The organism is Methanoregula sp., from assembly GCF_050010295.1.
Lineage (GTDB): Archaea > Halobacteriota > Methanomicrobia > Methanomicrobiales > Methanospirillaceae > Methanoregula.
In genome coordinates this window covers 1-114357 of sequence record NZ_JBEKLH010000006.1, presented here as the reverse complement: position 1 = coordinate 114357, position 114357 = coordinate 1, and the positions used below count along the sequence as shown (strand labels likewise).

112 protein-coding genes (1 of these 112 only partly in view) are annotated in these 114357 nt (G+C 54.7%); 61 read left to right on the top strand and 51 right to left on the bottom strand.

Annotated features, from left to right (window positions below; all coding sequences use genetic code 11):
* The 3 genes from ABSB80_RS09100 to ABSB80_RS09090 all read left to right on the top strand — a co-directional run.
* Positions 1-1079, top strand: the 3' portion of a protein-coding gene (locus ABSB80_RS09100) for a bifunctional 5,6,7,8-tetrahydromethanopterin hydro-lyase/3-hexulose-6-phosphate synthase (RefSeq protein WP_428370297.1). The gene continues 103 nt to the left of window position 1, outside the view; 1079 of the gene's 1182 nt are visible here — the last part of the coding sequence; its start codon lies off the left edge, out of view; its stop codon occupies positions 1077-1079.
* Between the two features lie 226 nt (positions 1080-1305).
* Positions 1306-1578: a hypothetical protein gene (locus ABSB80_RS09095; RefSeq protein WP_428370295.1), complete on the top strand. Its 273-nt coding sequence runs from the start codon at positions 1306-1308 to the stop codon at positions 1576-1578.
* A gap of 12 nt (positions 1579-1590) precedes the next feature.
* Entirely contained in the window at positions 1591-1995 is a 405-nt protein-coding gene (locus ABSB80_RS09090; protein ID WP_428370293.1) for a hypothetical protein, read from the top strand.
* A 257-nt stretch (positions 1996-2252) separates the two neighbouring features.
* Here the strand turns inward: ABSB80_RS09090 and ABSB80_RS09085 are convergent, their stop codons facing one another.
* Positions 2253-2699, bottom strand: coding sequence for a hypothetical protein (locus ABSB80_RS09085; protein WP_428370291.1), 447 nt, complete (start codon positions 2697-2699; stop codon positions 2253-2255).
* Positions 2700-2876: 177 nt separating this feature from the next.
* On the opposite strand from ABSB80_RS09085, the gene ABSB80_RS09080 reads away from it, so the two are divergent.
* The gene (locus tag ABSB80_RS09080) at positions 2877-4049 is read left to right on the top strand and encodes an ISH3 family transposase (protein ID WP_428370289.1); all 1173 of its coding nucleotides are present in this window, start codon (positions 2877-2879) and stop codon (positions 4047-4049) included.
* A gap of 95 nt (positions 4050-4144) precedes the next feature.
* A complete protein-coding gene (locus ABSB80_RS09075; protein WP_428370287.1) occupies positions 4145-5578 on the top strand; it encodes a DUF1254 domain-containing protein in 1434 nt (477 codons plus the stop codon).
* 468 nt (positions 5579-6046) lie between these two features.
* Here the strand turns inward: ABSB80_RS09075 and ABSB80_RS09070 are convergent, their stop codons facing one another.
* A complete protein-coding gene (locus ABSB80_RS09070; RefSeq protein ID WP_428370286.1) occupies positions 6047-6469 on the bottom strand; it encodes a hypothetical protein in 423 nt (140 codons plus the stop codon).
* Between the two features lie 283 nt (positions 6470-6752).
* On the bottom strand, positions 6753-7166 hold the full coding sequence (locus tag ABSB80_RS09065) for a DUF3795 domain-containing protein (RefSeq protein WP_428370284.1): 414 nt from the start codon (positions 7164-7166) through the stop codon (positions 6753-6755).
* A 143-nt stretch (positions 7167-7309) separates the two neighbouring features.
* Here ABSB80_RS09065 and ABSB80_RS09060 point away from each other — a divergent pair, with 143 nt between their 5' ends.
* The 15 genes from ABSB80_RS09060 (at position 7310) to ABSB80_RS08990 (ending at position 21740) form a co-directional block, all read left to right on the top strand.
* Positions 7310-7684, top strand: coding sequence for a hypothetical protein (locus ABSB80_RS09060; protein WP_428370282.1), 375 nt, complete (start codon positions 7310-7312; stop codon positions 7682-7684).
* Between the two features lie 535 nt (positions 7685-8219).
* On the top strand, positions 8220-8576 hold the full coding sequence (locus ABSB80_RS09055) for a hypothetical protein (RefSeq protein ID WP_428370280.1): 357 nt from the start codon (positions 8220-8222) through the stop codon (positions 8574-8576).
* 183 nt (positions 8577-8759) lie between these two features.
* Complete coding sequence (locus ABSB80_RS09050; RefSeq protein ID WP_428370278.1) at positions 8760-9473, top strand: SPL family radical SAM protein; 714 nt, start codon at positions 8760-8762, stop codon at positions 9471-9473.
* A 124-nt stretch (positions 9474-9597) separates the two neighbouring features.
* Entirely contained in the window at positions 9598-9783 is a 186-nt protein-coding gene (locus tag ABSB80_RS09045; protein ID WP_428370276.1) for a YHS domain-containing protein, read from the top strand.
* 345 nt (positions 9784-10128) lie between these two features.
* Positions 10129-10413, top strand: a complete 285-nt coding sequence (locus ABSB80_RS09040) for a hypothetical protein (protein WP_428370274.1) — start codon at positions 10129-10131, stop codon at positions 10411-10413.
* A gap of 110 nt (positions 10414-10523) precedes the next feature.
* The gene (locus tag ABSB80_RS09035; protein WP_428370272.1) at positions 10524-10919 is read left to right on the top strand and encodes a hypothetical protein; all 396 of its coding nucleotides are present in this window, start codon (positions 10524-10526) and stop codon (positions 10917-10919) included.
* Positions 10920-11101: 182 nt separating this feature from the next.
* Positions 11102-12070, top strand: a complete 969-nt coding sequence (locus ABSB80_RS09030; RefSeq protein ID WP_428370270.1) for an ATP-binding cassette domain-containing protein — start codon at positions 11102-11104, stop codon at positions 12068-12070.
* A complete protein-coding gene (locus tag ABSB80_RS09025) occupies positions 12067-12837 on the top strand; it encodes an ABC transporter permease (protein WP_428370268.1) in 771 nt (256 codons plus the stop codon). The genes ABSB80_RS09030 and ABSB80_RS09025 overlap by 4 nt, the downstream gene beginning before the upstream one ends.
* 143 nt (positions 12838-12980) lie before the next feature.
* Positions 12981-13313 carry a hypothetical protein gene (locus tag ABSB80_RS09020; protein ID WP_428370266.1) on the top strand — a complete coding sequence of 111 codons (333 nt, stop codon included), beginning with the start codon at positions 12981-12983 and terminating at the stop codon, positions 13311-13313.
* A 132-nt stretch (positions 13314-13445) separates the two neighbouring features.
* A complete protein-coding gene (locus tag ABSB80_RS09015) occupies positions 13446-14690 on the top strand; it encodes a WD40 repeat domain-containing protein (protein WP_428370264.1) in 1245 nt (414 codons plus the stop codon).
* 176 nt (positions 14691-14866) lie between these two features.
* Positions 14867-15427: a flavin reductase family protein gene (locus ABSB80_RS09010; RefSeq protein ID WP_428370263.1), complete on the top strand. Its 561-nt coding sequence runs from the start codon at positions 14867-14869 to the stop codon at positions 15425-15427.
* A gap of 367 nt (positions 15428-15794) precedes the next feature.
* Positions 15795-16064 carry a hypothetical protein gene (locus tag ABSB80_RS09005; protein WP_428370261.1) on the top strand — a complete coding sequence of 90 codons (270 nt, stop codon included), beginning with the start codon at positions 15795-15797 and terminating at the stop codon, positions 16062-16064.
* 526 nt (positions 16065-16590) lie between these two features.
* The gene (locus ABSB80_RS09000) at positions 16591-18192 is read left to right on the top strand and encodes a PAS domain-containing protein (protein WP_428370259.1); all 1602 of its coding nucleotides are present in this window, start codon (positions 16591-16593) and stop codon (positions 18190-18192) included.
* Positions 18193-18395: 203 nt separating this feature from the next.
* Positions 18396-19277: a VIT1/CCC1 transporter family protein gene (locus ABSB80_RS08995; RefSeq protein WP_428370257.1), complete on the top strand. Its 882-nt coding sequence runs from the start codon at positions 18396-18398 to the stop codon at positions 19275-19277.
* 333 nt (positions 19278-19610) lie between these two features.
* Positions 19611-21740 carry a SpoIIE family protein phosphatase gene (locus ABSB80_RS08990; protein ID WP_428370255.1) on the top strand — a complete coding sequence of 710 codons (2130 nt, stop codon included), beginning with the start codon at positions 19611-19613 and terminating at the stop codon, positions 21738-21740.
* A gap of 292 nt (positions 21741-22032) precedes the next feature.
* Here ABSB80_RS08990 and ABSB80_RS08985 read toward each other — a convergent pair whose 3' ends face one another.
* Positions 22033-23955, bottom strand: coding sequence for an agmatine deiminase family protein (locus tag ABSB80_RS08985; RefSeq protein WP_428370253.1), 1923 nt, complete (start codon positions 23953-23955; stop codon positions 22033-22035).
* Positions 23956-24224: 269 nt separating this feature from the next.
* Here ABSB80_RS08985 and ABSB80_RS08980 point away from each other — a divergent pair, with 269 nt between their 5' ends.
* The 8 genes from ABSB80_RS08980 (at position 24225) to ABSB80_RS08945 (ending at position 30210) form a co-directional block, all read left to right on the top strand.
* Complete coding sequence (locus ABSB80_RS08980; protein WP_428370251.1) at positions 24225-24686, top strand: DUF2178 domain-containing protein; 462 nt, start codon at positions 24225-24227, stop codon at positions 24684-24686.
* Positions 24676-24867 (top strand): helix-turn-helix transcriptional regulator, encoded by a 192-nt coding sequence (locus ABSB80_RS08975; RefSeq protein ID WP_428370249.1) that lies wholly within the window; start codon positions 24676-24678, stop codon positions 24865-24867. The genes ABSB80_RS08980 and ABSB80_RS08975 overlap by 11 nt, the downstream gene beginning before the upstream one ends.
* A gap of 408 nt (positions 24868-25275) precedes the next feature.
* On the top strand, positions 25276-25569 hold the full coding sequence (locus ABSB80_RS08970) for a hypothetical protein (RefSeq protein ID WP_428370247.1): 294 nt from the start codon (positions 25276-25278) through the stop codon (positions 25567-25569).
* A 221-nt stretch (positions 25570-25790) separates the two neighbouring features.
* Positions 25791-27155 (top strand): COG1361 family protein, encoded by a 1365-nt coding sequence (locus ABSB80_RS08965; RefSeq protein WP_428370245.1) that lies wholly within the window; start codon positions 25791-25793, stop codon positions 27153-27155.
* An 11-nt stretch (positions 27156-27166) separates the two neighbouring features.
* On the top strand, positions 27167-27847 hold the full coding sequence (locus ABSB80_RS08960) for an ABC transporter ATP-binding protein (RefSeq protein WP_428370243.1): 681 nt from the start codon (positions 27167-27169) through the stop codon (positions 27845-27847).
* Complete coding sequence (locus ABSB80_RS08955) at positions 27844-29037, top strand: ABC transporter permease (protein WP_428370241.1); 1194 nt, start codon at positions 27844-27846, stop codon at positions 29035-29037. The genes ABSB80_RS08960 and ABSB80_RS08955 overlap by 4 nt, the downstream gene beginning before the upstream one ends.
* A gap of 310 nt (positions 29038-29347) precedes the next feature.
* A complete protein-coding gene (locus ABSB80_RS08950) occupies positions 29348-29938 on the top strand; it encodes an acetate uptake transporter (RefSeq protein ID WP_428370239.1) in 591 nt (196 codons plus the stop codon).
* Positions 29939-30069: 131 nt separating this feature from the next.
* A complete protein-coding gene (locus tag ABSB80_RS08945; RefSeq protein WP_428370237.1) occupies positions 30070-30210 on the top strand; it encodes a hypothetical protein in 141 nt (46 codons plus the stop codon).
* 21 nt (positions 30211-30231) lie between these two features.
* Here ABSB80_RS08945 and ABSB80_RS08940 read toward each other — a convergent pair whose 3' ends face one another.
* Entirely contained in the window at positions 30232-31032 is an 801-nt protein-coding gene (locus ABSB80_RS08940) for a class I SAM-dependent methyltransferase (protein ID WP_428370235.1), read from the bottom strand.
* 174 nt (positions 31033-31206) lie between these two features.
* Here ABSB80_RS08940 and ABSB80_RS08935 point away from each other — a divergent pair, with 174 nt between their 5' ends.
* The 3 genes from ABSB80_RS08935 to ABSB80_RS08925 all read left to right on the top strand — a co-directional run bounded on the left by ABSB80_RS08935 (position 31207) and on the right by ABSB80_RS08925 (position 33474).
* A complete protein-coding gene (locus ABSB80_RS08935; RefSeq protein ID WP_428370233.1) occupies positions 31207-32064 on the top strand; it encodes a pirin family protein in 858 nt (285 codons plus the stop codon).
* A 35-nt stretch (positions 32065-32099) separates the two neighbouring features.
* On the top strand, positions 32100-32699 hold the full coding sequence (locus tag ABSB80_RS08930; RefSeq protein WP_428370231.1) for a class I SAM-dependent methyltransferase: 600 nt from the start codon (positions 32100-32102) through the stop codon (positions 32697-32699).
* A gap of 109 nt (positions 32700-32808) precedes the next feature.
* Positions 32809-33474 carry a nitroreductase family protein gene (locus tag ABSB80_RS08925; protein ID WP_428370229.1) on the top strand — a complete coding sequence of 222 codons (666 nt, stop codon included), beginning with the start codon at positions 32809-32811 and terminating at the stop codon, positions 33472-33474.
* A 54-nt stretch (positions 33475-33528) separates the two neighbouring features.
* Here the strand turns inward: ABSB80_RS08925 and ABSB80_RS08920 are convergent, their stop codons facing one another.
* The gene (locus tag ABSB80_RS08920; RefSeq protein ID WP_428370227.1) at positions 33529-33738 is read right to left on the bottom strand and encodes a hypothetical protein; all 210 of its coding nucleotides are present in this window, start codon (positions 33736-33738) and stop codon (positions 33529-33531) included.
* Positions 33739-33832: 94 nt separating this feature from the next.
* Positions 33833-34801: a PEGA domain-containing protein gene (locus tag ABSB80_RS08915; protein WP_428370225.1), complete on the bottom strand. Its 969-nt coding sequence runs from the start codon at positions 34799-34801 to the stop codon at positions 33833-33835.
* A gap of 180 nt (positions 34802-34981) precedes the next feature.
* On the opposite strand from ABSB80_RS08915, the gene ABSB80_RS08910 reads away from it, so the two are divergent.
* Positions 34982-36376 carry an MFS transporter gene (locus ABSB80_RS08910; RefSeq protein ID WP_428370223.1) on the top strand — a complete coding sequence of 465 codons (1395 nt, stop codon included), beginning with the start codon at positions 34982-34984 and terminating at the stop codon, positions 36374-36376.
* 132 nt (positions 36377-36508) lie between these two features.
* On the opposite strand, the gene ABSB80_RS08905 is transcribed toward ABSB80_RS08910, so the two are convergent.
* Positions 36509-36796, bottom strand: coding sequence for a hypothetical protein (locus ABSB80_RS08905; RefSeq protein ID WP_428370221.1), 288 nt, complete (start codon positions 36794-36796; stop codon positions 36509-36511).
* 137 nt (positions 36797-36933) lie between these two features.
* Between ABSB80_RS08905 and ABSB80_RS08900 the strand changes: the two genes are divergently transcribed.
* The gene (locus ABSB80_RS08900; protein ID WP_428370219.1) at positions 36934-37155 is read left to right on the top strand and encodes a hypothetical protein; all 222 of its coding nucleotides are present in this window, start codon (positions 36934-36936) and stop codon (positions 37153-37155) included.
* A 32-nt stretch (positions 37156-37187) separates the two neighbouring features.
* On the opposite strand, the gene ABSB80_RS08895 is transcribed toward ABSB80_RS08900, so the two are convergent.
* The 3 genes from ABSB80_RS08895 to ABSB80_RS08885 all read right to left on the bottom strand — a co-directional run bounded on the left by ABSB80_RS08895 (position 37188) and on the right by ABSB80_RS08885 (position 39600).
* Positions 37188-37850, bottom strand: a complete 663-nt coding sequence (locus ABSB80_RS08895) for a metal-dependent hydrolase (protein WP_428370217.1) — start codon at positions 37848-37850, stop codon at positions 37188-37190.
* A 113-nt stretch (positions 37851-37963) separates the two neighbouring features.
* Positions 37964-38572 carry a response regulator receiver protein gene (locus ABSB80_RS08890; protein ID WP_428370215.1) on the bottom strand — a complete coding sequence of 203 codons (609 nt, stop codon included), beginning with the start codon at positions 38570-38572 and terminating at the stop codon, positions 37964-37966.
* Positions 38573-38748: 176 nt separating this feature from the next.
* The gene (locus ABSB80_RS08885; RefSeq protein ID WP_428370213.1) at positions 38749-39600 is read right to left on the bottom strand and encodes a hypothetical protein; all 852 of its coding nucleotides are present in this window, start codon (positions 39598-39600) and stop codon (positions 38749-38751) included.
* 197 nt (positions 39601-39797) lie between these two features.
* Here ABSB80_RS08885 and glyS point away from each other — a divergent pair, with 197 nt between their 5' ends.
* The 3 genes from glyS (at position 39798) to ABSB80_RS08870 (ending at position 46117) form a co-directional block, all read left to right on the top strand.
* Positions 39798-41495 carry a glycine--tRNA ligase gene (glyS, locus tag ABSB80_RS08880; protein WP_428370363.1) on the top strand — a complete coding sequence of 566 codons (1698 nt, stop codon included), beginning with the start codon at positions 39798-39800 and terminating at the stop codon, positions 41493-41495.
* A gap of 1703 nt (positions 41496-43198) precedes the next feature.
* On the top strand, positions 43199-45439 hold the full coding sequence (locus tag ABSB80_RS08875) for a DEAD/DEAH box helicase (RefSeq protein WP_428370211.1): 2241 nt from the start codon (positions 43199-43201) through the stop codon (positions 45437-45439).
* Positions 45440-45466: 27 nt separating this feature from the next.
* Positions 45467-46117: a hypothetical protein gene (locus ABSB80_RS08870; protein WP_428370209.1), complete on the top strand. Its 651-nt coding sequence runs from the start codon at positions 45467-45469 to the stop codon at positions 46115-46117.
* Between the two features lie 319 nt (positions 46118-46436).
* On the opposite strand, the gene ABSB80_RS08865 is transcribed toward ABSB80_RS08870, so the two are convergent.
* Positions 46437-46865 (bottom strand): Sjogren's syndrome/scleroderma autoantigen 1 family protein, encoded by a 429-nt coding sequence (locus ABSB80_RS08865; protein WP_428370207.1) that lies wholly within the window; start codon positions 46863-46865, stop codon positions 46437-46439.
* Between the two features lie 79 nt (positions 46866-46944).
* Between ABSB80_RS08865 and ABSB80_RS08860 the strand changes: the two genes are divergently transcribed.
* Positions 46945-47208 carry a stationary phase-response protein gene (locus tag ABSB80_RS08860; RefSeq protein ID WP_428370206.1) on the top strand — a complete coding sequence of 88 codons (264 nt, stop codon included), beginning with the start codon at positions 46945-46947 and terminating at the stop codon, positions 47206-47208.
* 97 nt (positions 47209-47305) lie between these two features.
* Here ABSB80_RS08860 and ABSB80_RS08855 read toward each other — a convergent pair whose 3' ends face one another.
* A complete protein-coding gene (locus ABSB80_RS08855; RefSeq protein ID WP_428370205.1) occupies positions 47306-47929 on the bottom strand; it encodes a DUF2115 domain-containing protein in 624 nt (207 codons plus the stop codon).
* Positions 47930-48125: 196 nt separating this feature from the next.
* Between ABSB80_RS08855 and ABSB80_RS08850 the strand changes: the two genes are divergently transcribed.
* On the top strand, positions 48126-49061 hold the full coding sequence (locus tag ABSB80_RS08850; protein ID WP_428370204.1) for a DUF475 domain-containing protein: 936 nt from the start codon (positions 48126-48128) through the stop codon (positions 49059-49061).
* Positions 49062-49179: 118 nt separating this feature from the next.
* On the opposite strand, the gene ABSB80_RS08845 is transcribed toward ABSB80_RS08850, so the two are convergent.
* From ABSB80_RS08845 to cbiM, 10 genes are all read right to left on the bottom strand, one after another.
* Positions 49180-50328, bottom strand: a complete 1149-nt coding sequence (locus ABSB80_RS08845; RefSeq protein WP_428370203.1) for a PAS domain S-box protein — start codon at positions 50326-50328, stop codon at positions 49180-49182.
* Complete coding sequence (locus ABSB80_RS08840; protein ID WP_428370202.1) at positions 50325-52355, bottom strand: PAS domain S-box protein; 2031 nt, start codon at positions 52353-52355, stop codon at positions 50325-50327. Before ABSB80_RS08840 ends, ABSB80_RS08845 begins: the two co-directional genes overlap by 4 nt.
* A 155-nt stretch (positions 52356-52510) precedes the next feature.
* Entirely contained in the window at positions 52511-53317 is an 807-nt protein-coding gene (locus tag ABSB80_RS08835) for a 4Fe-4S dicluster domain-containing protein (RefSeq protein ID WP_428370200.1), read from the bottom strand.
* A 169-nt stretch (positions 53318-53486) separates the two neighbouring features.
* On the bottom strand, positions 53487-53903 hold the full coding sequence (locus tag ABSB80_RS08830) for a secondary thiamine-phosphate synthase enzyme YjbQ (protein ID WP_428370198.1): 417 nt from the start codon (positions 53901-53903) through the stop codon (positions 53487-53489).
* A gap of 590 nt (positions 53904-54493) precedes the next feature.
* A complete protein-coding gene (gene gyrA, locus ABSB80_RS08825; protein WP_428370196.1) occupies positions 54494-56992 on the bottom strand; it encodes a DNA gyrase subunit A in 2499 nt (832 codons plus the stop codon).
* Positions 56982-59066: a DNA topoisomerase subunit B gene (locus tag ABSB80_RS08820; protein WP_428370194.1), complete on the bottom strand. Its 2085-nt coding sequence runs from the start codon at positions 59064-59066 to the stop codon at positions 56982-56984. Before ABSB80_RS08820 ends, gyrA begins: the two co-directional genes overlap by 11 nt.
* 431 nt (positions 59067-59497) lie before the next feature.
* A complete protein-coding gene (locus tag ABSB80_RS08815) occupies positions 59498-59806 on the bottom strand; it encodes a hypothetical protein (protein WP_428370192.1) in 309 nt (102 codons plus the stop codon).
* Between the two features lie 54 nt (positions 59807-59860).
* Entirely contained in the window at positions 59861-60676 is an 816-nt protein-coding gene (gene cbiQ, locus ABSB80_RS08810) for a cobalt ECF transporter T component CbiQ (protein WP_428370190.1), read from the bottom strand.
* Positions 60673-61524, bottom strand: a complete 852-nt coding sequence (locus ABSB80_RS08805; RefSeq protein ID WP_428370188.1) for an ATP-binding cassette domain-containing protein — start codon at positions 61522-61524, stop codon at positions 60673-60675. Before ABSB80_RS08805 ends, cbiQ begins: the two co-directional genes overlap by 4 nt.
* A gap of 38 nt (positions 61525-61562) precedes the next feature.
* Entirely contained in the window at positions 61563-62564 is a 1002-nt protein-coding gene (gene cbiM / locus ABSB80_RS08800; RefSeq protein ID WP_428370186.1) for a cobalt transporter CbiM, read from the bottom strand.
* A 431-nt stretch (positions 62565-62995) separates the two neighbouring features.
* Here cbiM and nikR point away from each other — a divergent pair, with 431 nt between their 5' ends.
* Both nikR and ABSB80_RS08790 read left to right on the top strand, forming a co-directional pair.
* The gene (nikR, locus tag ABSB80_RS08795; protein ID WP_428370184.1) at positions 62996-63418 is read left to right on the top strand and encodes a nickel-responsive transcriptional regulator NikR; all 423 of its coding nucleotides are present in this window, start codon (positions 62996-62998) and stop codon (positions 63416-63418) included.
* 90 nt (positions 63419-63508) lie between these two features.
* A complete protein-coding gene (locus tag ABSB80_RS08790; RefSeq protein WP_428370182.1) occupies positions 63509-64318 on the top strand; it encodes a TOBE domain-containing protein in 810 nt (269 codons plus the stop codon).
* A gap of 187 nt (positions 64319-64505) precedes the next feature.
* Here ABSB80_RS08790 and ABSB80_RS08785 read toward each other — a convergent pair whose 3' ends face one another.
* On the bottom strand, positions 64506-65108 hold the full coding sequence (locus tag ABSB80_RS08785) for a hypothetical protein (protein ID WP_428370180.1): 603 nt from the start codon (positions 65106-65108) through the stop codon (positions 64506-64508).
* A gap of 110 nt (positions 65109-65218) precedes the next feature.
* Between ABSB80_RS08785 and ABSB80_RS08780 the strand changes: the two genes are divergently transcribed.
* A complete protein-coding gene (locus ABSB80_RS08780; RefSeq protein WP_428370178.1) occupies positions 65219-66658 on the top strand; it encodes an MFS transporter in 1440 nt (479 codons plus the stop codon).
* Positions 66659-66867: 209 nt separating this feature from the next.
* Here ABSB80_RS08780 and ABSB80_RS08775 read toward each other — a convergent pair whose 3' ends face one another.
* Both ABSB80_RS08775 and ABSB80_RS08770 read right to left on the bottom strand, forming a co-directional pair.
* Positions 66868-67713 carry a hypothetical protein gene (locus ABSB80_RS08775; RefSeq protein WP_428370176.1) on the bottom strand — a complete coding sequence of 282 codons (846 nt, stop codon included), beginning with the start codon at positions 67711-67713 and terminating at the stop codon, positions 66868-66870.
* Between the two features lie 362 nt (positions 67714-68075).
* Positions 68076-68687, bottom strand: coding sequence for a hypothetical protein (locus ABSB80_RS08770; protein ID WP_428370174.1), 612 nt, complete (start codon positions 68685-68687; stop codon positions 68076-68078).
* 517 nt (positions 68688-69204) lie between these two features.
* Here ABSB80_RS08770 and ABSB80_RS08765 point away from each other — a divergent pair.
* On the top strand, positions 69205-70326 hold the full coding sequence (locus tag ABSB80_RS08765) for a GmrSD restriction endonuclease domain-containing protein (protein WP_428370172.1): 1122 nt from the start codon (positions 69205-69207) through the stop codon (positions 70324-70326).
* 20 nt (positions 70327-70346) lie between these two features.
* Positions 70347-70997, top strand: coding sequence for an MAE_28990/MAE_18760 family HEPN-like nuclease (locus ABSB80_RS08760; protein ID WP_428370170.1), 651 nt, complete (start codon positions 70347-70349; stop codon positions 70995-70997).
* Positions 70998-71158: 161 nt separating this feature from the next.
* Here ABSB80_RS08760 and ABSB80_RS08755 read toward each other — a convergent pair whose 3' ends face one another.
* Complete coding sequence (locus tag ABSB80_RS08755) at positions 71159-72142, bottom strand: DDE-type integrase/transposase/recombinase (RefSeq protein ID WP_428370168.1); 984 nt, start codon at positions 72140-72142, stop codon at positions 71159-71161.
* 105 nt (positions 72143-72247) lie between these two features.
* On the opposite strand from ABSB80_RS08755, the gene ABSB80_RS08750 reads away from it, so the two are divergent.
* Entirely contained in the window at positions 72248-72403 is a 156-nt protein-coding gene (locus ABSB80_RS08750) for a DUF2080 family transposase-associated protein (protein ID WP_428370166.1), read from the top strand.
* 23 nt (positions 72404-72426) lie between these two features.
* On the opposite strand, the gene ABSB80_RS08745 is transcribed toward ABSB80_RS08750, so the two are convergent.
* Genes ABSB80_RS08745 through ABSB80_RS08735 form a run of 3 tightly spaced genes read right to left on the bottom strand, consistent with a single transcriptional unit; the run spans position 72427 to position 74427 of the window.
* Positions 72427-72684 (bottom strand): hypothetical protein, encoded by a 258-nt coding sequence (locus tag ABSB80_RS08745; RefSeq protein WP_428370164.1) that lies wholly within the window; start codon positions 72682-72684, stop codon positions 72427-72429.
* A 41-nt stretch (positions 72685-72725) separates the two neighbouring features.
* Positions 72726-73382 (bottom strand): hypothetical protein, encoded by a 657-nt coding sequence (locus tag ABSB80_RS08740; protein ID WP_428370162.1) that lies wholly within the window; start codon positions 73380-73382, stop codon positions 72726-72728.
* 4 nt (positions 73383-73386) lie between these two features.
* The gene (locus tag ABSB80_RS08735) at positions 73387-74427 is read right to left on the bottom strand and encodes a hypothetical protein (protein ID WP_428370160.1); all 1041 of its coding nucleotides are present in this window, start codon (positions 74425-74427) and stop codon (positions 73387-73389) included.
* 671 nt (positions 74428-75098) lie between these two features.
* Here ABSB80_RS08735 and ABSB80_RS08730 point away from each other — a divergent pair.
* Complete coding sequence (locus tag ABSB80_RS08730) at positions 75099-75503, top strand: pyridoxamine 5'-phosphate oxidase family protein (protein WP_428370158.1); 405 nt, start codon at positions 75099-75101, stop codon at positions 75501-75503.
* A gap of 192 nt (positions 75504-75695) precedes the next feature.
* On the opposite strand, the gene ABSB80_RS08725 is transcribed toward ABSB80_RS08730, so the two are convergent.
* The 4 genes from ABSB80_RS08725 to ABSB80_RS08710 form a co-directional block, all read right to left on the bottom strand.
* Positions 75696-76598 (bottom strand): hypothetical protein, encoded by a 903-nt coding sequence (locus ABSB80_RS08725; protein WP_428370156.1) that lies wholly within the window; start codon positions 76596-76598, stop codon positions 75696-75698.
* Positions 76599-76917: 319 nt separating this feature from the next.
* Positions 76918-78906, bottom strand: coding sequence for a type B DNA-directed DNA polymerase (locus tag ABSB80_RS08720; RefSeq protein ID WP_428370154.1), 1989 nt, complete (start codon positions 78904-78906; stop codon positions 76918-76920).
* Positions 78893-79108: a hypothetical protein gene (locus ABSB80_RS08715; protein ID WP_428370152.1), complete on the bottom strand. Its 216-nt coding sequence runs from the start codon at positions 79106-79108 to the stop codon at positions 78893-78895. The genes ABSB80_RS08720 and ABSB80_RS08715 overlap by 14 nt, the downstream gene beginning before the upstream one ends.
* Before the next feature lie 20 nt (positions 79109-79128).
* Positions 79129-79656 carry a hypothetical protein gene (locus ABSB80_RS08710; protein WP_428370150.1) on the bottom strand — a complete coding sequence of 176 codons (528 nt, stop codon included), beginning with the start codon at positions 79654-79656 and terminating at the stop codon, positions 79129-79131.
* Between the two features lie 188 nt (positions 79657-79844).
* Here ABSB80_RS08710 and ABSB80_RS08705 point away from each other — a divergent pair, with 188 nt between their 5' ends.
* Positions 79845-80087: a hypothetical protein gene (locus tag ABSB80_RS08705; protein ID WP_428370148.1), complete on the top strand. Its 243-nt coding sequence runs from the start codon at positions 79845-79847 to the stop codon at positions 80085-80087.
* A 67-nt stretch (positions 80088-80154) separates the two neighbouring features.
* Here ABSB80_RS08705 and ABSB80_RS08700 read toward each other — a convergent pair whose 3' ends face one another.
* The 3 genes from ABSB80_RS08700 to ABSB80_RS08690 form a co-directional block, all read right to left on the bottom strand.
* Entirely contained in the window at positions 80155-81009 is an 855-nt protein-coding gene (locus tag ABSB80_RS08700) for a DODA-type extradiol aromatic ring-opening family dioxygenase (protein ID WP_428370146.1), read from the bottom strand.
* Positions 81010-81021: 12 nt separating this feature from the next.
* Positions 81022-81582 (bottom strand): ferredoxin domain-containing protein, encoded by a 561-nt coding sequence (locus ABSB80_RS08695; RefSeq protein WP_428370144.1) that lies wholly within the window; start codon positions 81580-81582, stop codon positions 81022-81024.
* A gap of 97 nt (positions 81583-81679) precedes the next feature.
* Positions 81680-82858: a sensor histidine kinase gene (locus tag ABSB80_RS08690; protein ID WP_428370142.1), complete on the bottom strand. Its 1179-nt coding sequence runs from the start codon at positions 82856-82858 to the stop codon at positions 81680-81682.
* 382 nt (positions 82859-83240) lie between these two features.
* On the opposite strand from ABSB80_RS08690, the gene ABSB80_RS08685 reads away from it, so the two are divergent.
* Positions 83241-84713 (top strand): response regulator, encoded by a 1473-nt coding sequence (locus ABSB80_RS08685; RefSeq protein ID WP_428370140.1) that lies wholly within the window; start codon positions 83241-83243, stop codon positions 84711-84713.
* On the opposite strand, the gene ABSB80_RS08680 is transcribed toward ABSB80_RS08685, so the two are convergent.
* Positions 84710-85858: an NAD(P)/FAD-dependent oxidoreductase gene (locus ABSB80_RS08680; protein WP_428370138.1), complete on the bottom strand. Its 1149-nt coding sequence runs from the start codon at positions 85856-85858 to the stop codon at positions 84710-84712. The genes ABSB80_RS08685 and ABSB80_RS08680 overlap by 4 nt on opposite strands.
* A gap of 59 nt (positions 85859-85917) precedes the next feature.
* Positions 85918-86490 carry a hypothetical protein gene (locus tag ABSB80_RS08675; RefSeq protein WP_428370136.1) on the bottom strand — a complete coding sequence of 191 codons (573 nt, stop codon included), beginning with the start codon at positions 86488-86490 and terminating at the stop codon, positions 85918-85920.
* A gap of 311 nt (positions 86491-86801) precedes the next feature.
* Between ABSB80_RS08675 and ABSB80_RS08670 the strand changes: the two genes are divergently transcribed.
* Positions 86802-87959, top strand: coding sequence for a hypothetical protein (locus tag ABSB80_RS08670; RefSeq protein WP_428370134.1), 1158 nt, complete (start codon positions 86802-86804; stop codon positions 87957-87959).
* A 49-nt stretch (positions 87960-88008) separates the two neighbouring features.
* Here ABSB80_RS08670 and ABSB80_RS08665 read toward each other — a convergent pair whose 3' ends face one another.
* Genes ABSB80_RS08665 through ABSB80_RS08655 form a run of 3 tightly spaced genes read right to left on the bottom strand, consistent with a single transcriptional unit; the run spans position 88009 to position 92244 of the window.
* Positions 88009-88455, bottom strand: a complete 447-nt coding sequence (locus ABSB80_RS08665; RefSeq protein ID WP_428370132.1) for a hypothetical protein — start codon at positions 88453-88455, stop codon at positions 88009-88011.
* A 37-nt stretch (positions 88456-88492) separates the two neighbouring features.
* On the bottom strand, positions 88493-89938 hold the full coding sequence (locus ABSB80_RS08660) for an amino acid permease (RefSeq protein WP_428370130.1): 1446 nt from the start codon (positions 89936-89938) through the stop codon (positions 88493-88495).
* Positions 89935-92244 (bottom strand): Orn/Lys/Arg family decarboxylase, encoded by a 2310-nt coding sequence (locus ABSB80_RS08655; RefSeq protein ID WP_428370128.1) that lies wholly within the window; start codon positions 92242-92244, stop codon positions 89935-89937. Before ABSB80_RS08655 ends, ABSB80_RS08660 begins: the two co-directional genes overlap by 4 nt.
* A gap of 267 nt (positions 92245-92511) precedes the next feature.
* On the opposite strand from ABSB80_RS08655, the gene ABSB80_RS08650 reads away from it, so the two are divergent.
* Positions 92512-93081 (top strand): HdeD family acid-resistance protein, encoded by a 570-nt coding sequence (locus ABSB80_RS08650; RefSeq protein WP_428370126.1) that lies wholly within the window; start codon positions 92512-92514, stop codon positions 93079-93081.
* A gap of 392 nt (positions 93082-93473) precedes the next feature.
* Here ABSB80_RS08650 and ABSB80_RS08645 read toward each other — a convergent pair whose 3' ends face one another.
* Entirely contained in the window at positions 93474-93692 is a 219-nt protein-coding gene (locus tag ABSB80_RS08645; protein WP_428370124.1) for a hypothetical protein, read from the bottom strand.
* 207 nt (positions 93693-93899) lie between these two features.
* Between ABSB80_RS08645 and ABSB80_RS08640 the strand changes: the two genes are divergently transcribed.
* Positions 93900-94415: a cache domain-containing protein gene (locus ABSB80_RS08640; RefSeq protein ID WP_428370122.1), complete on the top strand. Its 516-nt coding sequence runs from the start codon at positions 93900-93902 to the stop codon at positions 94413-94415.
* A 156-nt stretch (positions 94416-94571) separates the two neighbouring features.
* A complete protein-coding gene (locus tag ABSB80_RS08635; protein ID WP_428370120.1) occupies positions 94572-95882 on the top strand; it encodes an STAS domain-containing protein in 1311 nt (436 codons plus the stop codon).
* 2 nt (positions 95883-95884) lie between these two features.
* Here the strand turns inward: ABSB80_RS08635 and ABSB80_RS08630 are convergent, their stop codons facing one another.
* Positions 95885-96301 carry an ATP-binding protein gene (locus tag ABSB80_RS08630; RefSeq protein ID WP_428370118.1) on the bottom strand — a complete coding sequence of 139 codons (417 nt, stop codon included), beginning with the start codon at positions 96299-96301 and terminating at the stop codon, positions 95885-95887.
* A 4-nt stretch (positions 96302-96305) separates the two neighbouring features.
* Entirely contained in the window at positions 96306-96572 is a 267-nt protein-coding gene (locus ABSB80_RS08625) for a hypothetical protein (protein WP_428370116.1), read from the bottom strand.
* Between the two features lie 182 nt (positions 96573-96754).
* On the opposite strand from ABSB80_RS08625, the gene ABSB80_RS08620 reads away from it, so the two are divergent.
* The 3 genes from ABSB80_RS08620 to ABSB80_RS08610 all read left to right on the top strand — a co-directional run bounded on the left by ABSB80_RS08620 (position 96755) and on the right by ABSB80_RS08610 (position 99302).
* The gene (locus ABSB80_RS08620) at positions 96755-97087 is read left to right on the top strand and encodes an STAS domain-containing protein (RefSeq protein ID WP_428370114.1); all 333 of its coding nucleotides are present in this window, start codon (positions 96755-96757) and stop codon (positions 97085-97087) included.
* The gene (locus ABSB80_RS08615) at positions 97074-98810 is read left to right on the top strand and encodes an MBL fold metallo-hydrolase (RefSeq protein ID WP_428370112.1); all 1737 of its coding nucleotides are present in this window, start codon (positions 97074-97076) and stop codon (positions 98808-98810) included. The genes ABSB80_RS08620 and ABSB80_RS08615 overlap by 14 nt, the downstream gene beginning before the upstream one ends.
* A 90-nt stretch (positions 98811-98900) precedes the next feature.
* Positions 98901-99302: a hypothetical protein gene (locus ABSB80_RS08610; RefSeq protein WP_428370110.1), complete on the top strand. Its 402-nt coding sequence runs from the start codon at positions 98901-98903 to the stop codon at positions 99300-99302.
* 73 nt (positions 99303-99375) lie between these two features.
* Here ABSB80_RS08610 and ABSB80_RS08605 read toward each other — a convergent pair whose 3' ends face one another.
* Positions 99376-99867: a hypothetical protein gene (locus tag ABSB80_RS08605; protein ID WP_428370108.1), complete on the bottom strand. Its 492-nt coding sequence runs from the start codon at positions 99865-99867 to the stop codon at positions 99376-99378.
* Positions 99868-100104: 237 nt separating this feature from the next.
* Between ABSB80_RS08605 and ABSB80_RS08600 the strand changes: the two genes are divergently transcribed.
* From ABSB80_RS08600 to ABSB80_RS08585, 4 genes are all read left to right on the top strand, one after another.
* A complete protein-coding gene (locus ABSB80_RS08600) occupies positions 100105-100914 on the top strand; it encodes an ABC transporter ATP-binding protein (RefSeq protein WP_428370106.1) in 810 nt (269 codons plus the stop codon).
* A gap of 77 nt (positions 100915-100991) precedes the next feature.
* Positions 100992-101471, top strand: coding sequence for a redoxin domain-containing protein (locus ABSB80_RS08595; protein WP_428370104.1), 480 nt, complete (start codon positions 100992-100994; stop codon positions 101469-101471).
* A 132-nt stretch (positions 101472-101603) separates the two neighbouring features.
* Positions 101604-104198 (top strand): magnesium-translocating P-type ATPase, encoded by a 2595-nt coding sequence (gene mgtA, locus ABSB80_RS08590; protein WP_428370102.1) that lies wholly within the window; start codon positions 101604-101606, stop codon positions 104196-104198.
* Positions 104199-104290: 92 nt separating this feature from the next.
* Entirely contained in the window at positions 104291-104983 is a 693-nt protein-coding gene (locus ABSB80_RS08585) for a molybdopterin-dependent oxidoreductase (RefSeq protein ID WP_428370100.1), read from the top strand.
* A gap of 463 nt (positions 104984-105446) precedes the next feature.
* Here ABSB80_RS08585 and ABSB80_RS08580 read toward each other — a convergent pair whose 3' ends face one another.
* Positions 105447-106397 (bottom strand): HPr kinase/phosphorylase, encoded by a 951-nt coding sequence (locus ABSB80_RS08580; RefSeq protein WP_428370098.1) that lies wholly within the window; start codon positions 106395-106397, stop codon positions 105447-105449.
* A 188-nt stretch (positions 106398-106585) separates the two neighbouring features.
* Complete coding sequence (locus ABSB80_RS08575; protein ID WP_428370096.1) at positions 106586-106717, bottom strand: hypothetical protein; 132 nt, start codon at positions 106715-106717, stop codon at positions 106586-106588.
* A gap of 110 nt (positions 106718-106827) precedes the next feature.
* On the opposite strand from ABSB80_RS08575, the gene nudC reads away from it, so the two are divergent.
* The 3 genes from nudC (at position 106828) to bcaP (ending at position 112689) form a co-directional block, all read left to right on the top strand.
* Complete coding sequence (nudC, locus tag ABSB80_RS08570) at positions 106828-107685, top strand: NAD(+) diphosphatase (protein WP_428370094.1); 858 nt, start codon at positions 106828-106830, stop codon at positions 107683-107685.
* A gap of 170 nt (positions 107686-107855) precedes the next feature.
* Positions 107856-110801 carry a response regulator gene (locus tag ABSB80_RS08565; RefSeq protein ID WP_428370092.1) on the top strand — a complete coding sequence of 982 codons (2946 nt, stop codon included), beginning with the start codon at positions 107856-107858 and terminating at the stop codon, positions 110799-110801.
* Positions 110802-111231: 430 nt separating this feature from the next.
* Positions 111232-112689, top strand: coding sequence for a branched-chain amino acid transporter BcaP (gene bcaP, locus ABSB80_RS08560; protein ID WP_428370090.1), 1458 nt, complete (start codon positions 111232-111234; stop codon positions 112687-112689).
* 18 nt (positions 112690-112707) lie between these two features.
* Here the strand turns inward: bcaP and ABSB80_RS08555 are convergent, their stop codons facing one another.
* The 3 genes from ABSB80_RS08555 to ABSB80_RS08545 all read right to left on the bottom strand — a co-directional run.
* Positions 112708-112932 (bottom strand): hypothetical protein, encoded by a 225-nt coding sequence (locus tag ABSB80_RS08555; RefSeq protein WP_428370089.1) that lies wholly within the window; start codon positions 112930-112932, stop codon positions 112708-112710.
* Between the two features lie 55 nt (positions 112933-112987).
* Positions 112988-114079 (bottom strand): hypothetical protein, encoded by a 1092-nt coding sequence (locus tag ABSB80_RS08550; RefSeq protein ID WP_428370087.1) that lies wholly within the window; start codon positions 114077-114079, stop codon positions 112988-112990.
* A 70-nt stretch (positions 114080-114149) separates the two neighbouring features.
* Positions 114150-114357 (bottom strand): hypothetical protein (locus ABSB80_RS08545; protein WP_428370085.1); only part of this gene is annotated, 208 nt, incomplete at its 5' end.

The following is a 114357-nucleotide window of genomic DNA, read 5'->3' as shown; positions in this document are numbered from 1 at the left end:
ACGCGGTTTCGCAACTATCAGAGGGGCATACGCCCCTTCTTGCAGTAGTTCGCCCGAACCTGCTGGCCAAGCCCGTGACCATTGTGATCCCGAAAGTCACGTTGAGGGACATGGTGCACGTGAACGAGATGTTCGGCCCCGTGCAGGCCGCCGTTGCCAAGGCGGTTGCCGACTGTGTTGAAGAGGACGTGTTCTCGGGGATCGATATCGAGGACACAGTCATCATGGTGTCCGCGTTCGTCCACCCTGAAGCAGCGGACTACAACAAGATCTACCGGTTCAATTACGGCGCGACCAAGCTGGCCCTCCACCGTGCACTGGACAAGTTCCCGGACACCAAGACCCTCGTGTTCGAGAAAGACCGTGCAGCCCACGGCATCATGGGGTTCAAGGTGCAGCGCCTCTGGGACCCGCCGTACCTCCAGGTCGCGATGGACCTCGTTGACATGGGCAAGGTCGCCCAGGTCCTGAAGTGCGTGCCCGAGAACGACCACGTGATCATCGAGGCGGGAACCCCGCTTATCAAGAAGTTCGGCCTCTCTGTCATCGGCGAGATCCGCAAGCTCCGTGCGAATGCGTTCATCATCGCGGACATGAAGATCCTCGACACCGGTAACCTCGAGGCCCGCATGGCGGCCGATGCAACCGCCGATGCGGTCGTCGTCTCCGGCCTCGCCCCGACCTCGACCATGGAGAAGGCGATTGCCGAGGCCCGCAAGGTCGGCATCTACTCGATCGTCGACATGCTGAACGTCCCGAACCCGGCGAAGGTGATCGCGAACCTGAAGGTGAAGCCGGACATCGTGGAACTCCACCGTGCGATCGATGTCGAGGAGAGCTCCCATGCCTGGGGCGATATCCCGGCGATCAAGAAGGCGGCCGGCGGCAAGCTGCTCGTTGCAACGGCCGGCGGTATCCGGGTTGACGTAGTAAAGGACGCACTCAAGGCAGGCGCAGACATCCTCGTGGTCGGCCGTGCAATCACTGCCTCGAAGGATATCGGCCACGCTGCAGACGAGTTCCTCGACCAGCTCAACCGGGAAGAGATCGACCAGTTCAGGGTCATGACGGATTTCTAAAAATCCGGTTAATATATTTTTTTTATTATCCCTGAGGGCTGCTGGGATCGAGCCCTCTTCGTATGCTCGGGCAATTTTTCATCTGCCATGAAGAGGCTCATCATATTCCTGTTCCTGTTTTTCCCTCTCCGCATCCCGGAAGGGATGCGATCACAATATTCTTCTTCGGAACCAACCAAGATTGTACAACTGTAAAATTTTGTACGGTTGACCAATCAAAACGTGCGTGGCATTGCACGAGAAGACAAAAGGGGCGAAAGGAATCATGCAACAATCCGCAATCAAGACCGAGGAAATTGCGAACAAGCGGGTAGCTCTTACTCCGAGCACGTGGGCTGCTCTCTCGCGGCTGAAGGAACCCGGAAAAAGCCTTGGGGATACGGTAGCTGCTCTCATTGCAGAACACCAGCTCCGTGCGCTTGAGCGGGATCTGGATCGGGTTGATAAAAATGCCAAGTACGTTTCCTGGGAAAAAGCCAAGAAAGATCTCGATCTTTAGACGGGGCAGATCGTGCGGATTGAGATCGAGGAGAATGTCAGGGCTTTCATCAGGGAGCGGCCCGAGAAAGACCGGCGTGTTATCGGAGAGCATATCGAACGACTGAGCGAGCATCCGAATGCGCTGGGCAACATCAAAAGGCTCAAGACCCGGAAACCCCGGTGGAGGATGCACATCTCGTCAAAGTTCACGTTGTTCTATTACGTGGATGACAACACGGTATATATCGACCACATCATGAGCCAGGAACTTGCACACAAGAAATACGGGAAGATCTGGGAATCACCGTACGATCTCCCTGTGCCAATAAAATGGGAATATCATGTACGCCTCCAAGATCATTGTGGAGAAACCCCCCTATTTCCTCTTTCAATTCATCTTCAGAAAAATGTTTTAAGTACTGTTCATCTTGGATAAGAATATTAAAAATATCTTCAATTTCTTTACGATCGATAATTGCAACATTTACGCCAAGGCCCTCCTCAATTGTTTTTTTGAGAGCTAAAACAGTTTCCTCTTGTCTTTTTTTTTATTATGTCATCAATTGAACTTTCAACCATCAATTAAATTTTTGATATGAAATAATTAAGCTTGCCTACAATCATTATCAATTCTAAGTTATTTCAACTCCATAAAAAAAGTCTGAGCTTTCGGAATTTCAATAAATAATTGAGTTAATTTATCCGATTTGTTGATTTTAAAATCAAATAGATCAACGAAAACAAACGATGGAAAAAATAATCAATTTGATCACTCGATGTAATGGGAATTTTATCGGTTTCAGTATGTCGTATCATGAATTGGTTGCCTATTTCCGTAAGGGCTCTTGCCTCGCTATCTAGTTTTTCACGTAATTCGAGTGTAGGTGTTGTTTTTTCAAGCAGTTTTGATAATGATGCCCTTTTATCCCCAGGAATTTCAAGGCTTTTTAATCGCTCCCAAGCATCCCATAATTTTTCAAGAGCTACTTTACGATCTTCGAAATGAGCACTGAGATACTTTATCCGTGCAGTATTAAAGAGAGTATCGAAAGCCGTATCTCCAGTGTTAAAATTCGTTTCTTGCAATAATTCACGAAGTCCTTCAGGAGCTAGTCGAATAATCTTCCCACGATTATCCAATTCAAAAATAATCCCATTTCGTGAAAAGATAAGATTGATTGCTGCACGAAATTCACTTTGACCTTTCCATTTCCTAAAAGAAATATGATAATGCCCCGGATCAGGTTCAGTACTTCTCTAATTATTAGCCCGAGCTAAAGAAAAACGTAAGATCTAAATAGGCAGCGGGCGCCGCATATGTCCAATAAACGACAAATAGCCCGCCGAATAAAGAAGGAGATCCGAGCAGAAGATTGTTCCGAAATTGCAGTTGAAGCAATCAACCGGCACCTCACAATTTCCATCAACGGGAAACTAAACCAAAAGACAATCATTCGGTCACTTGTAGGAATGTCAGCAAACAAACTTTCGGTGCATTCCATCAATAAAGCCGTAGAAAAAGTCCCGTGTGAAACGTCGGTCAGATACCATTTGTCGAAGGTGGATTTAGATTCACTTCTGGCATTACAATCAAAGATCCTCACCTATTCAAACGATCAGATCCTCGTTCCCAGAAAATCGCATCATTTTGCCATAGATTTCACTGATGATCCTTATTACGGAGAGTGTGTTGACGTAAACAAAGATTACGTCATCAAGAGTAAAATGAAGGATTCCACAACGACATTTTACTCGTATGTTTCGCTCTACATCACGACAAAAGGCCAACGGTTGACCCTCGCAGTTCTCCCGGTAAAAAAGGGAGTGTCAAAGGTCGAGTACATCCGGAAATTCCTCGTTTTTATTGACGATGCAAAAGTGAATATCGAGGTACTCTGTCTTGATCGGGGTTTTTACTCAAACGATGTGCTCTCGTTTCTCCAGAAGGAGAACATCCCGCACATTGTTCCGGTGAAAAAACACGGTCAGGAACTCAAGAAGATTCTCCGGGGGAATCATTCCCGCTATGCCCGGTACACGATGAGGGGAACCTCCGGACCTCTTGATCTTACTCTTGCAATTGATGTTCAGTACCTTCAGGGAAGGAATAAGAAATTCGGGAATGTGAATCTCGGATATGTCGTGTATGGTATTGATTGGAAGCCGCGACGGGTCTACCAAGTCTACAAGAACAGGTTCGCTATCGAATCTTCATACCGTATCCGGAACATCGTAAAAGCTAAAACCTCTTCCAGAAACGTTGTGCTCCGGTATCTCTTGACGATAATCTCGTTCCTCCTCAAGAATATCTGGGTGGCTCTTCAATGGATGGTCTTCTCAAAGGTTCAACGAGGGCCGAGATCGATTAACAATGATTTGTTTCGCTTTGATCTCTTCCGGCTCTTCGTCTGGGAAGGGCTCCGGAAAAAACTTAAATTTGTTACGTTTGTTGCTGTTCTTCGATCTCTCGGTCGATTGGAGGGTGGTTAGGGTTGATGACTATCCAAAGTTCATGGAGGAAAATTAGAGAAATACTGAACCCCAAAACAAAAACTTTAAAGAAAGCAAAATTTCACTTTTTGCCTATGAAAGGCGGAGTGATTAAGCGAAGACGTATGCTTGTCGTTATCTGTGCGATACTGCTGGTCGCGGCTGCATTGCTGATAACGGTTTACCAGTCGGCTGTTTCACAAGCCGACTACAATAACGGCTACGAGATTGGACTGGAAGCCTACACCTACGGTTTACCACTGCTCGTGACCAACACGACGTTTGAAACCATGACCAGCATCAACGTCTCGAACGGTGCGTTTGGTCCGGTCAACCAGTTCAACAACGTACGCTCCTTAAACAACCCGGATAGCACTGTGGTTGTGGCGCCGAGCCCGACCAGCCTCTCATCGATCGCATGGCTCGATCTGAGCAAAGAGCCTCAAGTCCTCCATGTGCCGGAGGTACAAGACCACTTTTTCGTCTTCTCCTTTATCGACCCCTTCACCAACAACATCGCAAACCTCGGCAGTGTCAACCAAACCCCGCCGGGCGATTACGTGATTGCCGGCCCCGGCCAGTATACTGTGCCCATCCCTGCGGGGACCCACCGTATCGATGTCGACTGCAACCGCATCTGGATCATAGGGATAACCCAGCTGAAAGGCAGTTACGACATCGCAAATGTTACCCGCATCCAGGATGGCTACACCCTGACGCCATTGAGCCAGTACGGGACGAACTACCAGCAGAACAATCTGATGAATCCCAATGCGACCCCCCAGACATATCAAATACCCGGGGGGCTCGCATTCTATGATATGCTCGGACAACAGCTTGCGCTGTTTCCACCGCCGGGAGCCGACCAGCCCGAGCTCGCCCGGTTCGCGGAGGTTGGGATCGGGCCCGGGATGGAACCCTCGCATAACGCAAGCCTGAGCAAGGATACCCTCAGGGGGCTTGAAGACGCCGTAGTCGCCGGTCCGGCGCAGATCAAGAACGACACCATGGCTCTGTACCTTGAAAGTTTCGACCAGCACAACGGTTATCTCTTAGGAGGCTTCGGGCAGTATGGGACGAACTACCCTCTACGTGCTGTCATAAGTCAGGTTGGCCTGGGTGCAGTTACCTCCGAACAGACGATTTATGCCATGAGCTGGGCAGATCCCAGCAAAAACCCGCTCAACGGATCAACCAATTACGTCCTGCACATGGCGTCTGCTCCTCCGGTGAATCAGACCTGGTCGATTACCGCCTACACCCTGAATGGGACAATGATCCCCAATTCGATCAACCGGTATGAGATCAGCGACACGTCGCAGCTCGCATACAACGCCGATGGCTCGGTGGACCTCTACCTGCAGTCCACGCCACCTTCGGACCCGGCTCAGGTAAACAACTGGCTGCCGACCGCGAAGGGACAGGGATTCGAGGTGATTTGGCGACTTGATGCTCCTGAAACGGCCGAGATCCCCGGCATTCTCAATGGCACGGGCTGGCAGCCGCCGGCAATCACTGCAGTGCCGTGATTGAGGATAGAGGGGGGCTGACTGCCCCACATCCCCACGGGGGAGGAGTTCCGCCGCCCCCGTAGGGACGCCCCCCTCGGCACTTCAATTACCTGCTAATGTCTGAAAACAGGTAATTGCCCCACCGTGCCTCGGAGAGGCCCTGATGCGGGGAGCTCTCGCATAACATCAGGTTTTTTATTTTCATGCTTCGGGTGTGCCGTTCATGTGCGTTTCTAATGAGCCAAATTTTCCTCCATGAACTTTGGATAGTCATCAACCCTAACCACCCTCCAATCAACCGAGAGATCGAAGAACAGCAACAAACGTAACAAATTTATGTTTTTTCCGAATATCTTCCCAGACGAAGATCCGGAAGAGGTCAAAACGGAACGAATCTTTTTCTTTATTCGGTGGGCATTCTGCCGTTTATTGGACATATGCGGCGCCCGCTGCCTATTTAGATCTTACGCTCTTCTTGAGACCGGGTTAAAAATTAGTGAAGTACAGAGGTTCGGTACCCAATATATTTTGAATCATTCTTAATGATCCATACATGGGACTGCGATTGCGTTCTTCATATGAATGATAATCTCTGTCTTCTGGAAATGAAACATATTTATAACAAAATTCAATAAAATCCAGCACATCATATAAAGATGGAACAACATTAGTATTTAGTGGCCAAACTAAAGTTGCAATTTCTGCTTTTAATGTTCTGACCAATAGTTCTGTATCACAATCAAATATCATTCTCTGATTACAAACTACCGGAAAAGATTCACCAAATGATTTATTTCTAATCAACCGCGTGACGAGTGCCACCACACCTCTCCAAACATCTAATGAAATTTCTTCAATAATACGAGGTTTCGGTCCATTTTCTCTATCGCTTATATATTCATGGGACATAATTCCCTCTTTGGTGTATCAATCACTCTTCCCCAGTTATAAAAATAGGATATAAAATAATTAAATATGCTTAGTAGCATTTTCATTTTTTAGCTCTTTCAATAATTCATAAAAGATAGTTTGAGTTCTTGGATTTTCAACAAATAACATCCGAAGTTGTTGAGATGTATTTTCAACTTTCATTTTTAATTCTTCATTAGAGGTATCATACATTCGTAACAATTTTTTTTAAATCAAGCAGATTTTCGCAAAACCCGCAGTCGTTTTGCGCGTCGCCCCTCGCTCAGCGATAGTGCTTCCGCTCCCGCTCCTTCCCGCACTTCGAGCAGCACCCGTGGTGGACATCGATCGTCCCGCCACAGGCCCTGCATATCCAGCGCCCCTCTTCGGCCCGGATGAACATACGGGTGCCGTTCTGCCGGATTGCGTCGAGGTTCTCCAGCATGCTCATGCCGTACCGGGTGCGGTACCGCTTGTCCAACAGCTCCATCCGCGAACAGGGGAACTCTGCACAGCGGAAACAATATCTGCCCGTTCTCTTTTCACAGGCAAAGATCTGACAGTGTTCATGGTGCCGTCTGTCCGGCGAACGGCACCCCGGGCACCGGTTCTTCTCCCTGAGGAACGCCATGCAGATGGCACAGTCCATGCCGCAGGGTGCGATGAGGGATGCCCTGAAGGGTCTCTTCACTGCCATGCAGCGAGGTAGGTTGCGGGCATGCAAAAAGGTGTCTCCCCAAAATCGAAGGTCGGCTGATGACTCCCTTCTCCTCCTCCGGGTTTTTAAAAACCTATCGGACCACAAATCCCATCATCTTTCCAAACTCCATTAATATATTAATGACTCGCGGAAAAAGACCGGACGGAGCGATCGCGGAAGCAAAAAAATTCGCGGAGCGGATGGGATACTGGTGGCAGGAGAACACGAACCCGGAGCTCGCGTACGATCTCTTTGCCTTCAAACCCAAGGCCGCCCTGATCGTGAAGGTCCGGCTGACCCGGTACAGGATCAACCCGGACACAATATACGAAGATCTAATTCCTGACGATCTCCGCGAGGTCCGGGCACTCCCGTTCCCGGCATGGCTGCCCCGCGAGATCTGGCTCCGCACCCAGCACGAGCGGGCCTGGCGGAGGCTCTGGGTCCATGAGCTTGCGGTTGGCGAGATCGGGTGGTGGGGGCCTGACGGGTACACGAACCCGCATGCCCGGTGAGGTGCTTCCTCCACGGATCGCCCCTTCTTTATAAAGAGGGCCATTCCGGACGGTAAGTCTCCTAGGGTCCATTCTCCGACGGAGAGTTCCCGGGCCGGATCCGGCACCGGAAATCTCCAGTGGAAGGGGTGCCAACGCCCGGCAAAATCCCTCTTTTAAACCAGTATTTTGGCAAAATATTCATTTTAAGCGGGAAAAAACCGTGCAATTTAGCGGGCTTCTGTTGATCGGGAAAAAAATACCATCTGTACTTTGTCCGGAGACTTGACGGAGCCCGGAGGGCCGATACGGACGAAAATTAAGGGAGGTCCCCGGGAGCCGGAAAAAGGGTGGCTTTTTCACGGAAAATGGGGAGATCTGCCTTTCAGGGGGTCACCGGTCCGGTGCCGGAGGGGATCCGGGCAGGGGGATACGGTTTTTTTGCCGTTTTCCTCGTTAGCTGAAGTGGTCAAAAACCAGACTCACGGAAGAAACTCTCATTCCTGTCAGGGCCCGCGGGGCAGGATTCCCAATCAAGGTAATTGCGTAGCGTAAAATGTCGAGTCTCTTCGGAGACGAGACAGGAGAAGAACGCATCAGCGTTCTTCGAGTCCCGATGAGGCGTTTTGCGCGTGCGGCGTCACTTCAGGTCATCGGAAAAACGCACCGGAACTCCAGTCAGAAACCCTTAACAAAAATTTCACGTATATTGATTATGAAAATAAACAAAGACTGGGACTGGAGTCAGATGGCTATTGGTTTCTGGTCAGGTGTTGCGGTTATCAGCCTGATCAATATTGCCATGATTGTCGTACATCACAACCAGTTCCTGTATGACGAATATATTTTCGGGATTTCGATTGTTGTAATAATTGTCTATGTGATAGTGAGGAGCAGGCTGGCAAGGGAATAATGTTCCCCGGCCTGTATCAGCCGGAGAACAGGATCATCTTTTTCCCTGAACAAGACTATGGGGAAAACACGGGCAGTTCGGGACGCAAAAGAGATGTAAAAGTTTTGGGATGGAGAGCGGTTTACAAAAACCCGGGGACGGCGTTGCAGGTAAACGTTTATCAGACAAGGCGGAGGACGTGAAATGACGCTGATCGTAAAGGAAATCCAGGCAAAGACCATTCTCTCCAAATCGAAGATCTATCCCTGGGTTGTCAATCCCTATACCGGTTGTCAGCATGGCTGCTCGTACTGCTATGCACGCTTTATGAAACGGGTAACCGGGCACCGGGAGCATTGGGGCGAGTTCGTTGATGTCAAGATCAATGCCGCAGATCTACTCCGCGTGGAGATAAAAAAGAAGAGACGCGGGAGAGTCTGGGTAAGCGGGGTATGCGATCCGTACCAGCCCCTTGAGGCAGAATACCAGCTGACCCGGCAATGCCTGGAAATACTTGCCCGGAATACCTGGCCTGTTATCATCCAGACACGTTCTCCCCTGGTTCTGCGTGATATAGACATCATTAAGGATGCCCGGGATTTTGAGGTGGGTCTTTCCATAACCACGGCGGACGATACTATCAGGAAATTGTTCGAACCCCAGGCACCCCCGATAGACGACAGGATACAGGCCCTCGATGAACTACACAAGGCCGGTATCAGGACGTATGCCATGATCGCCCCGGTGCTCCCGGGAGCAGAAGGGCTAGCAGAACTCCTGAAAGGGAAGATTGACTATGTATTGATTGACCGGATGAACTATCACTATGCCGACTGGGTGTACCGGAAATATGGTATGGAGGATAAGATGACGGACGATTTCTTTTACCGGACGAGGCAGGAATTTGCCTCCCTGTGAAAACAGATCCTGATCTTCAGCGCAACCGGATGAATCTATAATCCTCCGGTGCATGTCCCGGGTCACAATACCTTTTTTAACGAGGACATAAGAAGTATCGTTCATCAGGGACGGGTGTTTTGGCATGGCAACAGATCCGGTCTGTTTTGCAATCGTCGATGAGGATACGGCACAGTTCAGGGCTACGTACAGGGACAAGGAGTATTACTTCTGCACCAATTACTGCAAAAAGCAGTTTCTCGAAAACCCGAAGAGGTACACGCGCCTCAATTCGGATATCAATATCGAGCCGGGTGGTGCGTCGTGTTGATCGTGCAATAAAACTGTGCATCAGGCCCGGATGGTATTCACGGATTGCGCAGGGCAAGGTACTTGATCGCAAGATTTGCGTACAGGTACATGCAGAGCGCAAGGCCTGATGAATCGTTTTGCGTGTAGTGCATCGCAACAAATTCTTTTCCGGAGACGGGCAATTGTCAAAAGTCCCTCCAACCGATCCGGGAATTATTTTTTATTGCCACCTCCGGACCTGGCAATTTTTCTCAATTGGCAGATCCGGACCTGAGGATTTTTAAAAATTGTCGCAAATCGATCGGGCAATTTTTCTCAATTGTCACCTCCGGACCTGGCAGTTATTTTTTATCGGGATTACCACGTGAGAGGCGCTCCGCCGGATATGGGGGAGATTTCCCGGATTTTCCGGCAAAATTGCCGCAAACCGATCGGGCAATTATTTTTTATTGTCGCATTCGGACCCGGTAATTTTTTAAAACTGCCACCAACCGATCTGACAATTATTTTTAATTGGCACCTCCGGACCTGGCAATTTTTCAAAATTGCCACCAACCGATCCGGGAATTATTTTTTATTGCCAGATCCGGACCTGTTTATTCTTCCTCCGGGGCTGAACCCTACCGCCCCCTTTTTAGGTAAGCCCTGACCTAGTATAGATTAAAAGCCAGGCAGACTATGATCCTCACCGAAGCCCAGGATATGTTCACCTTATTCTTCGCGATTTATTTTGCCATGATAATAGATCGCTCCCATGAAATGTATAAACCGTGGGACACCTACAATGCCTGGAGAGGAAAGACTCATAACATCAGGCGTCTGCTGGCAGCATGGATTATCTTATTCGCCATACCCCTGGTGCATTTTGCGATCTTATTCACCCTTCTCGGATCCGTCGATGTCCCGTTCGATCTGACGATCAGCGGCATTACAAATGTTGTTCTGATCGGCTTCAGTTCATTTTTCGAGTTTGGCTACTTCAGGATATACGAATCTTTTCTGCACCGGTATCCCACGTCGTTCTTCTCTGACGAAGACCTGACTCAGATAGAGGGTTCGGGCAAAATCCGCCCGGATTTCCGGGCCCATTTTATCCCCGGGGCATTGTATGTCATCCTGTCTACCCTGGCCATGGTAATCGCGATTTATTATTGATAGCAACCGCTTCATCATAACGATCAACTATGTATTTTACCATCGTCACCAGCCGATCCGGGAATCTCCAGGGCCACGGTTCTAGAACAGCACCGCCACGCTACAGTTAATTAATAAAGACGGAACACAGCTCTAGAAGCGGACAACGCGATGGCGGTCTGGCAAAAGGGAACGGTGAAGGTATGCATATCATCGAGACAAAAAACCTGACGAAGACCTACGGGAACCTCACCGCTGTCGATCACCTTGACCTGAAGATCGGGAAGGGGGAGGTGTTCGGCCTGCTCGGCCCCAACGGGGCGGGAAAGTCGACAACCCTCATGATGCTGACCACCCTCATCCCGCCGACATCCGGGACGGCACTCGTGAACGGTTTTGACATCCTGCGCCAGCCCGACCAGGTCAGGAAATCGATCGGGATCGTCTTCCAGGACCCGAGTTCGGATGAGACGCTGACCGGGTACGAGAACCTGAAGCTCCACGGGCTCCTCTACGATATGGACGCCGGGCTGCGGGAGGAACGGATCGTGGAGGTACTCGCGCTCGTCGAACTTACGGACAGAAAAGACGACATGGTCAAGAAATATTCCGGAGGGATGCGGAGAAGGCTCGAGCTCGCCCGGGGCCTGATGCACCACCCCGAGATCCTGTTCCTGGATGAGCCGACTCTCGGCCTCGACCCCCAGACCCGGGAGCACATCTGGGAATATATCAGGAGACTGGCGACGGAGAAGAAGATCACCATCATTATCACCACTCATTACATGGACGAGGCCGACCGTCTCTGCGACCGGCTCGCGATCATAGACCGCGGGAAGATCGCGGTACTCGGTCCCCCGGACCAGCTGAAAAAAGAGCTTGGCGGCGACATCATCCGCATGAGAGCCGGAACCTTCGACATGGAATCGCTCAGGGAGCTGGACTATGTCACAAATGTCAAAACAGATGACGGGGGTATCAGCGTGACCGTCAGGGATGCCAGCCAGTACCTGCAGGACCTCCTGGGCCGCGTAGGCAAGGTGGAAGGGGTCGAGGTCCGCCCGCTGACCCTGGAAGACGTGTTCATCCACTATACCGGCAGGGCGATCCGGGAAGGGGCCCCCGAGGGCGGCTGGGCGGAGAAAGTGATGCGGGCAGGATCGAGAAGATGAGCGACCTGAAAGGGATCTACGCGCTCTGGTACCGCGAATTCAAGGTCTTCCAGCGGGAGAGGTCCCGGATGGTCGCATCCATCGTCAACCCGGTACTCTGGCTCCTGATCATCGGCGGAGGCCTTGGATCCGTCTTATCCTTCGGGGGAGTGGATTACCTGAGTTTCCTGTACCCGGGAATCCTCCTCCAGTCGGTATTGTTCTCGGCGGTCTTTTTCGGCGTGTATATCGTCTGGGATAAAAAAATCGATTTCCTGAAAGAAGTCCTGGTATCCCCGATGTCGAGGACATCCATATTCATCGGCAAGATCCTCGGGGGCTCCACGGATACGCTCCTGCAGTCGGCCATCCTGCTCGTCATCGGCTATGCCTTCACGCTGACCGGTGTGCTGAAAGGGATCACGTTCTCCCCGCTCTCGGTCATCATCGCATCTGTCTTTTTGTTCGTAACGACCGTCGGGCTCGTCAGCATCGGTCTTATCATCGGCTCGCAGATGGAGAGCCCTGAAGGGTTCCAGCTCATCAGCAGCTTCCTGATATTCCCGATGTTCTTCCTCTCCGGGGCACTCTTCCCTATCGAGAACCTGCCTCCATGGCTCACCCCCTTCGTGCTGGTCAACCCTGCCACCTATTCGGTGGACGGGTTGCGGGGGGTGCTCGTCGGGCTGCACCGGTTCAACCTTGCCCTCGATCTCCTCGTCATAAGCGTATTTTCCCTTGTCATGATACTCATCGGTACCTATGCCTTCAGGAAGATGAAACTGTGAGTGTTTTGCTGTACCTGCGGGTTCTGGAGCACTGACGGTTGATCTGAGAATTTTACCAGGATGGACTCCTGGTCATCAACCGTACATGCAACAGCACCGTCAAAGAGAATTACCTGATAAGCTTACGTAGACAACCGGGAGGTATGACAGAAAAATGCGGTATTCTCTACAAATTTGCCCTCTTCAAGCAGCGGTACACCCGGGGGACTTCCTGGACCCAGATCCTCCTGAACTTCGGCATCATCACCGCCAACGCCAAACTGTTCGAGGACTTCTTCCTCATCAACTTCGGGCTGACAATCCCCATGGTCATCGCCATATCGATCCCAATCTATGTCATCTTCTGCTACATCCTCGGGCATATCGATGAAAAGAGCGGATTCTGGCAGATCGAGAACGATCTCGGGTACCGGGTGACCCCGTTGTCCGATGAGATGCTCCAGGCCATACGGGAGATCAGGAAGAAACTCGACTGATCCGGCAATCTGCGAAAGACCAGAAGATGTCCGGTATACGTGGTACCACTACGTGGGGCAGCCGGTTATCGACTGGACCGGAACCATACAATAGTTCTTAACCGATCCTGATCATTGGGTTCATAGATAGGAATGCATACCTGCCCACCCGCCAGATTCTGGGGAATACTTGTCCTGTTCTGCATCATCATACCGGCCGGCCAGTCAGTCAGTCCACTCTGGACTGTCCCGGCACCATCGGGAGTGGATGTATCCACGGTTGCTCTATCGCACGATGGTTCGACCATTGTCGCGGGAGGGGACCAGCTGATCGCGCTCTCTCCCGACGGGACGAAATTGTGGTCGGGCTGGTCGGGAACCACGCTCGACCTGAGCCAGGATGGCAGGTACATCGTTACATCCCAGGGCCAGACCGTGCGGCTTTTCACACGGCAGGGGGTTCTGCTGTGGGACCAGCCGCTGGGAGACAGCGTGACCGGTGTCTCCATCTCGCCGGACGCGGCAATAATCGTTGCCGGCGGGGGGAATACCGTGCGGTCCTGGTACAATTCCGGTTCCGGCCTCGGGGAGAATGCGACCGAGACCGTACACGATATCAGGCTCTCCCCGGTAAAAGACCAGGTGATCGTTGCCACGGCAAAGGCGTTGCGGAGCTTCAACCTGAGTTACGTCCCGAACTGGTACGACGACACCTTCAGTCCCGGTATCGTTGAGATATCCGGCGACGGCACCGGTATCGTGATCCCGAACGGCAACCACCTGCGGATGTATCATGGCAGCGGCACCCTGCTCTGGGACCGCTCATTTCCCGGCGGGAATATCATCTCCCTCGCGTATTCATGGGACGGATCGACGATCGTTGCCGGGCGCGACGATGCAACGGTCCTTGTCGTAGACCGGGCCGGCAACCTTCTCTGGACAGGAAGAGCCGGAGTCTGGGTAACGAGCGTGGGCGTATCAGATGACGGTTCCACCATCGCAACAGGAAGTATCGACAACCAGATCCATGTATTCAACCGGCAGGGCACGCTCCTTGGGGCCTCTACAACGCAAAGCCCGATCAAATCCCGTTCGGTTGCCGTGAGCGGGGACGGTTCCCTGATTGTGGCTGTCGATCTTTCAAATGTGTACGGTTTTTCCCGGTCCCAGTTTACCCTGCCGGTCGCGCCATCAACCCCGGAAGTTACGGTGAACATCTCACCCGGGACAGCACCGGAGAACATGACACCCGTCACTACGGTCCCGGTTGCGGGGATCGTACCATCACGTTCCGGGAACGCATCAGTCACGGCAACCGGAACAACCTCCTCATCAGGATTCCCGTGGATTCTTACCTTCGCATCTCTGGCACTTATCCTGGTGGCACGAAAAAAATGAAGTGGACCCTGTGATAGTTGTTCTCACCCTGCCAGATAAAAGGGTTAAGGTACTCCCATGGCCAGATCGCCCGGTCAACGGCAGAGCGTTGCGGTACGAGGGCTTTAAGGATCGCCCACTCCCTGCAAGGATATCCTTAAAAACTCCCCCACAAAACATCTCCCGGGTGAATCTGAATGGACAAGATAACCGTCGGCCCGATGCCGTACATGAGTGTCATGCCCACCCTGCTCGTGGGCGCAAACGTGAAGGGAAAGCCGAACTACATGACCGCCGCGTGGGCCACGACAGCCTGCATGGCGCCGCCGATGGTATGCGTGGCGATCAACCATGCACGCTACACGGCGAAGGGGATCGAGGAGAATAATACCTTCAGCCTGAACGTGCCGTCAGCGAAGCTCGCGGTCGAGACCGACCATTGCGGTCTCGTCTCCGGTGCGCAGGAAGACAAGTCGAAGGTCTTCAGGTCATTCTACGGCAAACTGAAAACAGCCCCGATGGCCGAAGAGTGTCCGGTCAACATGGAGTGCACGGTATTCATGGCCGTGGACTGCGGCAGCCATACGCTCTACATCGGGGAGATCGCGGAGATCCATCTCGACAGGGCGTGTGCAACGGACGGGAAACCGGATATAACGAAGATCAACCCGATAATCTACGCCCAGTCTGCATATTTCTCGGTGGGGAAAGAGGTTGACAAAGCGTTCTCCGTCGGCAAAAAATATAAGAAAAAGTGAGAACAGTTGTTTTGCCGGAAAAATTATTCTTTTTTTGGAATCAGGCCCGCAGTCCATCGGGACTTCACCGGGAGACGCTGGTCTTCCGTGCATCATCTGGACGAACCGGTGCTCCTTTCTCCTGATACCCGATCCCGCTTCCTGGGAGAGAAAACAGAGGCGGGGGTTTTGCGTGCATGCACTCGCATGGGGGGAATTTCCTCCTCATTCCGGAGGAGGGTCGCGGCCCCGGACCGAGAGATTCACCCGGGGTTAGGAACGGTACGATCGACCCCTCCCGTTTGCCCCCGTACATACCTTCAATACCATGAACCTGCTATAACCTCTCTGCAGAAGAACGGCTGCGGACCGGCAGGGTGAAGAAGAGATGGTGAATACAGGACAGCAGCACAGGATGAAACGATCGGTTGAGCGGCTCTTTACCGGCAGCTGCCACAGACCGCTGACCGGGCTGGAACGCGAGCTTCTCAAACGGGGATTTGTCGAGACGGGAGCAGACCAGGTGGCGGTCGCGATGGAGAACGTCCCCATGGAACTCTATCTTGAGATTGAACTGGAAGGCACCCGCTGCATCCACAGCTACCTGATCGTCTCATTCGAAGAGAAGGAAAAGAAGCGGCGGAAGTTCCGGTGGTAAGTCAGGCAGGCTGCACCTCTTCCCGTATCTGACCGGGAGCAGCTGATGAAGAATGAGCGATGGATCTGATCGAAAAGACCCGGATTCGAAAGTCGCCTGCAAGTGCAGTACCGGTGAATAACCGGAAAAGATCGTGCGGAAAAATTCAAAATTATCCCTGAAATCATCGTGAAATTCCAAAAGCACACCAACAAATAAGAGGGGCAGATACGATAGCCGGTACCTGCATTCCGGGTTATCCTGTCGCATTTTTACAAGATTATGCAGGAATGAAGTGCAAACCTCATGTGCATGCAGGAAAAACCCCGACGGTCCGGAAAACGCTTCAGGTATATAAAATTTATTTACTATTTTTTTATCTGAATACCAAAGAGACCTTCAGAAAATACAAAATATCCTTTGAAATATCAGGAAAATTCCCAGAAAATAAAAAGAAAACATCTATATAGTATATTTTTTGACTTTTTATAGGCAGGATAGTCTTTTAAAAATATCTGGACGGTAGGGAAAAGGCGGAATTTTTTTTATGTATTCTATTCTGTACGTGGATGACGAAGAGTTCCTACTGACCTCAAATAAGTTATTACTGGAAAAAAACGGCGAATTTTCCGTAGACACGGTACAATCGGCCGAGATCGCCCTTCAGCAGATCGCGACAACGGGATATGATGCAGTATTGTCAGACTACCAGATGCCGGGGATGGACGGCATCGAGTTTCTCAAGCAGGTGCGATCGCGGTTCGGCAACCTGCCGTTTGTGTTGTTTACCGGAAAAGGGCGGGAAGAGATCGTGATTGACGCCCTCAATAACGGTGCCGATTTTTACATCCAGAAAGGCCCCGACATCAAAGGGATGATTGCTGAACTCAAACACAAAATCCGTCGTGCAATTGAGAGAAAGCGGTTCGCGGAGAGGATTGTCGAGTCCGAACAGCAGCTGGCTGATATTATCGATTTCCTCCCCGACGCGACCTGCGCGATCGATATCCACGGGAGGGTGATCGCATGGAACAGGGCAATGGAAAATATGACCGGGATACCGAAGAGCGGGATGGTCGGAAAAGGGGACTATACCTACTCCGTACCGTTTTACGGGGAGCGTCGTGCGGTCCTGATGGACCTCGTGCTCAGGGCAAATCCCGAGGCTGAAGCACACTACGATAACCTCGAAAAAACGGGAGGCAAGATCAATTCGGAGGTATTCATTCCCCGGGCTTTCGGCGGGAAAGGGGCCTACGTATGGGCGACAGCATCCCCGCTGTATGACCGGTCCGGAAACGTCATCGGTGCCATTGAGTCGATCAGGGATGTCACGGAACTGTGCCTCATAAGGCGTGAGCTGGATACGGCCCGGGAGATGAACCTGGGGTTTGCCAATATCCTTCCCGTGGGCGTGTACGAGATGGACTGCGACTGCAATCTTACCTTTGCCAATGACCGGGCATATGAGTTGTTCGGCCTCATCCGGGAAGATGCCGGCCAGGAAATCTGTATCCTGGATTATATTACCCCGGTCGACCGGAAACGGGCGGTCGAGGACATCCGGAATGCAATGGCGGATCAGAAAAAAAACGGTCAGGAATACCTGCTTCAGAGAAAAGACGGAAGTACGTTCCCTTCCCTGATCTACGGTGCGCCTGTTATCGATTCCCGGTCAAAGAACGTCACCGGCCTTCGGGGGGTCATCATAGACCTGACCCAGCGGAAACGGGAAGCACAGGCACTTCACGCGAGCGAAGAACGGTTAAAACTTGCGGTTAAAGCCGGGGACCTGGGCATCTGGGACGTGGATATGCGCACCATGACGGTCTACGAGATCCATGAATGGGCCCTGCGTACGCTGGGCTATGATCCGGGGCTGAAGCCCGTGACGATATATTCCTGTAAGAACATGGTCCACCCGCTTGACCTGCCGCGACTGCTCTTTGCATTCTTCCGTCATCTCAGAGGAAAAATACCCCTTTTTGAAGGAGAATTCCGGATGCGTCACAACGATGGGATCTGGATATGGGTCATGGCCCGCGGAAAGATCATCGAGCGGAATTCCTGTGGAGAACCTGTCCGGATCACGGGGACGATCAATGCAGTCAGCCGGCCCCGGTCACCCGGCAAGGAGAGCTGTCCATAACCCGGGATGTCCATAGGGAGCTTATCCTCGATCTCCCCGGTTACGGCATCCGGTCGCTTTTTCGCATGCCGGGGGTTTCCGGCATATCGCCTCTTCACTTGCCGGCTGACGGATCGTGAAATTGATGTAGCCTTGATGAGAGAGTACCCTATCATGGACATTTCTGAAACCGTCCCCGATCCATGTGACGGAGTGAAGCCATAATGCCGGAAGAGATGCCGGACCCTTCCCTCCGTGCCACCCTCCTTTCCCTGCAGAGAGCAGAGATCACCGAGCACTACATCTACGCGAAGATTGCCTCAGTGACAGAAGAGCGGCGCAACCGGGACGTGCTGGAGCGTATCGCATCGGAAGAGATGGACCACTATGCCATCTGGAAGCACTACACCGGGCAGGACATCCCGCCCTCTACGTTCCGTATCTGGTATTATTGCCTGATGGCATGGCTTCTCGGGATTACCTTCACGCTCAAACTGATGGAGAGCGTAGAGAAGCGCGCCCAGCAGATGAATCCGGCACTCCTGTCTGCAATTCCCGAGATCCCCGGCATGCTCGCCAACGAGGGAGAACACGAGCGCGAACTCATCGCCCTCATCGACGAGGAACGGTTGCGGTACATGGGCTCGGTCGTACTGGGGCTCAACGACGCCCTGGTGGAATTCACCGGCATGCTCGCCGGGCTGACGTTTGCCCTCCAGAACTCCCGGATCATCGCGGTTGCCGGCCTGATCACCGGTGTTGCGGCAGCCCTCTCCATGGGGTCTTCGGAATATCTCTCCCGGAAATCGGAGGGTGCGACAACGGATCCGAAAAAAGCGGCGCTGTACACCGGGTTTACCTACATGGTGACCGTAGTCCTGCTCATCCTGCCGTTCCTGGTACTCGAAAACCCCTACACCTCTCTTGTACTCACCCTGCTCGGGGCGGTTGCCGTCATTTTCTTCTTCACCTACTACATCTCGGTGGCAAAGGACCTTCCTTTCCGGACCCGGTTTGCCGAGATGCTCGCGATAAGTTTCGGTATTGCGGCGGTCTCCTTTGTCATAGGGCTCGTGATACGGGTGGTCCTGAACGTCAGCGTATGAGGACAGGAACGCATTTTATTCCTTCCCCGTGCGCTCCTGCCGACAGAAGAACAACCACGTTCACCCTCGGATCTCCCGATCTCTGCGCCTATGAACGCTGATTCATCCGGGACCTGCCGGCAGTCATCACGGTGTCCCCGGACCCCGCCATCGTGAATATCCCGCTGCCGGTCAGAAGGAGCCCGGCGAGGGATGACCTGCGGCCATATGCACAGCCCGGCTTTCCTGACGTTTTTATATACCTCAGAATAAAAAATGAGGTAATTATACCATGTCCTCCTTTAATCTCGTATGGGGGAAAAGCCTTATACAGCCATTTCCGGTCTGATCTCCATGCCCCTCCCCCTACCCGCCCGGCCCAGGCTCAACGTCCGGGCCAAGATACTGATCATTTTCCTGGCCCTCTCCCTCATCTCGCTCCTCATTACCGGGTACGTGGCGTTTTTTACCATCAGCAGTATGGGCAGGTCTGCTGAAACGAGCAGCTTGTCTCTCGGGCAGGAAGCCGTGGACGAGGCCAGCTCGGCCCTCCGGCAATCCGGGCAGGAAAATCTTCTCCAGATCGCAACCGGCGAGGCTGCCGTCACCAATGTCCTGTTCGAGGATACGGATTCTGAAATGGAGATCCTTGCTGCAGGCGCAAAGATCCTCGGGAACAACCCTCCTGTCCGGCCGGAGATACCCTCATTCGGAAGGAATGAGCCCCCACAGGACCCCGGCATGGCAGTGCTCTTCCTCATCTCCCCGGATTCCCGGATAACCCGCGATTCCGAAGAGTTCAAAACCCTTGCAGGGCTGGACGATCTTCTGTATGCGGTGTACCAGACCGATGAGAACATGTCCAGTATCTACGTAGCCACGGACTCGGGCATCGTCCGCATGTACCCGTGGATCGCCATGCCGGACCGGATGCCGGATTCACGACAGAGAGCATGGTTCGTCGGGGCTGAGAACACGAGTGATATCTTCTGGACCGGACCCTATGTGGACGCTGCGGGGCACGGTCTTGTGATGACCGCCTCGAAGGCCGTCAGTACGAAATACGGCACGTGGGTGCTGGGTAGTGATGTAACGGTCAGCGTCGTCAACACCGAGTTCCTCAATATGACCCTTGGCGGCGATGGTTATGCCGTGCTCATGGACGGCGGGGGAAATATCATCAGCCGCCCCGGGCTCTCGGCCGGGAACGCGTCCTGGGATGAGCCGTTCAGGAACGAGAATGTCTTCTTAAGCCCCGACCCGGCACTTGTTGCGCTGGGGAGGAATATGACGACCGGTAAGACCGGCGTCGAGATGGTGCGGTTCGGGAACGAGGACAGTTTTGTCGCTTATGCTCCGGTGGGGTTCCGGAACTGGAGTTTTGCCGTATCCATGCCGGTCGCTGAGATCACCGCACCGGTGGAAAAGACCCAGGCGAAGATCATCAGTTCGACCCGGGAGACCGGTGCCCTCATCAACCGCCAGACGGGAGAGGTACTGGATATTTTTGCCGTGCTGTTCCTCATACTCCTGGTCATTGTCATCGTGCTCTCCTTCTACCTTGCCCGTGTCATCACCCGTCCCGTTGAATCGCTGAAGGAAGGTACGCTGGCCCTGGGCAGGGGCGATCTCGATTACCGGGTCAGGATTGAGACCGGGGACGAGTTCGAGGAGCTGGCCGGATCCTTCAACCGCATGGCTGCAGACCTCAGGCAGAATATCGAAGATCTCCGGAGAACGACCGCCGAAAAGGAGCGATATGTCAAGGAACTCGAGATCGCAAAGGAGATCCAGGAGAGCATCCTTCCCGAATCAACACCGGATATCCCCGGCTTTGAAACGGGAGCGGTGACCATTCCTGCCTTGGAGATCGGCGGAGACCTGTATGATTTCATCCCGCTGGAAGGGAACTGCTGGGGCTTTACCATCGCCGATGTATCCGGCAAAGGCGTGAGTGCAGCGCTCTTCATGGCGATCTCGCGGAACCTCATCCATGCAAGCGGGAGGGCGCTCGCGAACCCGTCGGCAGCCATACGGCAGGCCAACCGGCTGATGTACGAGGACAACAGGTCGAACATGTTCATCACGGTCTTTTACGGGGTGCTCGATCCGGTCCGTATGACCTTTTCCTATGTGAACGCCGGCCATAACCCTCCGCTGCTGGTGCGGGGCGATCCCCCGGCGATAATAAGCCTTGAAGGGAAGGGCATTGCCCTTGGGGTGGTCCCGGACGTGAATATTACCCCCGGTATCCTCACGCTGGAGCGGGGGGACCTTATTGTCATGTATACCGATGGCGTCACTGAAGCCTTCAACGAACAGGACGTGGACTTCGGAGAGGAGAGGCTCATGGCCTTTGTCCGGAGGAACAGGGCACGACCCGTCGGGGAGATTATCTCAGGACTTCTCGACGAGATACGGCAGTTCTCCGGTAATGCCCCTCAGTCTGACGATATAACTCTGGTCGTACTCAGGGTGCTGTAGAGGGTTGCCCTGCCGGCACTATCCGGAGTTCTGGAGAATTCCCCTCTGGAATACGGGGAAGATCAAAATACTTTTTCGAAACCGGAAAGATCAACCTGTACGTAGCCGTTCCCTTTTTTACAAGGTACCCCGGGAACTCCGTATCCCCAGGAGTACCCCGGTGTCGTACCCCCAGGTCCGCCCGGATGCATGGGGGCACCCTGCCCGATCCTGCGGCCTGAAGCCTGCCCTTTCTGACGGGAATCAGGGGGAGGGTGGTTTTCAGGATTCCGTGAAAGACCCGGACGCACGATTATACCCGGGGCTGCTGCTGGGTAGCGCAATGGAAGGTGCCGGACCCTTCGACCATCGCGCGGGCGTTGATCCCCACCACCTTTCGGCCGGGGAAGAATTTCTGCACGATCTGCAGGGCAGCAGCATCCTTCGGGTCGTCGAAGACCGGCACGATCACGATCGTATTTCCGATGTAGAAGTTGGTATAACTGGCAGGGTAGCGCTCATCCCCGTCAGCAACTTTTGCCGGCATCGGCAGTTTCACCACGGTCAGCGGCCTGCCGTCCTGGTCGGTTGACTGCCGGAGGATTTCGTAGTTGTCCTGCAGGGCCGGATAATTGGTATCGGAGATATCGGCCTCATATGCACATACCACGGTCAACGGGCCGACGAACCGGGCGATGTCATCGATGTGCCCGTCCGTGTCATCCCCGGCCACGCCGTCATTCAGCCAGATGACCTTTTCCACGCCAAGATACTCCCTGAGCCGGTCTTCGATCCCGTCCGCTGAAAGCGCCGGATTGCGGTTGGGGTTCAGGAGGCATGCCCGTGTTGTCAGCACGGTCCCCCTGCCATTCACGTCAACCGATCCCCCTTCCAGCACGATACCGGGCTCGAAGAGAGGCAGCGAGAGGCGGCGGTTCATCATGCGGGGGATATTCCCGTCCCTGATCTGGTCCTCGTATTTCCCGCCCCACGCATTGAAATCCCAGCGGACCATGGCAGTCCTCTGCAGGGCACGGTTGACAACGAACGTGGGCCCGTAGTCCCGGATCCAGACGTCGGAATATTCACTCGTATGGAGCGTGACCTGCTTGAGGTCCACCCCCAGGTCACGGAGCCTCGCCCTGACTTTGCGGCGGACTACGGCAGTCGGCACGAAAAGGTCCACCTTCTCCGACGGATGGATTGCGGTGATGAACTCGTAGTATGCCTGCTCGACTGCTGCTATCCGGGGGAACGTATTCCTGTTGTGCGGCCACGAGAGCCAGACCGTTTCATGGGGTTCCCATTCCGCCGGCATATGGAACCCCCGGTTCCGGGGAGTGTCGCCTTTTCGCAGCAGGGGGAAGACCGGGTCTTCGCCGGGAAACGGTACACAGATCCTGCCATACGTCTCCGGCCGGCGGTTCCGGAAAAACCCCCACGAGTCGCGGACAGAGGAGTTCATTGCCAGCTCCACCGGGGCTATCAGGGTCTCTTCCGCGGCACCTGCCCGGGCGATGATCTTCCCGAAGGCATCACAGACAAAGGAACCACCGAAAAATCTGATCCCCCCCTCCCTCCCGACCCTGTTCACTGCGGCGATGTGAACACTGTTTGCAATGGCATGGCTCCGCTGGATCAGCTCCCAGGCCTCCCTCCAGTCCCCCTCTGCAGGCTCAACCGGGCCGGGATGGCCGATTGCCGTCGGGTAGAAGATTATCTCTGCTCCTTCCAGGGCGACGCACCGGGCTGCTTCCGGGAACCACTGGTCATAGCAGATGAGAACCGCGATACGCCCGTAACGGGTCGCAAAAACCCTGTACGTCTCTCCAGGATAGAAGTAGCCCTTCTCAAAAAAACCGGGATCCTGGGGGATATGGACTTTGTGGTAGGACGGGTGAAGGCTCCCGTCGGCATCGATCACGACTGCGGTGTTGGAGAACCTGCCATCAGGAGCTCTTTCGAAGAGCGGGACGATGATGACGACTCCCCGGTCGCGGGCGATCCCGGAAAATACATCTGTGGACTCTCCGGGGACGGTCTCGGCAAAAACCGATGCATCAGTACCGGGATGCTGGGGAAAATAGCGGCTCCTGAAGAGTTCCGGGAGGCAGATTATCTTTGCCCCCGCGTCTGCCGCCTCCTCGACACTCACCCGTGCTTTTTCCAGCTCAGCCCCGGGGTCATTGCCCACCGCCATCTGAATGAGCCCGATGATAACGTTTCCCGGATCCATAGGCCTCGTGGTATACGCATTTTTTTTCATGGGATATCAGGATATCCATATTTGACGCGAGCCGGCCGGACAGGACCGGAAGCCGGAACTTCAAAGAACCGGGCGGGCACCGGCTGCCGGGAATCCTTCCGTGTCGTATCGGCCCGGAAGACCGGTCACTCCCGGGACCACGACTCTTTTGAGCAGTCTGGAATGATTCAGGCGATACGGGCCCAAAAACAGTCGAATATATATTACTAAATGGGAAATATATTTGACAAAGAGATGCCATGAAGAAGAATACGTTTTATATTTTTACCGGGTGTGTCGCGGTTGCCCTCCTCGCGATATTCTGGTATTCAGTGGAACTTCACCTTCCTTTTGTGCTGGAGATCGCCATCATCATCGGGATCGGTGCCATCTACTTTGCACGGCGCACAGTCACGGATCTCATCGAGGATGAACGGAGCGCCAGGATCACAGAGAAAGCGGCCATGAGGACGATGCAGGTCTTCTGGGTCGTGTTCTGTGCATTTTCCATCGGCGCCGTCATGAATATGCTGTACATCCCCCGGTTCACCAGGCTGCCACTGTCTGAACGCCCGGCGGAGATGTTGCCTCCGGAGATCTTACCTCCCCGGAGTATCGGATATATCCAGCTTGGCCTCCTGTGCCTGATGATATTCCTCTATGTCGGATTCAGGTTGTACTACGCCAGAAAATACGGGGATTGGGAGACTGATGAAGAATAAGATCAAGGTTTTCCGGGCAATGCATGATCTCACTCAGGAAGACCTCGCCCAGGCGATCGGTGTTACCCGCCAGACCATCCTGGCAATCGAGAAGGGGAAGTACGTCCCATCCCTTGACCTTGCCTTCAAAATTGCACGCTACTTCAATGTAACTATCGAAGAAACGTTCACCTATGAATAAGAAGCCTGGATGATTGATGTCGACTGATCTTTTCATGCATCCGAAGAACTGCAGAACGGGTGCAGGGCTCAGAATCTCCCCGATTTTTCTTTCGTTCTTCTTTTAACAGCGTTTCATGTATTCCCTTTCTCCCGGTGAGGTCCGGCAACAATACCCTCATCTGAGCAGAAGGTGTCCCAAGTACTTTACCTGGATGCGTGCGCTGTTATGCGATCGGGAGCTGATCATGATGAGCCGTGGCCTGTCTGAGAGTTCATGCTATCGTCATAAAAAGAGAGGATCCCGGTGGCGTAGTCTTATCCGGGAATTCGAAAAGTATAAATTACAAAATGTAAAATATATTTTACATTGGATGCGCTTTCATCAGCGCTTCCATCACTGATATTCCAGATTCGGGTGAACGCAATCATGAAAACGCCCAAAATATACTATGGTGCCCTTGCGGTATTCTGCATAGCAGCACTCGGCGTTGGTATGGCCAGCGCGGGGGGCGGAACACACGCCATCTACGGTAACACCGGCATTGAAGCGTATGGACATCCGGTTCCTGACCTGACCAATACAACAGTTCAGCAGCACCTGCTGACTCATCTTGAACAGCAGGGAGTGGATGTACGTGCACTCACTACTGCCTTCCGGAATGGTGATACAGCAGCGATACAGACATGGTTTGAAAACTACCGTCAGTCACACCCCCTTTAAAATGGCAGGTCCCGTGAACCAGATACGTCCTCATCCTGGAGAGTTATCAGTGAGGCCGGCACGATCAAACCCCTCAGATGTTTTGTACCTAACAAAAAGGTATATAGTACAAAATGTAAAATATACATTACAATTTGTGCATGAATCACAGAATTATCCGAAAGAACCTCTTGAAGAAACATAGTAATATCTGAACACCTGTACCAGACAAAGGAGAAATTATGAAAAAACGCATAGGAATTTTCAGCTGCATACTTCTGTTGCTGCTTATTGGTGCTGCAAGTGCAGCTGCCGGCTCAACGAGCACGAGCACAGGCACGAGCACAGGGAGCGCGACGACAACGACACTTTCACCGGAACAGGCACTTTCCCAGATCTCCGTAACTTCGGTCACGCTTGATCCCCTGGTATTTTATCCCGGTGAATCGGGGACTATCACGGTCCAGGTGATGAACAGCGGAACCCAGTCCGTCGCCCTCAGGAGTGCGTCTATCCTCGATGCCAATATTGTTGTTGTTGGAGACACGAATCCCTATAATACCATGATCTACCTTGGTCCCGGAAATACCATGACGTATTCGTTCGTGGTAACGGCAACAACCAAGGCGGGAACGTATTTCCCCTTATTCACCCTGGCGTCACGGGACGCCGGCAGCATCCGGTACCCTATCCAGGTCGAGGTGGAAGCCAATGATATCCATGCCGCCATCTCGTTAAAACCGGACAACTTTGCCGTCTCAACGAATAACAACGTCAACCTGAGTATCGTCAATACCCGGGACGGTCCTGTAGGTACCATAGTCGTGACCCCGGAAGCTGACGGTGTTGTGGTCAGCCCGTCACAGGCTTTCGTGAGTTCGTTGGATGGCGGAAGTAACGTGCAAATTCCGTTTGATATCATACCCTCCACGGGCACAAACGTCACGTTTCATATCACCTACCAGAACGGCGTCATGAACGAGCACTCGACTGATGTGGTTCTCCCCCTGAACTTTGGAGAGAACAAAGCGGCAGTAGTACCGGTCATCAACGACCTGGCTCTTGTCAACCAGGGGGGCGTCTACCAGCTGACCGGTGACGTGACCAATGCGGGTATCACTGATGCGAACGGACTCGTCCTCATGGTCGGTTCGCCTGCCATCCCTCAGGAGCCCTACTCGACCTATGCAGTCGGATCCCTCACATCCAACGACTTCTCGAGTTTTACCCTCACCTTTACCGCAAATGATCTCTCAGATGTCCCCGTTCTTATCCAGTGGAAAGATGTAAACGGAAATACCCTCAGCACCACAAAGAACCTCGATCTCAGATCGCTCGTTGCGTACGGCACTGCTGGCACGCGCAGCAGCTCAGGAAGTTCCGGTACGACTGGAGGCTCTGCAGCAGGAAGTTCCGCAGCGGCAGCCGGTGGCGGCGGCCAGTTCCGCGGCGGGGGCGGGGGTATCGGCGGCATCTTCGGTGGCGGAGGCAGGGGTGGCGGCCTCGCTGCATTCTATCCCGTGATTGCCGGAGGCATAATCGTCATCATCGCCATCGTCCTGTGGATGAAACGGAAATGGATACTATCAAAACTGAAGAAACAGTGACCGGGTTGGTTATGAGCAAACCTCCTCTCATCCAGCTCATCGACGTCTCAAAGGTGTACCACCTCGAGAGCGGTGATTTTACCGCCCTCGACCATGTCTCGCTTGAGATCAATGACAACGAATTTGTCGCGATCATGGGACCGTCGGGTTCGGGAAAGTCGACGATAATGAACCAGCTCGGGATCCTCGATGTCCCGTCCTCCGGAAAACTCATCATCGACGGCAGGGATGTGGCCGGCATGTCAAGTCTTGAGCGTACCCACATGCGCCGTGATATCATCGGGTATATCTTCCAGAAATTTTACCTGATCCCGCTCCTCTCGGCATACGAGAACGTGGAGTACCCGCTCATCCTCAAATACAAGCGCCGGGATACATCCGGTAAAGCCCGTGCCATGCTCGAGGCTGTCGGGATAGAGAAGGATATGAGCGCCCACCGCCCTAACCAGCTCTCCGGCGGACAACAGCAACGGGTTGCCGTTGCGCGGGCTCTCGTCAACGACCCGAAGATCCTTCTCTGTGACGAGCCTACGGGCAACCTCGACAGAAAGACCGGTTTCCAGATCATGGACATCCTCTGCGGGCTGCACAGGGATGGAAAGACGGTCATCATCGTCACCCATGATCCCGTGATTTCAGACTATGCGCACCGGGTCATCCGGCTCGAGGACGGCAGGGTCGTAGAATCATGAGCGACATCTTTTTCGAGCTCTCGGTGAGGAGCGTGAAGCTGAATTTCCTGCGTTCCCTTCTCGCATCCATCGGCATTGTCATCGGCGTTGTCGCTATTTCTTCCATGGGGATGCTCGGTACGAACATGCAGCTCTCGGTAAAAGACCAGCTCTCGTCAAATGTCAACACGATCATGCTGACGTCCGACGTGGTGAAAGTAAGCACTAACCCGGCCGCCGCCACAGCGGTAAACGGGATCGATACCAGTGAGCTGAATGATATCCAGTCGTCTGCAGGGCAGAACGCAGTCGTCCCGATTCACCGTACGAGTATCCAGTTCAGCGTCGGCGATACGAATGGCAGAGGTTCGATCTATGGACTGAACCCGAACGATATCCCTAAGTTCCTTACCGTGGACCAGGGGTCGAATCTCAAGGGGGGAAATGACGCCCTGGTGGGTGCCACCATCGCCAGTAACTTCAACATAGGGGTCGGGAGCACCATCAAGATCGGGCAGAACTGCGCCACGATATCCCGGCCGGTAGTCCGCGTTGCCGGCATTCTTGCGGCGCGGGGAATCGCGTCAGACAACGTCAATGCGGATAATGCGATCATCGTATCCGATGACTGGTATACGAATCATTTCGACGACAAGGACGTATACGACCAGGTGAACGTCATCCTGCAGGATGTGGATACCATAAACCAGACCGAGGCAACTATTGACAAGAAAGTCAACCGGAATACCGATGTCATCCGCATCAGCGACGCCAGTTCCCGGCTGTCCACCATAACGAACACGCTGGGCACTATCACGACATTCATCATGGCGATCGGCGGCATATCGCTTGTCGTGGCCGCAGTCAGTATCTTTAACGTGATGATGATGTCGGTGAAGGAACGCGTGCAGGAGATTGGTATCCTGCTCTCGATCGGCACGGAAAAAGGAGAGGTGAGACGGATGTTCCTGTATGAAGCGATCATCCTCGGGCTTATCGGGGCTGTGGTGGGTGGTATATGCAGTTTTGTCATCGGGTATTCTGTCGTGAACGCCATGATAGGCACTACTACGTATTTCTTCCGGCCCGAAAGCCTGATCTATATCCCTTATGGTATGGTCATCGGCGTTGTTGTCTGTGTGGTGTCCGGGCTCTACCCGGCATGGATGGCATCGAACATGGACCCGATCGATGCCCTGAGAAGCGAGTGAAGAAGTATCAGTACCCAACCGTTTTTCATACTCAGGATTGAAGCATCCGGGATCACTTTTTTTGGCATTTGAGGGAAAGCAACCCCGTTCCGCCAGCATTGATCCAGAAGGCAGCACCATAACTTTTGGGTACTGGTGTAAAACCATACCCCCATAAATAAATGCTGGTTCGAATTGCAGTTACTATCCGAACCAAATAGGAATTTTTTAATAATGTGCACCACAATTTAAAGGATTGGTGCATCAGGACTTGAATATACCTTCATAATGGTGCGTTCTGGCATCCGTCTGGTTATCTTGAGAGGCTATCATGGAACACATAGAAGATAAAAACAGGAATAATATTTTTCTGAACGACAACACGGCAAACCCAGCCCCGCTTGGCCTGTGTGCCTTCGGCATGACAACACTGTTGCTGAGCCTGCATAATGCCGGGCTTACCGCTCTCGCCAGCCCCATTCTTGCGATGACGATTTTTTACGGGGGAGTGGCACAGGCTATCGTTGGGATCATGGAATGGAAAAAGAACAACAGTTTCGGCATGCTGACGTTCGGGAGTTTCGGGTTTTTCTGGATCTCCTTTGCAGCCCTTCTCATGCTGCCGGCACTTGGCCTTGCGAAAGGGCCACAACCGGTTGACCTGGCCGCATTTCTCGCGATCTGGGGTATTTTTGCCCTGGGGCTCTTTATCTGCACTCTTGCAATGCACCGCCTCCTGCAGGTCACCCTTGCAGCCGTCGTCCTCCTTGTTGCCTTACTCGTTGCTGCAGAGCTGACCGGGAGTGCAGCAGTCCTCGTCCTTGGCGGGATCGTCGGTGTCATTGCCGGAGGACTCGCTTTCTACATGGGAATGGGGCAGGTCATCAACGAGATCTTCGGGAGACGCGTACTCCCCGTCTGATCTCCCCTTTTACCCCAGGATACTGTACATCACATTTTTGGTGATGGCGTCCCTGTCCATGGCTCGGACAAACCCGCTTTTCACCATCACCCGCATCGATGCCGGGTTACTTGGAAAAATCCTGGAGGCGGATGGTACCAAAGCGCCCGAAGGTTACCGGCACGATTGACCGGACCTTTCCCGTGTCGGCGTTCTCCCGTCAGTCGGATTCCGCCAGCTATGCGGAAGGGTACATGACCCTTTTCATCACGAATTACGGCGGAAAGCGATAATCCCGTCCTTTTTCCCTCCTTTCACTCCGCTTTCTCGAGATCAAATACCCACCGGCTCACTCCCGGTGCCACGTTCCCGCAGGGTTTATGGTACAGGACACTGAGCCCTTTCTGCCCGAACATCCCGGTCAGCAGGGGAATCTCCCGGCGGGTCTTGAACGTATAAAAATGGAGCATCCCCCCTCCCGGGACGAGCGGAAGAAAGGTGTCCAGGATCTGATCCATGCCGTAGGGTGTCGGGATGATCACCCGGTCGAACCTGTGGTGCGGCAACAGGGAAAGATCCCGGGCGTCGCCGTGGATGATCGTACAGGTCCGCCGGACGTGGTTGAGCGCCACGTTCTCGTCGAGCCAGGAGAATGCGTCGGGGCTCTGTTCGACGGCAACCACCGCTGCCCCTTTCGCCGCGGCCGGGATGGCAAAAGGGCCGACACCGGCGAACGGCACAAAAACCTGTTCTCCCGGTTCCACCTGGTCGATCACCCGTATCCGTTCATGTGCCATACGAGTATTGAAGAAGACCCTGCTGACATCCAGGCGGTACTCAAACCCGAATTCCCGGTGGAGTGTCACGGTCGTATCCCCGATGAGCGCATCATAGTGCGCTGTCCGCGAACTGTCCGATACCTTCTCAACCTTGTTGAGAACCGTAGAGATATTTCTTCTCCGGGTGATGACAGCCTCAGCCACTGCGTAACGGAATTCAGCCAGTTCCTCCGGGATTGACAGGACTGCAATATCCCCGATAACCTCAAACCGGTCGGAAAGGTGCTTCAGTCGCTCTTCCGGGATGATGCCTTTCATCTGGTCTCTGAGTCTCATTCTTCAGGGTATCCGGTAGATCTTCCCATACCAAAACAATTCCCGAATCGCCATCTCCCATAATGAGGGTTTCACCCGGCATGGGTGCAGTTCGCGGCTCCCGGGTCTGGAAAAAATTCCGGCATGTATCAAAAACAAATATTAATGTTGCTTCAGTTACCTGTTCTCTTAATTATGATGCGGGTGCGGGGAGTCGAACGGATCCTTCGGGCATATGCAACGGTTGAGGGGGCCGGGGTGAAACTGCACCGGGCGTTCGGGAATTACGAGGTCCCCCAGTTCGACCCCTTCCTCCTGCTGGACGATTTCAGGGCCGGGCGACCGGAAGATTATCTCGCAGGCTTCCCCTGGCACCCTCACCGGGGTATCGAAACGGTCACCTATATGCTCGAAGGCACGGTGGAGCACGGTGACAGCATGGGACATTCGGGCAATGTCAACGCAGGGGATGTCCAGTGGATGACGGCAGGATCCGGGATCATCCACCAGGAGATGCCACAACCGGTGAACGGGCGCATGGGAGGGTTCCAGCTCTGGGTGAACCTGCCCGCAGCGAATAAGATGATGGACCCGCGATACCAGGAGATCAGGAAGGCGCAGATACCCGTGGTCTCCCCGACACCGGAGATCACCATTGGCGTTATCTGCGGATCGTTCAACGGTCTGACCGGGCCGGGCCGGGATATTATCGCCGATCCCCAGTACCTCGATGTATCCCTGGCACCGGACACGATCTTCACGTTGCCGGTGAGGGAAGGATATACAGCCTTCGGCTATGTCACCGGAGGTGAAGGGACGTTCGATTCGGAAGAAGGAAACAGGGTGGTCAACCGGGACCTGGTCCTGTTTGGCGGCGGGGCTTCGATCTGGGCGAAGTCTTTTGGTAAGGGAATGCGTTTCCTCTTCGTCTCCGGGAAACCTATCGGGGAACCGGTTGCCTGGCGGGGCCCGATCGTCATGACTACGCGGGAGGAACTGCGCCAGGCATTCAGGGAATATGAGAACGGGACATTTATCAGAAAGAAAGCCTGACCTGCCGGATGTGCTCTGATCAGGGGGGTGCCGGCATGAAAACGCCTGCTTTCCACACAACGCCCGATAACGTTGCATTTCATCTCCGGGAAACATCCTTCCGCCAGATCTTCGAAGTCCCGGAATACCGGTTCAGCGACATCGGGGCAGGCGATCATGTCCTCGATATCGGTGCGAACGTCGGGGCATTCTGCATCCGTGCAGCCCGCATTTCAGGTCACGTCACGGCTGTCGAACCGGTTACGGCGCGGATACTTGAAGAGAACATCAGGCTGAACAATGTCTCCGTCGCCGTAATTGCAGGGGCACTCGGGGACGGGAGACCGGCCGGGATCGCATGGGACGGGTGCCGTGTCACCACCCCCACGTACACCCTCCGCTCGCTCACCGGGATGGCCGGGGGGTGCGATTTTCTGAAATGCGACTGCGAAGGAGCCGAGTGGTCGATCGATCCCACGGACCTCGGAACCGTCAGGAGGATAGAGATGGAACTGCATATCCCCCCGATAAGCGGTCCGCCGGATCCCGCGCTCCTCGAGTATATCTCCCGTCATTATGATTTTTCGATCGACCGGGACCCCTGTCATCATGTCCTCGGGGTCATGGGGATACTCCACGCAGAACGGCGGAACTAAAAAAAGGTTTTACGCAATGTCCCGGTTCCGGCCGGGAAGGAACTGAATCTGTCGACCGTCTTGCCAACCTTCAAGAACCGGCCAGCCAAACTCCATGCAGGGAGATCTCATGTGCAGCGATATTTTTGAACAAAGAAATGTCTTCCTCGACCAGATCGTCGCCGAACGCCGTTCGCACCGGGTGTTCAGGCCCGAAGCGCCGCCGGAAGACGAGATACGCCGCATCCTTCATGCCGGGTTACTTGCCCCGTTCGCAGCGGCAGCGGTCGGGGACTCAAAGGATTATTTCCGCCGGTTCTTCGTCATGAGGAACGGATCGCGGAGCATGAAGGCAGTCATCCCCCTTGTCCGGGAGCAGGTCGCCGCCATGGCGCAGGACATTGAACGGAAGATGGAGGACGATCCCGTCCTCCGCGCAAAAGCGGTTACGTTTGTCCAGCGGCTTGCTGCGATCCGGAAGATGGGGGTAGTACCCGGTGTCGGGACTGCTCCATGGTATATCGTTGTGGCAGAACGGAGAGGGTTCCCCCCGGTTGAGCTCCAGTCGCTTGCGCACTGCATGGAGAACATGTGGCTGAAAGCTACTGCCCTCGGGCTCGGGTTTCAGCTCGTCTCGGTAACCTCGCAGATGTCCCCGGATCCGGAATTCTGCCGGGTCCTCGGCATTCCTGCCGGGGAATGGGAGCTGATGGGATGTGCGATCGGCTATCCTGCAGATGATCTCCCCCCTTCCATAAGGCCACCGGTTGAGGATGTAACCTGCTGGCTTGAATAACTGGTTTTTGAGTAGAGTTGAACCGGTCGGAAATCCCCCCGACGGGTACCGTTTTCACGAGAACGCATACCACGCGAGCATACCGATACAGATGAGCGAAAAGATGAGGACCAGGGCAACATTGATCGCTTTTTCCTTCCCTGACATTGACTGCCAGTCGCCCTTCTGTCTCTTTGCGAGGTACCCTATGGCCAGCCCTATCCCGGTCCCGGCAAGGGAACCCAGCGCAATGATATTCAGGATGCTGAACAGGTCCGCACTCATACGTTCACGGTATCCGGGTTGCCTCTCTTCAGATATAAATCCCCGTCAGGCGGGTGTGGACCCGGGCCCGTCTCCCGGGTGCCCGGCACCTGCGTCATAACGGGGCCCGCGGGCGGCGGACTATTCCCAGGGCGACGGCAATGCAGATGGCAAGCAGGGTTCCCGGGATGATCTCAGCTGCCTTGAACGGAAGGGAAGGGACCGGGGATACCGGTGCAAGCATAATAGTCAGTGGCTGGTTCTCGCCGGCAACTACCGATACCGCCTGTTCGGTGGTGACAAATCCGTCATGGGAGGCCGAGACCGTATGGTTGCCGGGCAGGATGCCGGAGAGCGTGGAAGGGGAAGTCCCCGCATCTGCGCCGTCAAGGAGGATCCGGGCACCGGAGGGAGATGTATTCACCGGAAGGTACCCCAGCTCCGGAGCAAGGGTTGCGTTGACTTCCGCTGTCTGCCCGCTTCCGACCGTTACCGGGGTTGATACTTTCGTGTACCCGAACTTTGAGACGGTGACGTTATAGGTACCGGGCTCCACCCCCTCTTTTGTCATGGGTGTACTTCCCAGATACTGCCCGTTGAAGACAACTGAAGCGTTGTCCGGTACGGAAAAGAACTGGACCGAACCCGGTTCCGATGGTGTGGTTACCACGACGTACGGTTTGAGGAGGGTGACCGATATCGTCCCGTAATCGGCATCGCTCAGGTGGGAAAGGTCATCCGGGCCGTCGACCACCCAGATAGTATATATCCCTTCGTCAAGGCGTCCCCCGGTATCTGCCGTATTCCATTCGTAGCTCCAGCGGTCGTTGCTGTCCACGTTAACAACCGTGAACCCGCCCTGGTCAGCACGCAGGTTGATATTATCGAGTGCTACGCCATTAACCGGCAGGTTGGGACCGGTCAGGAAGAGGTAGACCGACTGGCTGGCGGGCGAATATCCCGAGAGCGGTACGATGTCTCCCAGATAGGTCTGGATACCTGGCGCTGCCGAGACTCCGCTTACAAGGACAAGACATGCAACGATGACAAGTGCCGCGTATGCAGTGGTGCGGATGAATCCCATATGCCCTCATCTTGTTATTGCCGACCCTTGGTTAAGCCTTTTGGATTCCGTAGATCTTTGCCCCGGACCATAAACCCCGGAGGACGGCGATAGAAAAATACTGGCGAGCTGCACAACTTCAGGCACACGAATCACTTTCTTATTAATATCCTCAGGTCTCACCTACCATCAGACACTACCATGCACCAGCCGGATATCAGGAAGGTGGCGCTCTTTATTGCGGTTCTCTCGGGTTTTATAACGCCGTTTGACCTCTCCGCAGTCACCATCGCCCTGCCGTCCATCGGCTCGGAATTCGCTATGGACGCAGTCACCCTTTCCTGGGTGTCGACTGCCTACCTGCTCGCGGCCGGCGTATTTCTCGTCCCTTTCGGCAGGATCGCTGATATATACGGGCGGAAAAAAGTGTTTGTCGCCGGGCTCCTTCTCTTCATCCTTGCATCTGCCTGCATGGTCTTCTCGGTCTCTTCGGTCATGATCATCCTCCTGCGGGTGCTGCAGGGGACAGGTGCGGCGCTGATATTCGGCACGGCCGTCGCGATCCTCACGGAGGTCTCACCGGTTGCCGGACGGGGCCGGGCTCTGGGAATTTATACGACCGCTGTCTATCTCGGGCTCTCCCTGGGGCCGTTCCTCGGCGGTTTCCTGGTCCAGCACTTCGGATGGCGGAGTCTCTTCCTTGTCAATGTCCCCATCGGGCTTTTTACGATCGGCCTGATCCTGCTCTACCTGAAAGGGGAGTGGGCAGACTCGCGGGGCGAGACGTTCGACTTTGGCGGTGCCGTCCAGTACGGCCTCGCCCTGATCTGCATCATGTACGGGTTCTCGCTGCTGCCTGATACCGGGGGTTTTCTCCTCCTCACGGCGGGTACCGCGATACTTGTGTGGTTTGTGGCACGGGAATTGCGGGTCTCCCACCCCCTGATGGATATCGGCCTCTGGACGAAGAACCGGGCCTTCGCCTTCTCCAATCTTGCCGCACTCATCAACTACAGTGCAACCTTTGCCGTCACGTTCTTTCTGAGCCTCTACCTCCAGTATGTCAGGGATCTTGATCCCTGGTACGCGGGGACCATCCTTATCATCCAGCCGGTCATGCAGGCCGTCCTCTCTCCCTATGCCGGGCGGCTCTCGGACCGGATCCCTCCCGGGTGGATCGCATCGGTCGGCATGGGGCTGACTGCAGTGGGGCTTGTGGCGCTCGCATTTCTCGACAATACCACGCCGGTCCCTGTGCTCATGCTCATTCTCGCAGTGCTCGGGATCGGGTTCGGCCTTTTTTCATCGCCGAACGTCAATGCCATCATGAGTTCGGTACAGAAAAAATATCTCGGGATCGCGTCGGGGACCCTGGGCACGATGCGTCTCGTGGGCCAGATGCTCTCCATGGGTATTGCGACGATGATCCTTGCAATCTACATCGGCAGGACCCAGATCACCTCTTCCCAGTACGGGCAGCTTCTCTCGGGCATGAAATCCGGATTTCTGATCTTTTCCGTCCTCTGCCTCATCGGTATTGCGTTCTCTCTTGTCCGGTGCGCACGTACCGATGGGTCTGAAGCGTGCGTGCGCTGACCCGGCGTCCCTGTTTGTCTCTGCAGATCGTTTCTGGTGCTGTATTTAAAAAAGGAATTCCCGGATGGGCTGACTGTTCATTTTTCTGCCCGGGCACTTCATCCCGTTCTGCCGTGGCCTGGAAAGATTCATCTATGCCTTGTGTGTCTCTTTCAGGATCAGGCTGCTCTGGAGATGCAGGTACAGGGCGATGATGACCAGGACATAGGCAAGGGTCCTTATGATAATAAGCGGGATCATCAGCGGCACCTTCAGGCCGGCAAGGGTCGCTGCATGCGAGATACCGAAGAGGCCGAACGCCGCTCCGATATACAGGGGCAGGTTATGCCTGCACTTTTTGAAACAGAGAAATGCAAGGATGACGATGATGATACACAGTACAAGATTGATGAACGTGATGGGGTCCCATTCCAGTGCCATAGACTACACCTGCATGATATTACGCGGAACTTTTCTTTAGGGTAACGATCCGTTCCCGGTATTTTGCCGGGCTTCTCTCTCGAAATTTTCTGTGATGGAAAAAATGATCATCGCGGGCAGGGATACCGGTGGGGAATATGATTCGTTTTCTGGTAATCAGGAGCCCGTGCCCAAGCCTCCAGCGGCGGCTCCCGCATATGGCCACGTCATTGAAGAGGCACACGATGATCGTCCTGTTCCCGGCCATCCCGCAGTCCGTCCTCTCCGTATTTTTTGAACCGCACATCCGGCCGTCTGACATGGTTTTTGCAGCGGGATTCGGTGGTTATGTTGTTGAGGGAATTGGCGATCCCCATTAAGAAATTATACACCCGGGCCGGCGGGCCGGAGATCAGGTGCCGATTCCGACACTTTCACCCGGGTTCAGGACCTGCACCTTCAGATCGCTCGTCCGCTCGACCGCTTTTTTGAATGCGTGCGGATCGGCAGCTATCCTGTCCCAGGTGTTGTAATGGATCGGGATCACCAGCTTTGCCCCGATATAATTTGCCGCCATCATCGCTTCCGCACCACCCATCGTGTACCTTCCCCCGATCGGGAGCAGGGCGACATCCGGGTGGTAGAGGTCACCGATCAGCTTCATATCCGAGAACAGGGCCGTGTCCCCGGCATGATAGACCCGTACGTTGTCCATGCCGATGACGAAGCCGGCTGCCGTCCCACCAAATCCCGGTATCCCCCCCTCGTCGATGGAACCGGAATGGAGTGCAGGCGTCATCGTGAAGGTCACCCCGTCGACCGTGAGGGTCCCGCCGATATTCATGCCCTCCGAGGGGACGCCCCTGCTTTTGAGGAATCTGGCGATCTCGGATATCGCCACGGTCTTCCTTGCGAGCGAGACCGTCTCGCCCATGTGGTCGTTATGCCCGTGAGTGACCGCGACGATATCAGGATTCGTCCCGGCTACACTTCCGCCTTCGATAAACGGGTCGATGAGGACTTTTCTTGTGCCGGAGAGGAGCACACAGGAATGGCCAAGGTACGTAAGCTGCATATATGCAGATCCGGTTACTCTCGGATGAAATTTACCATCTGCACATGCAATGATAAAAACCGGGGGCGGGGTGTCAGTAAAAAGGGACGGACGTTGTATCGGATAACGATCCTTTACGTCACATCGATCAGCTCAGCTTCGGTGATGTCGATGGAGTCGCCAAGACTGTCGGCGGTAGCGCTCCGGGTCATCTGCTCGGAGAGGTCCCGGTCCTCCATCACATCCCGGATCCGGTCGATGTACTGGTCAATGGTCGGGTCTTCCTGTTCTTCGATCACGTGCCGGTACTCGCGGAGGGTCGAGGGGCTCACGCCGAGTTCTTCAGAAACCTCCTTCATGGTCTTACCGGACTCGATCAGCTCCTCCATCTTCACCTTGTCAAAGGGCATCCTGAAGTCGAGCTCCCGGAAGAGTTTGAGTCTTACGCGGGCCCGTGCGACCGTCTTGCTCAGCTTCTCGTCCCCCAGCTCGCGGGCGATTTCCGTGTCATTCTTTCCTGCATAGAATGATGTTACGAGCTTTGCGAGCTGGATCGGTTTCAAAGAGGTCTTGAAGATCCCCTGTTCCGTGATCTCTCTCATAACGAGAGCGACCTCGCGTTCGATCGCGTCGCTGTCTCTCAGGGTTCCATGGATATTTTTCATGGGCTCGACGATCTTCGTCTTGCCTGACATGGTACTGAAGAGTTTCAGAAGATGTGCCTTGCGTTTGTCTTCGGTCATTGCATACCCCGTATTGGGATTAGGATATACAATACTTCGTCAACTATTTAATGCTATCTTTATGCGTTGTTTGACCAAAAGACCTTTAAATTGGTGTTTAACATTCATACATCCGGGTAGGGTTTCGTGCGCAGATCGCCCGGTATTTTTGGATCTATGATAGATAGAAATATTATTTAAATTTCCATTGGTTCTAATATCTCAAGTATAAATTCCGAAATTCCGGTAAGCATGAATAACATAACAAAATAAGCACAGATGTACAAAAATATTTGTGTACTGCTAAATTGTGGAATAAATGATTCTTTACTCAAATCATAGAATTTTTCATAAAAATTTATGAAAGTTATTGTTTCCTGGCTAGACAGAATAAAAGATTTAAAAATTATGTCCATAACCATAATAAAAAAAGTGGAAGCAGTTAGAGCAAAATAAAAGGATACCATTCTTTCTTTTAAATCTGACATAGATTTTTCGTTTTGATAAAATTCCTTAATCAATCTAAAATATATAAAATCCTTATTTGAAGGATTTGTTAATAATCGCATGGAAAGTAGATAAACAGGAATAGTGACTAAAGAAGTGAGAAATGCCTCGTTAATATTATTTGGAAAACAAATATTATTAGGTGAAACATTGAAAAAATTTGATGGATTTAGTAGATAGACAAAAGTCATGTAGAGTGGAATTGATAAAACTAAATAATTTATAAACATTTCAGGAAAATTGAATTGATAGGTGGATAATGCCTCCTCTTCGAGAGGTAAAAAATCATAAAAACATTTTGGAACTAGACAGTTTTTTGAAAAATTTCGATGATAAAAGCTGATTCTTGAAACAAAAATCGATATCCACCGAATTCCGAAAAGAATGATAAGTCCCATCCCTGAAAAAACAAAAATAAATGCCCATGCTAAATTCGATATCGTTGATATCCATGAAAAATAAATTATTAAAAAATTTATGGCTGATGCAATAAGAGCTTCGGCCAAAACAAATTTTACTAATTTTTTTAATTCATGGGTCATATTTTTAAATTGTTTGAAAATATGCATTATGATGTATTAAAAGTCTTATCATAATCCGGAACTGGATGTTTTTAAAATGATTAAGGCTGAAAACGGGAGGTATAATATCTGTCCGGAATAATTGGTATAGAGAATTTAAAATTAAAACGAAGTGATAGATAGTGATACTGGGTTCCGATGATGTCTTTGAGAACGTGATGGAGCTTGCCAGACGCCGCGGGTTCATCTGGCCTACCTCGGAGTGTTATGGGGCGGTGGCCGGCTTCATCGATTATGGCCCTCTCGGTGCGATGATGAAACGGCGTATCGAGAATATATGGCGGGATTTTTATGTCATCCAGGAGGGGTATTACGAGATCGAGTGCCCGACCATTGCGCAGGAGGCAGTTTTTATCGCCTCCGGCCATGTGGCAGGATTTGCCGACAAGATGTGCCAGTGCCCGCACTGCAGGGAATACCTCCGGGCGGACCATGTTGCCGAAGGCGGGGGGATACGGAACGCGTCGACAATGAAAAACGAGGAACTCTCAGCGGTTCTTGCGAGCTGTAAATGTCTTGCCTGCGAAGAGGTTCTTGGCACGGTCGAGGTCTTCCAGTTCAACCTGATGTTCAGGACCATGATCGGCCCGGGCTCGCAGAGGACCGGTTACCTGCGCCCCGAGACCGCACAGGGAATGTTCGTCGATTTTGCCCGCCTGCTCCGGTTCTATCGCGACAAGCTCCCGTTCGGTGCTGTCCAGATCGGGAAGTCCTACCGCAATGAGATATCGCCCCGGCAGGGAATGATCCGTCTCCGGGAGTTCACCCAGGCGGAAGCAGAGATCTTCGTCCACCCCGACGAGAAGAACCGCCATCCGTCGTTCAGGCGGTACGCGGAGTACCGGATGCCGCTCCTCACCTCCGACCAGCAGCTGGCTTGTGGTGAGGCAGTTTCATTGTCCATGCGGGAAGCCGTGGACAAGGGAGTCATCGCAAACGAGTACGTGGCATATTACGTGGCCCTCACCCACGAGCTTATGATCGCGATCGGGATAAAACCGGAGCGGCTCCGCTTCCGGCAGCACCTGCCGGACGAGCTCGCCCACTATGCGAACGACTGCTGGGACGCAGAGATCTTCTCGCAGCGGTTCGGCTGGGTCGAGACGGTCGGGATTGCGGACCGCACCGATTATGACCTGAACGCCCACGCAAAGCAGAGCGGCATCCCGATGACAGTCTTCATCCAGTATAAGGAGCCGAGGAAGGTGCCCCGGCGCCGGATCATCCCCAACATGGGCGTGCTCGGGAAACAGTACCGGGACAAGGCAAAGGCGATCTTTGCCGCCCTCGCGACAGCGACACCCGACAGTTCGGGGGCCGACGTTATCGTCGACGGCGAGACGATCCACATACCGCCCGACCTCTTCGAAATCCGCGACGAGATTGTCGAAGTACGGGGAGAGGAGATCGTCCCGCACGTGATCGAGCCCTCGTACGGGATCGACCGGATGTGCTACGCAGTCCTTGAGCAGGCCTATGACGAGGACGAGGCTGACGGTGAGAAGCGGATCGTGATGCGGTTCTCCCCGAAGGTCGCACCGGTGCAGGTTGCCGTATTCCCGCTCATGTCCCGCGACGGTCTCGACACGATCGCACAAGAGATCGCAGGGAAACTTCAGAAGAAGGGGATCCTTGCGGAATACGATGACAGCGGCGCGATAGGGCGGCGATACCGGCGGCAGGACGAGATCGGGACGCCGTTTGCGATCACGGTCGACTATGAGACGAAGGAGACGCAGACGGTCACGGTCCGGGACCGGGACAGCATGAAACAGGTGCGGGTGTTCGTACAGAAGGTGCCGGAGATTGTCGGGGCTCTCGTGGAAGGGAGCCTGAGGTTTGCGGAGCTGGAGTGAGAGTCCGGAACTGGTAAAATACGTAACTAATTGATTGTAAACAGGACATTAGAGAATATTTATTTTTTAATTGATGCATTCCACGAAATCGCAAGAGCAAAAAAGCGATTCCGATGGATATCAGATTTGCCGGATTTATATTCCGTTGGTTGAGAATTTCCGAATAGTAATTTGGATACACTATGGATATGAATCCGTAAATCATTAAAAAAATTCCACACAGAGATAAAATTGTTAGGTACCATGCCATATTATCCCAAATCATTGTAGAACTCCTAACGATTTACTTAATTTTGGTAGCGGTATGAAGATTTGGATTCGGGAATCACTGAAATATAATGAAAATTTTAATTTTTTAGCATGATGATGGGGGTTGATGCCCCCATACCCCCATTCGCGATTCCTGCCGCCGCAGTCGAAGATTTTCTGGGGAAAATCTTCTCCACAGCCTTCGGCTGTCCCCGACGGACGTAGTCGAAGAATCCTGATGGATTCTTCTCCCGTCTTATTGCTGTGGAAATCGACGCCCCGCGGCGGCCTCACTTACCTACCTATCCCCAACCGGTATTCGCCCCGCCGTGACTCGAAGAACCTTACCGGTTCTTCTCGATTTCGCAGTTCTGATGAACCACTCAATCCCCGGAGCACCCTGAGGCGGGGGACCCTCACGATCAAAATGAAATAGCTATGATAATATTTTCAAAAATTCTGAACCGTTCCGGATTTTCCGGAATTTTACAATTCTGTTCAGCATTTCGATAAAAAAAATTTCAGATTAACAAAAAAAAAATTCCCGAAAAAATTTCCGGATCCTCCCGGGATTTTTAAAAAAATATTTTTCCGGAATTTTTTTGATTCAAAAAAATTCCAAAACTTTTCACAGTAATTTTTTCTGAAAAATATTTGTTCGTGAAAAAAAAGTTTCTGTTCGTTCCGAAAAATTTCCAAAACATGGAAAATTTCACCGAAACGGCTGGGGAATAATCCGACAATCTCTGAGGAGATCCCTGGCTCCCCCATCCATGCCTAAAACCATACCTTTTCTCAATGCGGTGACCAAAATACGCCTTTATCATCGTTATTTCGCCAAAATATCCGTAAATACCCCCGACTTTATTACAGGGCCTTAGAGGCCTTTTCTTTGGCAGATCTCATGAGAAACATACTATAGAAGGCATCAAATGAAAACTCACCCATCTATGGGGGGTCGATTTCATTTGCAATTTACCGTTATTTTTACAATCGGAGTTATTATAGAAGACTTTATTGGAAGCGCAAATCCGGGCATTTTACGGGCTTTTCCGACATCGGCTTCCGGGAAACAGAACCCGTAAATGGCCCGGATTCGGCGCGGAAGGGGCCTGGAGAGATGAGCCCCCAAGGATCTGATTTTGGGGAATAATGGTGGGTAAATTGACAGTGGGGAATGTTATACCATTTCGATATTACCATGCTGTGGTAAATGAATACCGGACTGTTCCGTCCCGGACTTTCTAAAATTTTCAAATTTGAAAATTTTTTTAAATTTTTCCGGATCCTCCCTGAATTTTTTGAAAAATATTTTTCCGGAATTTTTTTTAATTTGTACGTGCCGGCGCCAAACCGATCCAAAAAAATTTCCGGCCCGACCCGGCTTCGCAGATCGGATCGCTCCCACGCACAATTCCTATATTACTCTCAGCAACCAAACCTCCTCCAATCACATGGACTACATCAGCCACCCTCTCATCCGCCCGGACAGCCTTGAATCTCGGGAGTACCAGCTCTCGGTCGCTATGCGGGCGCTTGACGGGAACACGATGGTGATCCTGCCGACGGGACTCGGCAAGACTGCCGTCGCGCTCCTCGTCGCCGCCTCACGGCTTTACAACGAGGGGGGAAAAGTGCTGATGCTCGCCCCCACCAAGCCGCTCGTCGAACAGCACCTCCGCTATTTTGAACGCTACCTGCTCGTCAAAAGTCCTCCCGGTTCAGATTCCTCTCCGTTTGCCATGTTCACCGGCGAATCCCCGCCGGACGAACGGACCGCTGACTGGAACCGGGCGACCGTGATCCTCGCAACCCCGCAGGTTATCAAGAATGATCTTATCGGGGGACGGTACTCCTTAAAAGACGTCTCGCTCCTTGTCGTGGACGAATGCCACCGGGCTGTGGGGAACTATGCCTACGTCTTCCTGGCCCAGCGCTACCTGGCTACAGCTGACAAGCCCCTCCTCCTCGCCATGACCGCTTCGCCGGGGGGTGCACCGGAAAAGATGCAGGAAGTGTGTGCCAACCTCGGGATCACCCGGGTCGAGACACGGACTGAGGACGATCCCGACGTCCGCCCGTACGTGTTCGAGCGTGACCTTGAGTATATCATGATTGAGCTTCCTCCCGAGCTCAAGTCGGCTATCGATGTAATCAACACGCTCATCGAGAACCGGCTCGCCCTGCTCGCATCCCTGCACTTCACGGTGCCCAAACGGGACCGGCTCACGATGAAGGCGCTCAACGCGATCAACGCCCAGATCCAGCAGAGGATCTCAGACCGCGACCCAGCCGCGTATTCCGCAGCCTCGGTCTACGCGGAGTGCATGAAGCTCAAACATGCTGTCACCCTTGCGGAATCGCAGGGGAGCGAGGTGCTCAAAGGGTACCTCGCAAAACTGATCGCAGAAGGAACCGGTTCCGGTGGCAGCAAGGCAAGCCAGCGCCTCGCACAGGATGCATCGTTCCGCGAGCTCTTTGAACGTTCCACCGGCTGGACAACGGAGCTGCACCCGAAGCCGGGGATCGCACTCGGGTTTGTGAAGGAGCAGCTGGAAACGCACCCGGACAGCAGGATCATCATATTTGCAACCTACCGGGACACGGTCCAGCTCCTCGTGGATTTCCTCGCAGAGCACGGGATTACGAGCGAGCGGTTCGTCGGGCAGGCCACGAAAGATGCGGAGAAGGGGCTCAGCCAGAAGAAGCAGATCGCGGCGCTGGACCGGTTCCGGAGAGGCGAGTTCAGAGTATTGATCGCCACGTCGGTCGGGGAGGAAGGGCTTGATGTCCCGTCCACGGACCTGGTGATCTTCTACGAGGCGGTGCCCTCGGAGATACGGTCCATCCAGCGCAAAGGCCGTACCGGCAGGTCGGGGGCAGGAAGGGTTGTCGTGCTGGTGACCAAAGGGACCTCGGACGAGGTGTTCCGCCACGTCAGCCAGGCAAAGGAGAAGATGATGCACAAAAGCATGCGCACGATGGGAAGCATGGCATCCTCGCCGCCAGTTCCGGTTGCCGTTGAACAGTCGAGCATCGACGAATTCACCCCCGCGGACCAGCGGTTGATCATTATCGATGACCGTGAGACGTCCTCAAAGGTCGTCGAAGTGCTCTCGAACCTGGGTGCGTCGATCCGCGTCGAACGGCTGGCACACGGGGATTATGCCATCGGGGACCGGATCCTCGTCGAGCGCAAGACCGCACGGGACTTTGTCGATACGCTCATCAACCGCGACCTCCTCGGGCAGGTCAAGGAGATGGCCGAGGCAGTCACGCGCCCGGTGCTGATCATCGAAGGCGGAGACCTCTACACCCAGCGGGACGTCCACCCGAATGCGATAAAAGGCGTCCTTGCCGCACTCACGGTGGATATGGGTGTCTCGCTGCTCTTCACCCGGGACGAGCAGGACACCGCACAGATGCTCTTCGTGCTTGCGAAGCGTGAGGAGGGAGAGCGGGGGGAGCGTAAGGTCCACCCGCACAAGTCGCACCGCTCCCTGCGGGAGGAACAGGAGTATATCGTCTCCTCATTCCCGGAGATTGGGATGAAGAACGCCCGCCTCCTGCTGGCGCACTTCGGTTCGATTCAGGGTATCGTGAACGCGTCGCTGGAGGAGCTGGTTGCGGTGCGGGGGATCGGGGAGAAGACGGCTGGGAAGGTGTACGAGGTGTGCAGGAGGGGGTACGGGTGAACCGGATTTTCAGGAGCCCTTTACAGTATGAATAAACAGGACCAGATTGTTTTTACTCCGGATAACGAACCCTATCTTGGACGTATATCTGTATATCATTTTGATGAAGTCATTATCAGTTGCCTCGAATTAAATCAGGAAATTGCAAATTTTACGCAAGAAAATGAATTAAATCGAATACAAAAAGCAGCAACCCAAATTATTCCTCAATCAATTAACCTCTCACTGACAATTCGGGAATTGATAAGGCAAGGATATCTGTTTGGAGCCTTGGTTTTATTGCGTCCACTGATTGAACGAGTTGCAATTATCAATTATCTCAATGCTAATCAAGAGAAAATTGTCCTGTGGGAAGAGGGATGGAAGAATAAAAATAGCCCCCGATTCGAAGAAATGCTCAATACGTTAACAGGAAAAAAGGATCCAAAATTAGTTAAAACAGTTATAGAAACGCTCAATCATCTTGTCCATGGCGATCCAATTGGAGCAGAATGGAATCTAATTCAAACACAAAAAAATGGATTGGGGTATTCTGTTGGAAAAGTTTTGAACGATCCAGAATTGTGTGACTATATTTGTTTTAACGCGAGCCTCTATTTGGTTACGACACTTGGAATTATGACGAGTTGTTTTCCTGAAGTGATAAAAATAGAGAAATCGAAGGATACACCAAGTTGAATTAAACTCAAATAAAGATGACCGCCGCCGCCCCCGGCGGGGCGCCCCCGCGGCGGCCTTAATTACCGGTCACCAAAACCGGTAATCTGCCCCGCCGTGCCGCGTGAGCGGCCCTGAGGCGGGGAGCCATCGCTTCGGTAAAAGTGATGTAACATTTTTCCAAGATCAGTGACAATAGAATTTTGTTTTCCGGATCATGTTCCGGATCTTTTTCCGGCACACATCCCCACGGACCCCGAACGATTCCATCCGCTGCTTCAGGCCGGCACGATCGGGATCTTCCCTGAAGATCTCCAATGGAACTAAAACCGGTATATCCCTACAACCGGCACAATATCTCGAGCGCCTCGGTCCCGGCCTTCACGGCGTTCATCAGGGTGAGGACGTGGTTCGGGTCCTTCTCGTTGTGGATCCGTTCGCAGAGCGCATGGATCGTCATGGCGAGCTCATCGGCAAGCAGGCCCCCTTCCCCTTCGCAGGTGCACGATTCCTCGTCATGGTCCGCGCCGCACGTGCATTCCTGCCGGGATTCGGCAGGAGGTGCCTGCGCCGCAGGAGCAACAGGTGCGGCCGCAGCCGGTTTTTGTGCAGCCTTTGCCGCCGCTTCGTTCTCTGCGCAGACGACGCAGAACGTCTTTCCCTTGACTTCAAAGAGCGGGCAGCCGCAGGTCTTGCAGGACTTTTCGAGCATCTTGCCTCCCTTGAGGAGGTACTCAGCCATGATCTCGTCTTCTTTTCGTGCGGGCATGGTATCACCGTCTCGTCAATATTTAAACTATATATGTCGGTTCCGCATATTAACTACAGGTACACAGACCGGTGATACCATGCCAAACCCTGAAAAAACCATGGAAAACTGTATCCTGATGCTGCAGCACATCCAGGAGGACAGTTCGATACCCCGTAATATCCGGCGCGTGGCAGACGAGACCCGGACGCTGCTCACGAACAATTCCAAGGCGATGGGGCTGCGCGCCGCGGAAGCCATCTCAAAGATCGATGAAATCTCCAATGATCCCAATATGCCTATTCATGCGCGGACCCGGATCTGGGAGCTCGTATCGCAGCTGGAGACGATCCCGCTGGACTGAATACGATCCGGCCGGACTTTTTTATTTTATCGTGGACCGGGGCATTTTTACCGGGCGAACGCCATCATTATCCCGATGCGATGACACCCCCGCCTTTTCAGCCCTCCTCGCTCTGCTTTGCCGGGCAGAAGTTGCAGATGGAGTAAAACACCTCTTTTTCCTTGTCCCGAATCAGGCAGTAGTAGTCTTTTCCCCGCTGTTCGACTCTGAACCCGCCGGGGAACGGCATCCCTGCGGGGTGGCCGGGTTCGTCGAGGACGAACAGGGTAAATGCCGATATCAGGTAATAGAAGAGCCGGTTCTTCGGGTTCCGGAAAAATGGGTTGCGCTCGCCTGCGTCGTCCCAGGAAAAAACGCCCTCGGGAAGCATCCCGCAGAACTTCCCGAAGATCTCTCGGTCACGGAGGGGGGAGTCCAGCCTCTTAAAAGCGCCGCTACGGTGCATGGCGAGGAGGAGGTGATGCTTCCCGAAGAGCTGTTCGCGGAAATACGGCCGGATCGCCTCGCGGTACGGAGAGGGAAGTTTCTGGATCTCGCTGTTCAGCCTCCCCCCGATGATCTGGAGGTCAAACAGGGAATACTGCGACAGCTCGCCGGCAAGTATCGTGCCGAGTTCACCTTTTGAGCGGGCTCTTGCGATCCGGTCGGCAACCGAACAGATCTCCCGGTAGACCCCCTCGTCCCGGTCGGCCGGACCGGATACTGCTCTGCTGGCTTCCATGCACAATCCCGAACCCTGGTTGTAGTGTTGTTCTTTTCTATCCAAAAATGTCGCTGTGCCTTTTCAACCGTTGCGGTCCGTCCGGCAGAATGGAAAATTGCGAAGCAGCGGGTTTTTCCTGGCAGATATCCTGTCCTGACAGCCATTTTTGCCTTGATATATTTATACATCAAAGAATACCATATGATCCTGACTCATGGACATCATTTCCATCATCCTGATCATCGCCGGCCTCTGCCTGTTCGAGACCATAACAAGCATTGACAATGCCATCATCAATGCCGAAGTGCTCTCGACGATGAGTGAGCGGGCGAAGCGCTGGTTCCTTACCTGGGGGCTGTTGTTTGCGGTTTTTGCGATCCGCGGCCTGCTGCCCTGGCTGATCGTATGGCTGTCAAACCCCGCACTCGGCCCGATCGGGTCATTTACCGCCACATTCTCGAGCGACCCGCGGGTACTCTCAGCGATCGAGCAGTCCGCCCCGGTTCTCCAGATAGGCGGCGGAACATTTCTCCTCTTTCTCTTCCTGCACTGGCTCTTCCTGGAGGACAAGAACTTCGGCCTTCGCGGGGAGCGCTTTTTTGCCAGGAACGGCGTCTGGTTCTTCGCCCTCGTCTCGGTCGTCCTCGCGGGCCTTGTCTGGTTCTCGCTCGGGATCAACACCATGGTCGCCTTTGGTGCCGTGATCGGATCGACGGCATTCTTTATTGTCCACGGGTTCCGGCAGAACGCTGAACATGCAGAGGAAAAGATGCTCCGGACCGATATGACCGATATCAGCAAGGTCTTTTATCTTGAGGTCATCGATGCCACGTTCTCTATTGATGGCGTGGTGGGGGCGTTTGCGTTTACCATGGCAGTCCCCCTGATCCTTATCGGGAATGGTCTTGGTGCATTTGTCGTGCGGGAACTCACCCTTCGCAACGTGGATACCATCCGGAAATATCTGTATCTCAAAAACGGGGCCATGTATTCGATCTTCTTCCTCGGAATCATCATGATCCTGGACAGTTCCGGGATGCACATCCCGTTCTGGGTCTCCCCGCTCATCACGTTCGGGGTGGTCGGGTACTTCCTCGTGAAATCCTTAAAGGAGATCCCAAAAGCCCCGCGGTCCAAGAGGAACTCCTGACGGCATTTCTCCGCGAACCTTTCTTCCGATCCCCCGGCAATGCATCCGCCGTTTTCTGCGCCGGGTCCCTGCTCTACTTTGCCTGTACGGGGATTCCGGGACTCTCCTCCCGGATCTCCTAACCCCGGTTCTCCGGACCATCCGGGAGTTTCGTGGTCCCGGGCCCGCTCTTCAGCCACCCGTTCAGGATAATTCCGTCGATAACCGGATTCCCGTATAAATTACTGATGATTCCATGCATGGGACGGATTGATCCATCAGTGGATTTCATGTGCATGCGGACTGGCCTGACGATCCCGGGGCTGCCCATACTGTCAGCAAGAACCCGTTTCAGGGCCGGGACCTCCTCTCCCGCCACAAGGTCAAAGATCGGTCTTCCCACAAGAACCTCTGAGTCGTATCCAAGGGTGCGGGCGATGGAGGGGCTCTCATTACGGATTGTCCCGTCACTGTTCAGGATCGCAATGATATCTGAGGTCTCTTCAAGGAACGACCGTAAAAATTCCTCGTTCTGGCGTGACAGTTCTGCCGATCTCTTATTCCCGGTGACATCCGTGATCGATATCGCGTACAATATGACCTCACCCTCCTGGTTGGTTATCGGGTAGACCGACGTCTCAAACCAGCTGCCCCTGATCTCATCCTCAAAATGTGACGGGGTTTTTGTGGTCGGGTTCATGTACCAGGCTGCCATCCGGGACGACAAAATCCCCTTCCCGACCAGATCGGAAACATTGGTACCGGCAAATTCGCAGACCTGTTTTCCTGCATAGGTTGCGAACGCCTTGTTCACCGCGAGGAACATGCCGTTTGGGTCGATGAGGAAGAGCATGTCGCCGGTTGCGTCGAGCAGCACGCGGGTGATCTCTTCACTGATCCGTATCGCATGTTCCATGGCGTGCTTGTACAGCGCCATCTCGATGGTTGTCCTGAGTTCCATCTCCCGGAACGGCTTGAGGATATAGCCGAACGGTTCGGTGACCTTCGCTTTGGTAAGGATACTGTCATCGCTGTATGCCGTGAGATAGACGACGGGGATCCGGAACTCCCTCTTTATGATCCCGGCTGCTTCAACCCCGTTCATCTTTCCCGCGAGCATGATATCCATGAGGATAAGGTCCGGGTGCATCTCCCCGGCTTTCCGGACCGCCTGCTCACCGGTCATCGCTATCCCACAGACGGAATACCCCATCTCCGTGAGGCTTCTCCGGATATCCATCCCGGTTACTGCTTCATCTTCAACAATGAGGATCTTTGCGTCGCTCACGCGTGATCCCCCCCTGCGGTTTCAACAGGAAATTCGACCCCGAATTCCGTCCCTTCCGTTCCATTCACGGCGAGGGTTCCCTGGACCTGGTCAACAAGGGAGATCACCAGCTGCATGCCCAGCGTTTCAGCGCGGTTCAGCTCGAACCCTGCCGGCAGCCCGATGCCGTTATCCCCGATGATAAGGGAATAATGGTCATCCTCCCGCCGCAGGCGGATGGATATCACGCCCGACCGGTCATCGGGGAACGCATATTTCAGTGAATTCGAGATGAGCTCGTTGATTATCAGGCTGACCGGGATCGCCTTGTGGATCGGGAGAAGGATATTGTCCGCCTGGACATCTATCCGGGCCTTTTCCGGCGTGATGCTGTACGATCGGAGGAGGTAATCCCCCATTTTCCTCAGGTAATCGCCAAAATTGATCTCGGCAAGGCTTTTTGACTGGTATAATTTCTCGTGGATGAGCGCAATGGATGTTACGCGGTTCTGGCTCTCCCGGATCGCTTCCCTGCTCCTGGGATCCCTGATCATCTTTGCCTGCAGGTTCAGGAGGCTTGAGATCACCTGCATATTATTCTTTACCCGGTGGTGAATCTCTTTTAAGAGGATCTCCTTCTCGTTCAGCGAAGCTGCGATCTCCTCCTGGAGGGTTTTTCGTTCGGCTATCTCCTCCTGGAGGTTCCGGGTCAGCTCACTCAGCTCGATCGTCCGTTCCTGGACTTTCTGTTCCAACTCGAAGTAGGCCCTCTGCATGGCATCCTCTGCCCGTTTCCGGTCGGTAATATCGAGGAAACTCTCCAGGATATACGGATGCCCCGATACGGTGACCGGGACTACGGTTTTTAACACCGGTATCTTTTTCCCGTCGGCTTTCACCAGAATGCTCTCTACGTTTTCGGCTCTCTTCCTGAGATCAATAACCGGGCACCTGCCTTTTCTTCCACGGCAGATGGAATCTTCACAGACCGCGCCGATAAGTGCGCTCTTTTTTGTGCCGATCAGCCTCACTGATGCAGGATTGGCATCTACGATCGTGCGGGTGTTCGGATCGATCATCACCAGGCCGGTCTGGACGGAATTGAATATTGTCTTGAGATACTGTTCACTGCCCTGTAATTCTTCTTCGGCTTTTTTCCGGTCAGTAACGTCCTCAAAGGTTTCCAGGGCGCCGATCACCTCCCCCTGTTCATCCCGTACCACTACCGCCGTGAAATGGAGCCAGGTACCGTTCTTCCCGATTTTTGGGAAAAAATCCGTTGCTTCATACGCCCCTTCGATATACCTGGATGAGCTGTACTTGTCCGGGTACCACGCGGGGATTTTATCGATCTCATTCTCCAGCAGCAGGTCTGCAAGGACCGGACGCTTCGTGTCATAGAACGCCTTCCATGCAAGGGTCGTCCCGCGGACGTCCCGGGCTTTTACCCCGGTGTATTTTTCGAGTGCCCTGTTCCAGTACATCACCTCGTGGTTCCGGTTGATCACGAACTGCGGGATGGAAGACCCGTCGATAATCGAGTGGAGCCGCTGCCCGCTGGACCGGATCGCCTCTTCCATCTCTTTGCGTTCGGTGATGTCCCGGGCAATGGACAGCGACAGCTGCCTGCCATGCCATGGGAACAGGTGAGTGCTGATCTCCACCGGAAACTCTGTCCCGTCTTTCCGCCGGTGAATTGCGTCAAAGGTCGCATGCCCCCGGAGCCGGATCGTGCGGGCTATCGCAGGAATCTTCGGTGCATGGACGGGGGAGATGATATCGGAAGGCGATCGTGCGAGCAGTTCCTCCCGGGTATATCCGAGCCGGCTGCAGGCAATGCCATTGACCATGATGTACCGCCCGGGAGAGAAGTCCGGCAGCATCTCGTGAAGGAACAGTGCATCGTTCGCATTCTCAAACAGGGCCCGGAATAACTCCTCGCTCTCTCTCAGTGCGTAGGGGGGGCCGTCTTCCCCGGAACTTCTGCTGCGGGGAAGTGAGGGATCAGGAGAAGAGGCCGTCCTTTCATCCCTGCAGTCCGTATTCATCCCAAACACACCCGATCTGTTATATAAAATGCTGACTATCCGCTATCCATTAGTAGATATATTCTCCTTATAAAAACACTGATCCCGTTTCTGCAGTCCGAAAAATGGCAGGAAAATCCATCCTGGACGATCCCGCCAGGGCCCCTCCCCGGTGCTCATCGCCCGCCATAGGACCTGATGTGCTTCCATGCACGGTGGTAGGGTTCAAACTCCTGATTATTCTCATCGTACATCCCGGGATCCGTCCTCCCGTACCGGATCCTGTCCTCGCCCACGGGACAGACTTTGATGCAGATCCCGCAGGGGGAAATGAAGCGCTTGGACAGCGCTTCGGACCGGGCTGCACAGGTTTTCTTGTCGATGAGGCCATCCGGGTAGTCCCTGCCGCTGATGGCTTTCACGGGGCAGCTGTTCACGCACTTCATGCACCTGATACACAACGGTCTCTCCAGGATCGGGTCCTCAGGGAGTTCGGCAGACGTGAATACCGAGGAGAAGCGGACCCTCGGCCCGAATTGTGGCGTGAGGAGGGTATTGTTCACCCCGAAATTCCCGAGGCCGGCGAGGTACGCGGCATGGCGGTGTGAAAAGAAGGCGACCGGCCTTTCCTTAAGGACGCTGATCGACCCGTACCCGTCCCGCGGGATCCAGACCGAGGGGTATCCTTCCGACGTGAGGAAGGTCGCTATCCGGTACCCGTCCTGGTCGAGCAGGGCATTGACGGTCCGGTAGAGCTCATGGTAATGGATGGACGGAGTTGTCTCGACTACCGGCAGGCTGACCGGCATCCCGATCACCATGACGGTTTTCACTTCCGGGTAAATTGCCTTTGGTCGGAATTCTTCCGGCACCCACGGCTCGAACAGGGGCACGTCCCAGCGCCCGGCAGAAGCAAAGCCCACCAGCGGGATGTCCAGACCCGAACATTTTTCAAGGATCTGCCGCTTCAGTTCACGGTTCATTGCATGAGCATGGAACGGGCGGTGATAAATCGGTTTGGGGGATATGCGGTTACGGTCTTGGCATCGCTGCCCCCTTTCGTTCTCTTCCGGCACATCCGTGGTAAAACGCCCAGGAGGAGGGGACAGAGATCCCCGGTCCGGGTACCCGGGGACAGCCCCGCCGGTTTTTTCACTCGCCGGACACGGTGCAGATGATGGTCCGTTCCCTTCCGGCGTTCACATCGAGTTCGAGCAGCACGACCTGCTGCCATGTCCCGCACATCAGCCCGTCTTCGGAAAACGGGAGTGTCAGCGAAGGGCCGATTATCGACGCTTTCACATGCGACCTGCCGTTGCCGTCGCCCCAGCGGGCATTGTGGGCATAGTCTGCATCATCCGGCGCAATAACGGAGAGTGCACGCCGGAGGTCCGACAGGACTCCCGGTTCGTACTCAATCGTGGTGAGGGCCGCGGTTGAATGCTGGACGAAGAGGTGGACGAGGCCGCTCTTCACACCGCTCTTCCGTATCGCTGTGCTGACCTCCCGGGAGATATTGATGATATCCCCTTCGCGCTCCGAGGTAACCTTCAGGCTGGTCCGGTACATGGGTACACCATATACCTATCTCTGGCCTCTCGTTCAAAACCATTCCTGATACCGGGCTTCGTGTATGGGACCTAAAGGAGAATCGGGAAAGATCCGAGCGGAGAACCGGTGCAGGGGTTTTCCTGCACCGAAGGGAATGCCGCAGCCGGAAAAATGGGATCATCCATTCGTAGTATTGTTTATCAAGACATTACTCAGTTTCATCATTGAGCGCTCTTGGGGGCTCCAGCACAATGTGCTTTCGCCCCCGCCGTTAGGGCATCCCCCAAAAGGGGATAGTCACTCAGAAGGTTAGTGGAAATCTCTGAGAACCTGAGGAATTATGAGTGGGGGTCAAGGGGATGCTCCCCCTTGGGCTGATTGAGTAGTCGTCAGACTACGAAATCGAGAAGGTCGTCAGACCTTCGCTGCCTCCCCCTCTGGGGAGACTGCGATTCCCAGAGGGAGGAGCAGGCTTGAGAAGAACCCGGAGGGTTCTTCGACATGAGAGAGGGGGTCACCCTCATTAGTCTGGAGATGATAACCACATCGCCTCCATTTATGAAAACAGTTCTGATGATTCAAAATCGAACGATAATCCCTAAAAAAAGTTATTCGGCAGGGTTCCCGCTCTCGGCAGGCCCCTCGCCGTTCCCCGGATCCACCGGTACGACAGCGATCCCGACGATCTTGTCATTCTCGTCAAGGCGCATGATCCTGACGCCTTTCGTGCCGCGTCCGATGATCCGGATCTCGCTGACCGGGGTCCGGATGACAACGCCCGACGCGGTCATGACAAAGATCTCGTCGGTCTCGGAGACGGCTCGCGACTCGATGACAACGGCATCGCGTTCGAGCACCATGGTGCGGACTCCCTGCGTAGCCCGGCCGTGGCCGCGGAAGTCGTCGAACTCGGTCCGCTTCCCGAAGCCGACATCGGAGATGGTGAGGAGGGTGTGGTCGTTATCAACGAGGGTGATCGCGCAGACCGTGTCCTCCTTGACCCGGAAGCGCATGCCGATGACTCCTGACGCGTTCCGTCCCACCACCCTGACGCTCTCTTCGTGGAAGCGGAGGCCGTACCCGAACCGGGTCGAGAGGACGACCTCTCTCGTGTTGTCGGTCGTGATGACGTCCACGAGCTGGTCGCCCTCCTTGAGCCGGATCGCGTTCGTGCCGGTCGACCGCGGGTTGGCGAACTCGTCCTGCGGCACCTTGATGACCTGCCCCTTCTTCGTGGCGAAGAGGAGATACCGGTCCTTTCGGAACTCGCGGATGGGAATGACGGTCGTGATCACCTCGTCCTTCAGGTTGAGGAGGTTGACGATCGGCTTGCCTTTTGCAACCCGGGAGCTCTCGGGGATCTGGTAGACCTTGAGCCAGTAGACCCGGCCGATGTTCGTGAAACAGAGGAGATAGTCCTTCATTTCCGCGGCAAAGACCGAGCTGACGACGTCGTCTTCCTTGGTCGTCATGCCCGTGATCCCGTGGCCGCCCCGGCGCTGTTTCCGGTAGGTGTCGAGATCCATCCGTTTGATGTAGTTGGTCTTCGTGATCGAGACCAGTACTGTCTTGTCCTCGATCAGGTCCTCGGTGGAGAGCTCGCTCGTATCGAGGGCGATCTGGGTCCGGCGCTTGTCGCCGAACTTTGCCGCGATCTCGCGGGTCTCGCGCCGGATCTCGTCCTTGATTTTCGCCTCGCTTGAGAGGATCGTCTTGAACCGGGTGATCTCCGCCTCAAGCCCTTTCTTCTCGTCCGTGATCTTCTGCTGTTCAAGGGCAGCGAGGCGGCGGAGCTGCATCTGGAGGATCGCATTGGCCTGCGGCTCGTCGAGCCCGAACTGCGCAATCAGAGCGCTCCGGGCATTGTCGACTGTGTCGGATCCCCGGATTGCCTTGATGATCTGGTCGATCTTCGCGAGCGCGATCAAGAGCCCATTGAGAATATGGACCTTCTCCTGCGCCTTCCTGAGGTCGAACTCGGACCTGAGCCGGATCACCTCGATCCGGTGATGGACGAAGTTCCCGAGGAGGCCGTGGAGGTTGAGGATCTTCGGCTGGCCGTCGACGATGGCGAGGTTGGATGCCCAGAAACTGGCTTCGAGTGCCGTGTTCTTGTAGAGGTTGTTCAGGATGACCGGTGACATCGTGCCCTTGCGGAGCTCGAAGACGACGCGTATGCCCTCCTTGTCAGACTCGTCGCGGATGTCCGTGATGCCGTCGAGCTTCTTGTCCTTGACCATCTCGGCAATGGTCGTGATCCACTGCGCCTTGTTCACCTGGTACGGGAGTTCGGTGACGATGATCCGGTCGCCCCGGTTCCCGCCCTCGGACTCTTCGATCTCCGCAACACCGCGGACGATCACGCGGCCCTGGCCGGTGGCATAGATATTCTTGACCCCCTCGACACCCATCAGAATGCCGCCGGTCGGGAAGTCCGGGCCGGGCATGATCCGGAGGAGGTCCTCGACCGCGATCTCCGGGTTGTCGAGATAGGCAGAGACTGCCGTGCAGACCTCCCGCAGGTTGTGCGGGGGCATCTTCGTTGCCATACCGACCGCGATACCGTCCGTCCCGTTGACGAGCAGGTTCGGTATCTTTGCCGGGAGGACGGTGGGTTCCTGGAGCGACTCGTCGTAGTTCGGGATGAACTTCACGGTCTCCTTGTCGAGGTCCTCGAGGAGCGCCTCGGCATAGGGAAAGAGCCTGACTTCGGTGTACCTGCTCGCTGCGGCAGCATCGCCGTCCACCGAACCGAAGTTCCCCTGCCCCTGCACGAGCATGTGGCGGTACGAGAAGGGCTGGGCCATCTTGACGATCGTATCGTAGATGGATGCGTCGCCGTGGGGGTGGTACTTACCCATCACGTCACCAACCACCCTCGCACTCTTCCTGGTGGGCTTGTCGCTCGTGTTACCCATGTCCCACATCGCGAAAAGAGACTTGCGGTGAACCGGCTTGAGGCCGTCGCGGACATCGGGGATCGCACGGCCGATGATGACCGACATCGCGTAGTTGATGTACGAGGTCTTCATCTCGTACTCGATGCTGACCGGCTCGACACGGTGAGTCTCAGGAGTGCCAGCCGGTGGATTCTTCTCAGATGTCAAGGTTGGTCACCTCCCTTGCATGGCGCCTGATAAAATCCTTGCGAGCCTCTACATCCTTGCCCATCAGGATCCTGAAGACCTCGTCGGCCTCATATGCATCCTCAATAGTCACCTGCTTGAAGACGCGGTATGCCGGGTCCATGGTCGTATCCCAGAGCTGCTGCGCGTTCATCTCACCAAGACCCTTGTAGCGCTGGATGGAGACGCCCTTCTCTCCCATGGCAGCGGAGACCTTCTGCATCTCATCCTCCCTGTACACGTACTTCTCCTCCTTACCCTTCGCGATCCGGAAAAGAGGCGGCTGGGCGATGTACACATATCCTTCCTCGACGAGTTTCTTCATGTACCGGTAGAAGAAGGTGAGGAGGAGCGTCCGGATATGGGCGCCGTCCACATCGGCATCGGTCATGATCACGATGTGGTGATAGCGGGCACGTTCGAGGTCGAACTTCTCGAGGATCCCGGTCCCGATGGCGGAGATGAGAGTCTGGATCTCGGCGTTCTTGAGGATCTGGTGCTCCCCTGCTTTTTCCACGTTGAGGATCTTCCCCCTGAGCGGCAGGATAGCCTGGAACTTCCGGTCCCGGCCCTGCTTGGCAGAACCGCCTGCAGAGTCCCCTTCCACGATATAGATCTCGGACTTGGCCGGGTCCCGCTCGGAGCAGTCGGCGAGTTTCCCGGGGAGGCCGGAACTCTCGAGCGAGCTCTTGCGCCGTGCGAGGTCCCGGGCATTCCGTGCTGCTTCGCGGGCTTTTGCTGCCGAGAGGGCCTTCTCGATGATGATCTTGAGCACGTTCGGGTTCTCATCGAAATACTCGCTGAGCGAAGCGTACACGAGCGAGTCGACAATGCCCTTGACGCTGCTGTTGCCGAGGCGCATCTTGGTCTGCCCGTCAAACTGGGGGTTAGCCATCTTGACGGACACAACGGAGGTGAGACCTTCCCGCACATCCTCTCCCCTGAGGGTGATCGTCGCATTCTCCTTGATGAGGCCGTTGCGTTTTGCGACCGTGTTGATCGTCCGGGTGATCGCACTCCGGAACCCTTCGAGATGCGTCCCTCCCTCCTTTGTATTGACCGAGTTGACGTACGAGTAGATCTTCTCGTCGTACGCGGTGGTGTATTGCATCGCCACTTCGAGCTCGAGCTTGTTCTCTGAATCCTTTTTGGAGATGTCAATCGGGAGCGGGTGGAGGCATTCCGCGCCCTCGTTGAGGTACCTGACGAACTCGGTGAGCCCCCCGGCATAGCAGTAGGTCGCCGTGTCGCCGGAGCGATCATCGGTGATGACGATCGTGAGGCCCGCGTTCAGAAATGCGAGTTCCCGGAGGCGGTGGGCGAGGATATCGTAGTCGAACGTTGTGGTCTCGAAGATGGTTGCGTCCGGGACGAAGTGGATCCGGGTACCGGTCATCTTCGGGCCGAACTGCGCGAGGAATGCCCGCCGGTTCTCCTGCTCCGAGGCGATGGGATCGATGGCCGGTGCGGCTGAAAGATCCTGCTGGCCGGGGGAGTGCGTGGTGACCGGTACTGCGGTGCGGGTGAAGGGTGCAGGTTCGCCGTACCACCGCTGGTACCGTGCCAGCAGTTCACTGAGGGTTTCTTCTCTCTGGGAGAGCGGGGATGTCATCTTTCCCTGCGAAAACCGCATCTCGTAGATATTGCCGTTCCGGTATACATGGGCGGAGAGCCAGTTGGAGAGGGCATTGACCACCGAGACACCGACCCCGTGGAGGCCCCCCGAGACCTGGTAGGTCTCCTTGTCGAATTTCCCGCCTGCGTGCAGCACCGTCAGGACGACCTCGAGGGCGCTCTTGCCGTTCTTCTCCATCCGGTCGACCGGGATGCCCCGCCCGTTGTCCTCGACCATGAGGGAGCCGTCCCGGTTGATGACCACGGAGATCCGGCTGCAGAAGCCGGCGAGCGCTTCGTCGATAGAATTGTCCACGACTTCGTAGACGAGGTGGTGCAGGCCGCGGGTGTCGGTGCTGCCGATATACATAGCCGGGCGCTCGCGGACCGGTGTGAGCCCTTCGAGTACGGTTATGTGCGATGCATCGTACGTTTCAGTCAAAGAAAACCTCCTTAAAAAAATGAATAAAATTGCGCAGGATTTCCACATAGAATATTGGTGCCCTGAGCATATAAGCGTGGTGCTCGATTTCAGGCGTAAAAACGATGAAATTTCCGGCCAGAAAAATAAGGGTGTTCCTGATGATAACCTGGAAAATATATTTTGTAATTTTTCACTCTGAAAATCCCTTTTAATGCTGATAACAGGTTGCTTTCTCAACAGGATTATTTTAGAATCTTCTTTTCTTTGGGAAAGCATGCAAGCAAGCCTGCGACCGGTATCCATGGTTGCGATGTTGGGGAGAGGGTAATACCGCACAATCGCAATGCGCCCCCGTCCCCCAACGGGGGACTGGTGGCGCAAGAGGGGGGCGGAATAAATTTTTTTTCATTTCTCTTTCAATTCGATCGAGGATCCGCATTCAGCCTGACCTACCTGAACTCCCCGAAACCCGCATCGCTGATGCCAAGCTCCTTGTCGATCGCAACGACGAGCCTCCCGAGGGTGAATCGCACTTCACGGGCATCTTCCTTATCCATCGTGCCCGGCTGGTGCCAGATCACTTTCTTGCGGAGCAGGGTCGTGAGCTCTTCCACTTCCGTACCCCGGAACTTCTCCGGCAGTACGAGCCCCTCGACATGGTCCCCTGCACCCGGCCAGGCCTGCTGGGGCGGGAGGGCAAAGTGCATCGCGATCAGCGTGATGCTGGTGACAAACCCGTGACCAAACTGGTTCTCCATGGGAAGATGATGGCAACGGGATCAAAAAAAGGTGCGGGTTCAGGTACTTTCTCGTTATTTCACCAGAACGGCCCAGAGGGGGACCGCGACGATCACGGCAAGACCGGCTGAGAGAAACGCCCACTCGCTCTTCAGGAGCGGTTTTTTCGAAACGAAGATATGGCTGTTCTTGCTGTACCCCCGGCAGAGCATGCTGGTGTACACACGTTCTCCCTGCTCGTACGAGCGGATGAAGATCGTGCCGATGGTGTACCCGACCTGCCGGAGGCGGTACGCGTAGGAGAGAGACGGGTTGAACGGGTCGAAACACCGGGTGGCCAGGGACTCGTTCACCTTCCGGTAGATATACCCGAAGACGAAAAGGTACCGGATCATCATGGCGAGGACCAGGGTGAACTCGGCCGGCAGTCCCATCCTGCCGGCACCTTCGAGGATGTCCTGGAGTTTCGTGCTGGAGGAGAGGAGGATGATCGCCGAGACACAGACCACGAACTTGACGAGGAGGATGATCGCGAATTCCACGGACTCCGCGTACACATGGATGTTGAACGGGAGAGTCGCGATGACGTGGAAGAGCGGGTAGTACCGGTTGGTAAAGAAGATCTGGAAGAAGATGATAGCGATGCCGAACGGCAGGACCATCGCAAGGCGTTTTACATAAGTGGCAATCGGGAGGCCCGAGAGACCCCAGAGGAAGGCAAAGCACGCAAAGAACACCCCCCCGACGGGGAAGATCAGCGGGGAGTAGGGGAGGGCGACCATGGCGAGGATGATCCCGAACGCGAGGATGATCTTCACGCGGGCGTCGAGTGCGTGGATGAAACTGGAGCGGTACGCGGACTTCTCGATGTAGAAGATCTCCTCGATCATGGCCTGCCTTCGTCTCCCGCGGCTCTTCGGTACGAATCCAGCAGCGCCCGTTCTGCGTCCCCGTAATTGTAGGCCATCGGTACCGGCACGCCGTGGTCCTTGAGCGAGCGGAGGAGCTTGGGCAGCACCGGCACGTCGAGCCTCACCGATTTCAGGAGTTCCTGCTGCAGGAAGATCTCCTCGACGCTTCCCTGCGCAACGAACCGTCCCCTGTTCATGACGTAGATGTAATCGGCGACCTCGCAGACGACCGAGACGTCGTGGGTGGAGAAGATGACCGTCATCCCGTACTGCCGCGAGAGGGAGTTGATGAAGCCGATGAGATCGTGGACTCCCTGCGGGTCGAGCCCCGCGGTCGGCTCGTCGAGCACGAGGACTTCCGGTTCCATGGCGATGATCCCGGCGATCGCGACCCGTTTCTTCTCGCCGCCGCTCAGGTGGTGGGGGACTCTTCCGGCGAGGTCCTCGATGCCGACGAGTTTCAGGGCCTCTTCGACCCGGTGGTGGATGGTCTCCTCGTCGAGACCGAGGTTCGTCGGCCCGAACGCGACGTCCTGCTCGACCGTGGGAGAGAAGATCTGGTCATCGGCGTTCTGGAAGACGATCCCGACGAATTTCCGGACCTCGCGGATATTCTCCTTGGTTATCGGCTCGCCGCGGATCAGCACCGAACCCGACGTGGGCCGGAAGATCCCGTTGAAGCACTTGAAGAGCGTGCTCTTCCCGGCGCCGTTCGAACCGATGACTGCGATGCGGGCATTGCGGGGAGCGACAAAATTGAGATCGTGGAGGGCGGTGACGTTTCCGGGGTAGGTGTACGTGAGATCGCGGGTTTCGATGAGGTGCATGGTTGGAATCTCTCTCCTGTTGGTGGTAAAAAAACTCGTTAATTTTTCCGGGCAAGGAACCGGCTCACGCCAAAGCCGGCGACGAAGAGCACGACGACCCCCGCGGCGATTACGATCACTTCCCCCGGTTTGTCAAACCCGGGGAGTGCATAGTTGGTGAACGGGGCGTTCCAGGTGAAGGTATTTCCGTTCTTCTCTACGAGCGAGGAATGGGCCGCGGCGGCTGCCGCTTCATTGACGAGCGGCGATGTGCCGTCCGTCGCCCCGGAGATCTTCAGGAACGTGCTGTCGAGCCCGTCGGGATACGCGGATGCGTAGAAGGGGGCAAGGATCGCGATGACAAGGGCAATGGCGATCCCGGCGATGATGACCGCATCGGTCCCCCTGCGTCTGACGAATGGAGCCCCAGGCGTGACAATATCCGGGCGGGCACGGGCGATGAGGACGAGGGCAAAAGCCGTGGCGCCGCCCTCGATGATACCGATCAGCGCATGGTAGAGCCCCATGGAGATGAGGCCGAAGGCGAGAGGGAACGTCCCGGCGACCGCGAGTTCCACTGCGCAGACGATGGCGGGGATGAAGAGCGAGATCCAGCCCGCGGCAAAGGCAGCCGCGAACCGGTTATGGAAGAGGCTGTCGAGCGAGCGGTAGGTGTAGAACCCGAAAAACCCCGCGAGCACTCCCATGTTGATGATGTTCGCACCCATGGACGTGATCCCGCCGTCCCCGAAGAAGATGCCCTGCAGGATCAGGACGAGGGTGAGGATGAATACCGCGGCAAACGGCGACCCCAGCACGATCGCCGCGAGCGCTGCCCCGACGACGTGTCCGCTCACCCCTCCCGGGATGACCGCGATCGGGAGCGCCATGTTCATCGTCTGGATGGCGAATATGCCGGCCGCGAGCACCGCGACGAGCGGCACCTTCTCCTCGCTCATCTCCCGCTTCGCCCAGCGGAGGGAGAGGGCGATGAAGACGAGCGCGATGATCCAGTAAAACAGTGCCTGGGGGAGGGGGAGGAAGCCGTCGGGTATGTGCATGGGGTCACCGGTAGTATTACGTTTGTTATGAATTGTATTACCGAGTAGTTAAATAATATTGTGTTTTGTTATTGAATTTGAAATTGATGAACAAAATGGTGAAAAAGATTGGGCGGTATCTCGCTCTTCCGCCCGTTGCGGATGCCGTGAGGAGCCGGATACCGGTCAGGAGCGGTAACCGTTCTTCCGGTAGAGTGCACGGGTATGCAGGATGCCGTTCCGTCCCGGGACGGATATCAGCAGACACGACCCGGTCCTGTCCACGATCAATCCCGCAGGAACCGTTACGTTTTTTCGTCTGCATCCGTGCGTCCCTCCGCGGGTCCCGAACCAGAAAATCCCCGGGATTCATACCAAGTATTACGTTTACGGAAAATTTTTCAAAACCTTAAAAAACTTTCAGTTCTGATACTCTCATCACAGGAACTGCCATGACCATGGACGATGACCTCTCCCGGATTGGAATCTCCCTCCCGAAACACCTGCTCGACCGCTTCGACGAAATCCTCAATTACCGGGGCTATTCGTCCCGCTCGGAAGGCATCCGCGACGCGATCCGCACGTACATAACGTATTACAAGTGGATGTCCGATGTCAAGGGGCTGCGGGAAGGGGTCATCACGATGGTCTACGACCACGAGCAGCGGGGGCTCCTCACCAATATCACCGACATCGAGCACGAGTTCCACGCAATTATCAAGGCGTCCCTCCACTCGCACGTGTCCCATGACAAATGCCTGGAAGTGATCCTTGTCCACGGCGATGGAAGCCAGCTCAAGGCCCTCGCGGAGCGCCTGATGTCCATGAAAGGGGTCGAGTCGGTGAAGCTCAACACGATCCAGATCGAGGAGTAAGGGATATCAGGAAATAATAACTGTTTTTTGTTATCGTAAGATTTATGCTGTTCTTGGCTATTTTATCTCTTGATCAGTATGCTGCTTCGCGTGCCATATATTTTCCCCGGGAAGGTGAAGCAGATCACCCCCAAGGGGGATTCGTCAGAAGTAATTCTGGCACTCGAGAACAGTACTCTCGAAATAACGGTTCTCGTCACGGCGAAAGCGATGGCGGCCCTGGCACTTAAGAACGGCGTTCCGGCATATGCAGCCATCCTGTGGCTGAAAGGGGCAACTCTTCCCGGCAAAAACATGGTGAACGTACAGGCAGCGAATAAGACCTGGGTAACCATCCCGTATGGTCCCGCGACGGAGGCTCAGATTACTGCAGCAAGAGCGAGAACAAAAACCGATCACGGCACCCCATCGGATTCGGAGGAAGAAGCATGGTCGTACGGGTATCTGGATTTCGAGGATCTCGATGAAAAGATCCAGGAAACAATGTTCAATTATAACGACTGTGCTCCCTGCAGTTCTGTATTCCAGATCGAGACCATCCGGTACCCGGACGGGACCTGGGTGACCATCCCGTACAGTACCGAATGCGCAGCAAAGATCCTGAACGCACAGGAGCGGTTCGAGAACAGTACTGAAAAACCGTCGCCGGCCCTGCTCGAAGCCTGGTCCCACGGGTATTCATCCCTGCAGGCATTCAGCGAAGCCCCGGGTTCCTTCAACGGGTTCCGCGTGGACGGCCCCACCCTTGCGGGATTCGTGTACACGGGACAGGACAGAGAACCGGACCTGTTCGTTTCAAAAGGGCTGTCAGCTGGTGCAAATACCTGCATAGTTCCAGTGAACCTCTACATCGGCCCCGGAAAGATCGGCCAGGCGCAGGTCACTGCCATTACTCCATAAACCAGGTACGAATCGGGATTATAATGAGAGGAAATCCGGTACAATCAATCCCGGCAATGCTGCTGAAATAAAAATGGGGGACAGGGAGTCGGGCCCCCTGTCCCGGGTCCCGGGCTGCGGCCCCCCCGGGTGCGGTGGAGAGTGCGCCTGTGGCAAGGATCGCGGGTGCCCCCGGCTGTGCAGGTTCTCACTCCACATCCACGAGATTGAATACGGTGGAATATTCGTACTGGAATACGAAATCCGAGGTCTCGTCAACACCCAGGATTCCGACGACCGTGCCGTTCGAATCCCTGATCGGGGCATACCCGGAGAGAAACGATCCCCACTTCGACGTATAGATGTCCGGGGAATTCTGCGGCCCGCCCAGCGCCGAGATGATCACCGCCTTGTCCTCCGTTACCGGGTAGCCGATCCGTGCGACCGACGGGTCAAGCCCGTGCGCGAGGTAAAAATCGTCGATGACATAGCTGATCGTCCCGTTGTCGACACGGAGGATATACGCGTTGGAGATATGCGGGTTGCCGCTCCGGGCCTGGTAGATCGTCCTCGCAAACGAGAGGTAGAGCGGCGTCCCCTCGTCGCCCGGTCGCAGGGTGAGGAGGCCGTCGCCATTCACCTGCCCCGCAATCTGGCTCGCGGTGATCTTCAGTTCCTCCTGGAGGAGCTCCTTCCTGACCTGCACCTGCCCGAAGAAGCCGGCAGCGAGGATGACTGCCCCGACCGCGAGCAGCAGGCAGCTCACGACGATCAGCACCCTCCCCCGCCCGGTGAACCGTTCCAGTACCATCCAATCCGTACCTTTCGTCTCCCCGCACAAATGCGTTTTGTTCTCTGCAGGTCGGCTCCGCAGCGGATCCATTGAAACAATCATATATCCTGCGCAGCAACGTTCTGCTCATGGATACACGGACCGGAGCAGTCGCCCCGGAACGGCGCTGGAGGCTCAGCCTCGCCCTCTACTGTCTCGGCACCCTCATAGGGGCCTTTGCGGCCAGCTGCCTCACGGTCCCGCTCCCCCTGGTCGCAGGCGATCTCCACACGAGCACCGGGCTTGCCTCCGCCTCGGTCATCGTGTACCTCCTTGTCATCTCGGGGCTCTTCCTCTTCTTCGGAAAACTGGGCGATGTCTGGGGGTATCGCAGGGTCTTCCTTGCAGGCACCGCTGCCTTTACCCTGGGCTCGTTCCTCTGCGGTATCCCGGAGACCGTGGACCAGCTTATCCTCTTCCGCATCGTCCAGGCAGTGGGTGCCACGATGGTCGCGGCTGTTGGCATCCCGTTCGTCTCCCGCCATGTCCCGGATGCCTGGCACGGGCGGGGGTTCGCGTACCTCTCCGGGGCGGCGATGCTCGGTGTGATCCTGGGGCCGACGCTCGGGGTGGCAATTGCCGATATCCTCACCTGGCACTGGATCTTCTTTGCCAGCGGGATCGTGGGGATAGCAATCATTGCTACCGGTTATATCACCCTGCCGTCCGGCGAAGAGACCTCCCGGGGAAGGCGGTTCGATCTTACCGGGGCATGCCTCTTCTCCTGTGCCACCCTCTCGCTGGTCCTTGCGATCAGTTCGGTGCATGCCTTCGGGATCGCGAGTCTCGTCACGGCAGGCCTTGTCCTCTTCACAATCGCCTTCTGGACGCTGGCGATCGTGTACGAGAGCGCGACCGAAGATCCAGCCTTCGAGATCACCCTCTTCAGGAACCGGGACTTCACCCATGCGAATATCTCGTTCGTCCTTGTGAAGATGGCCATCAACGGACCCGTATTTCTCTTCCCGTTCTACCTGCACCTCGTCCTGGGCTACTCCTATGAACTGACCGGCTTTCTGGTCATCGTGCCCGGTGCCGTGATGCTCCTCGCCACTCCGGGGGTGGGCCTGCTGACCGACCGGTTCCGTGCGAGGACGCTCTGCATCGCCGGTTCATCGGCAATAGCCGCGGTGTACCTCCTATTTGCCGGTTTCACGCCGGGCATCACCCTCATCACCGCCCTCCTCGCCCTCATCTTCCTTGGTGTTGTCCGTGGAATATTCCTCGTGCCCAATACGAAACTGATCATGGACCAGAGCCCCGCGGATATGAAAGGAGCCGCATCCGGCGTCATGAAAGCGCTCGGGAATACCGGCATCATCCTCGGGATCGTGATCTTCCAGATCGCATTCTCCGAGACCCTGCTTGCCGGGCAGGCCATTGCGCAGCACACCGATCCGTTCACGATCCCGATGCCGGCGATTGCTGCCGGGTTCCAGGCGGCCTTTGTCCTTGCGGGAGCACTCAGCCTCGCGGCAGCGTTCTTCGCGTGGTATGCACGGGACGTACTACCGGCAGATGCCTCTTGAGGAAAGCTCCTGAGGTGAGGCATGCGGGCGTCCGGAAGCCCTCCCCCCACCCCTCCGGGCCTGGGAGGGGGTACCCCCCATTCTGCTGAGGTGTGGTGTTAAATGACATCGTGTCCCTTTTTGGGGCATGATGTGATACAGCATCCTATTAGAACTGATCGCCAAGGGATTTTTGTCAGAGGATCTTACCGGTGCTGTCCAGTTTCAGATCAAAAACACCAGCACGAGGGCAGACAAAGATTGCTTGGAGGCGGAAAACAATTTGCGGAGCAACCACAACTAAAATGTATTGGTACTATGGTAAATTGTGGCTGAAATACCCAAACACCTATGATGTCACCAGCCTTACTAGACTGTCCGGGCTTCGATTTAGTAGTCTCGCTGACATAGTAATTAGTACCCTTATTGAGCGTTTTATCGAAAATAGTCATACCAATCTTATCGTTCACTTCGGCATCGGTGTGATAATTAGAAAGTCCATTAATATTAAGATTTGATTTCGTACCATCTCCAGCAATGGCAATCACAACGACTAAGCTATTATCATTGCTTACCCAAAACGGGACAATGACAGAACCAGATGTACCGGGGTTTGGATTTGTGCCATAAAATTTGTCGATCGAGTTAAAGCCGGAGACTTCTGCTCCTCCGATAACATTATTTTGATTATTTGTTGTAAACGAGTTGCTATTGGTAGTGCTATATGCCAAGGCAGCAACGGTTTGCCCCCCGTTAAAAGTATTAGTTACTGTTGCGTATGGTCCGTTTGCAAACCCGCTGGAAGAATAGCTACCTCCGGTACCGTACCCGTAAAGATAATACGAACCAACTGCCGCCGGCATGGTAATAGTATTAACACCGTTACTACAGGTATTAATGGAAGAAGATGTAACCTGTGGAATAGCTTCAGCTGAGAAGATCAGTGAACTAATTAATACAGCGAATATTATCAGTAGAGGTATTTTTTTACTTCTGGAATTGAACATTTGAGAATATGAAACTTTGACACAGTGAAGTGTTCTTTCCTTAAATTCCGAACAATTCATTTTCCACATATAAATTCCCTGGGTTCTTGGTTTATCTCAACAAGTATCCCAAAGCGGGATTGTATTATTTATGAATATATACGCTTTACGAAACTACTCCGAGTTTTATTATATCAGGTTTATTGAACATTATTCTGTAAGCTAATTATCCTCGTTTCATCACTCTCGTTAAATGAATACAATCATGATCGTATCTATTCCATTCGGGACATTTTTCTTTGGCATATAAATAAAATAATTGCTCTGTCAGTTCTGTTGCGTTCGCAGTTGATCAACCGCAGATGCAACAGAACTCCCTCGTGGTGGTGCCACCCAGTGGCACCAAACCAAAAAAATCCCATGACGCAACAGAACCTTAAACAATAATGTTTTCACTCTGGTTTCTCTAATAAAACCAGTTTTGCATCATTTTTTCGATTATAATAATAAGGGAATGCCTCTTTAGATAATTTTTCAAAATAGGGGGTATAATTTTCTCGTTTTGATCTTTTTAAATAAATATACGGTGCTAATCTATTCCACGAATCAACGATTGTAGAGCACCACCATTCTAGATAAGCCTCTTTTATTGTTTTTGAAAGTTTTATGTTGAATAGAATAAATCCAACTCGATCAATTCTTACCGCAACATCAGTTATTTTTTTCCAATCATCACCAGTAGGTATGACAAAATTATGCGTGTATTCTTTTATTTTTCCCTCCCGGTCTTGGATATATACTTCAACAGTTTCATCACTTGATATAGATGAAGTTTGATTCGTTAAATCGGGAAATTTAAAAATGTAATCCCTGGCTTCTCTTGCCTCATTTGTTCCCGTATGTTCTAACGATCTAAGAAACATTTCTAGTGAGAGTGTTTCGCTCTCAACGTCGTACTGCCCTTTTTGAATTTGAGATTGGTAGAATAAAATAATTATAGTTGCAACTGAGATAATGAGGGCCACTAAAGAAAGAGCCAGCGAAATGTAATTAATATCTACCATAAAAGTCAGTTGGAAAATTTATCTTTTATGTATTAAGTTTTATCCTAGATCTTTTTGGACACTATACCACTTTCACCCCATCCGCTCTACAACTCTATCAAAGATACTTCCATATTCAACTATCATGGAAAAGTTATGGTGTAATATCAATAATTCAACAACAGAGGAGATAGAAGGAAGGGTGATGTATATACCTCGTGCCGGGCCGTTAGTTCCTTGCAAGAAAGAAAAATGTCCCGAATGGAATAGATATGATCACGATTGTATTCATTTGACGAGAGTGAGGAAAAATGGCCATAAATAATCTTTTGAAATTTTCTATATGAAAAAAAGAGAATTTCTTTGTCATCCTTTCATTTTGAAAGGATGGGCGGTTCTGTTGCGGTGTCGGGACTTTAGGGTACGGTGTTGCATCGCGGGACTTGAAAAGATAACAAAAATTTTGGTGTATTATTTTCACCAGATTAATATAGAAACATTTTTTGTATCAAGTATTGATGATCTCTTGTGATCGTTAGTGACCCTCCAAGAGGAAATTGATAAAGAATCTAAAGCTATTCAAACAGATAGTTATCCGATTTCGATTGGGGAATTGATTAGTATGTATAATGAGGGGGAGCTCTACATCCATCCCGAATTTCAGAGATTTGTTAGATGGGAGATTCCTCAGAAGTCAAAATTTATTGAATCAATTCTTCTAGGTATTCCAATACCCCCTATTTTCGTCTCACAAGGAGCTAACGGTGTTTGGGATGTTATAGATGGGTTACAACGATTAGCTACCATTTTTGGTTTTGTTGGATGTTTAAAAGATACAAATAAGAAGAAAATTCCTGCATTAGAGCTCACAGAGACCGAATATTTGCCAGCATTAAAAGGAAAATTCTGGATGGGAACGACCGAGGCAAATTCTTTTACTGACGCTCAGCGGCTATACATAAAACGGGCAAAGATCAATGTCCAAATTGTTAAAAAAGAAAGTGATCCAAACATAAAATTTGAATTGTTTCAGAGGATAAACACACTGGGATCTAAACTATCAGATCAGGAATTGAGAAACTGCATTTTTATTATGAAAGATAAAGAGCTATATGATTGGCTTACCAAACTAGCAAAATATCCATCATTTAGAAACTGCATAGATCTGGGAGAGAAAGATAAAGAGATAAAATATGATGAAGAGATTGCCGTAAGATTCTTTGTTATCAAGAATGCCAATTTGAATGACATCAAAAAAGCGGGTAATTTTTCTGAGTTTATAAACAATTTTATTCTAAAGAAATGGTGGAAAAATCCAGCGTTCCCTCTAGAAGAAGAAGAGCGTATATTTAAGAAAACGTTTGATTTGCTAAACGAGACGCTGAAAGAAAACTCATTTAAAAAATACAACCTTTCAAAAGGAAGATTCGAAGGTAGATTTTTGGTATCATCTTATGAAGGGATTTCTGCCGGATTAGCTAAAAATATTGATCTTTGGAATATAACTGATTCAAACAAAGAGAATGTTAAACTAAAACTCAAAAGTCGGGTGGCAGAAATGTGGCAAAGTCCCGTTTTTAAATCTAAAACGGGTGTAGGCAAAAAATTCAACGAACGAATACCCGCGGTAGTGCAATTAGGCGCTGACCTATTCCGTTGAAAATGAAAATACGAACCATAGTGGATCTTCAAGATTCGCTCGATCAGGATTTGGCGTGGAGACGAAAAGAATTAATCGAAATAAAATTCTTGATCGATAACTCGGTCGGTTCGACTTTACAAATTAATCTAAGAATGGGCGTTGCTTTGTTGTATGCCCACTGGGAAGGATATATTAAAAATTCTGCCGTTAATTACTTAATTTATTTATCAAATTTTAATTTTAAGTATAATGAATTGACCGAAAATTTTGTAGCCCTTTCATTGAGAGGAAACATTAAAACCTGTGCTAACACCGATAAGGTCAGTCTACATTATTCAGTTGTTAATACATTAATTAATGAATTAAATTCTGAAACAAAAATACCACATACCGACGTGATACCAAAAGTTGGGATGTTGAAATATGACTTGCTTGCAGAGATTTTATTCACACTAGGTTTAGAGAAAACGGATTTTGAATTAAAACAAAATCTAATCGATAAAGATCTAATAGAGAGAAGAAATTATGTGGTACATGGATTGAATACTTCTGTAAGAAAGGATGCAATAAAAAAAGACGATTTCAATCAATTATATTGTGAAGTTGTCCCAATGCTCGAAAAATTTCAAGACTTGATTTATAAGGCGGCTCAAAATCGAACATACAAGAAAATTTTAAACGTGTCTTAATTTTCACCGCGGTGTACTCTCACTTTTACCGCGGGTTGATTGATGGTATTTCACCGCGGTGTACTCTCACTTTTACCGCGGGTTGATTGATGGTATTTCACCGCGGTGTACTCTCACTTTTACCGCGGGTTGATTATGGGGTTTGAAATAAAATAAAAAAATTAAGAAGAGGTTGTTTTTTCTTTCATTATCTGCATCGGTGTCTTGTATCCGAGCTTCTGGATCTCCCGCTCGTTGTTGAACCAGTTCCTGAATTCTTCCAGTGATTCCTTAAGGGACTTCTCAGTGTTGTACCGGCGGTAGTTGATCCACTCATCGAACAGGGTCTTGAACAGCCTCTCGATCTTCCCGTTCTGCCATGGGCAACCCTTGTCTACCTTGTGGTGGAAGATGAGCTGAGCCTTTAAGCAATCCTCAAAGATTCGTGAAACAAACTGCCCGCCGTTATCGGTGTAGAGCATACGGGGTTTCTTGCCGCCGTTGTTGATGATTGCGACATACAGGCAGTCGATTACCTCAGCGGAGGTGCAGCCATCGTAATTCCTGACGGCCATTACTCTGCGCGTGCACGCATCAATTACACCGAAGATGTACTGAATTTTGCCCTTTGCGATCCTCTTAGGGGTCATATCCATGTGCCAGATCGCGTCCGGCTCGGCAATCTCAATCCTCTCAGCAATGACCGACTCTTTCTTCGGAGCGATGTCCTTCATTATCTGAACGACAGTCCCGTAAGAAATTGTCTCACCGATCTCTTTCTCAATCGTGTGAGCGATCCGGCGCGAGCCGTAGAACGGGAATTCCTTAAGGATTTCCCTGACCATATATTGGTTAAATTGAGTGTTCTTTACCTCACGGTGAAGAGGAGCGCGGGACTTGTCGCCTATTACATCTCCCTGACGGTAGCGGCGTAACCATTTCTTGACGACAGAAACAGAACAGTTGAGCCTGCCGGCAATTTCTCCCAACTTGAAGCCCTGGTTCCTGAGCTCAATCATCTGCTTTCGGAACTCGACTGCAAAGCCGTTGTTGGTGTTCTGATAGATCTTGTTGTAGCTGAAGAGGTGATCAAGTGGGTTCTGTGATCCGATAAATTCAGCTCCGACGCGGGGCATTACAAAGGGTTGTGCTGTTGTTGTAACCATGTATATACATTGTTCTAACAAGTATTTAATTGTTATTGTTTTGTTGTAACAATGCACTAACAATGTTACATAGTTTTAAATACAAAGTTGAACAATCTATCTTTCATGACTGGACAAATGGAAGTTCACACCTCAGCGTATCAAGTACTGGATAAAACCGTGAAATCTATCGGGAACTCCGGTGGGGTTCTCGTCCCAAAGAAATGGGTTGGGAAAAAAGTGAAGATCCTGTTATTGGAAGAAGTTGGGGAAGAAGAATAAAAGGCATTCGTCCTTATCCAGACTTATTTTTTCTCTCGTTTTTGTTTTCTTGTTTCTTGGAATGGCCATCTCTCAAAAATTCGTGCGTATACAACTATAACCGAAAGAATGAAGAATAATTCAAAAGAGAGCCCCTCTAAAATTTGTCTTGGTGTGGGTAGAGCAACAATTTGAATTCCAATTGAGGCCACTCCGGCCACAGTAACAACCCACGTTAGGAATATCATTGTTTTTTCTGTATATGTTTCCTTTCTCTCTTCGGCTTCAACATCTTGTTTCAAAAGATCACCCCTTTGGGTCGTTCCTATTACATTGACTGTCTTTATCGAAGGTTTCCCAACCAGATTATGTCTGATAACGATGTTTTCTCTAAAATGATTGGTTTATTCGAATAAATATCGGTAAAGTCACCAGTAACGAAAAAAACTTCTTGAATCTGTGTTGCTAAATGGTGTCCATCTATAACGATTTCAACATCTGATTCATTAGAGATGTATTTTTTTAGATGGTCGTAAATATCGTTGTAGCCTTTCCTTCTAACATGTCGTTTAATTTTTATTTCGTCATTCAATTCGCAATATCTCTTAAAACATAATGCCTCAAATCTGATAAGTGCCTCTTTTAGATTTTGAACGAAAGTGGGTGAAGAACCGTATCTACTGAATAATTTTTCAAAAAGTCCTGTAGTCTTATAATCATCCCCTTTCATCTGAGAGATAATATCTGGAAGTTGGATATTTTGTTCTATTTTTAAAATAACTCGTCTTCCCTCACCTGCTATTTTAGATCTTATCCACCCACATTTACCCCGATAAAAATTTCCCTCGTTGTATTGACCCCCAAAACATTCTTCCCAAACATATTTGCTCGAATGATTGGGGACGGGATCTTCAATTCTTTGATATGCTTGTTGCCCCCACGTATCGGCACCACGAAAAATATATCCTAGTATAACCGATGAATCGTGAAAATAATTCATAATATCATTGGGATCGTTTCGGAACACTCATTTCATAAGCGCAATCCATCATCTCATTCACTATATTGTCCACATCAGAATTTGATTGGGAATTATCTAGGTGGATTAATAATAGTTCGTTTCGATTTGCACTCAGCTCTTTTTCAAACTTAATCAAATCCACTTTTTTAAATCGGTCGCGCCACTGATCAATTACATATTGTGGGATATTTTCGTTTTTTCTGATTCTCAATGATCTTGCAAACATATCCCAGAAATTATCCAATAATTCCAACGACATTGTATGATTATAGTTCAAGGCCAGTTCCATTGTGTCTTCCCATTCTAAGAAAAGGTCAAATAATTCGGTGAAATCATTTGGAAATTCATTAAGCAATTTTGATAAATATTGCCTTATTTGTAGAACATTGGCGGAATCAAGTTTTAATTTTGAGGGAATTTTTTTTCTTTTTAATGTCTTAAATTGTTCTACATACTTGTATAATCCTCTATTAAATGTTCTTTGAAATTCGTACGGGGCTGTTGCATAAACGTCGTTTAAAATAAGTTGAAGATAATCGTGAACAAAATACCCACGATCATCTTGATATTTTCTTATTAAAAATCCAATTTCTTCATCAATAATAGATTTTTTAAAATCTTCGATATTTGCATGGGGTACTATATGCATTGCCCGAGTTGATCCGTCATTGGTAAAATATCTAGAGAAAGGCAATCCTACAAGTTCTGAATATACAAAATCGTCAGTTAAAGTTCCCCATTTAAACCAGAAAAACGGTAGTTCTATATTAAGTCCGCGTTCATTTAATCGAAGATATAATAAATAAAGCATCTTATTTAAAGTGGTTTTCTTAAAGAAGTACAACCCATCTGGATTGGCAGCATTGAGTAATTTCTCAGTACTATACTTTAAAAGTGGATTCCTTACCAAAGGAAGACGCCTCTTAAACGCGTTAATAGTGTAACACTTTACCAAATGATAAATATTTTTATATTTATTTTTTATATTCGCAAAATAATTTTCAAAAAACGGACACGATGTCATTTAACACCACACTGAGGGAGGGGTAGCCCCCCCTCCTACTTTACAGCCGCCACACCTGCCCTTCCCATGGAACCCCCGACGGTGAAGATAATTTTTGCCGGCCCGGACGAAAGGGGGGAGGGGGGATACCCACCCCACCCTGCCTGAGAGGGGTACCCCCTGTCATGTGCCGGGAGGAGTACCCCTTCCCCGGCTCCTCTTTGCTCAGACCACCCCCCTCCCCCCTACCCGTCCCTGAGTTGGAGGGGTGGGTACCCCTCCCAGGTTGCAAACACAAAAGCCCGGGTTCGCGTGGAGCCTCCGTCGGAGAACCCGAGTTTCCGGACGGTCAGAATCAAGGGGGGTACCCACCCCCCTCACCTTCCTCAGTGGAAGGGGGACCCCCCCATCGCTCAGGGAGAGGGGTGGGGTACCCCCCGCAACCAAAGCCTTGCCGGATCCCTGCAAACCGGTTGCTCGTGCAGGACCCATCCGGGCAGGACATTGTTTATATAAATTGGAAGGACCCGCGGCGGATCCGGGAGATGGCGTGAAAATTCCCGGCTTCCGGGTTCCGCCGAGGGTTCTCCGGCGGATCCGGAAGTTCACGAACTTCCGGGTTCCAAAACTTTAAGTTCCTCGCTGTCGAGTGTCCACACAAGATGAGGTGATGTCGTATACCGTCGAAACTTATGGAGTACTTCAACAAATCGCCACGGATCGGGACCCTCAGCACCGCCGACAAAGGGGGAAACGTTGATTCCGCTGTCTTCGGCTCGCCCCGGATGGTCGACGAGAAGACGGTCGTCATGGGGCTGGGGAAGAACCGCACGCTCGCAAATCTCCATCAGAACCCGAACGCCGTGTTCCTGATCATGGAACCGTCGGCAGATTTCACGGACTGGAAGGGGATCCGCGTGTACCTGAAAGCAGAGAATATCGCAACGATCGGCCCGGTGCTCGATGCGTTCAGGCTCCAGATGGCGAAGGTTATCGGGGAAGAGGCGGCGAAGATGATCCATGCCACGGTGAGCTTCTCGGTAACGGAAGTCCGGCCGCTCAGCGACATGGGCCAGAGGTGGGAGGCGTCGGTGTAGGGATTGTCGTTGCCCCCTCACCCAAAATCCCCGATCTCCGTCACCCCCCGGATCCACCCCGTCCGCCCGGCCCGGGCAATTTCCCCTCGCGAGAGCATGTGCCGACGGCCCACCGTTGCACGCGGACCTGAGGAATGAGCAGTATACACATGTTCCGGAATTTCCTGAATTCAAATGGAACAGACCTAAAATTCATTCTTTTGTGTCTGCAAATTCCCTGCATGCAAGTAATACGAGGAAAGGGAGAATCAGGATCCAGTAATGCAGGTATTGACGGACAAGAAGCGTTCCCGATAACAGGATTACAAAGAGAAGGATCGCCCATTCCGATGGCGACCTAAGTCCTCTCCTGATAATACTCGCTCCTGAGAACAGGACTACAGGAAGCACAATAAAGATACTGGAAATCAGGTATATTGCATAGGAAAACAGGTTATTCGTCTGATAACTGGGTATTTCCGCAATGGCCTGGCCACTGACATAGGCCGGTGCCACACCGAATGTCCAGTACAGTGCACTCATCATCGTATTACTTCCATACATCAACAGCACCACGCCAAACGACGATAAACCAACGATGATTGCCGGTAGTACCAGGTAATGAAATCGCCTTTCCCCCTGCGCCCACATCAGGTAGAGCAGAGGAATAAGTCCGAGAATGGCATATTGTTTGAATCCAAAAGCAAGGCCGACACAGATCCCTGCATAAACGTACTGTGTTTTTCGTGCAGAGATGAAAGCCAGCAGGAGAAACAGGACAGCGAACGATTCACTGAAGAGGAGATATCCCTGGGCGAACGCGGCTACAATTAGGTAGAGAAGACCGGCAAAAAAACCCGAGATATAGCCATAGTCTCTGTTCCCGATATAAAAAAGGAGAAGAGCACAGATGATATTAATCGAGGTTATCACCGGGATGTCAAGCAAACCCGCCGGCTGCACCAGATCCATTGCGGTAACAACAAAGAAGAGGAGTGGTGGTTTTGGATCGATGAAACTTACATAGGGAGTGAAGCCGTTGATTATTATCCGGGCCATCTCATGGAACCGTTCAGCATCGACTCCGGCCCAGCCTCCGGTATCGATCTTTTGCATTACACAGGCAATAACGCAGGCAATGATAACGTATGACAATATTACTGCGCTTATCTGTAAGCTGGTACGCCGGTTTTCATTCATGAGAATATTCCTGTTTCTATCTATCAGCATGATTATGAAAAAATTATCCTATTTTCAATGAGAAGAAAAAATTACTCCGGAGTGGCGTTTTTTCCCTGTATTTTTCCTTTGGAGTACTATCAAAAATCTGGAATTAACTGTAATGGAGTCGCATCTCCTGTTAGTACATAGTAGAGTAGGCTATTGGAACAAAGCCATTTCCCCGGGCCTGCGATCACCGGGCCGGAATCCCGGATCATTCCTCAAAATCCCCGATCTCCGGAACACGCTTCCCCTTCCGCCCGGCCGGGAACGCGTACTCCACCTCCCTCCATGCCTTCTCCACCAGCTCGCGGTAGTACGGCACGTCAAACTTCCCAGCATCCCACTCCGTATCGACGATATACCTGCGGGCGTCCCGCACCACGTACCGGATCTTCATGCCCGGCTCGATGCCCCCCCCGCTCCTGCGGTACGCGTCCACCGCCGCCCCCTCCACGCAGCGGTGGGCGTAGGTGAGGCGGCTGATCCGCCGGCTGATGAGCATCTCCCCCGGGTCCGCGTCCGGCAGCCGCTTAACCGCGTCCCTGTAGATCTCCCGCACCCTCTCCTCCCGTTCCCCGAGCCCCGCGAGGGTGGACGCCGTTCCCATCTCCGCGAGCATCCCGCGCTGCATGGTGCGGATGTACTCCGGGGTGTCGTGCCGCCGGGCGGCAATCCCCCCTGCCTTCACGCTGCCGTCCGCATGCCTCCCGTAATAGCGGTTGTAGGCGCCGGAGCCGTCGTTCTGCGGGAGGAAGACGATCCAGTCGAAGTGCTCGGCATCGGTGGACAGGCGGGTCTCCCGGTCCACCCGCTCCTGCAGGGCCGCGACCGGCGACCCCTGCACCCAGAGGCAGTCCACGATCCCGTGGAGCACGGCAAAACCCATCTCCTCGGCGATCTCTTTTGTCTGAAGCAGGATGTCGCGGGACTTCGCGGTGATCGCCTCGTGGACCTCAATCCTCCCGAACTTCGCGTTCCGGTAGCCGGTATACCCGAAACAGGTGACGAGCATCCACTTGAGGATCGAGTCGATGCCCGCAAAGCGGGGGTCGGTCTTCTTCAGCCGCTTGGTATCGAGACGGAGCTGGAGGAGCGGCGCCAGTGCAGCGGGAAGAAACCCCGCCCGCTCCGGGTGTTCGATCGTCTCCGGCGACAGGTTCGCCCTCACGATGATCGTGGGGTACATCGAGGTGAAATCGATCTCCTCGACATCCTCGTAGATACCCGGTTCCGGCTGGAGCATCATCCCGCCCCGGTCCGCGGCCTGGAGCGAGGCTACGTGCCGGGCCGTCTCGGGATCGCTCTTCCGGAACGGGACCGCGATCCCCTGCTTTACCGCCTCGCAGACCTCGTAGCTGCTGATGAGGGTGCCCGGGGTGAAGCGGGAGGCGAGGTTCGGGGAGAGCCCGGAGAGCCGTGCGGCCATGAAGACGCCCCCGAGCCCACCTTCCTGGTACACGAACGACTGCTCCGTATCGATCAGGATGCGCCCGTCCGGGATGAGGGCCGGCACCTTGTGCTCCATCCGTCCGTAACTCCAGTAGGAGCGGGACTCCATCTTCCGGTATCTCCCATTCCGCGAGAACGGCATCCCGAGGCCGAGTTTCCGTGCCCGCTCCTGCAGTTTCGGCATCCAGCTGTCCGCATCCGGCATGAGGAGGACGTCAGGGTCAGCGGCAGCAACAAGGGAGAAGAGATCGGCGAGCACCTCCCGTTCCTGCCCGGCAAGCCGCTCGGCCCGTTCGTGGACCAGCTCGATATCCGAGAAGGCGGCGTGTGCCGGGTTACCGCGGACCCGGATGCTGGCGATATCCAGCTCGTGCCGGAACTCCGGGGAGAAGCGTGAGCCGTCGCCGTTCCCGCACGGGAAGAGCCCGTGCCCGGCCATGAACCGCTGGTCCAGGCGCACGTCGACGTTGAAGAGGTCTGCGTCGAACCCCGCCTGCTGCTCGATCGCCTCGGCCACATCGCGGCCCGCGTACACCGAGTGGCCCGGGAGGTCGCCGAAGATGGTGCGGATGATGCACACCTCCGCACGGTAGCGCTCCCCGAGCGCATCGATCATCTCCGCGTGCGCGTGCGGGTCGCGGAAGTGGACGAGGAAGGGAGGGTCGTACTGATGGTGCACCTTTGTCACGGTGCCGTCCTTTGACCAGAGATCCACGCCGCCGTCCCGGTACGCGGAGTCAAAGATCCACATCGTCCTCCTCCTGATACCTGAGCAGCCCGACGAGTGCCGAGAAGAGCGCGGCTTCGAGCGGGCTGTCGCAGGCCACGAATGCCTCGCTGGAATGCGCCTTTGCCAGTTTTGCCAGTTCCTCCCCGCAGGCCCGCTCCTCCTTCCGGAGCGCCCGGGCCGAGCGGGCCCAGCGGCCCGCAACGGTCTTTGCGCCCTGCCGCACGCTCTCGAAACTCCTGCCCGTCAGAACACCTCCAGGGTCTGCTGAGCCCGCGACTGCAGGCCGCCCTTCCGGCGGGACCGCACATCGCGGGGGCGGATGGGCTGCCCAGTCTCACCGGGCGGCAGGAGTTCGATCAGCCGGTCCGCCTGCCGGGCCAGCGCCGCAAACGAGCGGTCCATGGCAGGGGCGTACAGGATGACCAGCGCCTCGCGCCCCGTGTCCCTGAGCGCTGCGGCGGCCGGGGCAAGCAGGCGCTCCCCCCCGTCGAACAGGGTCGGGTCGTGCTCGACGAAGACGACCGTATGGCCGGCCTCGTTCAGGACGGTCAGGAGCTGATCCGCGGTGAACGGCCTGCGGACCTCGAAGTTCGCGGACGTCCGGCCGATGCCGGAGAGGAGCCGCGAGTAGTTGCCGCAGACGAAGAGGAAGAGGAACCGCTGGAGATCAGGATTCCCGTTGAGCGCGGAGAGGATGAGCGCCTGCGGTGCTATTACTGCCGTGAATGTGCCCGGGTGGAGGGTGATCCCCCTGCGCAGCTCGATCCGCATGGCACCGGATCACTACAGGAACTGCACGGATAATGCTGGTGTTCGGGGGGTGAAAGTGCCTCCTGCCGCCAGCCCACCGCCGGAAACCGGGCCTGGCACGGTGCGTCACGGCGTGAGACCCCGGCGCCCCCCCGGCAGTATTATCAGCCAGTCCGTTCCACAAGCCTGAGAAGTACGGAGCCGGACGCATGGTACACCTAGACTGCATGCACGGGATGATCGCAGGGTACGTCGCATCGCCCAAGGGGCAGGAAGCGATGCGGAATTTTCTCTCTTCACCGGAGGGCCAGAGGGCCATCGATGCCTATCTTGCTACGCCGGCCGGGCAGCGGATGGCCTGCCTCGTCCTCGCCCGGGCACTCGACGGCCTCGACCTCCCGGCAGAGGTCAAGGCTGAGATCCGCCGATCGCTCGACGCAAAAATGGCATGAAAAGTCCGGCCGGGCAGTTCCCGTTTTTTATTCTTTTTTCACCGGCCTGATTGCAGGGTACCCGTCCCTACCTGAATGCGTAGGCATCCATGCCGAGGTCGCCCAGGTCCCAGCTGTGGTGGATGACCGTACCCCGTGCACCCGCCCCGGCAGCACCGAGAGCAGCGAGGATGGGCATGTAGTGGTCCGGGTAGGGGTGGGCACGCCCAGCGTGGGGGGCGAGCGTGCGGTAGCGGAGAAGGCTCTCACGGTCCCCCCGGCGGACGGCATCTGCCAGCCAGTCGTTGAACTCCATGGCCCACGGTTCGGTGGCAGCGCCGGGACCGAGCGATGCGGTCGGGTCGCCCAGCGGGTGGACTGCGCCGCCGCTGCAGAGGATAAGCACCCCCTCGTCCCTCACAGCCCCGACCGCTTCGCCGAGTGCGAGGTGGGCGGCCGGGTCAAGGCTGCGCTGGATCGAGAGCTGGACAACGGGGACGTCTGCTCCGGGGTACATGAGCCGTACGGGCACCCATGCCCCGTGGTCGAGGCCCCGGGCGGGATCGGTGTCGCAGGGAAGGCCGGCTCTTCTGAGGAGAGCGGCCACCCGCCCGGCAAGGGCGGGGCTGCCCGGGGCCGGGTACTCGATCCGGTACAGCTCAGGTGGGAACCCGTAAAAATCGTGGATTGTGCTGTTCTGCGGGGTGGAGCTGACCGCAGGACGGACCGTGTTCCAGTGCGCCGAGATGCACAGTACCGCTTGTACGGCCCGGTACTGCCCGCCGAGCTCCACGAGGAACTGCCGTGCAGGGATATCTTCGATGGTGAGCGTGGGAGCACCGTGGGAGACGAAGAGTACCGGTAACTGCATGGTAAGAAGAGGATCCGGCCCGGCAGGGAAAAAGATGCCGGTCCCGGCAATCCCGTCGGGGCTTGCCGGCACGACCGGTCCCGATCAGTGCTCGTGGATCGGGACGTCGAAGAAGATGTTCTTGCCGGATGCCTTGAGCGGGATGCCGTAGGCCACGCTGCACCCCCTGAGGTGCCCGGTCCGGAGCGCCGCGACACCGGCACTGAACATGACCCGGTTGTCGACATTGTGGATCGCAGCGGTCTTTACGGCCGAACCGACCGCGATCCCGATGTCGGAGATCTTGAAGACGCAGTTCGGGCCAGGGTAGAGCGCCTTTCTTCCCTTCGCCTTCACCAGTGCCTTTGCCATCGCCGAACAGGTATCGTACCCGCAGCCGCCGCAGTTGATGCCGAGCGTCTTCTGCCCCTCGACCCCGATCAGCAGGGTGGCGTCGCTTGCCCTGACCTGTTCGCCATTGACGCGGAAGAAGCCCTTGCCCGGTTCCTCTGCCATGGCGATCATCTTTCCGGCAAGTTTCTCCTGCTCCTTTCCGGTCAGTATCTCGATCTTTACCGAGTCCAGCCCGACCGCTTTCGGGGCCGTCCGCGCTGCGAGCGCCATGAGGGAGGCAACCGTTCTCACCGCTTCAGATTCAGCAGTCATGCAGGGTAATAGGCACCCGGGAGACAAAAAAGTGTGGCCTGAAGGTGATAGTTTTGTCCGGGAAAAGCGATGGAATGAGAAACGAAAAACGCTTCTTTCACGTCCTGTTGTTTCCGGGCGGCCTGCCGGAACCTGTGTGGCCGATCCGGTAATCTCCCGGGGGCACCGTTATCTCGAACCGCGCCCCCGTCCCTTCCGTGCCGGTCTCCTTGATCGAGATGCCGGTGATGGAGAGGATCTCGCGGATCAGGAAGAGGCCGAGTCCGGAGTCCCTGCCAAACCCTTTGGTAAAGATATGCTGCTTCTCATCGGCCGGGATCCCCACACCGTCGTCTTCGCAGATGATCACGAGAGCGGAGTCCGACAAGTGGTACGAGAAGGCGATGCGGGTCACCGTTCCCCCGTGCCTGAGGGCATTGTGGATCAGGTTGTAGAATACTTTCCCGATCATGGGGTCGGCAAAGATCTCCAGCCGGTCGAGATCCACGGAGATCTCTGCCGTACCATGGTCCAGGTGCCGGGCAGCCTCCCGGATAACCATTGCAACCTGGTGCCATACCGGGATCTGCGAACCGATCTCCTGGTAATCCCGGGTGAAGGCAATCTGGTCCTGGATGGCGAGGGAGGTCTTCTCCAGGATCTCCAGATGTTCTGTTACCGGCCCATCTCCGGCGATATCTTTTATGGCGTCGAGTTCCACCAGCAGGGCGAAGACGCGGTTGGAGATGTCATGCCGGGTGATCTGCGAGAGCAGGGTGAGTTTCCGGTTTGCCATGGCGAGTGCGGCCTCGACCCGCCTCCGCTCGGCAATGTCCCGGTTCAGCTCCTCGTTGACCTCGGACAGCTCGCGTGTCCTCAGCGTGACGCGTTCTTCGAGCGTCCGTGTCAGCACTTCGAGGTTCTCCTGTGCCGTGCGCCGCTCGGCTACCTCTGCTTCGAGGCTCGTGTAACTGGTCTTGATCTCCCAGACCAGAAGGGAGACGATGGCCAGCATCAGGATGAAGACGGCCCGGTCGGGAAGATCCGAAGGATTCGCGCGGGCAGACCCCGATATGAGGCTGCCCAGGAGGATAGTCAGGGTAAGGAGCCATGCCGTAAAGAACGGTGCGTACCGGTGCCGGAGCCAGACCGACATGAGGAGAGGGATCAGGTACAGGATCCAGATGACGAAACCGAGGGGGATGAGGATGTCGGCGGATACGATCCCGATGCAGAGACAGAGCATGGACAGCTGGATGAGCCGGTCCTTTTCCTGTGGTGTTTTCCCAAGGTCCACCGGGATGATAGGATCCCCTCCGGATGATGGGGTATATGATGCATAAAATCATAAGTACATTGCTTTCTGATCGCTGTGGTGACGGAATGACAGCCAGATCTCTTTCTGACACCGCTCTCATCCACCGGGTACTGGTATTCCCGCCGGAGGACGCGGATACCGGTGTTTTTTTGACCCGGATGAGATTCCGGAGGGTCGCATGCCGTTGATCCCAATTCCCGGGAACCTTGTTCAGCCCCGGTTCCTGACACCGGAAAAATTTCAGGGAATCAGGCGGATCGGTCCGGCATCCGGAATACAGCCGGAATAAAAATATAATTATTTTTATACAATGCCCGGAGGAGGGAAAAATATTTCCATTACCAGATAATATTTAAAGCTAATGTTCTCCCTCCTCTATGTGGATGACGAGGCCGACCTGCTCGAACTGGGAAAACTGTTCCTCGAAAAGGGGGGGGAATTTTCTGTTGCCACGGAAGATTCTGCGCGGAACGGGCTGCAGAAACTGGCAGAATGCCGGTTCGATGCCGTCATTTCCGATTACCAGATGTCGGGCATGGACGGCATCGGGCTGCTCAAACAGGTGAGGTCACACTACGGCAGCCTTCCCTTCCTTCTCTTTACCGGGAGGGGACGGGAAGAGGTCGTCATCGAGGCGATCAACAACGGCGCCGACTTCTATGTCCAGAAGGGAGGCGACCCCCGCTCCCAGTTCGCTGAACTCCGGTATAAGATCCTGATCGCCATCGAACGCAGGCGGGCGGTCGATGCACTCCGGATCGAGAACGAGAAGAACCGGGGTCTCATGGACCATGCCAACGATGCCATTTTCATCGCTGATGCAGAGACGGGAATGCTCATCGATGCCAACACGAAAGCCCAGGCCATGCTCGGCAGATCCCTGGAAGAGATCCGTGCCATGCACCAGAGCGAGCTGCACCCGAAGGATGAGATCGATCTCTATAAGGAGTATTTTGCCGACCATGCCCGGCGGGGCACCGGTGTGCAGGCAGAGATGGTCGTTGACCGGGAGGGAAACACCATACCCGTGATCGTCAGTTCGACCGCCATGGACCTTGGCGGGAGGCGGTGCCTGATGGGTATTTTCCACGATATCTCGGAGATCCAGCGGGCGCAGGATGCGCTGAAGATAGCCAACAAAAAACTGAACCTGCTGGCGGAGATCACCCGCCACGACATCCGGAACAAGCTTACGGTCGTGGGGGGGTATCTCGAACTGGTCAGGGACCGTCCCGCCGAACCTGAATATTCCATGTACCTGAGGAAGATCATCGACACCGTGAACACGATCGGGCAGAACATCGAGTTCACGAGGCTGTACCAAAACCTGGGCGTCACCGCCCCGGGCTGGCAGAACGTCCATGAAGTCTTCTTCCGGGCATGCACCCATCTCGACATCAAGAGGATCTGTGTCCAGTCCGATGCCGACGGTCTTGACATATTTGCCGATCCCCTGCTCGAGCGGGCATTTTATAACCTTGCGGAGAATTCAATCCAGCACGGCGGGGATATCTCGATCATCCGGATCTCGGCGCAGGAAGAGGGTGACGGGGTAACTATCCGGATAGAAGACAACGGTGTCGGCATACCGCCATTTGACAAGGAGAATATATTTTCCAAAGGGTTCGGGAAGAATACCGGGCTCGGGCTTTTCCTTGTGCAGGAGATCCTGATCATCACCGGTATCAGCATCCGGGAGACCGGGGAGTACCACCAGGGTGCCCGGTTCGAGCTCCATGTCCCCAAGGGTGCATACCGGTTCAACCCGGAAAAAAGCGACCGCTGCCACCTTGCGGTGCGCGGGTTCTACCAGGAAAAAGTCCGCGGCAATTAAAACAGGGACTTCAGCCCGGACAGGAACAGGGGTCTGAGGAGCCGGATCATGGCGGGGTTCAGCAGGAGTTTTCCGATGACCGTGCCTGGCCTGTCCATGTCGAAGTACTCTTCTATAATCCGGATGACGGGGGGGTCATTGAGCGCCGTTATGAAGGCGTCAATATCCCCGTCCGACATCCGCTGGCGCATCCCGAAGAGCCGGAACCCGAGTCTCAGTTCCTTCCCGAAGTCAGCCTGCCACTTCTGTTCGTAGCCGGCGAGCGCTGCGTCATCGAACCTCCCGCGTTCGCAGGATTCCGCGGCGACCGCCGCGGCGTGCCGGGCCGAGCGTACACCGGTATAGATCCCGCCCCCGGAGGTAGGTTTTGCAAACCCTGCCGCATCCCCCACAAAGAGCGTTCGGTGTCCGTACGTCCTGGGCATGATTCCAAGGGGGAGGGTGCCGGTGACAAGGTTGGTTGAGCCTGCAGGACCGAAAGTCTTCATCAGGGCCTCAAACCGCTGCGGCACCTGCGTCTTCCCGCACAGCCCCACCCTGATCCGGTTCCCTGAGGTGGGAACGGACCAGCCGAAAAAATCCGGTGATGCATCCGGATACAGTTCGACCAACCGGGGATCGCACTCGTGGGCTATATCGGCCTGGATGCCGGCAAGAAAGACGGGTGCCCGCTCCATCCCGAGGAGCCGGGCGATGGTGCTGCGGGGGCCGTCGGCAGCGATGAGCAGGTCAGAGCTCTGTTCTTCATGGCCGTTCACGCCCCTCGTCAGGACGGTGTGCCCCCGTACGCCATACACGGCGGTCCTGAGCCGGAACTCTGCACCGGCTCCGGCCGCGGCTTCCGCCATCTCCCGGTCGAGGGCACCCCGGTCGACGACCACGGCCCGGGTGGTTCCGGTATCGATGAGGATCTCGTGGCCCCGCCCGGACCGGACCCTGGCCCCGCTCACCCGGTTGAGCACGGACCGTTCCGATACGCGGCACTCGGCAAAGGCGGCATTCGAGAGGAGACCGGCGCACTGCACGGGATACCCAATCGTCCCGTGCTCTTCGAGACAGAGGGTCTTCAGCCCCAGACGGGCGCATTCGGACGCCGCGGCACTGCCGGCCGGGCCGGCGCCAACAACGATTACATCATAGGACATATCTCGGGATACATTCCGGATGCAGTTTTCCCATTTTCCCCCGGAAAAAAATCAAAGGATTATCTGTTTTCCCGGTCATCAGGGATCTCGCATGCAGCCCTGCCTGCTGCAAAGTCCCCGTCCGAATCGTCCGGGTTATAGAACCCGAGCATGATGGAGAAGAGGCCGAAGACCAGCGCGAAGGTCCCGACGACCGAGAGGGCGGGATCGCTCATGATTGACGGGAAGTACGAGAACAACACCGCAAGGAGAACAAAACCGGAGATGACCATAACGGGGATGAGGACATATTTGCTCTTCGGGCGAGCCAGTGCGAGCATGATATCGGTAAAACCATTATAGATGGCGATCGCCGCGATGATCAGGATGAGGAGAATTGCCACGAACTGGGCAAAAATGACCGATATCACCCCGATGATGAGCAGCGCTGCAGCCATGCCGAACCAGAAGATCGATTCGTCGTGTTTTGCTGAAATGGCAAGGAACAGGAACAGGGCTATGCCTATCCCGATCAGGACCCAGAAAAGCCCGGAAAATGTTCCAAGAACAATTTCAGGAATAAGAAGGGCCAGAATCCCGAAAATAACCCCTGCAAATCCTCTTAAAAGGCATGATGTCTTTGCATCCAGCATAATTTCCCCTCACGTGACCGTGACCCGCTCACGTCCTACACTCACTTAGTGATACAACTACAAAATCCCATCCTGTCCGTTACCATGTCTTTGGGAATGTCTCTGCGGTGAAGGGTAGTATCTACTGGTCAGGACATAAAAATACCCTGATCACCGTGCCTGTCACGGATCTCACGCGGGAGCCGGGTGATGCGTGCCGCCGGCAGCTTGGCATTTCCCATGATAATGATGACCATCTCAACAACGTATAAACGAACCGGTGGTGATGTTGTAGTAGGGAATGGATTGCATGACAGGGGTACCCTCTGAGCATGGAGACCTGGCAGGATATTCGTCATGAAATCCCGGTGATCACCGTGTTCCAGCGCTCTCCCAACACCACCGCCCCCCGGGAGGTCCGCGATGACGCCTTATTCAGGCAGGTCATCGGCAACGAACTCGCCGAGGTGCAAAAAAGCCGGGCCGCGTTCAGGTCCAGTACGGTACACGGTCTTCCCGAAGCGGTGATCCTGTTCATCTGTCTCCTGGTAAACCTGGCGTTTCTGGTCGAGCGGCATGATTACCTTGCCCTGTTTATTGCTGCCAGCTTCTACCTCAACATGTTCTATTTTATCACGCTCCTGATACCGACCAGCCCGGGTGCGGCCGGTCTCCCGAAAGCAGAACTCCGGAGGTTCCTTTCATGGCTGCGGGAGATCGGCCTCAAGGGCGGGACATCGCAGTTCACCCGCCTCTTCATCAACGTGTTTTTTATCAACAGCCGGGCCCTCTCCCTTGGAATCGGCCTGATCTTCTCGGTGGATATCGTATTTACCCTGTCTGCCTACCTTTTCCTCAAAATCCCGGCCGGGATAACGCTCATCGTCGCAGCCCAGTGCGCGATCATTGCCGTCTTCTATCTCCTGGTCTGGAAGATGGAGCCGTTCTCCTCCCGGTTTGCAAAAAACGTGGAAAAAATGAAAACGCGGCTCTCAAAGGATTATATCCCCCCGTGGGTGATATCAGCCCTCTTCATGATCGGGTTTTTCTTAATAGTGATCCTCTTCCTGACAACGATCATCCTCCTGCCTGGCATCACCGTTGCTACATTTCTTTCGGAGTCTGGACTTGAAGCACTCGGGCACCTTGTCCTGCTCATCGCCATACTGGCAGTCAGCCAGTATTTCATTATCCGGTACTTCCATGGCATAAGCAGCCGCCTGATGGCAGAACGGCTTTTTGAGTACAAGGAAACGGCTCTCCGGGGACTCATCGAACGGGAGAAGAAAAAACAGGAGATCCTTCCCGTTCCGGCAGAAAACCCGTATGAGACCACAACCCTGCTCCTGGAGTCCAAGATTTACCAGGTCAGACGGATCTCATTATTCTGGACCTTCCCGGTGTATATCGTGGACCTTGACTTCTCCGTGATGCTGGACAGCACGACGCTGACTGCGATCCGGGGCTATATTCAGGAAGCCGGCCCGTGAAAGCGGCCCCGGCGGATGCACGGGACCGGAAAAAGGGGAGGTTCCCCGATCACGGGGAGGTATTCTGTCTCAGCAACGGTGCGATCTGTTCCAGGATCGCGCTGTCGGCCGGGGTCACATAGACGAGGTGCTGGCCTACGACAACGAGGCTCCCCACCGGTTTTCCGCGGCCTACCGGGAAGGAATGGTAGAGCTGTACGGCAGTATCCCGGAACTCAGCGCTGTCGAACGACTGGGTCGATACCGTGACGGTGGTACCGGAACTGTCGGAGAGCACGTAGGTCTTCCCCCCGATCGCACCGGGCAGGTTCCAGGTCACGTCCTTTGCACTCAGGACCGTGATCCCCTTTGCCAGGGCCGCCTCCCTGACCGGTTCACCGGAGATCAGGTAATACGGGGACTCTGCCGAGACGAAGATGATCAGTGCACAGGGGATCAGGAACATCGCGACGAGGAATATCGCAAGCCCGATCTCAAGCCGGGTATAGGCTGTCATGGACTACCCCCCTCTGCGGTAGTGGGATACAGGACGCTCATTTTTTTACCTCTGGGTACCCTCCGGCTTTCTGCCAGCCGGGTTTTCTGAATTTCAGGAACACGAGGGGCGGTACTGCAAGCAGGAACGTCCCGAAGAGTACGGCTGCGACATAGGCGAGACCGCTGGTCGCGAAGTAGGACGGGGGCATCAGCCCGACAATGAAGGCGAATACCGTGCCAAAAAGCCCGAGCCCCCCGACGACCCAGACTCCCGCCTTTCCGCCGGGGATCCTGAACGGCCGTGGTCTGTCCGGCTGGCTGTAGCGCAGCTTGATCACGGCGGCAAATACGAGGATGTAGACGATACACAGGAGCTCGACGGTCATTGCCGAGAGTATCCAGTACGCCTGGTTGACTGACGGGAGGAAGACGTAGAGGAGGGAGATGGCCGAACCGATGAGTGCCTGAATGACCAGCACTGCCACCGGGGCGCCGTACCGGTTGGTGCGATCGAACATCGGCGGCATGTTGCCCTCTTCTGCGACAACCCCAAGCCCTTTGGCAGGACCGATGAGCCAGGCGGCAAGGGAGACGACCCCGCCAAGAGTGATCAGTACTGCCATCGGCGCTACGAGCCCGGGCATGTGGGCGGCCGTGAAGAAGTACTGGATCGCCTGCATGACTCCCGACGCAAGGTTGAGCTGGTCGGCGGGGATGACGACCGCGATCGCGAGCGTGGCAAGGACCGTGCAGACGACAATGATAGCAGCGGACAGGGCCATGGCACGGGGGAAGTCCTTCTGGGGATCCCGGGTCTCCAGCGCGTGGAACCCTGCCATCTCCATGCCGGCAAAGAGGAGGATGATGGTGGCAAAGAACGGTAGGGTGGAAACAGTGATGACCGGTATCAGGGCGCCCGGCGAAAAGGGCGGGAGGACGAGGGCTGCGCCGGAACCGAACCACCAGATCCCGAGCAGGATGATCAGGAGCGCGGGGATGATGCTTCCCAGGATGACGCCGATATTGGAAAATTTCGTGGACACGCCTTCCCCGAGGCAGGCGATTGCCGTCGTGCCCCAGAACGCGATCATCATGACGCTGAACATGTACAACGAGCTGGCGGCAAGCACCGGTGTCAGGGCAAATGCGAGGGTGGACGCGATGAAGGAGAGGACCGTGGGGAACCAGACCAGGTTGTTCGACCACTCGCAGAAGAGTGCGGTAAAACCGCCTTTCTCCCCGAAAGCCTGCTTTACCCAGGCATAGACACCGCCGCCTTCCGGCCACCCGGTCGCCAGTTCCGCCCCGGCAAGGGATATGGGGATGAGGAAGAGGACAGCGCCGATGATATACCAGCCGATGCACGACCACCCGTAGATTGCCATGGACGGGAAATTCCTGATACTCAGCACCGCCGCTACGTTGATCATGGCCAGCGCAAAGAGGCCGAGCACCTTTTTCGATGGCAGGGCGGCTGCCCCGCCCGGACCGGTCTCGCTCATCTCTTCTTCCTCCTGATGCAATACATCATGTATTCACCGTTGATGTTCTCGATGCCGTGCGTATCGTGCCCGAACCCCGGGAAGCGGTTATCAAAGTCCTGGAGGGATTTCAGGTACTGGAGCACCGGCCCGCTCTGCCTTCCAGTCCGCTCGCCCGGGGCAATGAGAGGTATGCCGGGAGGATATGGCACGATTCCCGTTGCCACGATGCGGTTGCCCGCTTTTGCTACCGGGACGTGTTCGACCTCGTTCCTCACGAGCCGCGTAAATGCTTCAGCATAGGTGACCGCAGGCTCGGGCAGGAGCGAGAACGCCTGCTGGAGCAGTTCGCACATGCGGTGCCCTTTCTTGAAGGCGTGCATCTCGTCGACAAGCCCCTTGATGGTCATGCCGGCATACCTTTCCGGGCAACCCCGGGTGAGATCCGGGAACACCTCTTCGAGCGGCACGTTCTCATCGTACAGCCGCTTGAACTCGAAGAGTTCGGTGAGGAGGGTGCCCCACTTTCCCTTGGTGATGCCCATCGAGAAGAGGAAGAGGATGCTGTAATCACCGGACTTCTCGCTGATGATCCCCCGCGTGTCGAGGAACCTGACCACGATGGCAGCCGGGATCCCCCACCCTGCCAGCGTCCCGTCGTCATTGACACCGGGCATGAGCACGGTGACCTTGATCGGGTCCAGCATGCAGTAGTTGTCCTCAAGGCCTTCGAACCCGTGCCATTTCTCGTCCGGGTGGAGCACCCAGCAGGAGGGGTTGTCCCTGAGTGTCTCAAGCGGTAAAGCGGCAAAGGGGATCTTCTTCTTCGTCTTCGGGTCCCTGATGGTCTCCGGCTGCCACATGGTGAACCACCAGTCGGTCCCGGTCTTTCCGGTCCCGAGTTCTTTCCCGATACGCGCCATGGTGCGGCGGAAGCGGATGGCCTCCTCGATGGTCTCGGCGGTCAGCAGCCTGCCCGACGCCCCGTCCATCATCTTCGAGGAGACGTCGAGAGAGGCAATGATGGTATAGAGCGGGGAGGTGGAGCTGTGCATCATGAACCCTTCATTGAACCGGCTGTGTTCTACCGGCACTCTCCCGTTCCTGACATGGATCATGGATGCCTGGGAGAGGGCCGCGAGCAGCTTGTGGGTGGACTGGGTTGCAAAAACGGTCGGGCCGCGGGCGTCCCTGGCACCGTCGCGCATGGCGAACCGGTTTGTATAGAGTGGGTTGAACCGGGCATAGGCATACCAGGCCTCGTCGAAGTGGATGCTGTCCACGCTCCTGCCGAGGAGTGCCTCCACCTCTTTTGCATGGTAGCACAGCCCGTCATACGTCGAGTTGGTGATGATGGCATGGACCGGTTTTTTGTCCGGGGCGGTCTTCGCAAGCGGGCAGGCCGCGATCTTTTCCCTGATCGCTTCCGGGGTCATCTCCGATTTCGGGATAGGGCCGATGATCCCGTAGCGGTTCCGGGTCGGGATCAGGTAGACCGCTACGGAATGGGTCATGGTCAGGGCATGCTCCGCTGACTTGTGGCAGTTGCGGTCCACCATGACGATGTCGTCTTTTGTCACCCTGCCGAAGAAGACGATCTTGTTTGCGGTCGACGTCCCGTTGGTGACAAAATAGGTCATGTCGGAACCGAACACCTTCGCCGCATACTTCTCTGCCTCGCCGACCGGTCCCGAGTGGTCGAGGAGCGACCCGAGCTCCCCGACCGATATGGAGAGGTCGGAGCGGAAGAGCTGTTCCCCGAAGAATGCATGGAAGAGCCGTCCCGGGGCCGACTTCCTGAAAGCCGTCCCCCCGGCATGGCCGGGCGTGTGCCACGAGTATTCGAAATCCTTCGAGAACCTGACCAGTTCGCCGAAGAACGGGGGGAGGAGGCGCTCCTGGTAGCGTTTTGCAGCGGCGGTGATACGCCCCGCGATGAATTCAGGGGTATCCTCCATGACGTAGATGTATTCATTGATCTCGCGGATCATGTCGACCGTAAGGGATACCGGGGTCTCGCTGGTGGTCTCGGCCATCAGGAAGATCGGGATATCCTCGTTGCGGTCGCGTATCTCGTGGATCAGGTCCTGGGTCTCTTTCTGCTTCTTGGGGGTGCCCCCGCCGAGGTTCCAGTTGATGAGGATACAGTTGACTGCAGGGAGGTTGGAGTAGGCGGCCCGGGCATCGGCCGGTGAAGCCACATCTGCGACCCTGATGCCATAGGCCTCGATCCCCTGCACGATCCGTTTGATAGCCCTCCCGTGCGGGGTATCCGTATGGATGGTGTCATCGATGATGGCGACCTGCAGGTTTTCATCCGGGTTCATCAGGTCCTCCCGACTGGTACAGGCCCAAGCTGTATCTCCTTGTGGTACAACATGCGCATAACCAGTGGTAAAGTTATTAACCTTTATATAATGGTGTACCGCCCATGAATTACCCGCCGATTCTCATTATTCGGTCAGTTTCGGAATCAAAAATCCCGCAACGAGCGATCGCCCGGATACCGGCATGGAAACCCGGTTGTCACGGGATGCAGGAAAAAGGAATAGTACAAATACTTCCTTTGTTTATTCTACACCGGAGATATTTGTATGACCGAAGAAATTCCCAATGCTGAAAAGCTCCTGTCCAATCCGAATCTTTTTCCCTGGTGGCTCCTGCTCGTCTGGGGTATCCTTGCCCTGCTGATCGGGTGCATGTTCCTTACCACCCCCGGGCTGACCACCGTCCTCTTTATAACGCTCCTCGGAGCGTACTGGCTCGTGAGCGGGCTGTTCGCACTCGGGAGCCTGGCAGTCGACAGGACGAATGCGGGATGGAAACTGTTCCTTGGGATCATCAACGTCCTTGCCGGGATCCTCATCCTCCTGTATCCCCTCTACAGCACGATCTTCGTGCTCTCGTTCTTTGTCATCTTCATCGGGTTCTGGGCCTGCTTCATCGGAGTTGCCCATCTGTACCAGGGGTTCACGACAAAGGATGGAGGCAACGGGGTGCTGGGGGCAATCAGCCTGATCTTCGGGATACTCCTCCTCATCGACCCGTTCATCGTGGCAGCCCTCCTGCCCTTTGTCGCCGGCGGATTTGCCATCATAGCCGGCCTTGCGTCTATCATCGTCTCGTTCACGGCAAAGAAGACGCAGGAAATACCGGCGAAGTAGAGCGCTCTCCAATCTTCCTTTTTTCCGGGAGAATTCGTGGTGGGGGCGGAGAACCGGCACTACCCACACGGTCGGTAAATGCAGGGCACTGGACCTACCGGATCGGCCCCGGGTTCATGGCGTAATGCTATGAAAAAGGCTCTGTTGAAATCCTCAGAGAAACATGCAGTCGCTCTTGGGGGAGCCCGCTGTTCCAAAAGGGAAGAGCGGGCTGGAGAATGTCGAGAGTCATCAGACTTGAGACAGGAGAAGACCGAAGGCCTTCGATAGAACCAACGAGTTCTTCGATTTGAGAGTGGAGGTCACACTCCTAACCGCAGCAGAGTATAAGCAAATGATCAAAAATTTTAAAAAAGCCATGAAAAATTGAAATTACACCGGTTCGGCGGGTCTCATCCACGCCCGAACCCGAAAAATGCAATGCCGAATATCTTTTCGATGGCATAGAGGACACCAAAGAAGATGGCGGCATACAGCACGAAGTTGATGATAAATCCCGAGGCACCGGCGATGCCCGCTGCCGCTACGATAGCGCTCGAAAGCGCATCGGCGATGATGATGGCACAGAGGATACCGGCAAAAAAGGTCACCCATTTTTTTACTGCTGACATGTCCATACCGGTACATATGCTGCCGGACTATTAAATTTCAGGTACCCTGCAGGATACTATTGCGGTTCCCGGTTTTTCGGATCCTCTGCCATCGTGCGTGGACAGGGTGCCAATCCTGCACATGCCATGTCTTCGTAACGCTGTGGATCTCTGTTCTCCCGGATTTTTTATGACGGATTTATTAGATAAATCGCCATACACTTTGGTATGACTTTTACTATACGCGTTATCTCCCTCATCCTTATCATCGCTGTCCTTACGATCTCCGGGGGATGCACCCAGACACCCCGGAACGTCACCATAATACCGGTCTCACCGACAGCACCCCCCTCACCGACAAAAGAGGATCTGGTTGCATTTGTGAAGGAAGCAGTTGCCTATGCAAAGGCCAACGGAAAAGAGAAAGCACTCGCCGAATTCGACAAACGGAACGGCTCTTTTTTCAGAGGAGAGCTGTATATTTACGCGTATGACTACAACGGGACGACCATCGCGCACCCGGTGAACCCGGAAAAGATCGGCGTGAACCGGCTCAACGAGACAGATGTGTACGGCAACCTGTTCATAAAAAACCTCCGTGAAGCAGCCTATAACGGCAGCGGCTTTTCCGAATATTATTACATCAACCCCCTGCACAACAACGCGATCGAGAAGAAACTCGGGTATGTGGAAAAAGTCGATGATTACTGGTGGCTCGGATCCGGTATCTACGCGGGACCCTGACGGGGAACGGTTTCACTCACGGTGACCGCCGGGACCGAAGTTACCGGAATGATGGTCCGGGTGGCCGGGGGATCAGGACCGCGGGGAAAATCCCCCGGATGACCCCAAACTTAAAAAACGCGCTCAGGGTATATTTCATCCGGAGAAAATATCTGTATGGAAGCCAGGAGCGAGCGAAAAGAGGGAGTCCTGATCTTTTTTGTGAGCGGAAGACTTGATGCCTTCGGTGCACAACAGCTGGATTCCTGGGCGCGTGAGGCGCTCAATGACGATGACCGGGAACTCGTAGTCGACCTTTCCGGGTCAACGTACCTCAGCAGCGGCGGGATCCGGGTGTTCAACGGCCTGAAACGCGAGATGAAACGGAGGAACGGGCGGGTAGCCCTCTCTGCTGTCGGGGAGTACCCGAAAAAGGTACTGGACATGGCAGGGTTCACCGCTGTCTTTGATCTGTTCCCGACTGCAGCCGAGGCGGTGGCCGATATCGTCAGAAAGCGCAGGAACCCGTCCCTCTTCAACGAGATCTTTTACAAGAACATCGTTGAGAACGGTGCCAGGTTCACCATCGAACCCGGGTGGATGACCGCCCCTCCGGTGCTCCGGGTGGTGGGGGATCTCAACGAAGTGCTGTACGCAAAAATATCGGAGGCCGATATCAGGAAAAAAAAATTTTCCGAAGTCACGTATTCGCTGGGCCTGGGAGCACTTGGTGCGGATGTGAAGGAAGCGATGCCGCTCATGGGTGAGATGATCACCCTGTACGGATCGATGGTCTGGCTTCCCACGGATGGCAATAATACGCCGGACTTCCTGACCCCCCTCGACGCAGCCAATGCCGATGTTCCGGTCTATACCGGTTACAATATCACCCTCGACGGTCCCTTCAACGAATATTTCACGCTCGACACGACCGACCCCCGCGGCATCAGTATCACGGACATCTACCGTGCGGTCTTTTCCTCTGCGCACGGGCGCGTGGGCAGCTACCACGGCGTCATCGCACTCACCATCTGGGGGGTCCTCACCTCGCTCGCGAGTTCAGGCCTGAAGCGGGCACCGGTCATCGGCGCAGGCCCCGAAAGTGGCGAATCCATCATGGCACCGTCCCGGGTCCACGAGTGGATAGCATCAGATGCCGGGCATACCTATGCCGGTGATACGCTCGTCAGTTTTGGGATCGGGATCGACCTGACCAGCGACCTCTCGTTCTTCAGGCCGGAAAGCCTCTCCTCGCTCTACTATGCCAACCCGCTGAATACCGGTGCGGCAAAACAGATGTACCTCCACAACCACGGGGTGGTGTTCAGAAACGTCCCCTATGAGCCGACGCTCGACCTCAACACCCAGGTGAAAAAGATCGTGACCGATGGCGAGTTTGCCGACATGCGTCACCTGCTCGACAGAACCCGACTGCGGAAGGCCAAGATCGGAGTCTCCTATATCCAGGATATCCTTCAGGAGCGATGATTTCAGGGGGTTTTCCGTTTGACCAGCACGAGGATATTTTTCCCGTTCTCGTGCCGGTACACGATCTCGTCCATGACCTGCCGGATCAGGAAGATGCCCAGCCCGCCTACCTGCCGCTCTTCGATGTCAGCGGTGAGATCCGGCTCGGGGAGCGAGAGCGGGTCGAAGGGGGGTGCCGCATCCTCGATCTGGACCTCGACAATCCCGCGGGTCGCCCGGCAGGTTACCCCGATCTCGCCGCCCTGCTCCCGGTATCCATGGACGATCACATTGGTTATCGCTTCCTCGACGGCCAGCTGAGTATCGAGGATATCTTCGTTGGCAAAAGAATGGTCGTGCATCAGTTCCTGCAGGGCAGATGAGACAACTGCAATCCCGGAGATCTCTGTCACGACGAGGTGCCTGGGGGATCGTTCCATGGTCTCACACCACCACCCGTATGGCCATAGGGGTGATATCGTCGGACTGGGGAGGGTCTCCGCAGAACGCATGGATGGATTTTAGGATCTTTGACATGATCTCCTTCACGACCCGTGTGCGTGACCGGAGGATGATATGCGTTTTTATCGCGGGATGGCTGTCAGGAACTTCGGAGAAGAGCCTCCTGAATGTCAGGAGGTATGCCGCCAGGACAATCACGCAGATGATCTGAAGAGGGACAATCAACGAAGAGAGGATCGTGGCATCCATAGCGTCTCCTATACGCATTGGATCCGGGTCATTTTAATGTTCACGTAACCGCCCTTCGGCACTGCCCGGCAACATCCTGCGGACATACCTGCGCTGTACAACCATGGATAGGATTATCTTTTTCAAACGCCGAAATTCAAGAGAATATCCGGTTATCACTATCACCGAGAAGGGGAATTACCGTGGAAATTATACCAGCAATCCGCGATGGCACCACCGTCCTGTCCATCTCCGGGAGAATCGATACCGTGACCGCACCGGTGCTTGAACAGGCCATCAACCGGGAGATAGAGGGCGGACACAGGAAAGTCCTCCTGGACTTTTCCGCGGTCTCCTACATCAGCAGCGGCGGCCTGCGGGTCCTCCTTGCGACCGCAAAGAAGCTCAAGGCCCCGGGTGACAGATTCGGCCTCTGCTGCCTTTCCGCAGAAGTCCTGAAGATCCTCAGACTCGCGGGATTCACCTCAATCTTTTCCATCTACCCTTCAGAGGGAGAAGCACGTGCCGGCTGGTAACGACCAGCTCATCTCTCTTTCGTGGCAGCAGGTGCCCGGGACAGATGGTGCATCAATCTACCCAATCGTCAGGAAGATCGATACCATCTCTTCCAATTCGTACCTGATCGCCACGCCCGATGCAATCATCCTGATCGATCCGGGGGGGCTTCCTGACCAGGCAGAACAGCTGGCCTCGGTCATCGGAGAAATCCGGCAGGAACAGGATCGCCCGGTCATTGTCTTCCTCACGCATGCGCATATTGATCACTTTGCCGGCAGCCAGGATGTTCCCGCATTTGCTCACCCGGAGACCGTGATCTTTGCCGCCCATGAGACCGGCGCCGGAATACTTGGTCGCGGGGACTGCGGGTTTACCCAGGCAGACCTGCTCGGCCAGAAGGTCGTACCCATGAAGATCGGGTTCCCCCTCCTGACTGCGGACCGTTCCGGCCGGCCGGGAGTTCCGGTTGACCTCCGTCTTGCCAACGGCGCCAGGGTCGCCGTGACCGATGACCGGATCGGGACGGGCGGGGTTGTGCTCCCCCGGGAGCGTATCGTATTCGGGCCCGGCCCCGCCCTTGAGATCCTCCATACCCCCGGTCACAGCCCGGACAGTATCTGCCTGCGGGTGGGCGGACTGCTTTTTATCGGGGATATTCTCTTTGCAGCAAATCCGGGAGTAGCCGGTATGCGCGGATGGGACCAGGCAGCCCTCATCCGCTCTCTTGACGGGATACTGGCATTTCTGTCCGGGGGCGGGGTCTCGTATCTATGTCCCGGCCATGGCAGGGTAATTCCGGTGGATGATGCAGTCCGTGTGCTCTCAGCTGTCAGGACCGATGCGCTTGCCCTTGCAAATATTGCCGAACTCAACTGCGACCGGGCGGTGCAGGCCGCTGCCTTTGCCGAAGACTGCATGGAGCAGGTGAACGAGCTCTTTACTGTCATGGCCGGGCGCCTCTCTTATGTCTCGTACGTGATGGAGGAGCTGGGCGAATCTGATGTGGCCGGACGGATGGAGTCCCTGATTAACAGAGATACCATTGATGAGCTCCTGAAAGCTTTTTCAGATTTTGCCGAGGAGCACTACCGGCGGAACCGGGTTCCGATACACCTGGCCCTCAAGGCTGCCCAAGTTATCATGAAACTTGAACGGTCGTTCAGAAAGGACGAGCTTTCGCGTATTATCGACCCGACCCTGGTCCAGAGAGCCGGCCGGCTGCTCTCAGGCTATACAACCATGATGCGGGGGTTCAGCCCGCCAGGCGAGTTGTCAGAATGCGATATCATCGCGCTTGTCGAGGCGCTTGTAACCGGGCTCTCCGTCTCCTCCTGTTCAGATGAGGAAGTTTTTGACTCAGCGGATGACGATGCAGCTTTTGCGCAGATCCTCCTGGCACGGATCGGGACACGCCCGCTGCTTGAGGACGTCGCGTTCTCGATGGAACCAATGCAGGGCCCCCTCATGGCCTCCATAGACCGCGATCATTTCACCGATGTCCTCAGGTATATCTTCGAAGAACTGGTCGGGACAGGTGCGGATCGGGTCATGATGAAAATACAGCGGGACAGTCAGAACAGTATCCTGACGATTTCGGGCAACACCACGCTCTTGCCCCTGGCAGAACAACAAAAAACATTCAGGTTTTTACAGGGACTCTGTCACCGGGCCGGAGGTTCACTTGAGTATAAAGGCGAAACAGAGACCCGTCAGTTCGTAATCACGATCGGGCTGGCATGATCACTCCGGAAATCCACGTGGCGGCTGCCCCGAAGAGAAGGTTTATCGGTCTGCCGGACCATGAACCGGATAATGGGGAGTGTGTCCGTCATGCAGGAAACCGGTAATCTGGGGGTTACCCCCCTGCAGGAACAGAAGCTCAAGATCGCTCTTGAAAACACCTGCGAGCTCTGCCACGAGTACTTTCCATCCCCCTTCCTTGAACTTCACCGGATCAGCCGGCGGAATTACCGGGAGATGAGCCGTGACGCCTCGACCAGATTCCTCGGGGTATGCACGGACTGCCACGCCCATATCCATGCACTGCCGGTTCCGGTTGCCCGGCAGCGGCAGATCGTCAGGAACCGTTCTTTCTTTGTCCGAAAGGACCTGAGGAAGATCCTTGGCTATGTTCCAAAACCATATATACCCCCTCAATCGGTTGATCCTTCTCAGGCATACGAAGAATATTTCGGGAGATGCCCGCAGGGGTCGTACAGGATGGGCGGATGAGACCTGCAGGCATGGCGGAGAAACGGTTTTCAGCTCTGTAGAAATCTTATTTTCAGCAGATTAGCTTATAAATTCAAGGGGTTAGATGACCCCCTCTCTCAGCTCGAAGAATGCCTCCGCGTTCTTCTACTGTCTCATCTCTTTTGAGATTCGACAAGTCGAAGAATGCCTCCGGGTTCTTCTTATCCTCGAAGTTCTGATGAATCTCTTCGAAAATCGAAGAACTCTGACAGTTCTTCTTCAGCCTGCTCTTCCGTTCGGGAAGAGCAGTCTCCCCTTGGCCCCCTCTTTTTATTCCCCATTTTTCAAATGTTTTCGACAACCGCCAATGGGCCATCGCGATATGAGGGTTGCACTTGCGGCGGGGACAGCCGAATGCTGTGGAGAAGATTTTCATTGGAAAATCTTGGACCGCGGAGAGTCGAAGAACCCTGCGGGTTCTCCCTTCAGGAAGCGCAGTCTCCTGCGATTCGAAGAACGCTGATGCGTTCTTCTCTTGTCTCCATGACCCTGTAATGTCGACATCCCCAGGAGCGTTTACAACGGATACTGAGGATTTCTCCAAAGCCTTTTTTCACCCTTCTATAGTCCTCTCCCGGAAGATCGTGTTCCCGTATCAGCCTGCACCAAGGGATCCTGGGGATATTTTTGTCCAGGTCTCCCCGCCGGGCAGACAATGTCCCTTCCGGGAAACCCGGTACCGTAACCTATAATGAGACAGCCGCACCTCATGTATGGGAAATGACGACCCCGGATCAGCAAACGGGATCTCCAGTCGGGAAAACTAATCGGGAAAACCATCATGAAAAGATCGCCCCTGCCCGGAGAAACTCCACACCTGCTGGAGTTTGAGAACATCACGGTATTCCAAGGCACCAAAAAAGTCCTCGATAACCTTTCCATCACCGTGAGCGAAGGCGAACATCTGGCGATCCTCGGGCCCAATGGTGCCGGAAAATCCTCGTTCATCAAGACCATCACCCGGGAGTTGTACCCCCTTGCAGACGGGAGCGGGAGTATCTTCAGGGTACGGGGACAGGAGGTCTGGGATGTCTTCGAGCTGAGGTCCTCCATCGGCATCGTCTCAAACGATCTCCAGTCCGCCTTCACCCGTGAAATAACCGGCGAGGACGTCATCCTCTCCGGGTTTTTCTCCAGTGTCGGTCTCTTCAACCGCACACTCACTCCGGCGATGCACCGGAAAGCCGGGGAAGTCATCGATTTCCTTGAACTCGGGCACCTCATAGACCGCCCGATGACCAGGATGTCCTCGGGAGAATGCCGGCGGTTTCTGATCGGAAGGGCCCTTGTTCACGGCCCGAAAACCCTCATCCTCGATGAGCCCACAACCAGCCTCGACCTGCATGCCCTCCATACGTTCCGCCAGACACTCAGGAAGATTGCACAGGGCGGGACCGGCATCATCCTCGTCACTCATCAGCTGCATGACATCATCCCCGAGGTCAAGCGGGTCGTGCTGATGAAAGAGGGAAGGTTCATCGGGGACGGGCCGAAACCTGCGATGCTGACTGAAGAAAAGATCGGGGGGCTGTTCCGGGTACCAGTCCGGATCAGGGAGGACTCGGGGTATTATTACACGCTGGGCTACTGATCTTTCAGGTGAGAAACCCGATCGATACAAACCCTCATATCCCTTGAAAGCAAGGTGTGCTGTCTGAGGATGATCGTATGAACCAGGTACCGATAATCCAACCCGGGGAAAAGGCGAAAAACTTCTCGCTGAAAGATCACGAGGACAAGACGTTTGGCCTGTACGAGCATATGGGCCGGAGGGTTCTCCTCTCCTTCCACCCGCTCGCGTGGACTCCTGTCTGCGCCGCCCAGATGAAGTCCCTTGAGGAGAACAGGGAGCGGTTCGACCAGCTCAACACCGATGCGGTCGGTCTCAGTGTGGACTCGGTCCCCTGCAAGAAGGCCTGGGCCGGGACGCTCGGCATCGCCCATACCCCGCTTCTCTGCGATTTCTGGCCGCACGGGAACGTTGCCGCCCAGTACGGACTTTTCCGGGAAGCCAACGGCTTTTCCGAGCGGGCAAATGTCATAGTCGACGAACACCTGAATGTCGTGTTCGTCAAGGTATACCCCCTCCACATGGTCCCCGATATCATCGAAGTCATCGGGGTCATCGAAAGGCTGGGGAAAAAGTAATGCTCTTACCCGGTCTGGTAACGTTGCCTCCTGGCAACAGCCCGGGACGCAGCAGTCCTTTTTGCAGATCGAAGTGCTCTTTACCTCCAACACCACACCTTTTGTCCTGTAAGAAATGGTGACAGGAGAAGGATGCCATTGACAGCACCGGTGCAGGAAAAAGAACCCGGTCCGGGGGTGCAGTTCCATCTCATACCGGAACAGGACCTGTTTCCGGCCCTCGATTCATCTGCGACCGGCCTCTCGACCGGGCAGGCGGCGGCCCACCGGGAACGTTCCGGCCCGAATGACATATCGCATATCAGGAGAAGGCCGGTGGTTCTCCAGTTCCTTGAACATTTCAAGAACCTCCTCGTTATCATCCTCCTCTTTGCCGCCACGATATCCGTATTTGTCGGGGATATCACCGATGCTGCCATTATTTTTATCATCGTCATTGCAAGTGTAACCCTGGACTTTTTCCAGGAATACAAGGCTGAAAATGCGGCGGAACTGCTCAGGCAGAAGATACTCACGAAGGCTTCTGTTGTACGAGACGGGAAACAGGAAGAACTTCCGATCACCGATCTTGTGCCGGGAGATATCGTGCATCTTGCCGCAGGCGATATTGTCCCAGCTGATGCCCGGGTCCTGGCATCACGGGACTTTTATGTCAACCAGTCAGCACTGACCGGTGAGCCGTTCCCGGTGGCAAAAAATGCCGGCCTGGCAGATCCCGGCAAGCCTCTCGCCGAGGCAGGCAATTACATCTTTCTCGGAACTTCGGTTGTCAGCGGCACTGCAACAGCCATTATTACCAGGACCGGTGCTTCCACCGAGTTTGGCAAAGTGGCCAAGACCCTCGTGGAGCGTCCGCCGGAGACCGAGTTCGAGCGGGGGCTGAAACAGTTCAGCTTCCTGATGTCACAGTTTGTCTTTTTCCTCGTCATCATCGTCTTTTTTATCAATGCCATGTTCCGGCACGGGGTCCTGGAATCCCTGTTGTTTTCTGTCGCGCTTGCCGTTGGGATGACACCGGAACTGCTCCCCATGATACTCTCCCTCAACCTGTCGAAAGGCGCGCTGGCCATGTCCGAAAAGGGCGCGATCGTCAAACACCCGGAGTCCATCCAGAATTTCGGGAGCATGGACATCCTCTGTACCGACAAGACCGGGACCCTCACCCAGAACCAGATCGTGATGGTACGGCACTTGGATACCGAGGGAAATGACAGCGAGAATGTCCTGCTGTTCTCCTATGTCAACAGTTACTTCAATTCCGGGCTCAAAAGTCCCCTGGACGATGCGGTTGTCCGGTTCCGTCACATCGATATCGACGACTACCGCAAGATAGACGAGATCCCCTTTGATTTTATCCGCAAGCGGGTCTCCGTCATCGTTTCCCGGAAGTCCGATACAGTCATCGTCTCGAAAGGCGCACCGGAAGAGATCCTGCGCGTCTGCTCTTTTGTCGACCGCGGGGGAAAAGTCGAACCCCTGACCGATGCCGGCAGGGAGAAGATCAATGCGATCTACGATGCCCAGAGCGCGGAAGGGTTCCGGACACTGGCAGTCTCCTACCGGACGGTTGGTGCTGACCAGAAGGAGTTCTCCGTAAATGACGAAAAAGAGATGGTCCTGGTCGGCCTGATCACGTTCATCGATCCACCCAAGGAAAGTGCGGGGGAGTCCGTGCAGCTCCTTGCCCGTTCCGGCGTTGAGCTGAAGATCCTTACCGGGGACAATGAGCTGGTCACCCGGAAGACCTGCGAACTCATCGGTATCGGGATCAAGGGCGCCCTCACCGGTTCCGAGATCGAGACTATGGATATACAGACCCTCTCGCGGGTGGTGGAGAAGGTCACGATATTCTCAAGGCTGACACCCGCACAGAAGAACCGGGTCATGAAGGCCCTCAGGCAGAACGGCCATGTCGTCGGGTTCATGGGCGATGGCATCAACGACGCCCCGTCAATCCGGGAGGCGGATGTCGGCATATCCGTTGAGAACGCTGTGGATATCGCCAAGGAATCTGCCGATATCATCCTGGTAAAGAACGATCTCCGTATCCTCAATGACGGGGTGCTTGAGGGCAGGAAGACGTTCGGGAACACGATGAAATATATCCTGATGGGCACGAGTTCCAATTTCGGGAACATGTTCTCTGTCGCAGGTGCGTCCCTGTTCCTGCCCTTCCTCCCGATGCTCCCCGTTCAGATCCTGCTCAATAACCTCCTGTACGATGTGTCAGAGGCTACGATCCCGACCGACAACGTCGATGCATCCTATGCCAGCACGCCAAAGAAATGGGACATCGGGTTCATCAGGAAATTCATCATGGTATTCGGCCCCATCAGTTCGATCTTTGATTTTATCACGTTCTTCATCCTCCTTGTTGTTTTCCAGGCCGACGCATCGCTTTTCCAGACTGCCTGGTTCATTGAATCGATCTGTACCCAGACCCTGGTGATCTTTGTCATCAGGACGCGGGTCGTCCCGTTCTATACGAGCAGGCCGAGCAGGGCCCTCTTCGCAAGCACGATACTTATCGTGCTCCTGGCGTGCGTCCTGCCCTTCACGGTCATCGGAAGCTTATTCGGTTTTGTCCGGCCGCCGCTCGTGTTCTTCGCGGTACTGGGCGGCCTGATCATCGGGTACCTGGCCATTGTCGAACTGGTAAAGATCTGGTTCTACCGGCATTACTCACCTGTTCCTGAGCAGAAGATCCGGAACCCTTCGGGCCCGTGAATTGTTCTGCATGGACGTTCACCGGTCCAGGTACCTTCTCCTCACTGCCACGATGCGATAGTTGATAATATTCTGTGGACAGTAATCTTTCGATGAACCGGAAAACTGGCTTAATCCTCGTAATCATCCTGATTGTTGCTGCACTGGCCGCTGTTATTATTATTACCGGGCAGAACAGCCTGAGGGAGGACACGGGTGGAGCGGCAACCCTGCCGGCGGTGGAGGTGCGGTCATACCAGGGGCAGGACCTCTCATCGATCAATGATTTCCATGAAAATTCCATCAAGGGTCCCCAGTATATCAACATCACCGATTATCGCCTGACGGTTACCGGCCTGACAAACACGACACTCGTCTACACCTACGCTGACATCCTCGGGAAATATCCCCACTACACCAAGGTGGTCACCCTCCACTGTGTCGAGGGCTGGGACGCAACCATTCTCTGGGAAGGCGTGCAGGTACGGGACCTTATCCGGGATGCCGGAGTCCGCCCGGGCGCAAATACCATTGTCTTCACGGCATATGACGGGTATACGACCTCTTTTCCGCTCGACTATATCATGAACCGCGATATCATCATGGCCTACCGGATGAACAATGTCACGCTCCCGGCAGAACGGGGTTATCCCTTCGAGCTGGTGGCTGAAGACAAATGGGGGTACAAGTGGATCAAGTGGATCGAGAAGATCGAGCTGACCGATAACCCGGACTACCGCGGGTACTGGGAACAGCGGGGGTACTCGAATTCCGGTGACCTCAATGAAAGTTTTTCCGGTGACTGACCCCTGTGGGAGGGAAGGTGGGTGGTCCCGTGTCCCTCCCCCTTTTTCGACCTTATTTCACGATCTTTCCGCAAAAATGGGGAGAGGCAGACATGAACCGATAGAGCTCACTTCGGAACTATGAAGATCGTAAAATCGTCAAATCTGCGATGGTTCCCCGCCTCAGGGCCTCTCCGAGGAATGAGTGGTTTGTCAAAACCACGAAGTGAGAGAATTTCGCAAGAACTTCGAGCACGGCGGGGCAAGGAGGTTGAACCGCCGCGGGGGCGCCCCGTCGGGGGCGGCGGCGGTCATCGTACCTGGAATAAAGAGGTCCCAACTCCTCATCAAATCTGAATAAGGTGATCTTCACAGGAAACGTCTGGATATTTTCTGCGTACACCCGATTAAAATTCTTACCGCTATTACCGGCTGGGTGATATCAGATCAAATCGGATCGTGAAACACCCCCCATTCCTGCCCGTTACACCGCTTGCGAGACCCCGACAAGGGAACGGATCCACTTCTGGGTTTCTGCCGGGGTTCCGGCAGTGTTCACCAGGTAGACAGTCGTCCGGTCCAGGAGGTCCGCGACGTACTGGTTGCGGATGATCGTTTTTGACGGGTTCCTGACGAGGAGGTGGGGGTTGAAATAATTATTTTCAGCGAAAAATTTCAGCCCGGTCTCGGGGTCGAGTGTCTGGACCACGTTCTCGTCCGCCGGGGCCCTCCTGAGGACGATGATGATCTTCAGGGTTGTCATGGGAAGGATCCTCCCTTTCCCTATCACCCAGCGGACATCGGCTACCGCACGGCCATCGGCATCATAGTCCCCTTTCTCGACAAGTCCCCTGAACCCTTTCCATATGGTCTCGAGATCCTGCTGGATGTAAAAATTTTTTTCCGAGCCGTACACGAGGACATCTGGCCCGTATACCCGCGCGAAGAACCAGTCGTCCGAGACGATGCGCGTGCTGGGGTCCCTGAGGAGGCCGTAGGTCTGCGTGGTCTTCCCTGCACCGGGACCGCCAACGATGCAGATGCCTTTTCCGTCGACATCGATGCAGGCACCGTGGATCGAATAGATGTTGTGTTCGTCCTCGAGGATGTCCCCGGCAAGGCTGAGGGCGAGGGATTTGATCCAGCCGTAATACTTGAAATTCAGGAGGAATGCGGTCTTGGAGGCCGGGTCATACAGCACGCTGTCCGGCGGGTAAGACGGGTCGCTGAAGATAAAGAGCCTGCCGTGGGACCGGACATTCTGCGACATCGAATAAAAGTTATCCTCCCAGGTGTCCTTCAGGATGTGGTCATCGCAGAGGAGCTTGATGCAGCACCCGTAAATCTCCGATTTGATCTCGTACCTGACCTGCGGGAGGTACCGCTCCATCAGGCGTCCTTTCTCTTCGATGGATATGGCAGAAACCGTGTACATGGCAGGAAGCCCCCGCAGGCAATGATCGCTTCTTCCCGAAGACCTGCTCTTCCGGATCATGCCGGTCTTGCCGCCGGGAATCCGCGATGGTAGTATGATATCCGTATCTTCTCAGGCCACTTATCACTTCTGTTCGGGGTACTTGTCTCCGGACCTGATGTCCAGGACATCGTGGGAACTGAGGATCGTTACACGGTATTGACCGGTACGGGACAGGTACCTGACCCTGCACTGTGCCAGATATACCAGCCGATGGAGAGCCCGATGAACATTCCGATTACCACGTATATGGCTGCACGGGCCAGGTCCTCTCTCTGCATGACCTGATCTTATTTCAGAACCGCCATAAACGTTCTGTACTGAACCGGCACGCACTCATGCTTTTTTAATCCTGTCTCCAATCTGGTACAACGCAACGGGTGTCCCGGGTATGAAGCATATTCCCAGATTCTCGACGGACTCACTTTCCAGAAACTATCCCGAGCCGGAGGAGGTCCCCGCCCCGGGTGCCCGCTGGGTGGTGGTACGGGACATGGGCGTCGTTGTCACGACCAGCCCTGCTCCCACAATCCTGCTGGACCGCCATCCGGCATCTTCAGGAATGGCCGTTAACCGCAGCCAGTACCTTGGACACCTCGGCAGCACTCCTGTGTATGCGGCGGAAATACCCGGTGCGGCCCCACTTCCCGGAAGTATGGTATATTCCGGTGTACGTGAACTGTCGGGAACCATACCGGACGAAGAACTTGCCCTTGCCGGGCTCGCCGTCCAGATCATCGGTTTTGACCGCACGACACGGTTTTGCGGGGTGTGCGGGGAAGGGATGCGGCAGCTCCGGACCGAACGCGCAAAGAGGTGCCCTGCATGCGGGCACACCGAATACCCCCGGCTCTCCCCAGCGATCATCGTCCTCGTCAGAAATGCCGATTCCGTCCTTATGGTACAATCAAAACAGGCGCCTGCGGGAAGGCACAGTCTTGTTGCAGGCTTCGTAGAGCCCGGCGAGGATCTCGTGCACGCGGTCCATCGCGAGGTCATGGAAGAGACCGGTATCAGGATAACCAATGTCAGCTATGCCGGAAGCGAACCGTGGCCGTTCCCGAACTCGCTCATGATCGCGTTTGTTGCCGACTATGATGGCGGCGGGATTGAACCTGACGGGACCGAGGTCGTTTCTGCGGGCTGGTTCCGGAGGGACAATCTCCCGTCAGTTCCCCCCAAACTCAGTATCGCCCGGTCACTCATCGACTGGTGGGTGGAGAACGGGACCCGGCCGGACTCCCGCTGAGGGTCGCGTGCCGGGCGGCAAATTTTTCTTCACGGATTTATTGTTTTCTTTGGTGTCTGGGGCCGCCAAGGCACCGGTAACTTCATTTCGACCAGAAATGCTATTATACAGTATATAAAACATTATAAATAGGCAACGATCGTGCCAGTCCTATAGTGTGAGAGATTGTGATGAGCGACCCCCCGTCCGATGAAGACGAAAATACCGTTGATATTTTCGTGCTGAGTAAAGGTGAGAAAGAACCTCTTTTACAAAACGAGATCCTGAAAAAAAAGGGTTACCATATCACCCTTTTTACCGACAGCACCCAGATCCAGGACTCCTTGCGGCATGGAAGGCCCAATCTCCTGATCTGCGATACGGTATCCCTCCCGCAGGAGGCGTATGACGTCTGCAGGCAGATCAAGGCCGATGACCGGCACTGGATGATCCCGGTCCTCGTCGTCACGGCCGCTTCCAGCCTGTCCGACCTTCTGAACGTCCTGGACTGTAACGCAGACAACTTCATCGCGCACCCGTTCGACCCGCCCTACCTTATCTCGCTCATCGAAGGTATGCTCTCCACTCCTGTCGAGCGGACGATGCCGGAGCAGATCAAGACCCAGTTCAGGATCCAGCATGACGACAAGGTCTATGTGGTCACTGCCGACCGCCGCAAACTGCTCGAGTTCCTCCTCTCATCCTTCGAAATTGCCGTCAATATTTCCGGCAATCTCTCCCGGGCAAGAGAAGAGATAGCGGAGATCACGCGGTCCCTCAGAAATTACGAATCGGTAGTCGGAGAACAGGCCCGGGTCATCGAGACCGTAAACGCAGCCCTGCTCAAAAAAGATCAGACCCTCAGGGAACTTGAAGAAAAACTTTCTGACCGGGAACATAACGTCTCACGGTTGTCGGATGCAAATGAGCAGCTCAGCAGGGAACTGGAAGGGAGCAAAGCGCTCCTTGCCACTGCAGAAGAGCGCATCCTGCAGATGGCAAGGGAAAATGATGCAGCCGCTGAAGTTCACCGATCTGAGATCGACGGACTGAACCGTCAGGTCAGTTCCCTTTCTGAAGCACTTACCTCCACAAAAACGGAACTTGAGAAAGCCGTCCGGGCCCTCGAAGAGAAGACGACGCAGTGTGAGGCGACCGTACAGGATCTCGATGAGATAACGGCGCACAGGGAACAAGCGGAAAAGTCCCTCCGTGCCCTTACTCTCGAACATGAACAGATGAAAGTCTCCCTTGCTGCAGAGAAGAACCGGGCGCAGGCCGCAGCAGAGGAGGTCAGGGAGGTTCTCCAGGCAAAGACGGATTCCGAACAGGATCTTACCCGGATCATCAACGAACTCAGGGATACCTCAAAAGAGCAGGCTCAAACCCTTGTCCGGAATACCGGGGAACTCGAGTCAGCAAAGAACCAGATCACCGCTCTTGAAAGGGATCTGAACACTATCAGAACGGAGAAGGAAAAAACGGAATCTGCGCTCCGTGACCGTGCAGACAGTATCAGTCAGGAGCTCTGCGACCTCCGGGTAAAATACGGGATGACTGTTGCCCAGTTCGAGGAGAAAGAGCGCCGCATCCCGCCCCTTGAACTGGAACTGAACCAGACCCGGGTGGAACGGGACAGGATCGGCGCCGATCTCCAGGCACTCACGCGGGAACTCGAAGCGGCCCGGGCCGCACTTGCTGAGGAGAAGGAAGCGCACCGCTCAGCGGAGGAGCGTTTAACCTCGATGATCGGCGAGCGGGATGCCGCGCTCCGGACACTTCGTGCCGCGCACGATGAGTTAAAGACCGACCTCGATTCACATAAAAACGGCCTGGTTCAGGCGAAAGGGGAGATCCAGTCCGCCTCGGAGCTGCGGGAGACCCTTGAATGCAGGCTTGAGGCCGGTGCCACACGGATCCGGGAGCTCGAGTCCGAAGTGCGCACGCTGTCGTCAGATCATGCGCAGGCTGCCCAGCAGGTGCGGACACTATCAGATGAACTGGAGCAGGTCAAAGCAGCACTCGGGAATGAGAGGAGGTTGCACCATGCAACGGACGAAAAACTGGTGGTCGTCAGCCAGGTGCGGGAACAGTTCCTGCATGACCTCCGGAAATCCGCGGAAGAGCTTGCCCTGCTGAAACACGAGCTTGAGGAAGAGCGCACGCTGCGCCAGGCCATGGAAGCGCAGAAACATTCAGCCGAGATGGAGCAGGAGCAGTTTGCCCGGAACATTTCCCTGACTGAGAACGAGCGATCTGCAGCCGATGAAGAGCGGACTGCATCGATCCGGAACCTGACTTCAGACCTTGAATCAGCCCTTGCGCGGCAGCGGGTGCTGGAAGACCAGGTAACCGGTCTTACGAAAGAGAAGCAGCTCATCGAAGAGAAGGCCTCCGGCCTCTTGGACGAGATCGACCAGGCAAGAACAGCGCTCGCGGACGAGTGGGAAGACCACATGAACGATCAGGAGCGGCTCGTTGTTGCCACGGAAAAGAAAGTACGGCTCGAAGAGGAGCTGCACCGGGCAGAGGAGCCGGAACCGGAACAAACAAAAAAACGTGCGGTCATCATCAGGGAACAGGACCTGCCGGTGGAAGTCAGGGCTGTTTCAAAAGCGCTTTCGCTACCACTCCCGTCACAGACCCCCGGGAGTCCGCCTCCACGCATAACCGGCGTCGAAGACCTTTTCGAGGAGGATGAGCCCCGGGAAAAAGAGACAGACCCGCTCCCGTCAGTCACTATCGTCAGCGAGCCGTCCGCAGGCTTTGAAGATGAGAACTTGCCCAAGGATATCCAGGAAGATCCGGGAAGTGCCGAACCGGAGCCTGAAGAGGGCAAATCTCCTGAGGGCGGGGTGGAGAGGAGAGAAGAGGAGGCAGGGATAGAAGAGATCTCTGGTACACCTGATGAAATCCCCGGCCCGGCAAACCAGAGCGGTATAGCGTTCAACCGTGCACAATGGCTGGACCTCCTCAAATGGGCGCACCATTCCGGTGCACTCTCGCAGGAGCAGCGCATGCAGATCGTCAGGATGGGACGGCTGATCCAGAAAGGCAGGAAACTGACACGCAGGCAGGACGAGCAGGTCAGGGAGATGATGGTCCTTGTGCAGACGCTCGGCTACCATTTAACCTGACCCCCCTTTGCTGCAGTTGCCCTCCCGGTATCCCCTTTTCCGGCTCGTTTATTACCTGTACATTTTCCCTGTGCCTTCAGTTTCCCGTTTGGTACAGGCCACGGTAGTCCGGGTCAAAAAAAGGATTGGATTAGGCATGACAGATGGTGCCCTCTGCGGCTGATCCCCGCACTAGGGGGAGGTACATAACCGATTTTTGCAGGTGGCCCCTCAGCAAGACGGAGCCCATCCCAGACAGGGCAGATACGGTCCGCGATCCGGCGTGAGAACTCAAGGCCATCCGATCTCTCCATCCAGTTCCCCTGGGGCGGGACTGAATAAAGTTTGGCATGACGCCAAAATTTCCCGGCCCCCGGCCCTCCGGAGAGCGGGACCTGTTCAAATCCCGCCATGTTTAAAAATGCCGGAGGAGTAGTATTGGTGACTGCCCATGCCCCCCCGATCATTCCGTGACCGGTACCGTTCCATCTTCCAGACCAAACCTGTCAGCAAACTGATGGAATGCACCGGCGGGGTGCATGGGCTGAAGAAAGTGCTTTCGCCGTTCGAGCTCACCCTTCTTGGCATCGGGGCGATCATCGGGACGGGCATTTTTGTCATCACCGGCATCGTTGCAGCAGATTATTCCGGGCCGGCCCTGGTGGTCTCGTTCATCATCTCCGGGACCGTATGCGCCTTTGCAGCGCTGAGCTATGCGGAATTTGCCGCGATGGTGCCAGTTGCCGGGAGCGCCTATACGTACGGGTATGCCTCGCTCGGGGAGGTCTGGGCATGGATCATCGGATGGGACCTCATCCTCGAGTACTCGGTCTCGATAGCAGCGGTGGCGGTCGGGTGGTCGGGGTATATGACCAGCCTCCTTGCCGGGGCCGGTATCACTCTTCCCGCCCCGCTTATCAACCCCCCGGGACTGGATGGCGGGATCGTCAACCTCCCGGCAATCCTGATCATCTTCGTCGTTACCGGACTCCTGATCCTCGGCGTGAAGGAGAGCGCCCGGGTCAACACGGTAATCGTGCTGATCAAAGTCACGGTCATCCTGCTCTTCCTCTTCCTCGCCTTCTCGCACATCAATCCCGCAAACTGGACCCCGTTCATGCCCTTCGGGTGGTCCGGGGTCCTCACCGGGGCGGCGATCGTTTTTTTTGCCTATATCGGGTTCGACGCGGTCTCGACGGCAGCGGAGGAAGTCAAAGACCCTCAGAGGACTCTCCCCATCGGGATCATCGGATCGCTTGTCGTATCGACTATCCTCTATATCGCCGTCACAACGGTCCTCACCGGGATAGTCCCCTACAGTCTTTTCAAAAATACCGCCGCCCCTGTGGCGTTTGCCCTTGGGGAGATCGGCATCTCCTGGGGCTCGGCCCTCGTCTCTGTCGGCGCAATCTGCGGGATCACCTCAGTCCTCATCGTTCTGCTCTTCGGCCAGACACGGATCTTCTTTGCCATGTCGCGGGACGGTCTCCTCCCCGCGGTCTTCCGGGAACTCCACCCGGTGTACCGGACGCCGGTCAAAGTGACGCTGCTTGTCGGGGTCGTGACCGCACTCCTCGCAAGCCTCCTCCCGCTCCAGACTATCGCGGAACTCGTGAATATCGGGACGCTCGCTGCGTTCATCATCGTCTCCCTCGGGGTCATCGTCCTGCGCAGGACGAAGCCGGATCTCGAGCGGCCGTTCCGTTGCCCGTTCGTACCGCTCGTACCCGCGCTCTGCATCGTCTCCTGTAGCGCCCTGATCTTCATGCTCCCGACCGTGACCCACCTGAGGTTCATCATCTGGCTGGCCATCGGGCTCGTCATCTATTTCCTGTACAGCATGCACCACAGCCGGATCAATGATGATACCACAGGACTCGAGTGCTGGGCCCCGCCGGGCAACCATTGACGGCCCGCGCAAAAGTGATCAGATCCGGCCGGTCTTCTGAAGCCAGAGGCCGGTCCCCCAGTAGGCTGCACCGGCACCAAGGAGTGCCGCAAAGCTCAGTATGACAAACCCGTAATCCCCGGTCACGACTGCGTGTGCCTCCAGAAGCACAACGTTCACGGCGAAATAGACGAATACAGCCACAACGAAAACAAGGCCGATGATGCCTGCTGTTCCCATGAGGATGAGATCATCTGAAGTCAATGACTCGCCCCCCTTCGTGCCTGATGACCGGGAAAACGGAGCACGATCACGAAAGTCACCGCCCGAGATACTGTGCCAGGATGTCGTCATACAGCCGTTCGACATTCTCACGGGTGCCGGGAATGGCAGGAAACCCGTTGTAGTTCCGTGTGACACTGATATCTTCAGCAAGCCGGAGGTGGTACTGGCTTACGGAATGGAACCAGCCGTTCTTCTCATAATAGGATGAGAGGTATTCCTGTTCGGTCTGGCCCGGTGTCGGGATCAGGAGGGCCCGCTTTTTGTCCAGTTCCGCAATCTCCATCATGGAAGTGTACCCGGACCGGCAGATGATCGTGCGTGCCCGGTTCATGAGGGACTCCTTCTCTCCGGTAGATGCGTAGCTGATTATGGTACAGTCACCGGACTGCTCACGTTCCCGGGTGTTCCTCGGGCTGCCTAGAAGCACCACCCGTTTTCCTGGGAGGTCGTTTATCTGCGGCATGAGGATCTCCTCGAGCCGCTGCCTCTGGGGCTCCGGCCCGGATATCAGCACCAGGTAGTCCAGGTCCGTCGGCAGTTCCTGCCGGTGCATGCCGGTGAGGATACCGGCAAAGTAGGCCCTCCCGATCGTTGCTTCTGTACCGGGGCGGGACAGTTTTCCCGCAAGTGCCGCAGGGCCCGGCGGGCTGTCGGGGACAATGATGTGCCGGAACTTCTCGTGGTGGTAACCGTTTGCTTCGACTGCGAGGAGCTCGACCGGCCAGAAGGCGAGGGGGAGGTGGTAGTGGAGCTGGTGGGTTATGAAGACCGATGGAATCTCCGGAGAATAGACACCCAGGCGGTTGTCGCTGATGATGAGGTCATAGCGGTCCTTCTCCAGAATCTTTACGAGGTTTTTCCGCTCATCGGAGATCGCCTTCAGCATCAGGGGGAAAGAAGCGAAGAATTTCGGGAGAAAAAACCTGCTCGAACTGTAGGGGACCGGGTAGTCAGGGAACTCGATCACCGCAAGGTCCGGGAACTCCTTCTCCAGTACGGCCCGGGCATTTCCGCAGGCCGCGATGGTCACGTCGTGGTTGTGCCGGAGGAGGCTGTGGATGACGGGGATGTCCCGGGTCGCGTGACCCAGGCCCCAGTTCAGAGGCGATACCAGCACGTGCGCCATTCCTGCTCCGATCGATGATCAGAGTTCTTCCACAATGGTATTGAATGATTCGTAACGGTTGTTCATCCGGTCACGGACGGGTTCCTTCCGGGTGTCCGGGAATGCCGGTCCGGCTGCCGGATTTGAAAATTCGGCTTTGTTGAAACCCTATTTTTCTGCTCTGTAGAAATGTTTTCATCGAGAGAAAAGAACCGTGCTCGACCACAAGATCCAAGGTACGGTGTCTCCTTATTTTGTTATGTTCAGTAACGATAAGGAGACAATTAAGAAATCGTCCG

Excerpts from the sequence above, each read along its gene's own strand:
- ABSB80_RS09080 (WP_428370289.1), top strand. The coding sequence starts at position 2,877 with ATGTCCAATAAACGACAAATAGCCCGCCGAATAAAGAAGGAGATCCGA.
- ABSB80_RS09075 (WP_428370287.1), top strand. The coding sequence starts at position 4,145 with ATGAAAGGCGGAGTGATTAAGCGAAGACGTATGCTTGTCGTTATCTGT.
- ABSB80_RS09070 (WP_428370286.1), bottom strand. The coding sequence starts at position 6,469 with ATGTCCCATGAATATATAAGCGATAGAGAAAATGGACCGAAACCTCGT.
- ABSB80_RS09065 (WP_428370284.1), bottom strand. The coding sequence starts at position 7,166 with ATGGCAGTGAAGAGACCCTTCAGGGCATCCCTCATCGCACCCTGCGGC.
- ABSB80_RS09060 (WP_428370282.1), top strand. The coding sequence starts at position 7,310 with ATGACTCGCGGAAAAAGACCGGACGGAGCGATCGCGGAAGCAAAAAAA.
- ABSB80_RS09055 (WP_428370280.1), top strand. The coding sequence starts at position 8,220 with ATGTCGAGTCTCTTCGGAGACGAGACAGGAGAAGAACGCATCAGCGTT.
- ABSB80_RS09050 (WP_428370278.1), top strand. The coding sequence starts at position 8,760 with ATGACGCTGATCGTAAAGGAAATCCAGGCAAAGACCATTCTCTCCAAA.
- ABSB80_RS09045 (WP_428370276.1), top strand. The coding sequence starts at position 9,598 with ATGGCAACAGATCCGGTCTGTTTTGCAATCGTCGATGAGGATACGGCA.
- ABSB80_RS09035 (WP_428370272.1), top strand. The coding sequence starts at position 10,524 with ATGTATAAACCGTGGGACACCTACAATGCCTGGAGAGGAAAGACTCAT.
- ABSB80_RS09030 (WP_428370270.1), top strand. The coding sequence starts at position 11,102 with ATGCATATCATCGAGACAAAAAACCTGACGAAGACCTACGGGAACCTC.
- ABSB80_RS09025 (WP_428370268.1), top strand. The coding sequence starts at position 12,067 with ATGAGCGACCTGAAAGGGATCTACGCGCTCTGGTACCGCGAATTCAAG.
- ABSB80_RS09020 (WP_428370266.1), top strand. The coding sequence starts at position 12,981 with ATGACAGAAAAATGCGGTATTCTCTACAAATTTGCCCTCTTCAAGCAG.
- ABSB80_RS09015 (WP_428370264.1), top strand. The coding sequence starts at position 13,446 with ATGCATACCTGCCCACCCGCCAGATTCTGGGGAATACTTGTCCTGTTC.
- ABSB80_RS09010 (WP_428370263.1), top strand. The coding sequence starts at position 14,867 with ATGGACAAGATAACCGTCGGCCCGATGCCGTACATGAGTGTCATGCCC.
- ABSB80_RS09005 (WP_428370261.1), top strand. The coding sequence starts at position 15,795 with ATGGTGAATACAGGACAGCAGCACAGGATGAAACGATCGGTTGAGCGG.
- ABSB80_RS09000 (WP_428370259.1), top strand. The coding sequence starts at position 16,591 with ATGTATTCTATTCTGTACGTGGATGACGAAGAGTTCCTACTGACCTCA.
- ABSB80_RS08995 (WP_428370257.1), top strand. The coding sequence starts at position 18,396 with ATGCCGGAAGAGATGCCGGACCCTTCCCTCCGTGCCACCCTCCTTTCC.
- ABSB80_RS08990 (WP_428370255.1), top strand. The coding sequence starts at position 19,611 with ATGCCCCTCCCCCTACCCGCCCGGCCCAGGCTCAACGTCCGGGCCAAG.
- ABSB80_RS08985 (WP_428370253.1), bottom strand. The coding sequence starts at position 23,955 with ATGGATCCGGGAAACGTTATCATCGGGCTCATTCAGATGGCGGTGGGC.
- ABSB80_RS08980 (WP_428370251.1), top strand. The coding sequence starts at position 24,225 with ATGAAGAAGAATACGTTTTATATTTTTACCGGGTGTGTCGCGGTTGCC.
- ABSB80_RS08975 (WP_428370249.1), top strand. The coding sequence starts at position 24,676 with ATGAAGAATAAGATCAAGGTTTTCCGGGCAATGCATGATCTCACTCAG.
- ABSB80_RS08970 (WP_428370247.1), top strand. The coding sequence starts at position 25,276 with ATGAAAACGCCCAAAATATACTATGGTGCCCTTGCGGTATTCTGCATA.
- ABSB80_RS08965 (WP_428370245.1), top strand. The coding sequence starts at position 25,791 with ATGAAAAAACGCATAGGAATTTTCAGCTGCATACTTCTGTTGCTGCTT.
- ABSB80_RS08960 (WP_428370243.1), top strand. The coding sequence starts at position 27,167 with ATGAGCAAACCTCCTCTCATCCAGCTCATCGACGTCTCAAAGGTGTAC.
- ABSB80_RS08955 (WP_428370241.1), top strand. The coding sequence starts at position 27,844 with ATGAGCGACATCTTTTTCGAGCTCTCGGTGAGGAGCGTGAAGCTGAAT.
- ABSB80_RS08950 (WP_428370239.1), top strand. The coding sequence starts at position 29,348 with ATGGAACACATAGAAGATAAAAACAGGAATAATATTTTTCTGAACGAC.
- ABSB80_RS08945 (WP_428370237.1), top strand. The coding sequence starts at position 30,070 with ATGGTACCAAAGCGCCCGAAGGTTACCGGCACGATTGACCGGACCTTT.
- ABSB80_RS08940 (WP_428370235.1), bottom strand. The coding sequence starts at position 31,032 with ATGAGACTCAGAGACCAGATGAAAGGCATCATCCCGGAAGAGCGACTG.
- ABSB80_RS08935 (WP_428370233.1), top strand. The coding sequence starts at position 31,207 with ATGATGCGGGTGCGGGGAGTCGAACGGATCCTTCGGGCATATGCAACG.
- ABSB80_RS08930 (WP_428370231.1), top strand. The coding sequence starts at position 32,100 with ATGAAAACGCCTGCTTTCCACACAACGCCCGATAACGTTGCATTTCAT.
- ABSB80_RS08925 (WP_428370229.1), top strand. The coding sequence starts at position 32,809 with ATGTGCAGCGATATTTTTGAACAAAGAAATGTCTTCCTCGACCAGATC.
- ABSB80_RS08920 (WP_428370227.1), bottom strand. The coding sequence starts at position 33,738 with ATGAGTGCGGACCTGTTCAGCATCCTGAATATCATTGCGCTGGGTTCC.
- ABSB80_RS08915 (WP_428370225.1), bottom strand. The coding sequence starts at position 34,801 with ATGGGATTCATCCGCACCACTGCATACGCGGCACTTGTCATCGTTGCA.
- ABSB80_RS08910 (WP_428370223.1), top strand. The coding sequence starts at position 34,982 with ATGCACCAGCCGGATATCAGGAAGGTGGCGCTCTTTATTGCGGTTCTC.
- ABSB80_RS08905 (WP_428370221.1), bottom strand. The coding sequence starts at position 36,796 with ATGGCACTGGAATGGGACCCCATCACGTTCATCAATCTTGTACTGTGT.
- ABSB80_RS08900 (WP_428370219.1), top strand. The coding sequence starts at position 36,934 with ATGATTCGTTTTCTGGTAATCAGGAGCCCGTGCCCAAGCCTCCAGCGG.
- ABSB80_RS08895 (WP_428370217.1), bottom strand. The coding sequence starts at position 37,850 with ATGCAGCTTACGTACCTTGGCCATTCCTGTGTGCTCCTCTCCGGCACA.
- ABSB80_RS08890 (WP_428370215.1), bottom strand. The coding sequence starts at position 38,572 with ATGACCGAAGACAAACGCAAGGCACATCTTCTGAAACTCTTCAGTACC.
- ABSB80_RS08885 (WP_428370213.1), bottom strand. The coding sequence starts at position 39,600 with ATGACCCATGAATTAAAAAAATTAGTAAAATTTGTTTTGGCCGAAGCT.
- glyS (WP_428370363.1), top strand. The coding sequence starts at position 39,798 with ATGGAGCTTGCCAGACGCCGCGGGTTCATCTGGCCTACCTCGGAGTGT.
- ABSB80_RS08875 (WP_428370211.1), top strand. The coding sequence starts at position 43,199 with ATGGACTACATCAGCCACCCTCTCATCCGCCCGGACAGCCTTGAATCT.
- ABSB80_RS08870 (WP_428370209.1), top strand. The coding sequence starts at position 45,467 with ATGAATAAACAGGACCAGATTGTTTTTACTCCGGATAACGAACCCTAT.
- ABSB80_RS08865 (WP_428370207.1), bottom strand. The coding sequence starts at position 46,865 with ATGCCCGCACGAAAAGAAGACGAGATCATGGCTGAGTACCTCCTCAAG.
- ABSB80_RS08860 (WP_428370206.1), top strand. The coding sequence starts at position 46,945 with ATGCCAAACCCTGAAAAAACCATGGAAAACTGTATCCTGATGCTGCAG.
- ABSB80_RS08855 (WP_428370205.1), bottom strand. The coding sequence starts at position 47,929 with ATGGAAGCCAGCAGAGCAGTATCCGGTCCGGCCGACCGGGACGAGGGG.
- ABSB80_RS08850 (WP_428370204.1), top strand. The coding sequence starts at position 48,126 with ATGGACATCATTTCCATCATCCTGATCATCGCCGGCCTCTGCCTGTTC.
- ABSB80_RS08840 (WP_428370202.1), bottom strand. The coding sequence starts at position 52,355 with ATGAATACGGACTGCAGGGATGAAAGGACGGCCTCTTCTCCTGATCCC.
- ABSB80_RS08835 (WP_428370200.1), bottom strand. The coding sequence starts at position 53,317 with ATGAACCGTGAACTGAAGCGGCAGATCCTTGAAAAATGTTCGGGTCTG.
- ABSB80_RS08830 (WP_428370198.1), bottom strand. The coding sequence starts at position 53,903 with ATGTACCGGACCAGCCTGAAGGTTACCTCGGAGCGCGAAGGGGATATC.
- ABSB80_RS08815 (WP_428370192.1), bottom strand. The coding sequence starts at position 59,806 with ATGGAGAACCAGTTTGGTCACGGGTTTGTCACCAGCATCACGCTGATC.
- cbiQ (WP_428370190.1), bottom strand. The coding sequence starts at position 60,676 with ATGATCGAGGAGATCTTCTACATCGAGAAGTCCGCGTACCGCTCCAGT.
- ABSB80_RS08805 (WP_428370188.1), bottom strand. The coding sequence starts at position 61,524 with ATGCACCTCATCGAAACCCGCGATCTCACGTACACCTACCCCGGAAAC.
- cbiM (WP_428370186.1), bottom strand. The coding sequence starts at position 62,564 with ATGCACATACCCGACGGCTTCCTCCCCCTCCCCCAGGCACTGTTTTAC.
- nikR (WP_428370184.1), top strand. The coding sequence starts at position 62,996 with ATGACCATGGACGATGACCTCTCCCGGATTGGAATCTCCCTCCCGAAA.
- ABSB80_RS08785 (WP_428370180.1), bottom strand. The coding sequence starts at position 65,108 with ATGGTACTGGAACGGTTCACCGGGCGGGGGAGGGTGCTGATCGTCGTG.
- ABSB80_RS08780 (WP_428370178.1), top strand. The coding sequence starts at position 65,219 with ATGGATACACGGACCGGAGCAGTCGCCCCGGAACGGCGCTGGAGGCTC.
- ABSB80_RS08775 (WP_428370176.1), bottom strand. The coding sequence starts at position 67,713 with ATGTGGAAAATGAATTGTTCGGAATTTAAGGAAAGAACACTTCACTGT.
- ABSB80_RS08770 (WP_428370174.1), bottom strand. The coding sequence starts at position 68,687 with ATGGTAGATATTAATTACATTTCGCTGGCTCTTTCTTTAGTGGCCCTC.
- ABSB80_RS08755 (WP_428370168.1), bottom strand. The coding sequence starts at position 72,142 with ATGGTTACAACAACAGCACAACCCTTTGTAATGCCCCGCGTCGGAGCT.
- ABSB80_RS08750 (WP_428370166.1), top strand. The coding sequence starts at position 72,248 with ATGACTGGACAAATGGAAGTTCACACCTCAGCGTATCAAGTACTGGAT.
- ABSB80_RS08740 (WP_428370162.1), bottom strand. The coding sequence starts at position 73,382 with ATGAATTATTTTCACGATTCATCGGTTATACTAGGATATATTTTTCGT.
- ABSB80_RS08735 (WP_428370160.1), bottom strand. The coding sequence starts at position 74,427 with ATGACATCGTGTCCGTTTTTTGAAAATTATTTTGCGAATATAAAAAAT.
- ABSB80_RS08730 (WP_428370158.1), top strand. The coding sequence starts at position 75,099 with ATGGAGTACTTCAACAAATCGCCACGGATCGGGACCCTCAGCACCGCC.
- ABSB80_RS08725 (WP_428370156.1), bottom strand. The coding sequence starts at position 76,598 with ATGCAAAAGATCGATACCGGAGGCTGGGCCGGAGTCGATGCTGAACGG.
- ABSB80_RS08720 (WP_428370154.1), bottom strand. The coding sequence starts at position 78,906 with ATGTGGATCTTTGACTCCGCGTACCGGGACGGCGGCGTGGATCTCTGG.
- ABSB80_RS08710 (WP_428370150.1), bottom strand. The coding sequence starts at position 79,656 with ATGCGGATCGAGCTGCGCAGGGGGATCACCCTCCACCCGGGCACATTC.
- ABSB80_RS08705 (WP_428370148.1), top strand. The coding sequence starts at position 79,845 with ATGGTACACCTAGACTGCATGCACGGGATGATCGCAGGGTACGTCGCA.
- ABSB80_RS08695 (WP_428370144.1), bottom strand. The coding sequence starts at position 81,582 with ATGACTGCTGAATCTGAAGCGGTGAGAACGGTTGCCTCCCTCATGGCG.
- ABSB80_RS08685 (WP_428370140.1), top strand. The coding sequence starts at position 83,241 with ATGTTCTCCCTCCTCTATGTGGATGACGAGGCCGACCTGCTCGAACTG.
- ABSB80_RS08680 (WP_428370138.1), bottom strand. The coding sequence starts at position 85,858 with ATGTCCTATGATGTAATCGTTGTTGGCGCCGGCCCGGCCGGCAGTGCC.
- ABSB80_RS08675 (WP_428370136.1), bottom strand. The coding sequence starts at position 86,490 with ATGCTGGATGCAAAGACATCATGCCTTTTAAGAGGATTTGCAGGGGTT.
- ABSB80_RS08670 (WP_428370134.1), top strand. The coding sequence starts at position 86,802 with ATGGAGACCTGGCAGGATATTCGTCATGAAATCCCGGTGATCACCGTG.
- ABSB80_RS08665 (WP_428370132.1), bottom strand. The coding sequence starts at position 88,455 with ATGACAGCCTATACCCGGCTTGAGATCGGGCTTGCGATATTCCTCGTC.
- ABSB80_RS08660 (WP_428370130.1), bottom strand. The coding sequence starts at position 89,938 with ATGAGCGAGACCGGTCCGGGCGGGGCAGCCGCCCTGCCATCGAAAAAG.
- ABSB80_RS08655 (WP_428370128.1), bottom strand. The coding sequence starts at position 92,244 with ATGAACCCGGATGAAAACCTGCAGGTCGCCATCATCGATGACACCATC.
- ABSB80_RS08650 (WP_428370126.1), top strand. The coding sequence starts at position 92,512 with ATGACCGAAGAAATTCCCAATGCTGAAAAGCTCCTGTCCAATCCGAAT.
- ABSB80_RS08645 (WP_428370124.1), bottom strand. The coding sequence starts at position 93,692 with ATGTCAGCAGTAAAAAAATGGGTGACCTTTTTTGCCGGTATCCTCTGT.
- ABSB80_RS08640 (WP_428370122.1), top strand. The coding sequence starts at position 93,900 with ATGACTTTTACTATACGCGTTATCTCCCTCATCCTTATCATCGCTGTC.
- ABSB80_RS08635 (WP_428370120.1), top strand. The coding sequence starts at position 94,572 with ATGGAAGCCAGGAGCGAGCGAAAAGAGGGAGTCCTGATCTTTTTTGTG.
- ABSB80_RS08630 (WP_428370118.1), bottom strand. The coding sequence starts at position 96,301 with ATGGAACGATCCCCCAGGCACCTCGTCGTGACAGAGATCTCCGGGATT.
- ABSB80_RS08625 (WP_428370116.1), bottom strand. The coding sequence starts at position 96,572 with ATGGATGCCACGATCCTCTCTTCGTTGATTGTCCCTCTTCAGATCATC.
- ABSB80_RS08610 (WP_428370110.1), top strand. The coding sequence starts at position 98,901 with ATGCAGGAAACCGGTAATCTGGGGGTTACCCCCCTGCAGGAACAGAAG.
- ABSB80_RS08600 (WP_428370106.1), top strand. The coding sequence starts at position 100,105 with ATGAAAAGATCGCCCCTGCCCGGAGAAACTCCACACCTGCTGGAGTTT.
- ABSB80_RS08595 (WP_428370104.1), top strand. The coding sequence starts at position 100,992 with ATGAACCAGGTACCGATAATCCAACCCGGGGAAAAGGCGAAAAACTTC.
- mgtA (WP_428370102.1), top strand. The coding sequence starts at position 101,604 with ATGCCATTGACAGCACCGGTGCAGGAAAAAGAACCCGGTCCGGGGGTG.
- ABSB80_RS08585 (WP_428370100.1), top strand. The coding sequence starts at position 104,291 with ATGAACCGGAAAACTGGCTTAATCCTCGTAATCATCCTGATTGTTGCT.
- ABSB80_RS08580 (WP_428370098.1), bottom strand. The coding sequence starts at position 106,397 with ATGTACACGGTTTCTGCCATATCCATCGAAGAGAAAGGACGCCTGATG.
- ABSB80_RS08575 (WP_428370096.1), bottom strand. The coding sequence starts at position 106,717 with ATGCAGAGAGAGGACCTGGCCCGTGCAGCCATATACGTGGTAATCGGA.
- nudC (WP_428370094.1), top strand. The coding sequence starts at position 106,828 with ATGAAGCATATTCCCAGATTCTCGACGGACTCACTTTCCAGAAACTAT.
- ABSB80_RS08565 (WP_428370092.1), top strand. The coding sequence starts at position 107,856 with ATGAGCGACCCCCCGTCCGATGAAGACGAAAATACCGTTGATATTTTC.
- bcaP (WP_428370090.1), top strand. The coding sequence starts at position 111,232 with ATGCCCCCCCGATCATTCCGTGACCGGTACCGTTCCATCTTCCAGACC.
- ABSB80_RS08550 (WP_428370087.1), bottom strand. The coding sequence starts at position 114,079 with ATGGCGCACGTGCTGGTATCGCCTCTGAACTGGGGCCTGGGTCACGCG.